This is a genomic window from Streptomyces sp. NPDC051907 (genome assembly GCF_040681075.1).
Lineage (GTDB): Bacteria > Actinomycetota > Actinomycetes > Streptomycetales > Streptomycetaceae > Streptomyces.
In genome coordinates this window covers 55045-167613 of sequence record NZ_JBFAYB010000007.1, presented here as the reverse complement: position 1 = coordinate 167613, position 112569 = coordinate 55045, and the positions used below count along the sequence as shown (strand labels likewise).

The window sequence follows — 112569 nt, the reverse complement described above, 5'->3', positions numbered from 1 at the left end:
GCATCTGGGCGCCCTGTCCGGCGAGGGGACGGCCGCCATGTCCGCACTGACGCCGGCCGAGTTCCCCCACCTGGCCGAGACCGCGCGGCAGGCACGGAACGTCGGCCCCGACCAGGAGTTCTTCGGCGGACTCGCCGCACTGCTGCGCGGCCTCAACGCGTGACGCTTCGCCGACCGTCCGACCCGACGCCAGTGCCGGGGGGCGTGCGAGGGCAGGGGCGGACCTTCGGGCTGTGCGGGCCGCGTGGGCGAACTCTCCTTCCGGGCCGTCGACTTGAGTGCGACGGCGAAGGCGGCGAGTGCGACGCCCGTGATCAGGGCCCCAGCCCAGAGGGGCGTCAGGGGGGCGAGCGGCAGCACGAGACCCGCGACGAACGCGGCGTCGGAGGAGAGTCCGGCCGCGTCCGATCCCATGGAGATGCGGACGGCGTCCGTCTCCCGGGCCTCGACGACGCGGTGCGCACGACCCGTTCGTCGGGCGGATCCGGCGGCCGGTCGGCGGCCGGGCTCTGGATCGTACGAGACGACCCGGAGCCTCGCATGGCGGCTCAGCCGACCGGCCGCCGCTCTCCAGTCCACTGGTCAGAGCACCGGTCAGAGCACTGATCAGACGGCTGGTCAGACCGCCGATCGGGCCAGGGACCGGTCTTCCCGCCGATCGCCGGACGCGGCGCCGAGCAGTGCCCGGCGCTCCTCCTCGCCCAGTCCGCCCCACACGCCGAACTGCTCGCGCGCCTCCAAGGCGTGGCTCAGACACTCCCTGCGGACCGGACACCCGTCGCATACGCGTTTCGCCTCCCTCTCCCGCTCGACGCGCGCGTCGCCGCGCTCGTCGTGTGGATGGAAGAAGAGACCGCTGTCGGCGCCGCGGCAGGCTGCGCGCAGCTGCCACTCCCAGTCGTGCTGGATGGCGCGGGGCGATCGCGACACATCCGTCATCGAACCGTCCTTTCCTCGGGTGCGTCGTCACCGCGTACCCCACCTCGGCGTCGATAGGCGACCGCGGCCAGGTGTGGCCGGAGTGTGTCTGTACGGGTGTCCGTACGGGAGGCGAGGTACGTGAGGTATGCGAGGTGCCGATGCGTCGGCGCCCGGGGGCCTGCTCGACGCGGAGGGGGCCTGCTCGACGCGGTCCTGACTTGGCGGGGCCGGCGCGGGCCACGATATACTTTGGGAGGAATTGTGTGCTTGCCGGCCCTCCTCGAGAACCTTCGACGAGCAGTCTCGATCGCAGCGGTCGAGTCCTTTGCTGCCGTACGAGTCGTAGCGCTCCCCACGGTGCCTGTCGCGGCCCGCGCTGGTCGATCGAGTTCGGCAGGTGGTCCGTCGCACGGTGATCGCCGCCAGGGAGATCAGTTCCCATGGACCTCAACACCATCACCGAAGTCGTCCGGCGCCCGCCCGACCGCCCCGGCGCCGACTGGCGCGAAGGCGACACGTGGCTCGCCGGCGGAACATGGCTCTTCTCCATGGAGCAGCCAGGTCTGCACCGCCTGATCGACCTGACAGCGCTGCGGTGGGATCCCCTCGTCCCGAGCGACGCAGGCCTGGAGATCGGCGCGACGTGCACCATCCGCGAGCTGTACGCCTTCGTGCCGCCGGCCGACTGGACCGCGGGCGGCCTGTTCAGGCCGAGCTGCGAGGCGTTCCTGTCCTCGTTCAAAGTCTGGAACGCGGCGACCGTCGGCGGCAATATCTGTATGTCCCTGCCCGCCGGCCCGATGATCACGCTCACGGTGGCCCTCGAGGCGAAGTACGAGCTCTGGGCTCCCGACGGGTCCGAACGCGTCGTCGACGCCCTCGGCTTCGTGACCGGCGACCATCAGAACATCCTCGCTCCCGGGGAGATCCTGCGACGCGTCCACGTTCCGGCGCGCGCCCTGAAGAAGCGCACCGCGCACCGCCGCTTCACGCTGACCCGTCTCGGCCGTTCGACGGTGTTCCTCGTCGGCACGCAGACTCCGGGAAGGGACGATCTGCTGCTCACCGTCACCGCCGGCACGACGCAGCCGGTGCGCATCGCCTTCCACGCCATGCCCGATGCCCGGACGCTGCGGGAGAGCATCGACGTCATCCCGGCCGACGTCTGGTTCGCGGATCCCAACGGGACGCCCGACCACCGTCGCCATCTGACAGAGCACTTCGCCGAAGAGATTCGTCGTGAACTCATGGCTGGGGGCCCGGCATGACGTACACCGTGAACGGCAACCGCTTCGACGAGGAGCCAGAGCCCGGCCAGTGCCTGCGTACCTTCCTCCGCTCGCTCGGCTGCTTCGGCGTCAAGAAGGGGTGCGACGCCGGCGACTGCGGCGCCTGCACGGTGTGGCTGGACGGCGACCCGGTGCACAGCTGTATCACTCCGGCGTTCCGCGCGGACGGCCGTGAGGTGACGACGATCGAGGGGCTCGGGTCAGTCGGCAGCCTGCATCCGATGCAGCGCCAGTTCCGCGACGCCCCGGGGTTCCAGTGCGGTTTCTGCACCGCGGGGATGATCATGACGTCGGCGACGTTCACGGAGGCGCAGAAGAAGGACCTGCCGAGGGCGTTGAAGGGCAACCTCTGCCGCTGCACCGGCTATCGAGGGATCGAGGACGCCGTGATGGGCGTCGTCGGCGTGGAGAGCGCCGCGCCGGGAAAGGCCGTCGGGGCGAGCGTCGGCGCACCGGCGGCCAACGACGTGGTGACCGGACGCGCCGAGTTCACGATGGACACCCATATCGACGGCATGCTGCATCTCAAGGTGCTGCACTCGCCGCACGCGCACGCCCGGATCGTGTCGATCGACAAGCGAGCGGCCCTCGCGGTGCCCGGCGTGCAGCGCGTCTACACCTGGGAGGACGTGCCGCGCAGGCGCTTCACCACGGCGATCCACACCGACCACCTCGTCGATCCGGACGACACGTACATCCTCGACGACACCGTGCGCTTCGTCGGCCAGCGCGTCGCCGCGGTCCTGGCCGACACGGTCGGGGCGGCAGAGGAGGGCTGCCGAAGGATCGCCGTCGAATACGAGGCGCTGCCTGCGGTGTTCGACCCGGAGGAGGCCATGGCCGACGGGGCGCCGCAGCTGCACGGCGCAGAGGATCCCTTCGCCCGTGACCCCGTACGCAACATCCTGCTGGAGATCCATTCGCACATCGGCGACGTCGACGCGGGGTTCGCCGCGGCCGACGTGATCCACGAGGGCACGTACTCCTCACCGCGCGTGCAGCACGCGCATCTGGAGACCCATGGCTCGATCGCCTGGATGGACGACGGCCGCCTCAACGTCCGCACCAGTTCCCAGTCGCCGTCGATCGCCAAGGTCAAGCTCGCGTATCTCTTCGCGCTGCGCCCGGACCAGCTGCGGGTGTTCTGCAAACGCGTCGGCGGCGGCTTCGGCGGCAAACAGGAGGTGATCTCGGAGGACCTGGTCGCGCTCGCGACCCTGGACACCGGGCGGCCCGTCAGCTTCGAGTACACCCGCGAGGAGGAGTTCACCACCGCCTCGCCCCGGCACCCGATGACGTTGACGGTCAAGCTCGGCGCGAAGGCGGACGGAAGGCTCACGGCGTTCCAGGTCCGCAATGTGTCCAACACGGGCGCGTACGGCAACCACGGCGGCGAGACGCTGTACGCGGGCGGCGCCGCCGTCATGCTCTACCGCTGCCCCAACAAGAAGTACGACGCGTACTCCGTCTACACGAACACCGTGCCGAGCGGGGCGCTGCGCGGCTATGGGATGACGCAGCCGGCGTTCGCCGTGGAGTCGGCGATGGACGAGCTGGCACGCGCCCTGCACCTCGACCCGCTCGAACTGCGACGACGCAATATCGTGCGGCCGGGCGAGCCGCTCGTCGCGATGCACGAGGGCCCCGACGACGTGGCGTTCACCGAGGACGGGCTCCAGCAGTGCATCGACCTGGTGGACGGCGCTCTGGCCCGTACCGCCGACGCGTCGTCTCCGGGCGACGGATGGCTCGTCGGAGTCGGCGTGGCGAGTTCGCTGCACGAGACCGCGCCCCCGACCGAGCACATCTCCGAGGCCTGGGTGACCCTCGGCGACGACCTGGTGTACGAAGTGGCCGTCGGCACCGTCGAGTTCGGCGAGGGCACGTCGACCGCGCACGTCCAGATCGCGGCCCATCAGCTGGGCACGACCCCGTCGCGGATTCGCCTGGTGCAGTCCGACACCGACCGCACGGGCTTCGACACGGGGGCGTTCGCGAGCGCCGGCCTCTTCGTGGCGGGCAACGCGGTGCTGCGGGCGGCCAACGCCGTCCGCGACCGCATTCTGGAGTTCGCCGCCGCTCACACGGGCGTCCATCTCGTGATGTGCTCGATGGACGACGACGGCGTCGTCTGCGGCGACCAGCGCGTCTCGTTGGCCGAGCTCGTCGCGCTGGCCCGAGCGCGCGGCATTCGGTTCACCGCCGCCCGCAAGGCCTATGGCTCGCCCCGAAGCGTCGTCTCCAACACGCAGGGGTTCCGTATCGCCGTCCATCGGGTGACGGGCGAGATCCGCGTCCTCTACAGCGTGCAGGCGACCGACGCCGCCGTCGTCATCAACCCGGCGCAGGTGCGCGGGCAGGTGGAAGGCGGCGTCGCCCAGGGAATCGGCTTCGCGCTGACCGAGAACTACCAGGTCGACGCGGACGGCGCCATGGTCAACCCGAACCTCCGCAACTACCGTATCCCCGCCTACGCCGACGTCCCCCGCACCGAAGTGCTCCTGGTGTACTCGGCGGACTCCGTCGGGCCGATGCGGTCGAAGGGGATGGCGGAGTGCTGCATCAACCCGGTGGCCCCCGCGCTGGCGAACGCGCTCCACGACGCCACGGGCGTCCGCTACCGCGCGCTGCCCCTGACTCCTGAGCGGATCTTCAGCCAGCTGAGCGAAAGCCAGTCGGTACAGACGGCCTGAGACGATGAACACCGAACAGCGCGAAGAGTCCACGGCGACGGCCATCATCGGCCAGCGGGTTCGGCCGGGGCTGGAGCGGGAGTACGAGAAGTGGCAGCACAGCGTCAACGCCGCTGCCGCCGACTACCCGGGGTCTCTCGGCGCCGAGGTCTCCCCGCCGACGCCCCTGCAGCCCGAGTGGGTGACCGTCTACCGGTTCGACTCGATCGCCCATCTGCAGGCGTGGATCAACAGCGCGACCCGGCAGCGTCTCCTCGACGCCGGCACGAGGTATTTCGACGGCCCCGCCACCCAGCAGGTTCTCAGCGGTGGAAGGCAGTCGACGGATCCGCTGGTGACCGTGGTGGTCACCCACCGCGTCCACCCGCATCACGTCGACGACTTCCTGAACTGGCAGCGGCGTATGAGCCAGGAGGAGAGCAAGTTCGAGGGATTCTGCGGCAGCGAGCTCTTCCGCCCGATCGAGGGACTCCAGGACGAGTGGACCACGCTGTACCGCTTCGACAACGCCGAGCACCTCGACGCCTGGCTGACCTCGACCAAGCGGCAGGAGGTTCTCGCGGAAGGCGAGAAGTTCAACGACTACAGGATGCGCACCATCGACAACTCGTTCGGCAGCTGGTTCGCCTTCGAGGAGAACGGCAAGGAGGCGCCGCCGCCCTCGGAGACCAAGACCGCCATCGCGGTCTGGGTCGGCCTGTACCCGACCGTCGTGCTGCTGACGCTCGCCCTGTCGCCGCTGGGGATGCCGCTCTGGCTCGGGCTGCTGGTGGGCAACTTGCTGTCGAGCTTCATCATGAGCTTCGTCACGATGCCGTACTACGTGAACCGCCTGCTCAAACGGTGGCTGCGGCCGTCGCCGGACGAGCCGGCGACGAGGACCAATCTCGTCGGCCTCGGCATCGTCGCCGCGGTGATGGTGTTCTGGGGCGTTGTCTTCTACCTGGTGACGACCCAGTTCTGGACGCTGCCCTGATCTGGGCCGAGGCCTCGCTGTGTCGTACTCGGCCATGTCGACGTCTGATTGCCGCCAGCGCGATCTCGTTCGGCTGGCCAAGCTGTCGGCATGACGAACCCCGCCATGACGAACTCGATGACTGTCCTCACCGGCATGTACGCGGCCGAGGCGGAGTACTTCCGGGCCGGTGGGCCGGGCGCCGCCTCGTTCGACGCGCTGGCCCCGTTCTTCGCGCCCGATGTCGTCCTGCACCAGGCCGCTGCCTTGCCCTACGGCGGAACGTGGCGTGGACACGAGGGCCTGGAGCGGTTCTTCGTCGCGATGAGCGAGGCGTGGGAATCGTTCGTCATGGCGGACCAGGAGTTCCTCGCCGCCGGGGCGACCGCGGTGGTGCTCACCCAGGTCCGTGCGGTCGCCCGGGCTACCGGCCGGGAGCTCGGTTTCCCGATCCTGCAGACGATCACGGTCACCGACGGCCGTATCGCGGAGGTCCGCCCCTTCTACTGGGACACCGCGGCCATCGCCGACGCCTGCGGGCCGGCGTGCTGCGACAAGGGTTAGGCGCTCACCTGCCAACGCCATGCGCCACCCCGGCAGACGAGGGTCAGGCCGCCGTCCCGCACATACAGGATGTCGCTCTTCTCGTCCCAGGCCATCCGCAGGACGTCGTTCGAGGAGTCTGCCCGCAGCACTCGCTTCCACAGCGGGCCGTCAGGCGCCCCAGGGGTGTCGAGGGAGAGGGACAGCACTCCCTCCATCGACAGCAGCACCGGCCCCAGGGAGCGGTAGGGCTCGGTCGCGGACTCGACGTACGCGCCGGCGAACGCCAACTCCACCCGCAGGGTCGACTCCGAGGGCAGCACGGACATCCGGTATCCCTCGGACTCGATGTCCAGCTCGCCGATGCCCGGAATCTGCCAGCCCGAGATCTCCCGCCGGGGCGAGTCCAGCTCCGCGCCCAGGACCGGGGTGCAGCCATGCCACATGGGGCGACCTTTCACGTCACAGCACTTGGGGGCCGGACCGTGTCCGGCTCACAGTCCCGAAGGGTAGGTCAGCTCACTGGGAGCTGTCGGCTCCCGTGGGTGAGACGGTGCTCTCGGCCTCCTTGGACTCGACGCGTCCCAGCGGGTCGGGGCCGGTCGTCAGTGCCTCGCGTGCATCCTGCCAAGCGCGGTCCCCGGGATAGAGCGCGGAGCGGAGGTAGGCCCAGGTGAGCCGTTGGACCGCGGACACTCGCTCGGGGTTCTCGTCCGTGGTCTCGGCGACGTCGTAGCCGGAGACGCCGCCGAGCCCGTGCTCCGCGTCGAACAGGGTGAGCAGGGACTTGGGGCCCGGGGAGAGGACGTACGGATCGGTGTGCCAGTCCGGGCCCGAGACCGTCAGATGGTCGGAGGCGTCCTTGTCGCCGGCGACCACGAGCGTGGGCGTCGTCATCTGGGAGAAGTCCGTGCTCAGGAGGAAGGCGAAGTTCTCGGCCACGAACTCGGTGAGGGCGTCGCCGCCTCTGCCCGGCGCCGCGAGCAGTACGCCCGCCGTGATCCGGGGATCGGCCAGGTCCACCTCCGTTCCGTCGTGCGGATCGGTGAGCCGGGCGCCCAGCAGCAGGCTCGCGGTGTGCCCGCCCATCGAGTGTCCGGCGACGGCGACCCTGCTGCGGTCGAGGCACCCGAGGAGCTGGGGGACGGCGGTCTCCACCGCGTCGAGCTGGTCGAGGATGCGCCGCATGTCCTGGGCCCGTGACCGCCAGTGCATAGGCGCCCCGGGGGTGTCGGGATCCAGGGTCTCGCTCAGCGTCGTGGAGCTCAGATGGGTGGGCTGGATCACGACGAAGCCGTGCGCCGCCCAGAAGTCGGCGAGAGGGGCGTAGCCGTTCAGCGAGGAGAGGTGGTTCGAGTGGCCCTGGCCGTGCGAGAGCAGGATGATCGGCAGCTCGTCTCCGGTCACGGGCGCGGAGACTCGTAGCTGGAGGTCCACTGCTCGGTCCGGAGTCGACAGCACTACCGGACTGACCGAGAGGACGGGCGTGGGCGGGCTGACGGTGTCGGCTGTGCGAGTCGTTGCGGTCATGCGCGTCTTCATGAGCGTCTTTCCCTTCGATGGCCTCCGCCGCCGATCTCGTTCGGCCGGCGGGTAAGGCGGTCGGGAACGTCCGGCTTCAGCTACGCTGAAACCGGAGCGCCGTTCCACTTACTATACGGAACACTGCTCCGCTTTGTAAACGGATCAGTGTTCCGTTTTAGCTCCATGGCTAGTCGACGGCGAGGGGAAGGAGGGCATGGTGCCCACAGCAGGCCAGTCCGGGAAGGCGCCGGCCCGAAGCAAGCGGGCCGACGCGCTGCGCAACGAGCAGACGCTGCTCGCCGCCGCAGCCGAGGTGTTCGTCACCTCCGGCATTGATGCGCCCATCCGTGAGATCGCGGCCAGAGCCGGCGTCGGGATGGGGACGATCTACCGCCACTTCCCGACTCGGGCGGATCTCGTCGTCGCGGTCTACCGCCACCAGGTCGAGGCATGCGCCGAAGCCGGCCCGAGCCTGCTGGCCGGCGCCGACTCTCCGTTCGCAGCGCTCCGTCAGTGGGTCGACCTGTTCGTCGACTTCCTGGTCACCAAGCACGGCCTCGCCAACGCACTGCAGTCGGACAGCAGCGGCTTCGCCGCGCTGCACACCTATTTCCTCGACCGCCTGCTGCCCGTCTGCGCGCAGTTGCTCGACGCCGCCGTCGACGCCGGCGAGATCAGGCCCGGTACGCAGGCCTACGAGCTGATGCGCGGCATCGGCAACCTCTGCGTCGGACGGGACAGCGACCCCCGCTACGACCCCCGCCGACTGGTCGACCTGCTCCTTCACGGGCTGCAGCGACCGCAGTCGACCTGACCTCCACGGCGGACGCACGCGGAGCCCGGGCCATCGGGATCGCCCTTGGAGGCCCCGGCCCACGCGGCGGTTACCCTGTCGGTGCAGCTGGTTCGCCCCGTCCGCCAGGCGGGAGGCGTCGCAAGAGGGAACCCGGTGGGAATCCGGGACTGCCCCGCAGCGGTGAGCGGGAACGACCGCCGTCATAAGCACTGGGCCCGACAGGACCTGGGAAGCGACGGCCAGTAGGTGTCCTCCTCGACGAGGACGTGCCCGCGAGTCCGAAGACCTGCCGCTGCCCGTACGCCACCGGTGCGTGCGGTCCCGCATTGCCGCGACTCGCGAAGGAGAGTTGACGTGGCCGATCGAACAGCGACCCTGCCGTCCGCCCGCAAGACCCCCGCAGACTCCCGGGTGACCCTCGCCCACATCATGAGCGAGCACGACACCAACCTCTACGGCACCATTCACGGCGGCGTGGTGATGAAGCTCATCGACGACGCCGCCGCGGCGGCTGCCGGACGTCACGCCGACGGCCCTGCCGTGACGGTCTCGGTCGACCGCATGACGTTCCTCGCCCCCGTCCGCGCCGGCGACCTGCTGAGCGTGCACGCCGAGCTGGAACGAGCGGGGAGAACGTCGATGACGGCGTCGGTCCGCGTGACGGCCGAGCGGTGGAACGCCTCGGGCCCGGTGGCCGAAGTCGCCACGGGCCGACTGACGTTCGTCGCGATAGACGCCGAGGGCGCACCGCGTCCCGTTCCGGCGCTCGACAACGACGAAGCCGCCGAGTGCGAAACCGCCGACTCCGCAGCGGACACGCCCGGGGCAGAGAAGTCCTGACCGGCGCGTCCTGAGCGGACGCGTTCGGACCCGACCGCTGCCATCCCGTTCCACCCGATCGGGGTGGCGGCCCGTCGTCCGCCAAGAGGCGCCGACCAAGAGGCGTCGGCGACGACGCGATACGGCACGTCTCGCGACCGGATGCGCCGTCTCGTTCAAGGAGGCGCCTTCCCCGTCCATGGCCGCACCGCATGCGCCCCCTCGGTCGCCGGCTGCCCCACGGCCACCCGCTCCGGCAGCGAGCGACACTGGCGCAAAACCGTGAATATCGGGCGACGCACCGGGTACCCACACCACTGCCAGGAAACCTCCGGTGGAAGGCGGCCGACATGACCCGCACAGCACCGAGCGGCACAGAGACCGGCGGGCGCCGGGTGGTGGTCGTGGGCGCGACCGGCAATGTCGGGACGAGCGTGGTCCAGGCCCTCTCCGGGAGCCCCGGCATAGCCTCGGTCCTCGGCATCGCCCGCAGGGTCCCCGACTGGCGCCCAGAGGGAACGGAATGGGTGGCCGCGGACGTCGACCCGGGCGGCCCGGAACTCGCACCCCACTTCGCCGGCGCGGACGCCGTCGTCCATCTGGCGTGGAAGTTCCAGCCCACCCACGACCCCGCCACGACCTGGCGGACCAACGTCCTGGGCAGCATCCGCGTCTTCGACGCGGCCGCGGAAGCAGGAGTGCCGGCGCTGGTCTACGCCTCGTCGGTCGGCGCGTACTCCCCCGGCCCGAAGGACCAGCTGGTGGACGAGGACTGGCCCACCCACGGATGGCCGCAGGCCGCCTACTGCCGCGAGAAGGCCTATCTGGAGCGCTATCTGGACGCGTACGAACAGCGCCATGGCGCCATGCGGGTGGTCCGCATGCGTCCGGGCTTCCAGTTCAAGCGGGAGTCGGCGTCCCAGCAGCTTCGGATCTTCGCGGGGCGGCTGCTGCCCGCGCATCTGGTCCGCCCGTCGCTCGTCCCCGCCTTCCCCGACCTCCCGGGGCTGACCTTCCAGGCCCTGCACACCGACGACGCGGCGACCGCCTACCGCGAGGCCGTCGTCCGCCCCGTCCGGGGCGCGTTCAACCTCGCCGCGGACCCGTCGCTGGACGCGGCCAGGCTCGCCCGGATCCTCGAGGCGCGACCGCTGCGGGTTCCTCTGCCACCGGTGCGGGCCGCTCTCTCCGCCGCCTGGCGGCTGCGCCTGGTGCCCGCGTCCCCGGACCTGTTCGACGCGGTGCTCCACCTCCCGCTGCTGGACAGCTCCCGCGCCCGCTCCGAGCTGGACTGGCAGCCGCGGTACACGGCTGTCGAGGCCGTCCAGGAGTTCCTGGACGGGCTCCGCACCGACGCGGGCATGGACACCGCCCCCCTCGCCCCGCACCGCGCCCGGCAAGCCGCCTGAACCGCGTCCGCCGCCCAGGCAGACAGGAGGAGATGAGCCAGGTGAACGCCAGCGGGGAGTACGCGCGCGACAGCCGCTACATCGCCACCCGGGTGACCGCCGACGGACGCGACGGCTTTCCCGTCGAGCCCGGCCGTTACCGTCTGGTGGTCAGCCGAGCCTGCCCATGGGCGAGTCGGGCGGTGATCGTGCGGCGGCTCCTCGGGCTGGAGAGCGCCCTGTCGATGGCCGTCGCCGGGCCGACGCACGACGAGCGGAGCTGGGCGTTCGACCTCGACCCGGGCCACCGCGACCCGGTGCTCGGCATCGAACGGCTCCAGGAGGCGTACCTCGCCCGCGACCCCCACTATGACCGAGGCGTCACGGTGCCGGCGATCGTCGACGTGCCGACGGGCAAGGTCGTCACCAACGACTTTCCGCGGATCACCATCGACATGTCACTGGAGTGGACGGCCTGCCACCGTGCAGGCGCTCCGGCGCTCTACCCGTCCGCTCTGCGCTCCGAGATCGACGCGGTGGGCGAGGCGGTCTACAAGGACGTGAACAACGGCGTCTACCGGGCGGGTTTCGCCGCGTCGCAAGAGGCCTACGCCGAGGCCTACGATCGGCTCTTCGCCCGGCTGGACTGGCTCGCCGAGCGGCTCGAGGTCTCCCGCTACCTCGTCGGCGACACGATCACCGAGGCCGACGTGCGGCTGTTCACGACGCTGGTGCGCTTCGACGCCGTCTATCACGGCCACTTCAAGTGCAACCGGGAGAAACTGTCCGAGATGCCGGTGCTCTGGGCGTACGCCCGGGACCTGTTCCAGACGCCCGGCTTCGGCGACACGGTCGACTTCGAGCACATCAAGCAGCACTACTACACCGTGCACCGCGACATCAATCCGACGGGAATCGTGCCGGTGGGCCCGGATCTGTCGAGCTGGCTCGCGCCTCACGACCGTGCGGCGCTGGGCGGGCGGCCGTTCGGCGACGGCACGCCGCCCGAGCCGGTGGCGTCCGAGGAGTCGGTGCCGGCCGGCCATACGCCGCTGGCGCGACCTCGTTGAAGGCCCAGGAGGCCGCGCCGACGACCAGGAGGAAGCTCGTCGCCCCCGGGGATTGTCAGCGGCGCCCGGTACGTTGCCGGCCATGACGGACGGAATCGAGTGGATACATGAAGCCTTCCACGGATGGGGCTTCCAACTGGTCGCGCTGAAGGACGCCGAAGTCGAGGACCTGGCGGTGATGCTGGGCGCGGAGCCGGGCGCCGTCCTGGACCCGCCCGCCTTCAACGCGATCGTCGCGGCTGCCGGGTCGACGACGGGCCTGCCCGACCTCGCCCGGCTGGGCGCCTGCGGCGGGTGGGCGTTCGCGTTCGAGACCGGAGGGGGCATGTTCCGCTCCGACCGACGCCGTCTGGACCATCTGTGGGAGGACCGCACCTATGTGCGCGTCAGCGACACCATGATGGACCCACCGCAGGTCGTCGCCGTCGTGGACGGTCAGTGGGACTGGCAGTACTGCGAGGGCGTGGTGCACGAACAGGTCAGAGCCGATCACCCGCTCACCGCCCGTATGACCGCCGAGATCGGGCTCGGCAGCGCCGTGCCCGACCCCGACTTCCCCGACGACCCCGACGAGTGCGGGCTGTACGTCCCGGGCATGGCCGACGTCTACCGGCTGTTCGGCGAGCACTACGGACTGAGCCTCCCGCGCCGGACCGTCGGCGAGGCGTACTTCAAGGACACCGAGCTGTACGGGACGTTCACCGCACCACGCACCCTGAAGGACGGACAGCCGAACCCCGCGTACGACGACGTCCGTTGGCCCGCCTGACGCGAACGCCGGGCTCAGGGCTCCGGGCACCGCGTCGCGGAAGGCTCAGCGGGGGCCGATCCGGGCTGCCACCCACGGGATGCTGCGGCCGGTGGCCGCCGCCAGTTCGCGCAGGGTGGCGCCGTCGGCGGTCCGCTCGCGCAGCCATGACGTGATGTCCCGGGCGCCGACGCGCTCGGCGGCGGCCCGGTCGTTCGTCGCGACGCGCGAGCGCCGCCCGGCGGCGGAGTTCTGCCCGGACGGGCGGAGCTGGATACCGTGTTCGAGCAGCAGACGCCGCACCCTGCGCTTGCCGACGGCCAGAATGCGGGCGGTCTCCTCGACGCTGTTCTCCTGGTCGACGTAGACGGTCCGCAGCGCCTGGCCGAGGTCCGCGAAGCCCATGGCGCGCAGCGCGGCCGCCATGCGGGAGTCGGCGGCGCGGGCCTGTGTGCGCCGGCCGTCGCTCAGATTGCCCCGCCGCGCCTGCCGCAGCTCTTCCGGATCCGTCCGTTCGCGGTAGGCGTCCCAACGCCTGCGGCTCAGCTCGCCGGAGCGGGCCATCGCCCGGCCGGCGGCGAAGTGCGCCTGGGCGTCCTGCGACTCCCGGTACCCGGCGCGGCGGGTGCGGGACTGCTGCTGGGAGAGGGAGCGTGCGTTCAGGGCGCGGGTGCGCATCAGCCCGAACTCCTGCCGGTACTCGGCCGCCGTCATCCCGTGCGCGCGCACATGCGCCCCCAGCGAGCGGAAGGCCTGCCCGCAGACATGGCAGACGACGGTGTCGGTGGCCTCGTCGCGGATCAGCCGGCCGAAGTCGGGGTGCCCGCTCGTGCGCAGGCGCTTGTCCTGTCGCCTCTCCTGGCGCTTCTCCTGTCGGTTCTGCGGGCCGTTCATGACCGTCGCTCGCCGCCGACGGGGTGCTGTGGGCGGCGAGACGCGGTCGCCCGGGCCGGGCCGTCCTCGACCGGTCGATCGGCGCGTACGACCCCCCAACCGGCGGTCGCGGGCGCGGCGGGGTGGCAGGGCCCCAGAAACACTGCCGCGCCTGTGCCCCGCGGCGCGGGATAGGTCGCCTGATGCCATCCGAGGCGCTGGTAGAAGTCCATCGCGGTCTCGGCCCGTATGGAGGTGAGCAGCCAGGAACGGCCGTCTGCGGCCTCGGCGGTCACCGCGTCGAGGAGGGCCGGGCCCAGCCGCCTCCCGCGCGCCCGCGCGTGCACGGCGAGTTGGTCGATCTCCTGGGCGCCGCACAGCCAGTCCCGTGTCCGCTGCGGGCCGAGGGCGGCGAGCACCTGCGGATGGCAGCGGTCCTTCGGGAAGTCGGCGGGGGTGGTCCAGGCCGTGCAGAAGCCGTGGACCGTGTCTCCGTCCAGCACGAGCGCGGCGACGAACCCGGGCCTCGCCAGGTCGTCGCCCAGCCGCTCCAGATAGGCGTCCGCCATGGACTCTGCCTCGTCCCACGGAGGCGCGGCGAAGGCGCTCGCGTACACGGCGCGGATCCCCGCGGCGTACGACAGCAGCCGCTCGTCGCCGACGATCCGAATGCTCGAGGCCATCATGCCGCCCGGACGCCGCTCGTCTGCGCCACCGGGTGCAGGGCCGCGTACTCCAGCGGTGCGGACGGGTCGATCGAGACGTCGAGCGGGGCGGGGTCCGCGCCGGCCCGGACGAGCAGATCGCCCACCGCGGCGATCATGGCGCCGTTGTCGGTGCAGAGTCGCAGCGGCGGGACGCGCAGGGCGATGCCGGCCGCGGCGCACCGCTCCTCGGCAAGAGCCCGCACTCGGGAGTTCGCGGCGACTCCGCCGACCACGACGAGTGTCGCGACCTCGTACTCCCGGCAGGCGGCGATGGCCTTCCTGGTCAGCACGTCGGCGACGGCCTCCTGGAGCGAGGCGGCGGCGTCGGCCAGGGGAATCTCCTCGCCCCGCAGGCGGTGCCGCTCCGCCCAGCGGGCCGCGGCGGTCTTCAGCCCCGAGAAGGAGAAGGCGTACGGATCGACCTTCGCGCCCGTGAGCGGGCGCGGGAACGTCACGGCACGAGGGTCGCCGCCCCGGGCGCTCCGGTCGATCGCCGGCCCTCCCGGATACGGCAGCCCGAACACCCGCGCCACCTTGTCGAAGCACTCGCCCGCCGCGTCGTCGACGGTGTCGCCCAGGTGGACGATCGGATCGCGTACCAGATCCCGCACGAGCAGCAGGGACGTGTGCCCGCCGGAGACGATCAGCACCACGCAGGGGTCGGGGAGCGGTCCGTGGGCGAGGGTGTCGGCGGCCACATGGCCTGCGAGATGGTGCACTCCGTAGAGCGGCGCCCCGATCGCGTAGGCGAGGGTCTTCGCGCCGGCGAGCCCGACCTGGAGGGCGCCGGACAGCCCCGGCCCGGTGGTGACGGCGACGGCGTCGATGTCGTTCAGGCGCAGTCCGGCCTGGTCCAGCGCCTGGCGCACGACCGGGTTGAAGGACTCCAGATGCGCGCGGGAGGCGATCTCGGGCACCACCCCGCCGTACCGCGCGTGCTGGTCCATGCTCGACGCCACCGCGTGCGCCAGCAGCCGGCCGCCGGAGACGATCCCGGCCCCGGTCTCGTCGCACGACGACTCGATCCCCAGCACCACCGGCGCCTTCTGCATGCCGGACTCCCTCATTGCCGCTCCTGGCTTACTGCCTAGGGAGTGTAGTTGCAATATATGTGCAACAAGGGCCGGCGGGAGACAGACGACGGGCGTGGGATCGTCCTGCTGTCCCGTCACATCGGCGGCGAGGCCCCCGCGTCCGCCACGGAGCGCTCCCGCGGCCGGAACCGGCGTCGGTAGCGCAGATGGAGCAGGAAGGCGTACAGAGCGGCGAAGGCGGTCCAGGCCAGATACAGGCCGGGGATGCCGAGGCCCGCGTGGAGCCCGAGCAGCCAGGCGAGCGGGATGAGCAGCGCGTAGTCGGAGGCGACGGAGGCGATCATCACCGACCGGGTGTCTCCCGCGGCCCGCAGCAGTGCGCCCAGGGACATGGCGAGCACCATCGGCGCCATGCTCAGCAGCGCCACAGGCGTGGCCTCCCAGGCCCGTTCGGCGACGGCTGGGTCCTCGGTGACCAGGGAGATCAGCGGCCGGCCGAAGGCGAGGGCCAGCGCCGACGGCAGGGCGAGCAGGAGCAGCAGCAGCCTCGTGCCGGCCCGGTGCCAGGCCGCGGCGCGGGCATGGTCGCCGCTGCCGAACTCCTGCCCTGCCAGGACCGTCACCGCGGAGGCTCCGGAGGCCAGGACGGTGAAGACCACGAGGAGCAGGTTGTCCACGATGCGGTAGGCCGCCAGGTCGTGGGTGCCCATCCGCGCGGCGAATCCCGCCAGCAGGGCCTCGTTGAAGTAGCCGATGCCCATGGTGCTCATCTCCGGCCAGCCGATGCGCCACAGGCCGCGGGTGATGTCCCGTGGGCTGTCGGTCGGGTCGCCTGCCTTCTGGAGCAGGCGTGTTCGGCAGTACAGGAGCAGATAGCCGGTTCCGGCGGCGGTGGCGACGAGGGTCGCGACGGCGGCGCCGGTGACGCCGAGGCCGGTCTGAAAGATCAGGAGCAGGCCGAGAGGCAGATTGACCGCGTTGACCAGCAGCGCGGTGTACATCGAGACCCGGGTGACGCCGATACCGGCGCACGCGCCCTGGAGGGTGAAGGAGACCGCGGCGACGGGCACGGCCCAGGCGAGCACGCGCAGATAGGAGACGCCGGGCCCGATCAGCTCCTCGGGGGCTCCGAGCACCGTCAGGACGGGCGTGGCCGCGACGTACAGCAGCGCCCCGACGGCGGCGCCGGCGGCGAGCGCGGTGACCGTGCCGACCCGGACCACCCTGGCGACCTCGTCGGGGCGTCCTGCTCCGTGGCGTTGGGCGACCTGCACCTGGACGGCGGTCGCCCAGCCGCGTACGACGATGAGGGCGATCAGATAGACGGGCGCGGCGAGCGCGAACGAGCTCAGGGCGCGGGTGGACAGCCGGGCGAGCATGACCGTGTCCACGATGTTGAGGACGATCTGGGTCAGGCCGGCGATCAGCAGCGGGTACGCCAGCGTCCAGACCCGTCGTACGCCCGGGCGTGCGGGTGCTCTCCCGTCGGGATGGTCCCCGGCAGGTTCCTTCCCGGCGGGATGCTCCCCGGCGGGGGCGTTCAGGGCGTGCGCGGCCGCGCCGTCCGTGGCCGCTCCGTCAGCGGTGGAGCGGTCGGGTTCGGCGCGGCCGGTCTCGGAGCGGTCGTTCACAGGGTGGCCTGGGCGGCTTCCAGGAGTTCGACGTCGCGGTCGAGCAGGATCAGGGTGTCCACGCGTGAGTCCTTCCAGGCGAGGATCCGGTCGACGATCGCGGGAAGGGGCCCGACGAGCGCCGCCTCGTCGAGCAGGGAGTCCGGGACCGCCGCGACGGCGTCCTTCTTGTGGCCGTCGGCGAGGAGCTTCCGGATGGTCTGGGCCGGACCCTCGTAGCCCATCTGGCAGGCGACGTCGAAGTACGTGTTGCGTACGCCCGGCCCCACCGCTCCGATCAGATGGGCGAACAGCGGCCGCAGCTCCTCGCGTCCCTCCTCGACGGTGTCGGCGCGGGCCACGTACAGGATCGGGCAGATCCTGACGTCGTCGGGCGTCCGGCCGGCGCGGGCGAGCCCTTCGTCCAGCGGACGGGTCAGGGCCGTCTCGTGCTCGGGCGCGTACAGCCCGCAGAGCCAGCCGTCGGCGATCTCGCCGGTCAGTGCCACGCTGCGGGGGCCGATCGCGCCCAGATAGAGGGGGATCTCGGCGCGCAGCGGTGTCATCTCCGACTTCACCGGCCGGGCGTGTCCGCTGGACCCGGGTCCCCGGTACGGGAGTCGGTAGATCTCGCCGTCGTAGGCGACCCGTTCGTCGCGGGCGACGGCCTTGCGGACGATGTCGACGTACTCACGGGTCCGGCGCAGCGGTCTGTCGTACGGGCGGCCGTGCCAGCCCTCGACGATCCACGGGACGGACAGCCCGAGGCCGAGCCGGAAGCGGCCGCCCGAGAGCATGTCCAGGGTCATCGCGGTCATGGCGGTGGCGGCCGGGGTGCGCGCCGGGATCTGCATGATGGCGGTGCCGAGTTCGATCCGCTGGGTTCTGGCGGCCAGATAGCCGAGCACGCTGACGGCGTCGGGGCCGTACTCCTCCACGCTCCACACCGAGTCGACGCCGATCTGTTCGGCGCGCTCGACGATCGGCAGCACCTGCTCGATGGGTTCTCCGCCGTAGCCCAGGGCCAGCCCGAGTCGCATGCAGGGGCTCCTTCCTCGCGTAGTGATGGGGGTCGTCGGTGGGTGGTCGACGGGTGGCGCCGACGGGTCGGATCCGCGCCCGTCAGGAGACCCGCCAGGAGGCCCGTCAGGAGAAGGGCAGGGGGTCGAGCACCAGGGCGTCCTCTCGGAGCGGCCCGGGAACCCAGCCGCGGGCGACCGGCTCCTCGTAGAGCCGGCGGCCGCCGAGGAAGGGGAAGGCGGCCGGGGCGTTGCAGCTGAGACCGGGGACCAGGACGCGGGCGACGTGCAGGCCGGCGTCCCGCACGCTCGGTGTCGTCAGATCGACGGCGACGGCCCGCAGGCCCTGGGCCGTGATCTGCCGAAGCCCCCCGTGAAGTCCACCGTTCAGCCCGCCGTCCAGCCCGGCGCCGGAACCGGTGGTCGGGTTCGGGGGCAGTGCGCTGTCGGGCGTGCGCAGCCGGTCGAGCCGGGCGTCCTGCGCGCGCGGGTCGAGGTGGAGCTGCAGATGCAGGCGGACGTCGTTGACGTCGCGCAGGTCCGGCCGGAAGTCCTCCCGATAGGCGCGGTCGCTCCGGTACGGCCGGTAGGGCCGGTGGCCGATGCGGCCGGCTCGGACGGCGGTCCAGAAGTCGCCGTCGTGGTCGAGCAGTTCGAGACCGGTCTCGTGCATGCCGACCGCCTCGGTGAGCGCCTTGGCCGCCGCCGCTTCGGCGGTGGACCGGCAGGCGCTGCCGAAGGCGACCAGCCGGCGCGCCGGGTCCTCGACGAACGCGGCGACGACCGTGACGTCGAACGTCGAGGGGATGCGCAGGAAGGTCACCTGGAGTCCCGCGGTCCGGGCCTCGCCGACAGCCGCGTCGACGGGGCCGCCCGGCTGCGGGGCGAGGGCGGTCGCCGGAGCACCGCTCAGCCACCACAGGGTGACGGCGTCGCGCTCGAACACCTCCTCCAGAGCGGCGCGTCGCGCCTGCTCGGGGCTTGTGCCGGCGGCGGTGCCCGCCAGGATCGGGTAGTTGGTGGGCGGCTCGTCGCCGTGGGCGCCGCGGAAGTAGTTGACGTACGCCAGCGACGCGGGGACGAGGACCTCTCCCCCGCCGGCGAGGTCGGCGCCCGGCGCCCAGGCGATCTCCAGGTCGGGCGTCATCGCCACGAAGGGGAAGCCTCGGTGGGCGTACTGGGACGGCGAGTACAGAGCGAACTCGCGGGGGTCGACGGCGGGCCTGCCGGTGCGGGTCAGCTGTCGGTACGAGGCGATGGGCAGTGCGCCGGGGACGGCGTTGCCGCAGTAGCGTTCGACGGCTTCGCCCATGGCCGCGTTGCGCGCCTGGTCGTGGTCGCCGAGCGCGGCGCCGCCCGTGACGGCGTCGACCACCCACGGGGCGAACTCGGGCCGGGCCGACAGACGGGCGCTGTACGAGATGCAGCTCGGCACGGTCTCCACCCGGGGTCGGTCGAGGGTGACCCGGTCGATCAGGCCTGGCACCACGCGCTTCGTGCTCCTCTCCGGTTCCGGCGGTACGGCGCACGGCGGGGGGTGACGTGATGTCACCCCCCCCCGCCGCTCTCGTCAGTCTTCGGTCTGCTCGTCCTCGACGTCCTCACGCCACTCGAACGGTGCGTCGACCGCCGGGGTGTGGGACTTCAGCCCCTTCTGGGGCTCCTCGGGCTCGGCCCAGCCGTGGTGCGCCATGTGCGTCCTCCTCAGATCGGCACAGGACCTGCCAACTCACGTGCACATCCTGTGCAGTTGCGAGTGACTTGCATCAACACGGTAGAGGGAATGCGCCGGATTTCTCAATACCCGCCCGGGAGGAACTCGAGAGTTCATCCGGCGAGCGAACAGTCCTCGCACTTCTCTCCCGCTGGCACCCGGTAGTAAAGGCAGCAACTCCTGCGACGGAAGCTCAGATCGGGTGCGATGATATTTCCCGAGCCGGCCAGCCGGCCGGTATTCAGCAAGCCGTCGACGAGATCGGCGAGAGGCCCGCGAAGATCCGGTCTGGCCGCCAGGACGGCGCGCGCGGCCTCGGCCAGGGCCGACGCCGCGTTCCCGGCCAGCAGCCGGGGCGCCACCTTGACCTTCAGCCCGGCGGCCAGCGCGTCCAGATGCCGGCCCACGACGACCTCGTACAGCACGTCCGTGAGGCGCGGAACGCCGTCCACCAGCCAGCCGGTGGGAGACGTCGGCAGCCTCAGGTCCGGACCGTCGTCGGCGCGGTGCAGCCCGTGCAGATCCGGGACGATCCCGCTGACGACAGTGCAGGCCAGGACCGGTGACCACAGGCGCGCGGCGTGTCCGAGGTACACCATGGAGGCGCCGATGCGCAGTTCGCGGGTGCCATAGCGGTCGGCCGTCGCCGCGACCAGATCCGCGCATCCGTGCGCGTACGCGTCCTCGACCGGGTGCCAGCCTTCGTCGGAGCCTCCCAGCTCGATCGTGAAGAACGCGCCGAAGGCCCCGACCTCCTCCAGGGCCTCGGCGACGGATCGGACGGGGGCCTGCCGCAGGGCATTCACATCGACTCCCACATGTCTGGTCGTGGTGCACCGATTTCGGGTCGTGCGGATCGGATCCGGATTTCGGGTGAACGGAATTCACTCGCCGGGCATGACGAGGAAATCTCCCCGCCTTGGAATCGAAGGCTCGACGAATGGCGTCGCCAATCAGTCAGTCGCCGAATAGGGGACGGCCTTGGATCACCTCATTCCGAGAGGGTCGTCGAACGTCGGGGGCTACGGGGACGTCCGATCGCGTGGCGGCGCCCGGTTCTCCGGCCCGTGCCCAGGCGGCGAGGTCATGGGGCGGCGCCGGGGGCGTCGAGGGGGTCGAACCAGGCAGGCCGGCCGCCCGCGGAGGACGTCGGCCGAGTGCTGTACGTCGATGGCGCCGGCCGGTCGCACACGAGGACCCGGCACGGTACGCAACCGCCAGGCGACGGCCTTCTGGGCACGCGACAGGCCCTCCTCTCCGGGGAAATCCGCCCCAGTCACTTCGAGGAGGCGACCGCGTGAGTCTCCTGGCTCTCGGGTCGAAGCTCGTCCCGGCCTTCCCACCCGTACCCGGGCAGTGGTCTGTTCGGGATCCGCTCGCCGATCACAGTGGCGGGACCGCGCCGGATTCACACCGGCTTCCTCGATCCGCCGTCGCCTTTTCGCGGGACATCATGGCAGAAGACGCTCCACGCCATAAGCCCGCCGCCGCACCGGCCGAGGGTGCACGGCAGCGCGTGCGCAGCGTGGGCGCGCGTCGTGCGCCTCTGCGGGCTCATGCGCGCTCTGTACCAGCAGGCCGGTCTATGGTCACGCCGGGCGGGCCCGCCATGGAGACGGGACGAACACAGCGCGGCTCTCGTCGTGCCCGGCGGGCGGCCGGACGGTCACCGTCGCGGCCGGAAGCGCCGCCGCCCCGCCGGCGCTCATCACGACGGCGGGGCGGCGGCGACGCGTCGGTCAGCGATGGGTGAACTTCGCGGACCGCTTCTCCGTGAACGCGGCCATGCCCTCCTTCTGGTCGGCCGTCGCGAACACGGCGTGGAACAGCCGGCGTTCGAAGCGCACGCCCTCGGTGAGGGTGGTCTCGAAGGAGCGGTTCACCGCCTCCTTCGCCATCATCGCGACCGGGGCGGACATGCCCGCCACGGTCTCGGCGACGGCGAGCGCCTCGCCGAGCAGGTCGGCGGCCGGCACGATCCGGGAGACGAGCCCGGCGCGTTCGGCCTCCTCGGCGTCCATGGTGCGGCCCGTCAGACACAGCTCCATGGCCTTGGCCTTGCCGACCGCGCGGGTCAGCCGCTGGGAGCCGCCGATGCCGGGGATGACGCCGAGTTTGATCTCCGGCTGGCCGAAGACCGCGGTGTCGGCGGCCAGCAGGATGTCGCACATCATGGCCAGTTCGCAGCCCCCGCCCAGCGCATAGCCCGAGACGGCCGCGACGGTGGGGGTGCGCAGCTGAGCGATCCGGTCCCAGGCGGTGAACCAGTCGCTCAGATACATGTCCATGTAGCCCTGCGGCTGCATCTCCTTGATGTCCGCCCCGGCGGCGAACGCCCTGTCCGAGCCGGTCAGGACGATGCAGCCGATCTCCGGGTCGCGGTCGAGTGCCTCGGTCGCGGCGACGACCTCGTTCATGACCTGGAGGTTGAGGGCGTTGAGCGCCTTCGGCCGGTTGAGGGTGATCAGCGCGGTGCGGCCCTTGCGGTCGACGAGGATCGTCTCGTACGGCTCGGTCGTCGGGTCGGTCATGCGGGTGTTCCTGTCTGGTCGGCGGGGCGGACGGACCGCTCTCTGATGGCCCGTACGATCCCGGAGAAGTCCTGCTCCGCTCCCGGCCCTTCGGCGAACGCCTCGTACAGGGCGGCGGCGCTCAGGCCGAGGGCGGCGTCCACGCCGCCCTCGCGGATCGCGTTCGCCGCGAGGCCGAGGTCCTTCGCCATCAGGGGCGCGGCGAATCCGGGCCGGTAGTCGCGGCCCGCGGGGCTGCCCGGAACCGGTCCGGGGACAGGGCAGTTGACGGTGAGCGCCCAGCACTGGCCGGAGGCGGTGGACGCCACGTCGAACAGCGCCTGATGGGAGAGGCCGAGGCTCTCCCCCAGGACGAACGCCTCGCTGACCGCGATCATGGAGATGCCGAGGATCATGTTGTTGCAGATCTTGGCCGCCTGGCCGGCGCCGGCGGACCCGCAGTGCACGGCCTTCTTGCCCATGGCCGAGAGCAACGGCTCCGCCTCGGCGAACTCGGCCTCGCCGCCTCCTGCCATGAAGGTGAGGGTGGCGGCCTCGGCGCCCATCACTCCCCCGGACACCGGTGCGTCGAGCGCCCGATGCCCGGCGGCGACGGCAGCCTCGTGAGCGGCCCGTGCGTCCGCGACGTCGATCGTGGAGCAGTCGACGAAGAGGGTTCCCGGCCGGGCGGCGGCCAGCAGCCCCTGGTCCTGGTAGAGAGCGAGGACATGGCGTCCGGCGGGCAGCATGGTGATCACCACGTCGGCGTCCTTCGCGGCGCCGGCGGCGGAGGCGGCCCGCTCCACCCCCGCGGCGGCCGCGGCCGCCAGCGAGTCGTCCACGAGGTCGTAGCCGATGACGCGGTGTCCGGCCTTGACGAGGTTGGCGGCCATCGGGCCGCCCATGTGGCCGAGGCCGACGAAGGCGATGACGCTGCTCACCAGGGCACCTCCTGGGGGGAGTCGGTGGCGGCGAGGCGGAGTTCGCGCTCGCCGAGGGATGCGAAGAAGCGGTCCACGTCGGCGTCCGTCACCTCGGCGAGGGCGGCGGGGCTCCAGCGCGGGTTCCGGTCCTTGTCGACGACCTGTGCGCGGATGCCCTCCACCAGGTCGGGGTGGGCCAGCGCGGCGCAGGACACGCGGTACTCCTGCTCCAGGACTCTCTCCAGCGGGCCGAGTCCACGGGCGCGGCGCAGGGAGGCCAGCGTCGTCTTGAGCGCGGTCGGGGACTTCGTCAGCAGCGTCTGCGCGGTCTCCTTCGCTGCCGCGTCGCCGTGCGAGGACAGTCGCTGGACGATCTCCTCGACGGTGTCCGCCGCGTAGCAGTGGTCGATCCACTCGCGTTGGGTCTCGAGCTCGCCGGGCGGGGCCTGCCCGACGTGGCGGGCGAGCACGTCGTGCACGGGGTGGTCGGCGAGGTCGGCGAGCAGGGCGGGCAGGGCGTCCGCGGGCACGCAGTGGTCGGCCAGGCCGCACAGCAGGGCGTCCGCCGCGCCGACGGGCGTGCCGGTGAGCGCCAGATGGGTACCCAGCTGTCCCGGGGCGAGCCCCAGCAGATAGGTGCCGCCGACGTCGGGGACGAACCCGATGCCGGTCTCGGGCATGGCGATCCGGGATCGCTCGGTCACGATCCGCACGGCGCCGTGGGCGGAGACCCCGACGCCGCCGCCCATGACGATGCCGTCCATGACGGCGACATAGGGCTTGCCGTAGCGGGCGATGCGGGCGTTGAGGCGGTACTCGTCGCGCCAGAAGTCGGCGGACGCCGTCGTGCCCGCTCGGGCGTCCGCGTGGATGGCCCGGATGTCGCCGCCGGCGCACAGTCCCCGCTCGCCGGCGCCGGCGAGCACCACCGTCTCGACCGCGGGGTCGCTCTCCCAGGCGTCGAGGGCGCGGGCGATCGTGCGCACCATGTCGTGGGTGAGGGCGTTGAGGGCCCCCGGCCGGTTGAGGGTGAGGTAGGCGGCGCGCCCCTCGGTGCGCAGCAGTACGGGGTCGTCGCCGGAGGCCGTCATCGGACGGCCTCCGTGAGTCCTCGGGCCACGATGACGCGCATGATCTCGTTGGTTCCTTCCAGGATCTGGTGGACCCGCAGGTCGCGGACGATCTTCTCGATGCCGTACTCGCTCAGATAGCCGTAGCCGCCGTGGAGTTGGAGGGCGCGGTCGGCGACGGAGTAGCCGGTGTCGGTGGCGAAGCGCTTGGCCATCGCGCACAGCTGGGGCGCGCCCGGGTCGCCTCGGTCCAGGGCCTCGGCGGCCTGGCGGACCAGCGCGCGGGCCGCGGCGAGCTCGGTCGCCATGTCGGCGAGCTGGAACTGGAGCGCCTGGGCGTCGAGGAGCCGGGCGCCGAACGCCTCGCGGTCCGCGAGGTAGGCGAGGCTGCGGTCCAGGGCGCTCTGGGCGCCGCCCAGGGAGCAGGCGGCGATGCCGAGCCGGCCGCCGTTGAGGCCGTTCATGGCGATGCGGAAGCCCTCGCCCTCGGCGCCGAGCCTGCGGTCGGCGGGGACTCGTACGCCGTCGAGGAGGACCTGGCGGGTGGGCTGGGCGTTCCAGCCCATCTTCTTCTCGTTCGGGCCGAAGGAGAGGCCGGGGTCGTCGCGTTCGACGACGAAGGCGGAGATGCCGCCGGGGCCGTCCTCGCCGGTGCGGGCCATCACGATGTAGACGTCGGAGGCGCCCGCGCCGGAGATGAACTGCTTCACGCCGGTGAGCACATAGGCGTCCCCGTCCCGTTCGGCGCGGGTCCGCAGTCCTGCGGCGTCCGAGCCTGCTCCGGGCTCGGTCAGGCAGTAGCTGCCCAGCGCCTCGGCGGTGCACAGGGCGGGCAGCCATCTGGCGCGCTGGGCGTCGTCGCCGTAGCGGTCGATCATCCAGGCGACCATGTTGTGGATGGACAGATAGCCTGCGATGGAGGGGCAGCCGCTGGCGAGGACCTCGAAGATCAGCACGCCGTCGGCGCGGGTGAGGCCGGAGCCGCCGTGCTCCTCGTGTACGTAGACGCCGCCGAGGCCGAAGTCCGCGGCGCGGCGCAGGACGTCGACGGGGAAGTGCTTGTCCTGGTCCCAGGACAGCGCGTTCGGGGCCAGGTGCTCCTCGGCGAAGTCGAGGGTGACCTCGGCGAGGGCGAGCTGGTCCTTGGTGAGGGTGGTCGTGGTCATCGCGCTCAGCCCATCGTCGGGATGGTGAAGCTCGCGCCTTCCTTGACCCCGGAGGGCCAGCGGGAGGTCACGGTCTTGGTGCGGGTGTAGAAGCGGATGGCGTCGGGGCCGTGCTGGTTGAGGTCGCCGAAGCCGGAGCGCTTCCAGCCGCCGAAGGTGTGGTAGGCGACGGGGACCGGGATGGGCACGTTGACGCCGACCATGCCGGTGTTCACCCGGCGGGTGAAGTCGCGGGCGGTGTCGCCGTCCCGGGTGAAGATCGCGACCCCGTTGCCGTACGGGTGCTCGCTCGGCAGGCGCAGGGCCTCCTCGTAGTCGGCGGCGCGGACGACCGAGAGCACGGGTCCGAAGATCTCCTCGCGGTAGATCCGCATGGCGGGCGACACCCGGTCGAAGAGCGAGGCGCCGGCGAAGAAGCCGTTCTCGTGGCCGGGGAGCGCGAAGCCGCGGCCGTCGACGACGAGTTCGGCGCCTTCGCCTACGCCGATGTCCACATAGCGGCGGACGCGGTCGAGGGCGTCACGGCTGACGAGCGGGCCGAAGTCCGCGTCCGGGTCGTCGGAGCGTCCGATACGGAGTGTGCCGACGCGTTCCTTGAGCTTGGCGACGAGCGCGTCGGCGGTCTCCTCTCCCACGGGCACGGCGACGGAGATCGCCATGCAGCGCTCGCCGGCCGAGCCGTACCCGGCGCCGACGAGCGCGTCCACGGCCTGGTCGAGGTCGGCGTCCGGCATGACGATCATGTGGTTCTTGGCGCCGCCGAAGCACTGCGCGCGCTTGCCGTGCGCGGCGGCGGTGGCGTAGATGTGCGCCGCGATCGGGGTGGATCCCACGAATCCGACGGCTTGGATCCGGGGGTCCTCCAGCAGGACGTCGACGGACTCCTTGGCGCCGTTGACGACGTTCAGCACGCCGGGGGGCAGCCCGGCCTCCAGGAACAGCTCGGCGAGCCGCAGCGGCACCGAGGGGGCGCGCTCGGACGGCTTGAGGACGAAGGCGTTCCCGCAGGCCAGCGCGGGCGCCATCTTCCACAGCGGGATCATCGCCGGGAAGTTGAACGGGGTGATCCCCGCGACCACGCCGAGCGGGCCGCGCAGCGAGTGCACATCGATGCCGGTGCCGGCGTTGTCGGTGAACTCCCCCTTGAGCAGGTGCGGAATGCCGGCGGCGAACTCGACGACCTCCAGCCCGCGTTGGAGGTCGCCGTGCGCGTCGGCGACCGTCTTGCCGTGCTCGGCGGAGAGCATTCGCGCCAGCTCGTCGCGCTCGCCCTCGACGAGCTGGAGGAACCGGAGCAGGACGCGGGCGCGGCGCTGCGGGTTCCACCCGGCCCACTCCGGCTGGGCGCCGGCGGCGTCGGCGATCGCGGCGCGGGTCTCGTCCCGGCCGGCCAGCGGCACGTGGGCCTGGACCGAGCCGGTGTTGGGGTCGTACACGTCGGAGAAGAGCCCCGAGGCGCCGGCGGTGTGCTTGCCGCCGATGAAATGTGTCAGTTCGCGGACCATGGAAGCCTGCTCTCGTCAGGGGAGATCCGGGGATGGCACGGCGGGCCGCACGACGGCACCGGTCGGGTGCGCCGTGGAGGGCGAGCCGTGGGACGCGAAGGCGGGAAGCCGTCGAAGAGCTACAGCCGGGACATGACGTGCGCGACGTTCATGACGTGGGCGTGCTTCGCCGGATCACCAGGGCCATGGGTACGGACCGGTGCCATGCGTGTCTGCTCCATCCTCGTGGACAACACGGAACACCCCACGGCCGGTATCCTGACTCCCGGATCAGCGCATGCTCTCCGGCCTTCCCGACAGAGGTGCTCTGTCAGTGGCCTTGTCTGGCGGAGAACGCACTCCCCGGTCACAGTGGCGGGACCGCGCCGGATTCACACCGGCTTCCCTGCACCGCGGGCTTGGTTCACGACGATATAGTTGGACGTCCTAGTAAGTCCACCCCCGCCACTCGACCGGGACGGGCATAGGGTCGGTGCATGCGCATCGTCTCGCTGCTCCCGGCCGCCACGGACATCGTCGCCGAGCTCGGGCTGGCGGGGCAGCTCGTGGGCCGGACCCACGAGTGCGACTGGCCGCCACAAGCCGTCGCGGGCGTGCCGGTCGTCACCTCCGCGGAGTTCTCGTCGGACACGCTGAGCAGCCGTGAGATCTCCGACGCGGTGGGCGGCGCCAGGCACTCGGGCTCGTCGCTCTACGCGCTCGACACCGAGGCGCTGGCCTCCCTCGCGCCCGACGTGGTCCTCACCCAGGACCTGTGCGATGTGTGCGCCGTGTCGTACGCGGGGGTCTCCCAGGCCGTACGCGTCCTTCATGGGCGGACACGGGTGCTCAGCCTGGAGCCGAGGACCCTGGACGACGTGCTCGACTGCCTGACGCGCGTGGGGCGGCTGCTGGACGTGGAGCGCGTCGCCCTGCGGCGCCGCGCGGAGCTGACGGCCCGGCTGGCTGCGGTTCGCGACCGCACGGCGGGACTCGCGCAGCCCCGGGTGGCGGCCATCGAGTGGCTGGATCCGCTCTGGCCCGCCGGCCACTGGGTCCCCGAGCAGATCTCCTGCGCCGGCGGACAGCCGCTGCTGGCCGCGCCGGGCGAGCACACCAAGCCGATGAAGTGGGAGGACGTCGTCGCGGCCCGGCCCGACGTCCTGCTCGTCCTGCCGTGCGGCTTCAGTCCGGAGCGGACGCTCCAGGAGCGGGAGCTGCTGACCCGTCTGCCGGGCTGGGAGGAGCTTCCGGCCGTACGAAGCGGAGAGGTCTGGGTGCTCGACGGGCCGGCCTACTTCAACCGTCCGGGGCCGCGCGTGGTCCGAGGCGTGGAGGTGCTGGCCCACGTCCTGCACTCCGAGCAACTGGGCACCGCGGTCGCACCCGGCGAGGCCCGGAGACTGGCCGACGCCTGACCGCGCTCGACATGCCTGTTGCGGTCCGCTCACGGCCGGCTGTGAAGGAATTCGTCAGGACCTCGGGGGAATCTGTGGCCAGGCGCCGCTGCCGCACCCTACGATGCCTCTGCTTCGGCCAAGTACCCGAGCACACAACCGAATTGCATGCACAGCTGGGGGAAGCCGGTGGGAATCCGGCGCTGACCTGCAACCGTGTGCGGCGCCGCGAAGCGCCGCGAGTCGGAGCACCCGGTGTGCGCGCGGCATCGCTTCCCACTGTCATGGTCCGCAGCGCGAAGCCCGGAGTCCCGGTGCGCCGGCCCCTGCCCGCCTCCCTCCCCGGGGAGCCGGCCGGAGCACGGCGCAGACGGGAGGGAGGGAGTCGTCGGCGGGACCTCTCCAGGAAGGCACTCATGCGCCAGCTCCTCGTTCGCTCCGTCGTCGCCACCGCGGCGGCCGGCCTCCTGTCCACCACCGCACCGGCGGTCGCCCACGCGAAGACCGCGCCCCGCTCCAACGCGCCGATCAAGGTGACCCTCAGCGTCCAAGGGCCCGACGGTCTGCTGTTCAAGGGCAGGATCAAGACGAAGGGCCACGACGTCACCACGGCCGCCGGCGGCACGCACAAGTGCGACGGCACGAACGGCGGGGCCAACCCCTCGAAGGCGCCGACGCCGACCGCGGCCCTCGACGACGCGGCCCGCAAGAGACACTTCACCTGGGACGGCGCCTGGTACGCCTCGTTCGACGACTTCTCGGTCGACACCATCAAGGACGTCAGCGGCGGCGGCGTCGCCTACTGGAACATATCCGTCAACGGCACTCCGACGCCCGTCGGCGGCTGCCAGTTCAAGCTGAAGGCCGGCGACCAGGTGGCGTTCACCTGGACGACGTTCTGACCCGTCGGGCCACGCGCACGGCCGTGGGTCCGCGAAGGAGCGCCTCCGCGGACCCACGGCCGCCGGCCGGTCAGCTGCCGTACGTCAGGGCGATCGTGTCGCCCACGTTGATCACCCTGGCGCGGTCGGCCGCGGTGGGAACGGAGCCGTCGACGCTGGCCTTCCACGTCGAACCGCCGCTGTTCGCCGTGCCGTTGACGGCCGTGACGACGCCCGTGCCGGAGGACGGAGTCACGCTCGTGACGCACCCGGACGGGGTCGCGGCGCCGGTCGCCGCCGTCAGGACGTCGCCCAGGGTGGTCGTGGCGCCCGTCGGCGTGAAGGACACCGAGCAGACCTTGAGGGCACCGGATCCGTCGTCGACGGTCAGCGCCAGCTTGGCGGCGGTCCCCGCGGTGAAGCCGCTCTGGGCGACCCACTTCGTCTCGCCCGCGGCGAGAGGAGTCGGCGGGGCGGCGGTGAAGCCGCCGCCCGCCACCGCGCGCAGGCCGTCGATGGACGCGTAGGCGTTGGGCACGGTGTCGCTCGGCAGGTACTTGAACCCGCCGCCCGGCTTGAACTGCTGGGCGATGAGGAAGTCGAGCGGCGTCTTGCCGGCGGCGGTGAGGAAGTCGCCCGTCTGGGGGTTGATCCCACACGCGTTCAGCCCGGAGACAGCCCATCCGTTGGAGTTGGTGTTCGGCCCGAACATGGCGTTGAAGGCGCCCGACCCGACGACCAGCTTGCTCTTGAGGAGGCCTTGGCCTGGACGATGTCGGGGTCGCTCGCGGGCACCCCGGACACGCACAGGGCGGCCATGGAGGCGCCGGTCATGTCGATGTCGCTCGCCGCGGCGAGCTGGGACGGGTTGCCCTCGGCCTTGCCGAAGTTCCAGCCGCCGTCGTTGTGCTGGTTGGCGCGGATGCGTGTGACCACCTTGGCGAGCAGAGCCTGGGGCACCCGCTGGGCGCCCGCCTGCGTCTTCGCCCCGCCGAGCGCGAGGGCCGCGAAGACGGTGCCGTTGTAGTTCGCCGAGGATCCGAAGTAGCCCGCCTCGGCGCTCTGCCAGTAGCCGTAGACGTCGGCGATCAGGTTGCGGCCGGCCGAGATCCTGGCCGGGTCGAGGCCGGCCGCGTAGGCGTTGAGCGTGGCGCGCTCGTAGTCCGTGACGACAGGCGAGCCGGACGGCCAGCCCGGCGCCGACAGGTGCGATCTATAGATCTTCCGGGCGTTCTTGGAGGCGTCCCCGCCGGGCGTCACGTCCGCTGCGGCCGTGCCGGCCGCGGCGAAGGCGCTGAACGCCCACTCGTTCGACAGGCCCGAGCCGGCGTAGGAGCCGTCCGCGGCCTGGAGGGACTTGAGGTAGGCGACGCCGTTCGTCTTCGAGGTGGCTATCTGCGCGGGTGTGGCGGTCGCCGACGCCGGCGACGTCGTCAGGACGAGGGCTCCGAGCGCCACGGGGGCGACGAGCGCGGTGCGAAGGGGAGTACGGGTACGGGCCATGGCCTGCTCCTGGAGTCGAGGGACGCCGGCCCGTGCCTGGAGTTCGCCGTCCGGAGGCACGACGGCGGACCAGTGGCCGCCGTCCGAACGCGTGGTACAGCTTCCTGTGGTGCTCGCCGTCTGGGCATTCGGGCTCGGCACCGGCCCTTCGCCGGTCCCACACCGCTGCGCGTCAGCCCCGGAGTCTCACCAGGTTCCCCCATGTGGCAGCCCAGGACGCTACCGGAGAGCCCAACCTTTAGCCAGGACAGGGGACTTGAGCCCTCGTCGGTTCATGACCGGCGGACTTCACAAGACCTTGACGATGTACCCACAAGCGTGTTGCAATCCGGCTGATACACACTCAGTACCAGGGGAAGCCGGTCGAACTCCGGCGCTGACCCGCAGCCGTGGGCCCGACACCGTACGGGCGAGCCGGAATGCCTGGGCTGAGCAGCACTTCAGCGACAGACGCCGTCGCGGTCTACGGCGTGGTTCGGCCAGCCCCTGCGGAGACTCCGTGCGGGGCCTGCAGCCACGCGCGGGACCCGCCCGGCCGACACGAGGGGCCGCGGTGGGTACCGGAAGAGCAACAGAGCGTCGGGGGACGAGCGCGAGAGTACTGTCCCTGGTGTCGGCCCTCGCGCTGACCCTCCTGGCAGGCGTGTCCTTCGTCACCGGGACGGAGCCCGCGGCGGCCGATCCGATCCAGGACTGCACCGCGGCCAAGGGCTCGATCGTCGCCGTCGACTTCGGACCGTTCGGCGGCAAGGTCGAGCGGGGCTGCGACACCACTCCCACGACCGGGTACGAGCTGCTCCACGAGGCGGGCTTCACCACCGAGGGAACCGGGCACGACGGTCCGGCCTTCATCTGCCGCATCGGCTACGGCTCGTTCGACTCCGGTACGCAGTACCCCACTCCGGACAAGGAGGACTGCGTCCTCACCCCGCAGGCCACGGCGTACTGGTCGTACTGGATCGCCTCTCCGGGGCAGTCCACGTGGACCTACAGCCCTCTCGGCGCCATGGCCCGCAAGCCGAAGCCCGGCGACGTCGACGCCTGGGTGTTCGGCGGCACCGATGTCGGCGGCAGCACCGGCAAGCCCCGCTTCTCGCCCGACGACGTGCGGGCCCGCGGAGGAGAGACGCCCGCCCCGAGCCCCACGCCGACGCCGACGCCGCCGGCGTCCAAGATCGACGTTCCCGCCGCCGCGCGCTGGATGGCGACCCGGCTCACCGACGGCGAACGCGTCGTCGACGAGGGCGCGGAGACCCCCAACTACCTGCTCACCGCCGAAGCCGCGTACGCGCTCGCCGCCGCGAACGGCAAGAGCGGCGCCCTGGACAAGGTGACGGCGTTCCTGGCCGCGCACACCGAGGCGTACGCCTACCCGTCCGGCAAGGACCAGGCCCCCGATCCGACGGCGGCGGCGCGGCTGGCCCTGCTGGCGGAGATCACCGAGGCGAACCCGCGCGCGTTCGGCGGCCACGACCTCCTCGCCGACCTCTTGGCCAACGTCTGCGACTCCGGCCCGGAGAACGGCCCCAAGCCGGGCTGCACGGCCAAGGGCGACTTCCTCAACGCCGGCTACGGCGACGGCCAGGCGCTCGCGGTCCTCGCCCTGCTGCGCGGCGGACTCCAGCCGCCCGCCGAGACGGTGACCCGTCTGACGCGGCTCCAGTGCGAGGACGGCAGCGTCACCAGCATCCTGATCCGGCCCGGCGAGAACTGCGAAGGCGACCCGATGACCACCGGTCTGGTCGCCCTGGTGCTGCACAAGGCGGGCGGGCACGCCGGCGAGGTGGCCAAGGCCCGCGCGTATCTGCACAAGACGCAGCTCGGCAACGGCTCCTACCCCGGCTACAACGGCTCCACGACCGGCAGCGTCACCGCCACCGCCCTCGCCGCACAGGCCCTGCGGGCCCTCGGCGACGCCGCCCGGTCCGACGCCGCCGTCTCATGGCTGTCCGGCCAGCAGGTCCGCGACGGCGGATTCGGCTTCGACGAAGGCGCCGCCGACTCCGTCGTGTACGCCACGTCTCCCGCCGTCCTCGCGGGCGCGGGCGTCGACCTGGTGTCGCTGAGCGTCAAGAAGCCCGAGCCGCCGCAGCCTTCCCCGAGCCCGACCACGACTGCTCCCCCGGCCACCACCGCTCCTCCGACCTCGCCGCCCGGCGAGGGACCGGACCTCGACAAGGGCGTGGCCTATCTGACGAAGCCCGCGAACCTGAAGCAGGGACGGTGGTACGACAACGGCCAGGGCCGGGGGTTCGCCGACTACGGCATGACGATCGACGGCGCCTTCGCCCTCGCGGCGACGGGCCTCGACAACGCCACGCTCCGCAATATCGTCGACTTCCTCGACAAGGGGGGCAAGGACGGCACGGGCCGCGGAGTCCACGCCTGGACGGGCGTCGGCACCAGCCATGCCGCCGGCGGCTCGATGGGCAAGACCGCGCTCCTCGCCGAGGCGGTCGGCCGCGACCCCCGGAACTTCGGCGGACAGGACCTCGTCGGGGCACTCGCCAAGGCGGTGTGCACCGCCCCGAGCAAGCCGCCGAACCGCTCCTGCCCGGCCAAGGGCGCCTATACGTACGCCCCTTCCGTCTTCGCCCAGGCCCTCGGCGTGATGGCCCAGGTACGAGCCGGCGAGAGGGACGCCGCGGCGGAGCCCATCTCCTACCTCAAGAGCCTCCAGCGGCCGTCCGGCGCCTGGCCGAGCCTCATCCCCCCGACGGGGGACTCCGACGTCGACTCCACCGCCATCGCCGCGATGACCCTCGACCTGGTCGCCGGCGACGAGGCGGACCCGGCCGTGGACAAGGCTCTCGCCTGGATCGCGAGCGAACAGCTCGGCGACGGCGGTTTCCCCGGCGCGTCCGGCAACTCGGTGAACTCGGCCGCGCTCGCCGTCCAGGGCCTGTCCCTCGACGGCGAGAAGTACAGCGCCCAGATCGCGAAGGCCCGTAAGTTCCTGGCCTCCCAGCAGAACCGGGACGGCGGCTTCAACGTCGCCAAGGGCGGGCAGCCCGGATCGGACATCCGGGCCTCCACCCAGGCCGTCGGCGGCGCCACGGGCATCTCGTTCGGCGTCCTCACCCGGAGCCTGACGGGCACCGCCCCGCAGCCGATCCCCAGCCCCTCGGGCTCGACGCCCGTCATCGTGACCCCTGGCGACTCCGGGGGCCAGTCGGCAGGCGCCGACGGCGGCCTGGCCGGCGCGGGCGGGACGGGCGGCGGCGGTGGCCTGGCCTCGACGGGCGCCCAGCTCGGCGGTCTCGCGGCGGCGGCCGCCGTCCTCGTCGGGGCCGGCTGGCGCTTCGTCGTCGTGGCCCGGCGTCGCGAGAGCGCCGGAGCCGGGCAGTGAGCCGGCAGGCGGTACGCACTCTCGCGCGCGGCGTGGCGGCGCTGGCCATGGTCGCCGCGGCCGTGTTCGGGACAGGAGGCGCAGCGGTGGCGGCCGCCCAGCCGATGGGCAGGTGCACCACGTCCTCGGGCGTGGTGCTGGCGGTGGACTTCAGCCGTTGGGGAGGCCCGGTCTACCGGTCGTGCGGCACGACTCCCACCACCGGCTACGAGCTGCTCAACCAGGGCGGCTGGCGGACCACGGGCACCGGGCACGACGGCCCGGCGTTCATCTGCCGGATCGGCTACAGCGGCCACCAGGGCGGCAGGCAGTATCCGACCGCGCAGGACGAGGACTGCGTCCTGACTCCTCCCGCCTCCGCCTACTGGTCGTACTGGCACGCCGACCCGGGCGAGGACGACTGGGAGTACAGCCAGCTCGGCGCCATGAGCTACAAGCCCAAGCCGGGCAGCGTCGACCTGTGGATCTTCGGCGGCACCGACATCGAGGGCGCCAAGGGCCGTCCGACCGTCACCCCCGACCAGCTCCGCGCGCACAACGCCAGGCCGGTCGGCGGCGGTTCCGGACAGAAGCCCACCTCGAAGCCCGCGGACGGCGGCTCCGGGAACCAAGGCGGCGCCCCCTCCGGGCGGCCGTCCGCCGAGCCGAGCACGGCATCGGCGAGCGCCTCCGCCAGCGCCAGCGCCTCGCCGAGCCCGTCGGCCACGGCCTCCGCATCGCCGTCCGCCGAGCCGTCCGCGTCCCCGGCGTCCGAGTCCGCCGTCGCGGCCCCGCCCGGCGGCGCCAAGGTCGTGGACGCGCAGCCGGCGGCGGACGCAGAGCACGAGACGGGCTCGGTGCTGCCGGTCGTCGCGACCGCGGCCTTGGTGCTGCTCATTCTGGGGGCGGCGGGCTTCGCGGCGAAGCGCCGTCGCCGTACGGAGTAGGCCGGTGGCCCGCACCGCCGTCGGCTCGGAGCCGCGGGCGTCCGAAGCAGTCGCACCGGACACCCGCGGCCGCCGGCTGCCCCGCTCGCTGCACCCTGTGGCCTGGTGGCTCTGGGCCCTTGCCCTGGCCACCGCCGTCAGCCGCACCAACAACCCGCTGCTGCTGTTCCTCGTCCTCGCCGTGCTCGGCTACGTCATCACGATGCGCCGCACCGAGGCGCCCTGGGCGCGGGGATTCAAGTACTACCTCTATCTCGCGCTCACCGTCGTGGCGATCCGCGTCGTCTTCCGTGCGGTCTTCGCCACCGGCATCACCCCGCACGACCACTTCCTCTTCGCGCTCCCCCGCATCCCCACCCCCGGCTGGTACGCGGGAATCCAGATCGGCGGCCCGGTCTCGCTGGAGGCGGTCCTGTCCGCCGCCACGGACGGGCTGCGGCTGGCCTGCATGCTGTGCTGCATCGGCGCGGCCAACACCCTCGCCAACCCCAAACGGGCCCTGCGCGTGCTGCCGGGGGCGCTGTACGAACTCGGCGTCGCGGTCACCGTGTCGCTGAGCGTCGCGCCCCAGCTGGTGCAGAGCGTCCAGCGCGTGCACAGGGCACGACGGCTGCGGGCCGGCCGCACGAAGGGTCTGCGCGCCTTGCGGGGCATCGTCGTGCCCGTCCTGGAGGACGCGCTGGAACGCTCCCTGCGGCTGGCCGCGGCCATGGACTCCCGGGGGTACGGGCGAGCCGGCTCGGCCACCGCGCGCTCCCGCAGGCTGACCGGGGCGTTCATGCTGTCGGGCATGTGCGGTCTGTGCGCCGGGGCGTACGGGCTGCTCGACGCGACCGCGCCGGCGGTCCTCGGCTTCCCGGCGCTGCTGGCGGGCTCGCTGCTGTGCGCCGCCGGGCTGCGGCTCGGCGGCCGGCGCGTCACCCGCACCGCGTACCGGCCGGATCCCTGGCTGGCCGCCGAATGGGCGGTCGCGGGCTGCGGAGTGCTGTCCGCGGTGGTGCTGTTCGCCGGGACGGGCTTCGACGCCGCCGACCTCAACCCCTCCATCTATCCGCTCAGCTGGCCGACGCTGCCCCTGGTGCCGGCCGCGGCGATCCTGCTGGCGGGCAGCGCCGGATTCCTGGCGCCGCCGCCCACACCCCACACCCCGCCCACACCCCACACCCCGCCCGAGCCTCACACTCCGCAGACACCGCGCACACCGTCCGCGCCGCGTCCGGCCGCACCGCGCACCGAGGAAGCCACGTGATCACCTTCGACCAGGTCAGCGTCGTCTACGACGGCGCCGACGAGCCCGTGCTGCGCGAAGTGGACCTGACCGTCGACGAGGGAGAGCTGGCGCTCGTCGTGGGCCACACGGGCGTCGGCAAGTCCACCCTGCTGGGGGCGGTGAACGGCCTCGTACCGCACTTCACCGGCGGCACGCTCTTCGGCCGCGTCACCGTCGACGGCCGCGACACGGCGGATCATCCGCCCCGGGAGCTCGCCGACGTGGTGGGAGTGGTGGGCCAGGACCCGCTGGACGGGTTCGTCACCGACACGGTGGAGGAGGAACTCGCCTACGCCATGGAGCAGTTGGCCGTGGCGCCCTCGGTGATGCGCAAGCGGGTGGAGGAGACCCGACCTGCTCGGGCTCGCCGAGCTACGCCATCGCGCCTTGCACGAGCTGTCCGGCGGACAGCAGCAGCGCGTCGCCATCGGCTCCGTGCTCACCGCGCATCCCCGCGTCCTGGTGCTCGACGAGCCGACCTCCGCACTCGACCCGACGGCCGCCGAGGAGGTACTGGCCGCGGTGACCCGCCTGGTGCACGACCTCGGGGTCACGGTGCTCCTCGCCGAGCACCGGCTGGAGCGCGTCGTCCAGTACGCCGACCGCGTCGTCCACCTGCCCGGCGACGGCAGAGTCGTCTCAGGGCCACCCTCCGAGATCTTCCGCACCTCGTCCATCGCCCCGCCCATCGTGGAGCTCGGCCGCACCGCCGGCTGGGAGCCCCTGCCGCTGTCGATCCGCGACGCGCGCCGAGCGGCGCCCCCGCTGCGCTCGAGGCTCCGCGGTGCCGCGGCGCCCGCGGTCCGCCGGCCGGCCGCGGGAGGGCGCCCGCGGCTGCTCAGCGGGCGGGGAGTCACCGTGGCGTATCACGGCGTGCCCGCGGTACGAGCGGTCGACGTGGACCTGCGGGGCGGGGAGGTGACCGCGCTGATGGGACGCAACGGCTCGGGCAAGTCCTCGCTGCTGTGGGCGCTCCAGGGCTCGGGGACGCGCCAGGCCGGCAAGGTGCACGTCACACCCTCCGCCGGCGGGGAGGCCGCGGACCCGCGCAAGCTGTCGGCGGGCGACGCCCGGCGGCTCGTCGGGCTCGTGCCGCAGACCCCGACGGATCTGCTCTACCTGGAGAGCGTCAAGCAGGAGCTCGCCCAGGCCGACACCGAGTCCGCGACGGGCGGCGGTCCCACCGCACGGGAGATCCTCGACCGGCTCGCCCCCGGCATCGACGACGGCGCCCACCCGCGCGACCTCTCCGAGGGGCAGAAGCTGGCCCTGGTGCTCGCCGTCCAGCTCTGCGCGGCTCCGGAGGTCCTCCTGCTCGACGAGCCCACCCGAGGCCTCGACTACCAGGCCAAGACCCAGCTGATCAAGATCGTCGACGCGCTCGCGGCCGAGGGCCGGGCGGTCGTCGTCTCCACCCACGACGTGGAGTTCGTCGCGCGGGCGGCGGACCGGGTCGTCGTCATGGCGGAGGGCGACGTCGTCGCGGACGGTCCGACAGCCGAGGTCGTCGTCGCCTCCCCGGTCTTCGCCCCCCAGGTGGCGAAGATACTCGCGCCACTGCCCTATCTGACGCCCGGCCAGGTCGCGAGCGTGCTGGCGGACGGCGTGCCCGAGGGAGTCGAAGGCGAGGGCGGGTCATGAAGGACCTCGGCCGCCTCGACCGGGCCACGGCCGTGCGCATCACTCCGCGCGCCGGTGTGGTGATCGCGATGGCCGCGTTCCTCGGCGTCGTCGCGTTCTTCTGGCCGTTCGTCGTGGCCCCGGGCACGTTCGGCTCGAACTTCGCACCCCCGCTGATCTTCGGCGTCCTGCTCGTCCTCGTCCTGTGCGTGGTCGTCTCGGAGATAGCCGAGGGCGGCATCAGCTCCAAGGCGCTGGCGATGCTCGGCGTGCTCTCCGCCGTCAACGCCGCCCTGCGCCCGCTCGGCGCGGGCACCGCCGGCATCGAGACCGTCTTCTTCATCCTCGTGCTGGCCGGCCGCGTCTACGGCCCGGGCTTCGGCTTCACCCTCGGCTGCACCTCGCTCTTCGCCTCCGCCCTGATCACCGGGGGCGTCGGCCCCTGGATGCCGTACCAGATGTTCGGCTGCGCCTTCGTCGGCATGCTCGCCGGGCTCCTCCCGCGGGCCTCGGGCCGCCGCGAGGTTCTGATGCTCGCGATCTACGGCTCGCTGTCCGGGTACCTGTTCGGCTTCCTGCTGAATCTGTCGTTCTGGCCGTTCGCGGTGGACCCCAGCAGCTCCATCGCCTACCTGCCGGGGCTGCCCTTCACCGAGCAGTGGCAGCGCTATATCGCCTTCGATCTCGCGACGTCGCTGGGCTGGGACACGGGTCGGGCGGTCACCAACTTCGTCTGCATCACGCTGGCCGGCCCAGCCGTCCTGACGACGTTCCGCCGGGCGGCGCGCAAGGCCCGCTTCCAGGCGCCGGTGCGGTTCGCGGACAGGCCGAAACCGCGCGGCGAGTGAGCGCGGGGCCCGGCGGCGGGCCGGGGCAACCTCTTGACCTCTGTGGCCCAGGCCACTACTTTGCGTGAGACGTCGACCCATATCTACCGGCAAGGAGGCGACCAGCAGATGAACACCAGCTCTGATCTCGGTCGCCTCGCCCAGTGCACCGCCTGGGTTCCGGGTCGGATCGCGCACGGCGTCTGAGCACGCCGTTTCTGATGTGCCCATAGCGGCACACTCCGGGTTTCCCGTCACCACTCTCTCGGCACATCGCTGTCGCGCATCCGTGCCGTTCTGCGCCCGCTCCTCGCACGTGGCGCGTCTGAACACAGAAAGCTGCCTGAACATTGGCGAACATGATGAATCGACCGTTCACGCACCGAAACGAAGGCCTGTCATGACAGAGGCGCGGATCACGGTCAACGGGAAAGAAGCACCGATCTCACCGGCCGCACCCCACACCACAGCGCTGGACTTCCTGCGCGAGCGCGGTCTCACCGGCACCAAGGAGGGCTGCGCCGAAGGCGAGTGCGGCGCCTGCTCGGTCCTGGTGGCCCGTCCCGGGGTGAACAAGCCCACCGACTGGGTTGCGGTCAACGCCTGCCTGGTCCCGGCCGCGGCGCTCGACGGCCAGGAGATCATCACCTCCGAGGGCCTCGCCACCGCCGGCGCACCCGGCACACCGCCCTCCCTGCACCCGGTGCAGGAGGAGATGGCGGTCCGCGGCGGCTCCCAGTGCGGCTACTGCACCCCGGGATTCATCTGCAGCATGGCCGCCGAGTACTACCGGCCGGGCCGCTGCGCCCCCGAGAGCTCGGCCGACAGCGCGGACCCGGCCGAAGGCGCCTGCGCCGACGCCGAGCACGGTCCGAACGGATTCGATCTGCACGCGCTGAGCGGAAACCTGTGCCGCTGCACCGGCTACCGCCCGATTCGCGACGCCGCGTTCGCCGTCGGCGCGCCCGCCGAGCAGGACCCGCTGGCGCAGCGCCGCGAACAGGCGCCGCCCGCACCGGTCGCCACCGTGTACGCCCAGGACGAGTACACCTTCCTGCGCAAGAACACCCTGGCCGAGACGCTCCAGCTGCTCCGTGAGCGGCCCGACGCGGTGCTGGTCGCCGGCTCCACCGACTGGGGCGTCGAGGTGAACATCCGCTCCCGCCGGGCTGACTGCGTGGTCGCCATCGACCGGCTGCCCGAGCTGCGGGAACTGCGCGTCGAATCCGACTGCGTCGAGATCGGGGCGGCGCTGACGCTCACCGAGATCGAGCGCCGGCTCGACGGCGACGTCCCGCTGCTCGCGGAGCTCTTCCCGCAGTTCGCCTCGCGGCTCATCCGCAACGGCGCGACCCTCGGCGGCAACCTGGGCACCGGCTCGCCCATCGGCGACAGCCCGCCGGTGCTGCTCGCGCTCGAGGCGTCGGTGGTGCTCGCCGACGCCGACGGCGAGCGCGTGGTCCCGCTGGCGGACTACTTCACCGGCTACCGGCAGAGCGTGCGCCGTCCCGGAGAGCTGATCCGCGCGGTGCGCGTCCCGCTGCCGCTGTCGCCCGTCACGGCCTTCCACAAGATCGCCAAGCGGCGCTTCGACGACATCTCCAGCGTGGCGGTCGCCTTCGCGCTCGACATCGAGGACGGCGTGGTCCGCAAGGCGCGCATCGGCCTCGGCGGCGTGGCCGCCACCCCGATCCGCTCCCTGGCCACCGAGGCGGCCCTGGAGGGCAGGCCCTGGTCGGCCCAGACCGTCGAGGCAGCGGCCCGGGTGCTGCGAGGCGAGGGCACGCCGATGAGCGATCACCGCGCCAGCGCCCTCTATCGTTCCGCGATGCTCGGCCAGAGCCTGCTGAAGCTGCACGCACAGACCACCGAGGCGGTGTCGTCATGAGTCATCTGTCCGAGCTCCCCGAGAAGCCCGTAGTCGGCGTCTCCCTGCCGCACGAGAGCGCCGTCCTGCACGTCACCGGCGCCGCGCTCTACACCGACGACCTGGTCCAGCGCACCAAGGACGTGCTGCACGCCTACCCGGTCCAGGTCATGAAGGCCCGCGGCCGGATCACCGCGCTGCGCACCGAGCCCGCGCTCGCCGTGCCCGGCGTGGTCCGTGTGCTGACCGGCGCCGACGTGCCCGGCGTCAACGACGCCGGCATGAAGCACGACGAGCCGCTGTTCCCCGACGAGGTCATGTTCTTCGGCCACGCGGTCGCCTGGGTGCTCGGCGAGAGCCTGGAGGCGGCCCGGCTCGGCGCGGCGGCCGTGGAGGTGGAGCTCGAGGAGCTGCCCTCCGTGGTCACGCTGCAGGACGCGATGGCGGCCGAGAGCTACCACGGCGCGCGGCCCCTCATGGTGCACGGCGACGTCGACGCGGGCTTCGCCGACTCCGCGCATGTGTTCACCGGCGAGTTCCAGTTCGCCGGTCAGGAGCACTTCTATCTCGAGACGCACGCGGCGCTGGCCCTGATCGACGAGAACGAGCAGGTGTTCATCCAGAGCAGCACCCAGCACCCTTCGGAGACGCAGGAGATCGTCTCGCATGTGCTGGGCGTGCCCAGCCACGAGGTGACGGTGCAGTGCCTGCGGATGGGCGGCGGCTTCGGCGGCAAGGAGATGCAGCCGCACGGATTCGCGGCCGTCGCCGCGCTCGGCGCCAAGCTGACCGGTCGCCCGGTCCGGTTCAGGCTCAACCGGACGCAGGATCTGACCATGTCCGGCAAGCGGCACGGGTTCCACGCCACGTGGAAGATCGGGTTCGACGAGGACGGCCGTATCCAGGCCTTGGACGCCGCTCTGGTCGCGGACGGCGGCTGGAGCCTGGACCTCTCCGAGCCGGTGCTGGCCCGAGCGCTGTGCCACATCGACAACACCTACTGGCTTCCCAACGCGCGCGTCGCCGGTCGCATCGCCAAGACCAACACGGTCTCCAACACCGCCTTCCGCGGCTTCGGCGGACCGCAGGGCATGCTGGTGATCGAGGACATCCTGGGCCGCTGTGCGCCGCTGCTGGGCCTGGACCCCATGGAGCTGCGCGAGCGCAACTTCTACCAGCCGGGCCAGGGCCAGACCACGCCGTACGGACAGCTGGTCACCCAGCCCGAGCGGATCTCCAGGGTCTGGGAGCAGGTGCGGGACGACGCCGCACTCGCCGATCGCCGGCGCGATATCGCCGCCTTCAACGCCGCGCACCCGAACACCAAGCGGGCGCTCGCGATCACCGGCATCAAGTTCGGCATCTCGTTCAACCTCACCGCCTTCAACCAGGGCGGGGCGCTGGTGCTGATCTACAAGGACGGCTCGGTCCTGATCAACCACGGCGGCACCGAGATGGGCCAGGGCCTGCACACCAAGATGATGCAGGTGGCCGCGACCACGCTGGGCATCCCGCTGCGCAAGGTGCGCCTCGCCCCGACGCGTACCGACAAGGTGCCCAACACCTCTGCCACCGCCGCCAGTTCCGGTGCGGACCTCAACGGCGGGGCGATCAAGAACGCCTGTGAGCAGCTGCGCGGGCGGCTGCTGCAGGTGGCCGCCTCCCAGCTGGGTTCGAACGCCTCGGACGTCCGCATCGTCGAGGGCGTCGCGCGGGCGCTGGGCGCCGACGAGGAGCTGGCCTGGGACGACCTGGTGCGCACCGCGTACTTCCAGCGCGTTCAGCTGTCGGCCTCCGGCTACTACCGGACCGAGGGGCTGCACTGGGACGCGAAGTCGTTCCGGGGCACGCCGTTCAAGTACTTCGCCTACGGCGCCGCGGCGACCGAGGTGGAGGTCGACGGGTTCACCGGCGCGTACCGCATCCGGCGGGTCGACATCGTGCACGACGTCGGCGAGAGCCTCTCCCCGATGATCGACATCGGTCAGGTCGAGGGCGGCTTCGTGCAGGGCGCGGGCTGGCTGACGCTCGAGGACCTGCGCTGGGACACCGGCGACGGGCCGAGCCGCGGCCGGCTGCAGACGCAGGCCGCGAGCACCTACAAGCTGCCGAGCTTCTCGGAGATGCCCGAGGAGTTCAACGTCACGCTACTGGAGAACGCCACCGAAGAGGGCGCGGTCTACGGGTCCAAGGCGGTGGGCGAGCCTCCGCTGATGCTGGCGTTCTCGGTGCGCGAGGCGTTGCGGCAGGCCGCCGCCGCGTTCGGGCCGAGCGGGATCAGCGTCGATCTGGCCTCGCCCGCGACGCCGGAGGCGGTGTACTGGGCGATCGAGGCGGCCCGCCGGGGCGAGGGCTCGCCGAGCGGTCTGGTCCGCGACGGCTCCGCCGCGGGCGGTCACACCGGAGACGGTCACGCCGGAGACGGGTCGGCGCCCCACGGCGAGATCCGGGCCGACGCAGAAGCGTTGAGCAGTGCCTGACATGACATGGATCGCCGCGGTCGCACGGTTGCGAGCACGCCGGGAGTCCGGCGTGCTGGTGACCGTCGCGACCGTGCGCGGCCATGCCCCGCGCGACGCCGGCGCGAAGCTCGTCGTGGGGCAGACGAAGACATGGGGCTCGATCGGCGGCGGCAATGTCGAGGCCGTCGCGATCGACCGGTCCCGGGAGATGATCGCCGCGGGCAAGGCGGAGCCGGAGCTGATCGATTTCGCCCTCAACGACAAGGTGACCAACCAGCACGGCGTGCAGTGCTGCGGCGGCACGGTCTCGGTGCTCCTCGAACCGCTGCCGGTGGTACGGGCGGTGGCGGTCTTCGGCGTCGGGCACGTCGGGCTGGAGCTGGCGCGCATCCTGGCCCGTCAGGACCTCGACCTCCATCTGATCGACAGCCGCTCCGACATGCTCGCCGAGGAGCGGCTCGACGTGCTGGCGGACGCGGTGGCGCAGGTGCACGTACATCACACGCCGCTGCTGCCGGAGGAGGTGCTGGAGAAGCTGCCGCGCGGCGCCCACGTCCTGATCATGACCCACGACCATGCCGAGGACGCGGCTCTGTGCGACGCCGCACTGCGCACCGCCCATCTCGGCTCCATCGGGCTGATCGGGTCGGCGGCGAAGTGGGTGCGGTTCCGCAAACGCCTCTCCACCGAGGGCGGTCACGACGACGCCACGATCGATCGGATCAAGACTCCGATCGGGCTGGTCGACGTCACCGGCAAGGAGCCCGCGACCATCGCCGTGAGCGTCGCCGCCGATCTGCTGCGCACCTTCGAATCCGAGGGAGACTGACTCTCGGACCGGCTCTCCGACCGGCTCTGCGACCGGCTCTGCGACCGGGATCGGCAGGGGGCGCCCCGCGCTCGTGCGAGCGCACCTGTACGGGGCGCCCTCTCGGCTGTCTTCGGCCAGAAGTGGCCGATAAGCATTGATCATGTGCCCTATGCGTTTGTTAGGGTCTCTTTACAGCCGGTTTGACCAACCAGTTTGCTGCGGCAGGGGGCCTTTGGCTCCGTCTGTTGCGCGCGCGGCAGTTCAGCGGGTTCCGGGGGGAACTGATCACTGATGAACTCTCACTTGCTCGCACACCTTCACGCCTTCCTTCGGCGGCGCCGCGCCGCCCTGGCGGTTGACTTCGCCTTGCGTGCATGACGCTCTCGCGCGACCGGCGTCGGCCGGCTCACCAGGCCTGACGTGGCCTGACACTTCATCCGAGGCCGTTCCCCGCCGTCTGCCGCGGCGGGCCGGGCCTCACTCGACCGTTCCATCAGGGGGGACCTGAACGTCATGCCCAGAAACAATCCGTCGGTCCGTGTCCGCCGTACCGTCTCACGCGCCGTGGTGGGCGCCACCGCGATGGCCGCGGCCCTCACCGTGACGGCGCAGAGCGCTGCGTACGCCGTGCCGACGCCTGCGCACACGCAGGCGCGGGCGGCCGGCATCGGCACCACCGAGACGCAGCGCGTCGACGCGGCCGCCGTAGTCCGCCTGGACCCGACGGCGGACGTGCTGCTGCTGAGCGACTACGACTTCATCCACGCCCTGTGGCAGAAGGCGAGCGACGCGGGAGAGAAGCTGGACTCGGTGCGCACGGCGGCCGAGAAGGCCATGGCGAGCACCCTGCCCGCCGACCACGTCGCATACATCGTCACGGGCATCCACGAGGCCAACCGGCAGGACCAGCAGCGCGAGCGCGACAAAGCCGAGGCCGAGCGCGCGGCGCGGCTCGCCCGCAGCCAGGCCCTCGTCGTCATCGGCATCCCGAGCACCCCGGAGCTGCTCGCCCTCAGCGACGACAACTTCATCCGGGCCGTCCTCCGGCACGAGGCCTCAGGCCCCGAGGTGCGCGCCGCCGCAATGCGGGCACTGGCCGCCGACGCGGCCGCCTGGCGGGAGTTCATCGTCAACGGCGCACGCGAGGCCCACAAGAAGGATGTGGCGAGGGAGCTCGAAGAACTCGAGGAGAAGAACCGCAAGGAAGCGGAGCTCCGCAAGAACCAGGCCGCCCGCAAGAACGTGGCCGCACTGTTCCGTGTCCCCATGTCGCAGAGCCTGCTCGACGTCAGCGACGACAACTTCATCCGCGAGATGCTGCGCATGGCGCCCGCGGACCTGAAGAACTCCGAGCTGTACCGGGCCGCCCAGAAGGCCGTGCTCAGCACGAAGGCGTCGGACTGGCTGGACTTCCTCTACACCGGCGCCGACGCGGCCTACAAGCGCGACGACGAGGCGCGGCGCAAGAAGCTGGCGGAGGCCAACCGGGTGCTGGCCCGGCAGATCCTCGAAGCGGCCAAGCAGACCGGGTTCAACCCGAACCTGGTGGCGTCGGCGCAGAAGGCGCTCGCGGCCGGCGACGTGCAGGTCGCGGAGTTCCTCTCGGAGGAGGGCCAGCGGCGGGCCAGGCGGCAGTCCCTTTCGATCGGGTCGGCGGTGGCCCCCTCGACGTGGAAGCCGATCCGGCACGGCCGGGTGGACGGTGGCGCGGCTTCCGTCAGCCCGGTGACCTCGGCCAGCCCGCTGGCGTGGCGGGAGGACGCGACATGGCTCGTGGTTCCTTCGCTGTCGGGGCAGGCCGGCTGCTATTCGTTCGAGGCGGCGAGCAAGCCCGGCCACTACCTCAAGGGCGACGAGACCAAGGGCCTGGTGACCCTGGCGGCGGACAACAACACCGAGACGTTCCGCGACAGCGCCACCTGGTGCGCCCGTATGAAGGGCTGGCCGCAGAGCAGGGCCTCGGCAGCCTGGTTCATCTGGGGCGGTTCGCCCCATGAGGGGACCCAGGTGGCGATCAGCCAGCGCTCCGAGCTCGTCAACCATGGTCCCTGGTCGGACGACATCGATCTGCGGGCCCACCCGGCGTGGGAGATCACGGCGCCGCTCGCCCCGTGACGGGCGCCCGGCCGGCCCCCCGCGCTGCGGGGCGCCGTCCGGACCGGGCTGGTCGCCTGCTGCGACTCAGCGTCCGGGCAGGACCGTCTCGGGATCCCGGGCAGACCTGCCGTATAGCGAACATCTCAAGGCCAGGGCCGAAGCACCGCTGATCAGCGGTGCTTCGGCCCTGGCCGTTTCGGCGCAGGAGCCGTTCAGGTGCGCGCCTCGACTCCGTACCCGAGCCTGCTCAGGCAGTAGACGCGGTCGGCCACGGTCAGGCGGTGAACACCTCCCGCCGCAGATCCTCTCCAGCTCAGCGGACACGTCCCCGTGTGTATGTCCACCCGCAACCGCAGTATCCGCGCGCCCTCCTCCCGGCTGACGTCCTATGGGCCCGGCGACTGCGTCAGGCGAGCGGCCGAACCGCCGTGAGGAGGCGAGTTTTTCGCGTACTTCTCGGCCTTGACACCACCAGGGGCCGGACCCACCATTGGCGTTGCGCAGCTCGCACTTTGTTTCACCATACGCACCGGGACTCATCGAGGTGTCATGAGGATTCTCGTCTGCTCCCTTGCGGATCTGCCGCCGGGAGAAGCCCACCGGATCGAGACCGATCCGCCCATCACGGTCTTCCACACGGAAGAGGGTGAGGTCTACGCCATCGACGACACATGCACCCATCAGGACGCGTCCCTCGCGGACGGCTGGCTGGAAGGCTGCTGGGTCGAGTGCCCCTTGCACGCCTCCAGGTTCGACCTGCGCACCGGCTGCGCCGACGCCCCGCCGGCCAAGCGGCCCGTGCGCACGCACCAGATCGTCGTCGAGGACGGGATGATCTACGTGGTGCCGTCCGACGCCGAGCCCAACCTGCCGCCGAACATCGCCGCGCGGCTCGCCGGAGGACGGACATGAAGACCATAGCCGTCGTCGGCGCGTCGCTGGCGGGCCTCTCGGCCGCCCGCTCGCTGCGCAAGCAGGGCTACGACCAGCGGCTGGTCGTCATCGGAGAGGAAGCGCACCGCCCGTACGACCGGCCCCCGCTGTCCAAGGAGTTCCTCGCCGGGGACATCGACGAGCCCGCCCTGTCGCTGGAGATGGAGGACGAGGATCTCGACGCCGAGTGGCTGCTGGGAGCAAGGGCGATCGGCCTCGACCTCCGGCAGCGCGGCGTCGTGCTCGGCGACGGCCGACGGGTCCACGCGGACGGCGTCGTCATCGCCACCGGAGCGGCCGCCCGACGTCTGCCGGGCACGGCGGACCTCACCGGCGTCCACGTGCTGCGGACCCTCGACGACGCCCTGGCGCTGCGCCGGGACCTGGCTCTGGGAGGCCGTCTGGTCGTCATCGGCGGCGGCTTCATCGGAGCGGAGGTGGCCTCGACCGCACACACCCTGGGCCTGGACGTCACGATCGTCGAGGCGGGCGAGGCGCCGCTCGCGGGCGTCTTCGGCAAGGCCATGGCCGCCTCGCTCGCCGGTCTGCACGCCGCCAACGGCGTCAAGCTCCTCACGGGGACGGGCGTGCGCTCTCTCACCGGCCGGGGCCGGGTGCGCGGCGTCCTCCTCCACGACGGGACCGTCGTCCCCGCGGACACGGTCGTCGTCGGCATCGGCGCCGTTCCGTGCGTCGACTGGCTGCGCGACTCCGGCGTCCGGCTGAGCAACGGCGTCCACTGCGGTCCCAGCGGCCTCACCGATGTGCCGGGAGTCGTCGCGGTCGGCGACTGCGCCAACTGGTACGACCCCACGACCGGTTCCCACCGTCGTGTGGAGCATTGGACGGGCGCCCGCGAGCTCGCCGCGGCCGCGGCCGCCGCCCTGCTCGATCCGGCCACACCGGACCCCGAGCCCAAGCCGCCGTACTTCTGGTCCGACCAGTACGGCACGCGCATCCAGTTCGCGGGCAACGGCAGTCTGGCCGACTCGGTGGCCGTCGAGGAGGGCGCGGTCGACGACGGCAGCTTCGTCGCGGTCTACCGGCGCCAGGACACCCCCGTCGCCGTGCTGGGCGTCAATGCGACGCGGACGTTCACCCGCTGGCGCCGGCAGCTGATGTCCGGCGTGCCCAGCAGGGCCGCTGCACGGTGACCGTGCTGCCGCTCAGCGGCAGGGGCAGCGGCAGCGGCGAGGAGTTCCCGCCCGCGTACGGGGACGTCCTCAGCGACATCTGGCAGCCGTAGCCGCCTGTCGTACGCACACGGTGCCCCCGCCGGACCTCGGTCCAGCGGGGGCGCCGTGCCGCCCGACTCACCCCGCGCCGTGCACGTACTCCGTCGCCGCGTCCACCAGCCAGTCGGCCAGGTAGCCCGCGAACGACGACCGGACCAGCACCCAGTACCCCGGAACCCTGCTCTCCCTGGGCACCAGCACCACCTGGGTGCGGGCCAGGGTCGTCTGGGCGCACTGTCCGTGGCCGAACTCCCGGGGGTGCAGGTCGATCGGACAGCCGTGGGCGAGCAGGTCGCGGGCCCGGGGGCCGCCCACCAGCACCGTGGTGCGCTGGGCGGAGACGTCCACGACGGAGCCGTGCTCGGTCCCCAGGGCTGCGAGAAGGTCCAGTTGGAGGAGCTCGCGCGTCTCGGGCGGTCCGACGACCAGCCATTCGTCGGGGCCCAGCCACAGAACGGTCAAGTGGCCTGTGCGGACGATGGTGTTGGGCTCGGTCGGCAGGGGCGCGCCGAGCGCGATCCCCACGGCGTCGGCCGCCGGGCCCTTGGGGTCCAGGCGGACGTCGAGCTGAGTGAGGCAGGGCAGTTCGGCGAGCCGCACGGCGCCCCGCGAGGCGCGGGTCGCGGCGGACAGCCGGACGGCCGCGTGGGCCAGCGGGCTGCGCCGGGGGATGGTGTCAGCCGTCACGGCGTGCTCCTTCCGGGTCGTAGAGGACGGGGCCGGTGACCTTCACCGGGACCAGGGTGTCGCCGACGGGCGCGTACAGCCGGTCGCCGATGCGCTCGCGGCCGCCGCGGATCAGGGCGAGCGCGAAGGTGCTGCCGAGCGCCGCGCTGCGGTAGCTGGAGGTGACGTGGCCGAGCATCGGCACCGGCGGCCTCGGGAGCGTGTCGGCGGCGATGAGGTGTGTTCCCTCGGGGAGGAGGGTCTCCGGGTCCTCGGGCAGCAGGCCCACCAGGTGCTTGCGGTCGGGGCGGCTCGTGTCGGGGCGCGCGAAGGAGCGCTTGCCGATGAAGTCGGGCTTCTTCTTCGACACCACCCAGCTCATGCCGAGGTCCTGCGGGGTGACGGTGCCGTCGGTGTCCTGGCCGACGATCGGGTAGCCCTTCTCCGCCCGCAGGACGTGCATGGTCTCGGTGCCGTACGGCGTGATGCCCAGCGGTCCGCCCGCCTCGTGCAGAGCGGTCCACAGCGCCTCCGCCTCCCAGGGGGAGACGTTGATCTCGAAGGCGAGCTCTCCGGAGAAGCTGATCCGGCACACTCTCGCCGCGATGCCGGCGACCTGCGTGTCTCTCCAGGCCATGAAGGGGAAGCTGTCGCTGTCGACCGCGAGGCCGGGGGCGAGCCGGCCCAGCAGCTCGCGGGAGCGCGGACCGACCAGGGCGACGGTGGCCCACTGCTCGGTGACCGAGGTGCAGTGGACGCGCAGCTCCGGCCACTCGGTCTGGAGCCACTCCTCCATCCAGTCCAGGACGGCGGCTGCGTTTCCGGTGGTGGTCGTGACCAGATAGCCGTTCTCCGAGATCCGGATGACGGTTCCGTCGTCGAAGACCATGCCGTCGGGCCGGCACATCACGCCGTACCGGATCATGCCGGTCTTCAGCGTGCTCATCATGTTGGTGTAGAGGCGGTCGAGGAAGATCCCGGCGTCGGGGCCGACGACCTCGATCTTGCCGAGGGTGGAGGCGTCCATGAAGGCGACGCCTTCACGGGCGGCGCGGCATTCGCGCAGCACCGCCGTCTCCATGTCCTCGCCGTCCAGCGGGTAGTACCAGGGGCGCTTCCACTGGCCGACGTTCTCGAACAGCGCGCCGTGGGCGACATGCCAGGCGTGCAGTGCGGTGATGCGGACGGGGTCGTGGAGCACACCGCGGTTCCGGCCGGCCAGGGCGGCGAAGGAGACGGGGGTGAAGGGAGGACGGAAGGTGGTGGTGCCCATCGTGGCCATGTCCACGCCGAGCAGATGGGCGACGACCCCGCTGGTCAGCACACCGGAGGTCTTGCCCTGGTCGTGGGCGGTACCGGCCGTGGTGTAGCGCTTGAGGTGCTCGGAGGAGGTGAGTCCCGCGCCTGTTCCGCGGCGGAGGTCCTCGACGGTGACGTCCCGTTGGAGGTCCACGAAGTGCGTGGAGTGGTCGCCGTCCGCCGCCGGCACGACGAAGACGTGGTCGGGTCGGCAGACCTGCGGCGCCGGGTCGGGGCTCGGCAGGGGCAGGTCCGCGCGCTCGGAGAAGCCCTCGGCCGTAAGGGCCCGCCGCGCCGCCGCGCGCCCGCCGGTCAGGCACTCGGCCAGGTACAGGGCACCGGCTGCCGCGCCGACGGCCTCGACCGCCTGGGGGCTGGACATCGGCACGAAGGAGCCGACCCCCTCGTCGTACCGCAGCCGGCCGCCCGCCTGGCTGTACAGGTGCACGACGGGGTTCCAGCCGCCGGACACCAGCAGCAGGTCGGCGTCGATCCGCCGGGCCGCATCCGGGTCGCCGGCCGCCGCGACGGTCACGGACGTCACCCTCGGGTCGCCGGTCGTGCCGATGACGACATGGCCCGGGAGGACGTCGATGCCAGCCTCCTCGGCGCGGCGCGACCACTCCCCCAGCCGGGTGCGGGCGTCGACGATCGCGGCGATCTCCACTCCGGCGGCGGCCAGGTCCAGAGCCGCCTCGTAGGCGCTGTCGTTGGCGGTGAACACGACCGCCCGGCGTCCGGCCGCGACGCCGTAGCGCGCCGCGTACGTGCGCGCCGCTCCGGCGAGCATCACACCCGGCCGGTCGTTGCCCGCGAAGGCCAGGGAGCGCTCGTACGCCCCGGTCGCCAGGATCACCCGCTGCGCCCTGATCCGCCAGACCCGCTCCCGCGCCTCGTGGTCGGGGGCGCGCCAGCCCAGGTGGTTGGTGCGCCGCTCGACGGCGAGCAGATAGTTGTCGTCGTAGTGGCCGAAGACGGTGGTGCGCCGCAGCACGCGGACCTCGGGCGTCGCCTCGAGGTCGCGCACGACGTCCGCGGCCCAGTCGGCTCCTGGAGCTCCGTCCAGTCGTTCTCCGGTGCCCAGCAGGCTGCCGCCGGGCTCGGGCTGCTCGTCGGCGAGGATCACGCGCGCGCCTGCGGCCGCAGCCGCGTTCGCGGCCGCGAGGCCCGCGGGACCCGCGCCGACGACGAGGACGTCGCAGTGGGCGTGCACGGCGTCGTAGCGGGCGGGGTCCGGCTCGGTGGAGAGCCGTCCCTGGCCGGGCAGGCTGCCGGCGACGAGGCCGTCGTACAGCTCGACGGTCGTCGCGGTCAGCATGGGCTCCATGAAGGGGGCCTCGATCTGGACGACGGCGTTGGGCTCCTCGCTGCCCGCGGCGAAGACGCCGCGGGGCCGGCCGAGCTTCACACTCGTGCCCGCCTGGTGGACGCCGTTGGCGAGGAGGGCCGAGGCGAGTGTGTCGCCCCGGTGTCCCTCGTAGGAGACGCCGTCGAAGACGAAGCACAGGGTCTCGTCGCGCGCGACGCGTCCGCGGTCGGGCAGGCGGAAGGGCTGCGAGGTCATGCGATCACCGGCCTCGGCTCGCCGATCCGGTACACGGCGAGGAATTCGTTGGTCGCCGTGTCCCGGACGGCGTTGAACCATCTGCGGCAGCCCTGCGCGTGGCTCCACCGCTCGGCGAAGGGTCCTTTGGGGTTGTCGCGGAAGAAGAGGTAGCGGGCCCATTCCTCGTCGGTCAGGGCGGCGGGGTCCTCGGGGTAGGGCAGGTGCGCCTGGCCGCCGTAGTGGAACTCGGCTTCGTCGCGTGGCCCGCACCAGGGGCAGGAGATGAGCACCATGTCTGGCTCCTCAGTGGGCCACCGCTGCCGCGCCGTGCTCGTCGACGAGCGCGCCAGTGGTGAAGCGTTCCAGGGAAAAGGGCTGGTTCAGCGGGTGCGGCGCGTCGTGGGCGATCGTGTGGGCGAAGACCGACCCGACGCCGGGGGTGGCCTTGAATCCACCGGTGCCCCAGCCGCAGTTGAGGTACAGGTTCTCGACGGGGGTGAGTCCGACGATCGGCGAGGCGTCCGGGCTGACGTCGACGATGCCGCCCCAGGTGCGCAGGACGTGCGCGCGGGCGAAGACGGGGAAGAGCTCGAGGGCCGCGGCCATCTGGTGCTCGATGATGTGGAACGCTCCACGCTGGGTGTACGCGTTGTACGCGTCGATGCCGGCGCCCATGACGAGCTCGCCCTTGTGCGCCTGACTGACGTACACGTGCACGGCGTTCGACATCACCACGGTGGGGTGGACGGGCTCCAGAAGCTCGGAGACGAGAGCCTGGAGGGGGTGGCTCTGGAGCGGCAGGTCGAAGCCCGCCATCCGCGCCAGCACCGAGGAGTGCCCGGCCGCGCAGAGCGCCACCTTGCCGGCGGCGATCGTCCCCAGCGAGGTCTGGACGCCGACCACCCGTCCGTCGCGCACGTCGAGGCCGGTGACCTCGCAGTTCTGGATCAGGTCGACCCCGGCGGCGTCGGCGGAGCGGGCCAGTCCCCAGGCCACGTAGTCGTGCTTGGCGATGCCCGCCCTCGGCTGGTAGGTGGCTCCCATGACGGGGTAGCGCACATCGGGCGAGACGTTGACGATCGGGCAGACCTCTTTGACCTGCTGGGGGTCCAGCCATTCGGCGTCGACGCCGTTGAGCCGGTTGGCCTCCACGCGCCGCACGCTGTCGCGGACGTCCTGGAGGCTGTGGGCGAGGTTGAGCACACCGCGCTGGGAGAACAGGATGGGGTAGTCGAGCTCCTCCTCCAGGCCTTCCCACAGCTTCAGTGCGTGCTCGTAGATGCCGGCGCTCTCGTCCCACAGGTAGTTGGAGCGGATGATGGTGGTGTTGCGGGCCATGTTCCCGCCGCCCAGCCAGCCCCGCTCCAGCACGGCCACATCGGTGATGCCGTGGTTCTTCGCCAGGTAGTGGGCGGTGGCCAGACCGTGCCCGCCTCCGCCGACGATCACCACGTCGTAGGACTTCTTCGGGGCGGGGGTGCGCCAGAGCCAGTCCGGGTGCTCGGGGATGTCCGCACCGGGGGTACGAGGCGTCATGACATGCCTCCTGCGAGGGCCGGGTAGCGGGGGCGCCGGTCGGCGGGCTGGGTACGGACGGCGGCCGCGGTCCGGCGGCCGTCGAGGATCTGTGCGGTCACATGCTTCCCTTCAGGGGCCCGAGCAGGCGCAACGGGAGGGCTCAGCCGCGCAGGCGGCTCATGGAGGGGTCGAAGAGGGGCTCCTCGGCCACGACCGCCCGTACGCGCTCGCCGAAGTAGCCGATGTCGAGGGCCTTGCCGGGCGTGCAGAGGCCCGCGGGCAGCCAGGCGTAGGCGATGCCCTTGCCGATGGTGTAGCCGTACGCGGCGCTGGTGACGTACCCGACGCAGGCCGCTCCGTCGTACACCGGCTCCTTGCCCATCACGACGTCGTGCGGGTCGTCGACGGTGAGACAGGCCAGGCGGCGGGTCACCGACTCGGCGCGCCGCTCCAGGGCGGCACGTCCGACGAAGTCGCCCTTGGCGGTCTTGACCGCGAAGGCCAGGCCCGCCTCGTACGGATCGTGCTCATAGGTCATGTCGGCGCCGAAGGAGCGGTACCCCTTCTCCAGCCGCAGGCTGTTGAAGGCGCCCCGGCCCGCGGCGATCCCGCCGTGCGGGCGCGCCGCCTCCCAGAGGGTGTCCCAGAGCTTGAGGCCCATGTCCGCCGTGGTGTACAGCTCCCATCCCAGCTCGCCCACATAGCTCAGACGCAGGGCGGTGACCGGCACGGCTCCGATGTGGGTCCGCTTGGCCTGGAAGTAGCGCAGTCCCGCGTTGGAGAAGTCGTCCCGGGTCAGCGGCTGGAGCACATCGCGCGCCTTGGGGCCCCACAGGCCGATGCAGCAGGTGCCGGCGGTGATGTCGCGGACGGCGACGGAGCCGTCGGCGGGGGCGTGGCTCTGGAACCAGACGATGTCGAGGTTGCCGTTGCCGCCGACCTGGAAGCGGTCGCGGCCGAGCCGGGCGACGGTGATGTCGCTGCGGATACCGCCGTCCTCGTCGAGCATCAGGGCGTACGTCACGGAGCCGACGGCCCGGTCGACGTTGCCGGTGGTGAGCCGCTGGAGGAAGGCGCCCGCGCCGCGTCCGGCGACCTCGATGCGCTTGAGCGCCGTCATGTCGTACAGGGCGACGCTCTCCCGTGTGGCCTGGGCCTCCGCGGCGACGATCGGGGACCAGTGTCGGGCCGCCCACTCGTTCGGGGTCGGGATGTCCCGGCCCGCGACCAGGGACTCGTTGGCCTCGTACCACTGCGGACGCTCCCAGCCGGACGCCTCCAGGAACACCGCGCCGAGTTCGCGCTGGCGCTCGTGGAAGGGGCTGGTGCGCATCGGCCGCGGGGCGCCCGGCGGCTGGAGCGGGTGGAGGATGTCGTAGACCTCGACGAAGTTCTGGCAGTCGCGGGCCAGGACGTAGTCGGGCGCGAGCTGGTGCTCCTCGAAGCGGTTGACGTCGCACTCGTGCAGGTCGAAGGTCGAGCAGTGGCCGTCGACGAGCCACTCCGCCATGGCCCTGCCCACCCCGGCGGAGTGGGTGACCCACACGGCCTCGGCGACCCAGAAGCCCTTGACGTCGGGCGACTCGCCGAGCAGCGGCATACCGTCGGTGGTGAAGGAGAAGAGGCCGTTGATGCCTTCCTCCACCTTGGCCTCACGCGTACAGGGCAGCAGGTCCCGCGTCTGCGTCCACGCCTCGGCGAAGTCGTCCTCGGTGAAGCGCAGCACGGAGGGCATCTCCTCCGCGTCGTCGAACGAGACGATGTCGTCGGCGGACACCGGCATGGGCCGGTGGCCGTAGTAGCCGATGCCGAGCCGGTCGTAGCGGTCGCGGTAGTAGAGGTCCGCGTCCTGGTGGCGCAGGATCGGCCGGACGGCCTCCTCGCTCTGGCCGGCGAGCGCCGGGACGGGGCCCGTCCAGGCCAGCTGGTGGGCGAGCGGGGTCAGGGGCAGGTTCATGCCGACCATGCGGGCCACCTTGGGGCCCCAGATACCGGCGCAGCACACCACGATGTCGGCGGGGATCTCGCCCTGGTCGGTGACGACCGCGATGACCCGCTCTCGTCCGGACTCCTCGCTCGTGCGGACGTCGAGCACCTCGTGCCGGGGCAGGAGGCGCACCCCGCGCTCCCTGGCCCGCGCGAGCTGGGCGTCCACCGCGAGGACGGCCTTGGCGAGGCCGTCCGTGGGGACGTGCAGGCCTCCCAGGACCCGCTCGGGCGCCAGCAGCGGGTGCAGCTCGACGCACTCCTCGGGGGTCAGCAGGCGGGCCTCGACGCCCCATGACGTGACCCAGCCGTGCCGCCGGCGCAGCTCCTTCAGGCGTTCGGGGGTGGTGGCCACCTCCAGGCCGCCGACCTGGTCGAAGCACGCCCGGCCGTCGACTTCCAGGGAGGAGAGCTTCTCGACGGTGTACCGGGCCATCTCGGTCATGGCCTTCGACGGGTTGACCTGGAAAACCAGCCCCGGGGCGTGGGACGACGAGCCGCCGGTGACCGGCAAGGGCCCCTGGTCGACGACGGTCACCTTGTCCCACCCCCGGGAGGACAGCTCGTCGGCCAGTGCCGCTCCCACCACACCGGCTCCGACGATTACCACCTGCGGCCCTGCCATCGCCTAACCTCCCGTTGCTATTAGCGCAACATGATTCAGGTTGCGCAACACACACTGCCTGGCTCGAGACGAGGGTGTCAAGGGCTGGATTCCAGCCCGGGAAATCCGTGTCCGGCACGGCAAAACGCCGTGCCCGGGCGGCCGTTATGACAGCTCGCGGGCACGGCGTCTCCGTGGCGCCTGGGGTCGCGATCCGACTACAGCCCCTTGGCGGACGAGGCGGCGTGCTCGGCGAGCACTCCGGTGCGGTGACGCTGGATGAACCAGTAGTAGGCGAAGCCGCCGAACGCGATCACTCCGACGAACAGCACCGCTCCCCAGCGCAGGTACCAGTGGTAGGGAGCCGCGGCGTTGTAGACGGCGCCGCGCGGCCAGATGAGGTTGACGGTCATGGCCGCTCCCCAGAGCACGGCGACGATGTTCACCAGCAGGCCCCAGCGGCCCAGGGAGAACTTGCCCTCGGCCGGCTTCCATCTGCCCCGCAGCCGCGCCACCAGCATGGGCCCGGTGACCAGCAGATACGCCACGTAGATCATGACGATGCCGATACTGGTGACCACCGTGAAGATCTGCGGCTGACGGATGTTGACCACCAGGATCGCGAGGGCGAGGACTCCGATGATCACGGTCGGCAGCACCGGGGTGCCGAAGCGCGGGCTCACCTTCGCCAGGCGCACGGACCCCGGCAGGTTGTTGTCCCGGGCCATGGCGAAGGCCAGCCGGACGGCGGCCGTGTGGACGGCGAGGGCGCATACGGTGACGGCGATCAGCACGCACCACAGCATCGCCTGCCCGGCCGTGGGGCCGAGGACGTCCATGACCACGTACTGCAGTCCGTCGGTGGAGATCTTGTCGCCCTTCAGGCTGGAGACGCTCATCAGGGCGAGGATCAGGATGAGCCCGCCCAGCACGAAGGAGGCGACGATCGCGCGGATGATGGCCCGCGGGGCGTTGCGCGAGGGGTCCAGGGACTCCTCGCCGAGCGAGGCGGCGGTGTCGAAGCCGTACATCACATAGGCGGAGGCGAGCGAGGCGATGAGGAACGCGCCCAGATAGCCGAAGGGCTGGCCGTCTCCGGTTCCGGCCGTGTCCATGACGACCTCGGGACCGCGCACCACGTTGACGCCGAGCAGCACGATCAGCACGACCGTCGCGATCAGCTCGAGGAAGACGCCCGCAGTGTTGATCCTCGCCATCAGCTTGACGCCGAAGGCGTTCACCAGCGTGGTGAAGAGGATCAGGACCGCCGCGAGGAGGACCGCGTTGGCCGGTACGTCGTAGCGCCCCGTGCCGTCCCCGACGATCTGGAAGGCGGAGGATATCTGCGGCAGCGTCAGCTGGTAGGCGAGGGCGACGGCCGCGATCGACACGACCGAGGCGAGGAGCATCATCCAGCCCGCCAGCCAGCCGATGTGCGGATTGCCCATCTTCTTGGCCCAGTTGTAGATGCTGCCGGCCACCGGATAGCGGGCGGCCAGCTCCGCGAAGCACAGGGCGACCATGAACTGCCCGACGAAGACCATCGGCCACGACCACCAGTAGGCGGGGCCGCCGCTGGCGAAGCCGAAGTAGAAGAGCTGGAACGTGCCGGTGAGGATGGAGATGTACGAGATGCCGGCGGCGAAGGTGTGGAAGTTCCCGAGGGTGCGCTTGAGCTCGGGCCGGTAGCCGAACTCCGCGAGTTCGGCGTCGTCGTCGGCCTGCGCTGGGGCCGGCGGACGGCCGGGCGGGGCAGTAGTCATGGCGGCTCCTGGAGGAAGGGGACGGAAGGGGACGTGCGGGGGGTCTCAGCCGGAGAACCAGCGCTGGGGCCGTGGGCGGATGTTCTGCCAGATGTGCTTGGGCTCGCGGTACTCGTCGAGACCGGACGGCCCGAGCTCGCGCCCGATGCCGCTGCGGCCGAACCCGCCCCACTCGGCCTGCGGGAGGTACGGGTGGTAGTCGTTGATCCACACCGTGCCGTGCCGCAGCCGCCTCGCGACGCGCTGGGCCTTGCCGGCGTCCTGGGTCCAGACCGCTCCGGCCAGTCCGTACTCGGTGTCGTTGGCGATCCGCACGGCGTCGTCCTCGTCGGCGAACCGCTCGACGGTCAGCACGGGGCCGAAGGACTCCTCGTGCACCGCCCTCATCCCCTGGTGGCACTCGTCGAGCACGGTCGGCGGGTAGTAGAAGCCGTCCTGGAGACGGGCGCCGTCCGGGCGGCGGCCGCCGCAGCGCAGCACGGCCCCCTCCGCGACTCCCACCGCCACGTACTCCTCGACCTTGTCGCGGTGCGCGGCGGAGATCAGCGGCCCGGTCTCGGCGTCGGCGTCGAAGGGCCCGCCGAGGCGGATGAGCTCGGCTCGGCGGACGAGCTCGTCGACGAAGGAGTCGTGCACCGAGTCCTCGACGATCAGCCGGGTGCCGGCCGAGCACACCTGCCCCGAGTGCAGGAAGACGGCGGTGAGCGCGAAGTCGAGAGCGGTGTCGAGATCGGCGTCCGCGAAGACCACGTTGGGGTTCTTGCCGCCGAGTTCGAGCGCGACCTTCTTCACGGTGGCCGCGCTCGCCGCCATGACGCGCCGTCCCGTCTCGAGGCCTCCGGTGAACGACACGAGGTCGACGTCGGGGCTCTCCGCCAGCGGCGCGCCTACCTCCGGCCCTGCTCCCAGCACCAGGTTGGCGACGCCCGGGGGCAGTCCGGCCTCCGCCAGGACGCCCATCAGCAGCACCGACGTCGACGGTGTGAGCTCGCTGGGCTTGAGGACGAGGGTGTTGCCCGCGGCGAGGGCGGGCGCCACCTTCCACGCGGCCTGGAGCAGCGGGTAGTTCCACGGTGTGATCAGGCCGCAGACGCCCACCGGCTCGTAGACGACCCGGCTGATGGCGTCGTCGCTGCCCGTGTCCACGACCCGCCCGGCATGGGCGCCGGCGACCGATCCGAACCAGCGGAAGCACGCCACCACGTCGGCGACGTCGAACTCGCTCTCCACCAGGCGCTTTCCGGTGTCCAGCGACTCCGCGCGGGCGAAGGCCGCGACCTGCTCCTCCAGCAGGCCGGCGACGCGCAGCAGCAGGGCGCCGCGCTCGCGTTCGGGGGTGTGGGGCCAGGCTCCCTCGTCGAAAGCCCTTCGGGCCGCGCGGATCGCGTCCTCGGCGTCGGCACGGGTTCCCTCCGAGACGGAGGCGACGTGACTGCCGTCGGCCGGACATCGGATCTCCCGCTGCCGGCCGCTCGCCGACGCTCGCCACTCGCCGTCGACATACAGGTCTGCCATATGTGGGTCCTTCAAGCAGGTCATGCCCGGTCAGCGTTGCGCATAGCGCATTGCCTTGCTTGTGATGGAACACCTTCTTGCACCGGGCATCGCGCGTCAAGACGGTGGAGCGCCCCCTTTCACCGCGGGCACGCGTAGGTGTGTCCCCCCTTGACCGCCGCCTCCAGACGAACCCACCATGTTGCGTATCACTCAACGCGTTGTGCCATCAGCACCAGTGGAGGCGCCATGGCCGCTCAGCCCAAGCCCGGCCGCGAGTTCGTGCTCACTCTTTCCTGTCACGACCGGCCGGGCATCGTCCACGCGGTCAGCGGCTTCCTGGTCGACCGCGGCGGCAACATCCTGGAGAACCAGCAGTTCGACGACAGGCGCGAGAGCCGCTTCTTCATGCGGGTCCACTTCGAAGTGCCTGCCGAAGGCGGCGCGCTGGACGTGCTGCAAGCGGGATTCGGGCCGGTGGCCGAGGCGTACGGAATCGACTGGCGCCTCCAGGACGTCTCCACCCGGACGCGCACGCTGATCATGGTGTCGAAGTTCGGACACTGCCTCAACGATCTGCTGTTCCGCCGGATGACCGGCGCGCTCCCCATAGAGGTGCCGGCGATCGTCTCCAACCACCGGGACTTCGAGGAGCTGGCCGGCGGCTACGGGATCCCCTTCCACCACATCCCCGTGACCGCGGGGACCAAGGCCGACGCCGAAGCGCGGCTGCTGCACCTGGTGGACGAGCTGGACGTCGACCTCGTCGTCCTGGCCCGGTATATGCAGATCCTCTCGGACGACACCTGCAAGCAGTTGGAGGGGCGTGCGATCAACATCCACCACTCGTTCCTGCCGAGCTTCAAGGGAGCGCGCCCCTACGAGCAGGCACATCGGCGGGGCGTCAAGCTGGTCGGCGCGACCGCGCACTACGTCACGTCGGACCTGGACGAGGGGCCCATCATCGAGCAGGACGTCGTCCGCGTGAGCCATGCTCAGACGCCCGACGAACTGGTCGCGATGGGCCGGGACGTGGAGGCGCAGGTGCTGGCACGGGCGGTCGCGTGGCACAGCCAGAGCCGCGTGATGGCCCGGGGCAATCGCACCGTCGTCTTCCGCTGAGACGGTCGCCTTCCCTCGACACGGCACAAGTCGACGCGGCACAACAGGAGAGAGGGGGAGGCCCGCCGCGCCGGCGGGCCTCCCTCTCGCCGTCCCGGTCAGCGGCCCACACGTCAGCTCTGGGCTCGCGCGAGCATCGCCTGACGCCATCGCTCGGTCTCGGCGATCTGGTTGAAGGTGTACACGTGCAGGCCGCCCACCCCCATGTCCGGGGAGGCGAGCGCGGAGGCACTGCGGCGCAGCAGCCGCTCCGGGGCGTAGCCGCCGGGCGTGGCGAAGCGCAGGAACCAGGACGGGTGGCGGGCGAGGAACCGGGTCGACTCCCCCACTCCGATGCGCGTGGCCACGGCGAGCAGCTTCGCCCGCTCCACCGGCCCGGCCACCCCCACGTACACCGGCAGCGTCACCCGCCGGCGGCGCACCCTGGCCAGCCAGGCTGTGAGCACGCGAGGATCGAAGCACAGGTTGCTGACGATGTACGTGGCGAACTCCCTCTTGTCCCACATGGACTGGACCGTGATGTCGTCCTCGATCCGGGGATGGCTCTCGGGGTAGCCGGTGATGCCCACGTGGGCGAACGGGCTGCCCAGTTCCGTGATGCGGCGGAGCACGGGCAGCGCCGCGCTGTAGGGGCCGGCCGGGGGATCGGCGTCCCCGGCCGGCACGAAGACGTCCCGTACGCCTGACTCCTTCAGGCGTGCCACGACGTCGTCCAGGTGGGCCCGGCTCTCGAAGAGCCGGGCCGGAAGGTGCGGAACCACCGTGTAGCCGTGCCGCACCAGGCGTGTCGTGAGCTCCAGCGTGGGTCCCAGGCCCTTGACAGGCGAGGCGGTGACCGTGAGCGGCACCTCCGGCGGCGCCCACTGGAGCACCTTCTCCTCGGTGGCCGGGGTGGGCAGGATCTCGTAGCGGATGGACCTCAGCAGCGGCAGCAGGCCCGCGGCGCGGTACCGGGGCTCCGCGGCGTCCCCCGTGTCCAGGCAAGCGCTCAACGACCAGTCCTCTCTCTACCGGGCACCCGGAGCCTGTCCCTGCCCGGCCTTGCGGTGGCGGTAGAACTCCGCCGTGGACGGGGCCAGGGGCGTGTTGCCCAGGATGAGGTCGGCGGACTTCTCCGCGACCATCATCACAGGCGCGTAGATGTTGCCGTTGGTGACGTACGGCATCACCGAGGCGTCGACGACGCGGAGCCCCTGGAGGCCGTGGACCCGCATGCTGGAGGGATCGACGACGGACATGTCGTCGGCGCCCATCTTGCAGGAGCACGAGGGGTGCAGGGCGGTCTCGCCCTCCTTGGCCACCCACTCGAGGATCTGCTCGTCCGTCTCCACGGCGGGCCCGGGCGACACCTCTCCCCCGTTGTAGGGGTCCATCGCGGCCTGGCTCAGGATGGCGCGGGAGACCCGGACGGCCTCGACCCACTCGCGGCGGTCCTGCTCGGTGGAGAGGTAGTTGAAGCGCAGGGCGGGGTGTACGGAGGGGTCCTTGCTCTTGATCTTCACCGAGCCGATTGCGTCGGAGTACATCGGCCCCACATGGACCTGGTAGCCGTGGCCGCCGGCCGGGGAGGACCCGTCGTAGCGCACCGCGACGGGAAGGAAGTGGAACATCAGGTTGGGGTAGTCCACGTCCTCGTTGCTGCGGGCGAACCCGCCGGCCTCGAAGTGGTTCGTCGCCCCGGGACCCTTGCGGAAGAGCCACTGCAGGCCCACCCAGGGGCGGTGGCGCCACTTGAGGTAGGGCTGCATCGAGACGGGCTGCTTGCAGGCGTACTGCACATACACCTCGAGGTGGTCCTGGAGGTTCTCGCCCACGCCCGGCAGGTGCGACACGACGTCGACGCCCAGGCCGCGGAGTTCCTCGGCGTTGCCGACGCCGGACAGCTGGAGGAGCTGAGGGGTGTTGATCGCGCCGCCGGACAGGATCACCTCTCCCGCGTGTACGCGGACGGTCTTCCCGCCCCGGGCACGGTACTCCACGCCGACGGCCCGCTCGCCGGAGAACAGGACGCGGGTGACCATCGCGCCCGTCCGCACTTCGAGGTTGGGCCGCTTCATGGCCGGGTGGAGGTAGGCGCGGGCGGCGGAGAGCCGGCGGCCGCGGCTGATGTTGCGGTCGAAGTGGGCGAAGCCCTCCTGCCGGTAGCCGTTGACGTCGTCGGTCAGCGGATAGCCGGCCTGCTGCACCGCTTCCAGGAACGCGGAGAACAGGGGGTTGACAGCCGGCCCCCGTTCGAGCACTAGAGGGCCGGAGCGTCCGCGGAACTCGTCGTCGGGGTCGGCGGCCAGACAGTTCTCCATCCGGTTGAAGTAGGGCAGGCAGTGCGCGTAGTCCCACCTCTCCATGCCCGGGTCGCGGCCCCAGCGCTCGTAGTCCATGGGGTTTCCGCGCTGGAAGATCATTCCGTTGATGCTGCTGGAGCCGCCGAGCACCTTGCCGCGCGCGTGGTAGATGCGCCGGCCGCCCATGTGGGGCTCGGGCTCGGACTCGTACTTCCAGTCGTAGAAACGGCTGCCGATCGGGAAGGGCAGCGCCGCCGGCATATGGATGAAGACGTCCCACAGCGGGTCGGACCGCCCCGCCTCCAGCACCAGGACCTGGTTGCCGGGATCGGCGGACAGCCGGTTCGCCAGGGCGCTGCCCGCCGAACCCCCACCGACGATGACGAAGTCGTACTGCTTGAGCGCCATTGCTGCCTCGTTCCGCTCGCGCCGTCGATACCGGCGGCATGCTAGTACGCGTAGCACATGGCGCACTAGGTTGCAGACCGCGCAACTTACGGCTCCACGAAACCGCCACCTACTCACCGGTTCGGCGTTGACTTCTTTGCGTATAGTTTCGGTATGAGCAACGAATCCACAGCTTCTGAATCCGCGAGCGGCTCGGCAGGCGGGGTCCAGTCCGTCGACCGCGCCGTCACCGTCCTGGAGATCCTGGCCCAGCGCGGTGAGGCGGGCGTGAGCGAGGTCGCCGCCACGATCGACGTACACAAGTCCACGGCATTTCGCCTGCTGGGCGCACTCGAGGCGCGGGGACTGGTGGAGCAGGCGGCCGAGCGGGGAAAGTACCGTCTCGGCTTCGGCATCGTGCGTCTGGCCGGTGCGGTGAGCCGCCGCATCGACATCACCGAGCAGGGCCGCCCGGTCTGCGAGCGGCTGGCGGAAGAGCTCGGCGAGACGGTGAACGTCGCCGTGATGGAAGCCCACTACGCGATCAACCTGTACCAGGTGCACGGCCCGGGCGCCGTGACGGCGAACAACTGGGTGGGTCAGCTCACTCCCCTGTACGCCACCTCCAGCGGCAAGATTCTGCTGGCCCAGCTGTCGGCGAAGCAGCGTATGTCGGTCCTCGCCCAGGCCGGCATCAAGAAGTTCACGCCGCACACGATCACGGCGAAGACCAAGCTGGAGAAGGAGCTCACCGCGGTCCGCGAGCGTGGATACGCGACGACCTACGAGGAGTTCGAGCTCGGGCTGCACGCGATGGCCGCGCCCGTCCGCTCCCGTGACGGCGACACCATCGCCGCGATCAGCGCCTCCGGGCCGGCGTACCGCTTCACCCGGGAGCGGATGGAGGAGCTGGCGCCGATCCTCCTCAAGGGCGCCGACGAGATCAGCTTCCGCATGGGATACCTGGGCTGACCGTCGCTCCGCACCCCCGGACCGCTCACTGACGATGTCCACGAGGTCACCGTCGGTGAGACCTCGATCCGCCGGGCCCGACCGTGGAGGAATCGCTACGGTCCGTTGCCGAGCCTCGCCTCCACCCAGGCGTGGAACTCGCCGATGTGGTGTTCGCTCGGCACCAGGACCCCGCCCTGCCGATAGAGCCGCGAGCTCATCGCCGGCTGACAGCGTTCACAGGCGTCGAAGTCCTGCCGGTTGACCCGGTCGAACAGCTCCACAGACCGGCTGACGTCCTTGCCGGAGGCGACGACCTCCTTGAGGTAGAGCCAGTCGCATTCCACGATCGTGCGGTCCTCGGACACGGGGTACATACGGTGGAAGATCACATGGTCGGGCACGAGGTTGATGAAGACCTGCGGGCGGACGGTGATCGCGTAGTAGCGGCGGTCCTGGTCCTCGGAGATCGTGGGGATCCGGTCCACGCCCTCCGAGCCGTCGACCGTGAAGCCCTTGACCTCGTCGCCGAACTCGGCGCCGTGTCCGACGTAGTACTGGGCCGCGTACCCGTCGGCGAACTCGGGGAGCACCTCGGTCAGTTCGGGGTGGATGGTGGCGCAGTGGTAGCACTCCATGAAGTTCTCGATGATGAGCTTCCAGTTGGCCTTCACGTCGTAGACGATCCGCCTGCCCACCTCCAGGGACGCCACGTCGTACCGGTCAAGGGCGTCCACCTCGCCCAGGCGCGCCTCCACGTCCGCGATGACGGTCTCGTCGAAGGACGGCGCGTCCTCGGCGACGCAGACCCACACGTACCCGAGCCACTCCCGGACGTGGACCGGGGCCAAGCCGTACTCGGTGCGGCCGACGTCCGGCATCTTGGTCAGGTTGGGGGCGGCGACGAGCTTGCCCTCCAGGTCGTACGTCCAGGCGTGGTACGGGCACTGGAAGGCCCGCTTGACCTCCCCGCTCTCCTCGGTGCACAGCCTGGCGCCGCGGTGCCGGCACACGTTGAAGTGGGCGCGGATGCCGCCGTCCCGGGCTCGGGTGACCAGCACGCTCTCGCGGCCGACGTCCACGGTCCGAAACGATCCCGGCTTGGGGAGTTCGCAGGAGCGGGCGACGCAGAACCACATCGCCTCGAAGATCCGCTCCTGCTCCTGCCGGAACACTCCCGGATCCGTGTAGTAGTGGCCGGGGAGGGTCGCTATCAGGCTCTCCGGCAGATTGCTGATGGTCACGGCGCTCCTCGCAAGAGACGTCGAGAACTGGCAGAGGATGCGGGTCCGGTACGGCGCGCCGGATCCGGCGTCGCAACGGGGCGACAGCGATGCATATAGGGAAACTAATTGCGGTCTGCGCAACGTCAGTTTGGGGGCGCCCCCAGAGCGTGTCAAGACTCGCCCCGGCCATCGCGTGCGCTTCAGAATGAGTTTCTCCACGCGCAACTCTCTGCGCATGGAGAAACTCCCTCTCAGTCGGGAGATCGACGGAAGGGCCCTTCGTGGAGGGCCGCCGCCACCCGTCGACTACGGCCGTGCCCGCCGTCGCCGACGGCGGGCACGGTCATCCGGGAGGAGTCGCTCACCAGCCGCGCTCGACCCACTCGTCGAAGTGCGGCGCCTCAGTGCCGATGGTGGTCGAGTCGCCATGACCGGGGTGGACCATGGTCCGGCCGGGCAGGCTGAGCAGCCGCTCGCCGATCGAGGCGGTGATCGTGCCGAAGTCGCTGTACGAGCGCCCTGTGGCCCCAGGGCCGCCGGCGAAGAGGGTGTCTCCGCTGAACAGCATGCTCAGCTCGGGGGCGTGGAGGCACACGGCGCCCGGGGCGTGTCCGGGCGTATGGAGGACGTGCAGCCGGACGCCGGCCACATCGAGCACATCGCCGTCCGCGAGGGCGGCGTCGGGCTCGCGGCTTGGATGCGTCATACGCCAGAGCACGGCGTCGTCCGGGTGCAGGAGGAGGGGAGCCCCCGTCCGCTCGGCGACCTCCGGCGCGATCCGCACATGGTCGTCGTGGGCGTGCGTGCACACGATCGCGGTGAGCCGCCGTCCCCCGACGGCTGCCACGACCGCGTCGGCGTCATGCGCCGGGTCGATCACCAGGACCTCGTCGTCGTCGCCGATCAGCCACACGTTGTTGTCGACGTCCCAGCAGCCTCCGTCGAGGGAGAACGTGCCGCTGGCGACGACCCGTTGGACCCGGACGGCGCTCACAGCACGACCACCGAGCGCAGCACGTCCCCCTGCCTCATGCTGTCGAACGCCTTCTCCACGTCGTCGAGGCCGATGGTCTCCGTGACGAAGGCGTCCAGGTCGAACCGGCCCTGGAGGTAGAGGTCGACGAGCGCCGGGAAGTCCCGCGAGGGCAGGCAGTCGCCGTACCAGCTGGACTTCAGCGCCCCACCGCGCCCGAAGACGTCGAGCAGGGGCAGTTCCACGGTCATGTCCGGCGTGGGCACTCCGACCAGGACGACTGTGCCCGCGAGGTCGCGGGCGTAGAAGGCCTGCCGATAGGTCTCCGGGCGGCCCACCGCGTCGATGACGACGTCCGCGCCGAAGCCGTCGGTCATCTCGCGCACGGCCTCCACGACGTCGTTGCCCGCGGCGCGGATCATATGGGTGGCCCCCATGGCCTGGGCCCGGTCGAGCTTCCTGTCGTCGAGGTCGACGGCGATGATGGTGGAGGCGCCGGCCAGCCGCGCTCCCGCGACGGCGGCCATGCCGACTCCGCCGCAGCCGATCACGGCGACGGAGTCTCCCCGGGAGACGGCGCCGGTGTTGACGGCGGCGCCGAATCCGGCCATCACTCCGCATCCCAGCAGGCCGGCAGCCGCGGCGGAGGCCGCCGGGTCCACCTTGGTGCACTGGCCGGCGGCCACCAGGGTCTTCTCGGCGAACGCCCCGATGCCGAGCGCCGGGGACAGCGGAGTGCCGTCGAGCAGCGTCATGGGCTGCTTGGCGTTGTGGGTGTCGAAGCAGTACCACGGCCTGCCCCTGCGGCACGCGCGGCACTGTCCGCAGACGGCACGCCAGTTCAGGATCACGAAGTCCCCCGGCGCCACCTCCTTGACGCCCTCGCCGACCGCCTCGACGCGTCCCGCCGCCTCGTGGCCGAGCAGAAAGGGGAAGTCGTCGCCGATGCCGCCTTCCCGGTAGTGCAGATCGGTGTGGCAGACTCCGCAGGCCTCCACCTGCACCAGCGCTTCGCCCGGTCCGGGGTCGGGCACGACGATGGTCTCCAAGGAGACGGCGGCCCCCTTCCCGCGGGCGACTACGGCGCGGACTTGATGAGCCATGAGTTCTCCTGTGCAGCTCGCATCCTGGGGAACGCCGCCCAGCGCCATCGTTGCTCATGGCGGCACGCGTCTCGTTCCGCGCAACTTCTAGGGGGAAGGATCGACGAGCGGCGCGGCTGGGTCAAGAGTCTGGAGCGCCCAAGGAATCGGCAGTCGAGGGCCAGTGTCCGGCGCCATGCCCGATCGCGGCCGCCTGAACGCCCCAAGGGACGTCGCCCCTCACCGAGGGCGCCCGGTCGCCCCCGGGACGGTGACCACCCCACCCATCAGTCCATCCCCCACTCGTCCGAGGTCATCGGCCTTGACTGGGCGAGGGTCGCGGCGGCGGGGAGCTGAGCGAGGGCTCCGCGGAGGTCCCCGCAACCGGGCGGCCGTGGCGGACCAGCACCGTGACGGTGGCCGCGAGGAAGACGCACTGCATGGCCGTCCGGGGGCCGAGCCCGTCCCACCACGACACGTCGCCGCCGGCCGCGTACACGTTGGCGGGGAACATCACGACCAGCATGGCGCTGAGCACGGCGGCCGAGGCCCGGGCGGTCCGCGACCACAGCAGCGCGAGCGCACAGGCGAGTTCGGCGATGCCGGTGAGGGTGACGAGCAGGCCCGGGGCCGGCAGGGCGGGCGGCACCATGGCGACGATCTCCTCGCGCATCCCGACGAAGTGCGCGCCGGCGGTGAGCGTGAACATGGCCGCGAGGCCGCCCCGCAGGGCGGCGGTCGGCCGACGGAGCCGTACGGCCCCGAGCGCCCCGGCGAGCAGCAGCAGGGCTGTGACGGCGACGAGTGTGACGAGCGGTTCCATGTCCGGATCTTCCTGCTGGTCGAAGGTCGTGACGGGTGTCGGGAGGGGTGTTGGGACGGGTGTCGGGACGGGTGCCTGATGGATCTCTGGGGAACGGGGGCGGGGGGGCCTGAGTGCTCCCTCGCGCCTGCCGGTCAGGCGGAGTCGCCGGCCACGGCTTCGGCCGACCTGCGGACGGTGTCCGGGTCGATGCGCTGGATCTGCACGACGACGCCGTCCGGGTCGGTGACCCGAATGCTGCGGCCGAAGTTCTCCTCGACGAGCTCGTACGGGTAGCCGTTGCGTTCGAGCCGCTGCGCGACGTCCTCCAGCGGCTCGTCCGTCGTGAAGCCCAGTTCCGTGACGCCGGGCGGCCGGCCCTGCGAGACGGCGGCGGCGTGAACGCCGACGGCGCCCGCGGCGGCAGTCAGCCGAACCCAGACGGCCGCGCCGGGCTCCTCCCGGACGGCGAGTCCCAGCCCGGCGTAGAAGTCCCGGGACGCCTCGACGTCGGCCACGTACCTGATGGGAAGGACGGTCAACATGGTCTGCCTTTCTGCGGTGGTCTCCGCCAGCGTCCTGCCCGGCGCTCCCTTGCGCGCTGTATGGTCGCCGGAATCGACGCGATCCGACGGTTGGAGGAGATCTGGTGACGCAATCCGTCACGCTCGACGCGTTGGACCGTCGTCTGATCCATGCCCTCCAGATCGACGGGCGCGCCTCGTTCAGCACGATCGCCACCGTGCTCGGCGCTCCGGAGCGCACCGTCGCGCGCCGCTACCACCGGCTGCGGTCGGCCCTGGTGGTCCGGGTGGTCGGGCTCGTCGACAGCCGGCGGATCGGCATGCTCGACTGGTTCGTCCGCATCGACTGCGCGCCGGACGCCGTGGACGCGCTGACCGCCGCCCTCGCGCAGCGGGACGACACCTCGTGGATCGCCCCGCTCGCCGGCGGGACGCGGCTGACCTGCATGGTCCGCACCCCGGGCGCGGGATCGGACGGCGGACGGCCCCTCTTCGACCACCTGCTGCGGACCCCGGGGATGCGAGACATAGAGGCGGGGTGCGTGCTGCGTCCTGTCGCCGGGGTCGGCGGCTGGGCGGGCCGGACGAGCGCGCTGGACGCGTCCGAGCAGGCGGCCCTCCTCGGCCCCGCGCCGCAGTCGCCGGAGTCGCCGCAGTCGCCAGACGGCTCGGAAGCCCCTGCCGAGGCGTCCGGCTGGGGCGAGGCGGAGGCGCGACTGGCGGGCGAACTGGCCCTGGACGGACGGGCGGACGTGGCCCGGCTGGCCGCCGTCACCGGGTGGTCGGCCTCGACCGTGCGCCGCCGCGTCGCCGGGCTGCGGGCAGCCGGGGTGCTGCACTTCGAGGTGGACGTGAGCCCCTCCCACTTCGGCTTCCCAGTGGAGGCGCTCCTATGGCTGGAGGTGGCGCCGGCCGCGCTGGGCGAGGTGACGGAGGCGCTGTCACAGCACACCGCGGTCGCCTTCGCCGCCGTCACGACAGGCCGGACGTCGGTCTTCGCCATGGTCCAGTGCCGTGACACCGGCGCTCTGTACGACTACCTGGCCGGCGAGTTGGCCGCGCTGCCGGGCATCGGCCGGATGGAGACCGCCCTTGTCCAACGCCGCGCCAAACGGGCGGGGCCGCTCCTCCTGCCGGCGGCGGAACGCGCTCACCGACTCCCGCCACGACGTGCCACCCACCGAGCCGGCCACCTGAGATGACGCCCTAGGAGGCCCTAGGAGAGCTCGGTCGGCGACCGCTCGGCGAACACCCGACCAAGCTCGGTGAACACCCGACATGCTCCGTGATCACCCGACAAAGGCGGTGCGGAGAATGTCGGGTGGTCGGGACAGGGGTCGCCGCACGATGGGGGCATGGACGACACGACCTTGGTATCCCGTTTCCTCCGCGACGGCTTCGTGAAGCTGGAGGGCGCCGTCGCGCCCCGCGTGGCCGCAGACTGCACTCGGCTGCTCTGGCGGGAGACGGGCTGCGACCCGGACGATCCGGCTACCTGGACGCAGCCCGTGCACTGGGTGGCCGGCATGGCGCAGGGGCCGTTCGCCGCCGCGCCCAACTCCCCTTCCCTGCACCGCGCGTACGACCTGCTCGTCGGCGCGGGCCGCTGGGAGCCGCGCTACTCGCTGGGCACGTTCCCGCTGCGCTTCCCGCACGAGGAGGTGCCGGACGACGCGGGCTGGCACATCGAGGGGAGCTATCTGCCGGAGGGCGAGAGCTGGTACTTCACGAATCTGCGCTCCCAGGGCCGGGCGCTGCTGATGCTGTTCCTCTTCAGCGAGGTCGGCGAGGAGGACGCCCCGACCCGGATCCGGGTCGGCTCGCACCTCGACGTGCCGAAGGCGCTGGAGAAGTACGGCGAGGACGGGGCGAGCGGGCTGGCCCTCGCGCCCGACCTGGCGGCGTCGTCCGACCACCGGCCGCTCGCCCTCGCCACCGGGTCGCCGGGCGACGTCTTCCTGTGCCATCCATTCCTGGTGCACGCGGCGCAACCGCACCATGGGGTGCGGCCGCGCCTCATGGCCCAGCCGCCGCTGATGCCGGCCGCGCCGTACGAGCTGGAGAGGGCCGACGGTGCGTACTCCCCCGTGGAGATAGCGATCCGTCGGGGCTTGGGCCAGGACACGCCCGGTCCGGACGGGCACGGCGCCGACGGGAGTGCCGGGTAGACATGCACGCAGCGGGGACACGGCAGTGGAGGAGCAGTGGCACGAGCCCGCGGCCGGAGCCCATGCGGCATGGGCTCCCTTCAGCTCCGCAGTGGCTGAAGTCACCGTCGTGGGCCCCGCGTTCGTCGCCGACGCGGCCGATGCTCTGCGACAGGCGATGTACGCCTTGGACATGGCGGGTACGGCTTGGCACGACGCCGCGCGTCAAGCCGGCGTAGGCCGCCTCGAAGTCTTCGACGCACGGTATATGCGGGCAGTCGAAGGAAAGCGTGCACCGGGAAGTGCCTTTCAGACAGCGGCACGCAGGGCGTTGAACGCGGAGAACTAGGCTCGGGGGCGCATATACGCCTGGCAGACGATGGCGAGTCTGTCGGCGGCCGCCGACCAGATCACTCCGTCAGGGGCAGGCACTCGTCGAGCAGGGCGACGACGTCGCGCCAGGCTCGCTGCGCGTGCCGTGGGTGGTAGCCGACGCCGGGGAGCACGGTCTGGTCGACCGGGATGTCGACCGGCGGGTGGTGGAAGGCGTGCAGGGCTCCGCCGTAGACCACGAGACGCCAGTCGATGCCTGCGGACTGCATCTCGGCGGTGAACGCGTCCCGTTGGGCGGGCGGCATGATCGGGTCCTCCGACCCGACCCCGGTCCACACCGGGCAGCGAATGCGCGCCGCCTCGCCCGGTCGGCCCGTGGTCAGCGCGTTGACTGTCCCGATCGCGCGCAGGTCGACGCCGTCGCGCCCGAGTTCCAGCGCGATGGCGCCCCCGGTGCCGTAGCCGATGGCGGCGATCCGGTCGGGGTCGGTCCGCGGCTCGGCGCGCAGCACGTCGAGCGCCGCGTGGCCGATGTCCCGCATCCGGTCGGGGTCGGCGAGCAGCGGCATGCAGCGCGCCAGCATCTCCTCGGGGTCGGTGAACCAGCGCCCGCCGTGGATGTCGAAGGCCAGCGCCACGTACCCCAGTTCAGCCAGGGCATCGGCCCGGCGGCGCTGGAAGTCGTTGAGCCCCGTCCCCTCGGGCCCGACCAGGACCGCGGGCCGGCGGTCGACACCGGCCGGGAGTGCGAGGTGCCCGATCATCGTCAGGCCGTCGGCCGGGTACTCGACCGAGCGCGTGGTAATCGTCGTCATAGGACGCGTGGTGTTCGTCGTCATAAGACCGACCGTAGTGATCGTCGCGCCCGGGTGGCGCCGGTCTTCGCCACTGGCAGAACAGCGCGGGTACGCCTCTGAGCGGGGTTTGTCCGTCACCGCCCGCTCCCGGCCCCCGGCGATCGACGAGGGTCGGTGCGTACGTGCGCACGTACGCCGTGCAGGCCGAACAGGATGAGAAGCTCGACCGCGCCGCCGTCGGCGCTGCCCAGCCAGTGGGGCAAGGACGTGTCGAACTCGGCTGCCTCACCGGGCGGCAGCGTCATATCGCGCTCGCCGATCACCAGCCGCAGGCGTCCGTTGAGCACATAGAGCCACTCGAAGCCTTCGTGGGTCTGCGGGGTCGGTTCGAGTGGCTCCGGCGGCGCGGGGATGATCATCTTGAACGCGTGCACCCCGCCCGGTCGCCGGGACAGCGGCACGAACGTCATCCCGAACCGCCTGATCGGCTTGAGGTGTATCCGGGGGTCGCCGGTGCGCGGGGCGCCGACGAGGTCGTCCAACGGAACGTCATAGGTACGGGCCAGCGGCAGCAGCAACTCCAGGCTCGGCCGGCGCTGCCCGTTCTCCAGCCGGGACAGCGTGCTCTCCGACACGCCGGTCGTCGCCGCGAGGTCGGCGAGGGTGATGCCGCGGTCACGACGCAGCGCACGAAGGCGCGGACCCACCGCGTCCAGCACGTCGTCGTCCGTCATGCCATCCATGAGGCCATCTTGCCGTAACCGCAAGATTTCGTGCCAGGTCGCGAGGCGCCTGGCAAGACTGAGGGCATTCCGGCACAGCACATTCCGACACAGCGCACTCCGACACCTCGCACTCCGACACAAGGAGCCTTGATGAGCACCACCGATGCGGTCGCGTTCTGGGACGGCGTCTACGCGGCCCGACCGGCAGCCAGCGGCCCGCAGCCCAACGCCCGCCTCACCGAGACGGTGACGGGCCTGCCGCCCGGTGATGCGTTGGACCTCGGATGCGGCGAAGGCGGCGACGCGCTGTGGCTCGCCCGCCAGGGGTGGCATGTCACCGCCGTCGACATCTCGGCGGTGGCGGTCGAGCGGCTCGCCGCCCACGCCCTCTCACACGGTCTGGGCGACCGCGTCGCCACCGTGCGGGCCGACGTGCACACGTCTCTCCCGCCCGGCGACTTCGACCTGGTCTGCGCCCACTATCTGCACACCCCCTTCGACCTGGACCGGGCGGCCGTCCTGCGCTCGGCCGCGCACGCACTGCGCCCGGGCGGGCGGCTGCTGGTCGTCGACCACGGCTCGGCCGCGCCGTGGTCATGGAACCAGGACCCCGACATCCGCTACCCGAGCCCGCGGGAGGTCGCCGCGGGTATCGGCCTTGACCTGCGGACATGGACGGTCGAGCGGGCAGACGCACCCCGCCGGATCGCGACCGGACCACAGGGGCGCACCGCCGAGGTCACCGACCACGTCCTCCTCATCCGCCGCACCACCTGACAGGGCGTCCTGCGCCCGCCCCCGACACAAGGAAGGGAGACCACGGTGTCCAGCACCACGCGCCGCAGCCGCGGCCGCGACACCCCGCCGCCCCGGACCGGAGACAACGAGGGAGAGGTCCTGCGCGGATTCCTCGACTACCTCCGGACCTCGATCGCCGCGAAGGTCGACGGCGCCCGCGAACCGCAGGTGCGAACAGCCGCGGTGCCGTCCGGCACGAACCTGCTCGGCCTGCTCAACCACTTGACGTTCGTCGAGCGCTCGGTGTTCCTCGGGGACGACGTCACCGACTGGCAGGCGACGTTCCACGCCGCACCGGCGGACAGCGTGGCCGATGTCGTCGCCCGCTACCGGGACACGGTCCAGCGCGCGAACGACCTTCTCGACGGGTGCGCCGACCTCGGCGCACCCGTCCCCCGACCTCGGCCGGACCGCCCCGCTCCCAGCATCCGCTGGGCGCTCGCCCACATGATCGAGGAGACCGGCCGACACGCGGGCCACGCGGACATCCTCCGCGAACTCGTCGACGGCACGACCGGCCGCTGATCCGTCTTCTCCCGGACGGGACCGCATGATCACGCCTTCGCCGCGACGCTCGTTCAGTCAGGGTGCGCCCGAGCGTCGCGGCGGATCGCCCAGTCAGTCCCAGAGGGAGATCGCCAGGACAAGGGCGGCGACCGGGATCAGCAGCCATGGCTCGGCCAGGATCAGGAGCCCGGTGAAGACCAGGGCGAAGTACGCCAGCGCCTTGGCGATGCGCCGCCGCCCGGCCTTGCTCTTCTTCGTGCCCTTGGTCTTCTTCGTGCCCTTGGTCTTCTTCGCGCCCGTGTCGTGAGATGTCGCCATGTCAGGGGCCTTCTCAAGCAGGCCGGTTGCGGTCGCCGTGTCGATTGCCGTCAGGGTGTCGGTCGCGGTTGCAGTCGCCGTCGCGGGGTTCGTGTCGTTGTTCGTCATGGCACTCAGCTTCGTCGCGAGAGCACCGCGCTCGCGTCGGCGATGCCCGCCTACGTAGGTGATGACCACCGACGCGTACGCAGTGCCGGCGCGGCGAAGGTGGGGCCATGGACACTGTCATGGATCGCGCGGAGATCGTTTTGTGGGTACGGCATACGGACGGCCGGTGGTCAGCCCGGACGGTCTGGGTGGTGGTGCTCGACGGGGAGGCGTACGTCCGCTCGGCTTTCGGCCGGCGCAGTGCCTGGTACCGGCGGGTTCTGCGGCACGCGGGCACGGAGGTGGAGGTGGCCGGGGTCCGGCTGTCGGCGACCCTCCAGCCGGTGGAGGACCCCGAGCTCGTCCAACGCGTCTCCGGCGCCTACCGGGCCAAGTACGGGCTGAGCTGGCCCGGCCCCGTGGAGTCGATGAACGGGCCCGAGGCCGCGGCCACCACCATGCGGCTAGCGGATGTCGGGCAGGTCTCGCAGCTGCCTGCGTGAGGTGAGCCCGAGCTTGCGGAAGATGTTGCGCAGATGCGCGTCGACCGTCCGCGGGCTGAGGAACAGCTTCGCCGCCACCTCCTTGGAGGTGGCGCCGTCGGCGACCAGGCGGGCGATGTGCACCTCCTGCATCGTCAGCTGGTCCGATGCCTTCGACGTACGGCTGCGGGCCTGCTCGCCCGTGGCGCGCAGCTCGCCGGCGGCGCGCTCGGCGAACGCCTCCACGCCGAGGTCGGACAGCGGCTCGTGCGCCAGCCGCAGCGCTGAGCGGGCGTCACGCCGGCGGCCCTGGCGGCGCAGCCACTCTCCGTACAGCAGATGGGCCCGGGCGCGGTAGACGACCAGTGTGCTGTCGTCGAGCAGGTCGATCGCCTCCTGGTAGGCGGACTCGTCCTCGGTCACCAGGGCCCGCGCATACGCCTCGACGCCGAGGCCCCACGCCTGCCGGCCGGCCTGCGTGCGCTCTTGGAGGGATGCGAGAGCCGTGGCGGCGACCTCGCTCTCGCCGCACCGGGTGGCCGCCTCGACCAGCTCGGGCAGGGCGAGGCCGGCCGTGCCGACGGCGCCGTACTCGACCGCCTGCTTCGCCGCCTTCAGTGCGGCCGGGTAGTCGGCCAGGCCGTTGCCGAGGACGGCGGTCGCCCACTGCACGCTGAGGCTCATACGGTGGTCCACCGACGCGAACAGCTCGACGGCGTCCTTGCGCCGCCCGCGTATCGCGGCCAGGTGGAGGCGCGGGTAGACCAGCGGCGCCGCGCCGGTGGCGTCGGCGATCGCCTCCTCCTCGGAGATCAGCTCCATCGCGGCGCCGAAGTCGCCCGTGTGCGCGGCCGCGGTGGCCTGCATGGCCAGTCCGATGGGCAGCGCGTGGAAGGAGCCCGACTCGCGGCCGGCGGCGACGGCGCGGGTGGCGATGCCGTGCAGGGTGTCGAAGTTCCACAGCTCGGCAGCCACCATGAAGCCCAGTGACGGGCGCCTGGCCCACACCTCGTGGCCGGCGTCGCCGACGATGGGCCTGAGGATCTCCCCCGCGGCCTGATGCCCGTCGCCGACCAGGCTGATCAGACCGGTCAGGACCGCCGCCGCGCCGGATGCCGGGCCGCCCGACGGCGGGGCGTTCCTGGCGGCCTGGACCACATGGTCGAGGCCGCCGAGCAGGAGGCCCATCTCGATGGCGTCCAGGTAGCACTCCCCTGACCAGGCGGGGTCGGTGGCGGCCAGCCGGGCGGCGGCGCGCAGAAGGTGCTCGGTGGGGCCCTCGTCTCCTCGGCGGCGGACGAAGGACAGCCTGCCGCGCAGGAGGTCGGCCCTGGCCGCCTGGCTGGGATCGTCGGTGCGGAGGGTGGTGAGCAGGTCGGCCGCCGTGTCGAAGTCGCCCACCGAGAGCTTGGCCTGGACGGCGGCGAGGATCCGCTCGGCGCGTTGGACCGGGCTGGTCGTGAGGGCGGCGGAGCGTTCGAGGAAGGCCGCCGCCGCCGCGACGCCGCCGCGTTCCTGGGCGCGGGCAGCGGAGGCTTCGAGCTCGGCGGCGACCTGCTCGTCCGGGCCGGCGCTGGCCTGGGCGCGGTGCCAGGCCCGCCGGTCGGGATCGGCGACCGGGTCGGTCGCGGCGGCCAGCGCCTCGTGCGCCCTGCGCCGCTCTTCCGGGGCCGCCGCGCGGTAGGCGGCCGAGCGGGCCAGGGGGTGGCTGAAGCGGATCCGGATGCCGAGCTCGAGCAGCGGGACGGACTGCGCGGCGGCGGCCGCGTCGATGCCGAGGAGTTCGGCCGCGCGCCACAGCAGGGCGGGGTCGCCGATCGGGTCGGCGGCGGCGACGGTCACCAGCAGCCGCGCGGCGGGCGGCAGGAGCTCCAGCCGGGTCCGGAAGCTCTGCTCGACGACGCCGGGCACCGAGTCGGGCTGGGCGAATCCGCCCGCCATCCCGGCGAGTCCGGCGGTCCTGGGAAGCTCGACCAGCGCGAGGGGGTTGCCGCGCGCCTCGGCCAGGATGCGGTCGCGGACCCGCTCGTCCAGCGGGGCGCGGACCGCTGCGGCCAGCAGCGCGCGGGCCTCCGCTTCGCCGAGTCCCCGCAGCGTACGGCTGGGCAGCTCGTCCAGTTCGGGCAGGCTGCTCGGCTCGCGCGCGGCGAACACGAGGGCGATCGACTCGGCGGAGATCCGGCGGGCCAGGAAGGCCAGCGCCTTGGCGGACGCCTGGTCCAGCCACTGTGCGTCGTCGACGACGCACAGGAGGGGGCGTTCGCGCACGGTCTCCGCCAAGAGGCCCAGCGACGCGACGCCGACCAGGAACGGATCGGGCGCGCCGGTGTCGAGGCCGAAAGCGATCTCCAGCGCCCTGCGGTGCGGCGCGGGCAACGCCGTCAGCCGGCCGGTGACGGGCGCGAGCAGCTGGTGCAGCGCGGCGAACGGCAGCTCCATCTCGAACTCCGCGCCGGACGCCTGCATGACGAGGAATCCGGTCGCGGCCTCGTTCAGGCGTCTCAGCAGCGCGCTCTTGCCGATGCCCGGCTCGCCGCGCAGGACCAGGGCGCCGCCCCGGCCCTCCCGCGCCGCTTGGAGCAGGGCGTCGAGCTGGCGTATCTCGTCCTGACGGCCGATCAGCACATCCGTGTTCGTCTCGAGCATGTCCGAAAACCTATGCGGTCGGGCGCGGGAGGGGAATCCGGGAAGGCCCCCCGTCGCCTAAGGGTCTGCAGCGGGCAGTCGTATAGGCGATGACTGCCGACGCGAGCGGCAGGCGCCCGCTGCGAGTGTCGAGCCATGACCCGCACCGCACTGCAACGGACCACCACCACCGGCTGGATGCCGCTGGCGGTCTTGGCCACGGCCCAGTTCCTGGTCGTGCTGAGCGCCTCGATCGTGAACGTCGCCCTGCCCCGGATACGGGCCGGGCTCGAGCTGTCGGACACGGGCCAGGCGTGGACGGTCAACGCCTACGTACTGGTCTTCGGCGCACTGCTGCTGCCCGGCGGTCGGGCAGGCGACGTATACGGCCTGCGCCGGGTGTTCCTGGTCGGCATCGGCCTGTTCGCCCTCTCCTCCCTGGGCGCGGCACTGGCGCCGACGGCGGGCGTGCTGATCGCCTTCCGGGCGGTGCAGGGAGTCGGGGCAGCGCTGCTGGCGCCCACGGCGCTGGCCCTCGTGCTGACGCTCTACCCCGACGGAAGGCGGCGCGGCGCCGCGCTCGGAGTGTGGGGCGCGGTCTCCGGCGCCGGCGGGGCGGCGGGCGTGCTGCTGAGCGGGGTGCTCACCGATCTGTACGGCTGGCGTGCGGTGTTCGTCGTGATGGCGCCGCTGGCGCTGGCGGCGATGGCGGCCACCTGGCTGCTGGTCGGGGCCGACCGGCCACGCGGCGGAAGCCTGGACGCGCTGGGCGCGGTGACGGTGACGGCAGGTCTGGTCGCGCTCACCTACGGCCTGTCGGGCCCTTGGCCGCTCGCGGTGGTCGGTCTGGCGCTGCTCGGCCTGTTCGCGGTGCTTCAGCGCCGGTCCGCCGACCCGCTGCTGCCGGCGCGTATGAGCGTGGTGGCGGCGCCCAATGTGCTGATGGCGCTGCTGGGCGCGGTCTGGCTCGGCCTGTTCTACTTCCTGCCGCTCTACCAGCAACGCTCCCTCGGCTACTCGCCCTTGGAGGCCGGGCTGACCCAGCTTCCCCTCGCCCTCATGATCACCCTCTCCTCGTGGGTCACCGGCAAGGTCTCCGGCCGCGCTGTGCTCCCCGTGGGCCTGCTGGTCCTCGCGGCCGGACTGGCCTGGCTGTCCCGGACTCCGGCCGACGGCAGCTTCCCTGTGGACCTGCTCGGCCCGACGCTCCTCATCGGCGCCGGGCTGGGGGTGGCCTTCGTCCGGCTCACCGCGATGTCCTCCACGGGCGTCCCGGCCGCCGACAACGGACTGGCCGGCGGGCTCGTCAACGCCACCCGGCAGATCGGCGGAGCCATCGGCCTGTCCTTCCTGACCCTGCTCCCCTCCCCCGGCGCGGCCTTCCTGGCCTGTGCCGCCCTGACGCTGCTCATCTCGGCTCTCTCCACCCGAAAGGCATGACCATGACCCTGGAAAAGCCCTACATCAACGGCCACTTCACCCCCGTCGCCGACGAGATCACCGGCCACGAGCTGAAGGTGCGCGGCGCCCTCCCGCCCGAGCTGAACGGCCGCTACTTCCGCAACGGCCACAACCCGAAGCCGGGCATCACCCCCACCCACTGGTTCCGCGGCGAGGGCATGCTCCACGGCGTCCGCCTCACCGGCGGCCGGGCCGAGTGGTACCGCAACCGCTGGGTGCGCACCCCCTTCCTGGACGGCGTGCCGTTCACCGGAACCGAGCTCGACGTCAGCGCCGCCGCCACCAACATCATCTTCCACGGGGGCCGCTACCTGGCCCTGCAGGAGGCCAACCTGCCCTGGGAGGTCAGCGCCGACCTCGACACGATCGGCGTCTACGACTTCGGCGGCAAGCTCACCAGCTCGATGACCGCCCACCCCAAGGAGGACCCGGTCACCGGCGAGCTGCACTTCTTCAGCTACAGCCCCTTCCCGCCGTATCTGACCTACTACGTGGCCGACGCCTCCGGCGCTCTCGTCAGGTCCGAGGTCGTCGACGGCTCCGGCCCCTCGCTGATGCACGACTTCGCCATCACCCGCGAGCACGTCGTCTTCATCAACTCGCCGGTGGTCTTCGACCACGCCGAGCACTCCGGCATCCCCTACCGCTGGCACGACGACGTCCCGCTGCGCATCGGCGTGATGCCGCGCGCCGGGGGCCGGACCACCTGGTTCGAGGCGCCCGACCAGGCGGCGCTGCTGCACGTCGCCAACGCCTACACCGACGCGCAGGGCCGGATCGTCCTCGAGGCGCCGCGCTTCGACCGTTCCGCCTGGGAGAACTCGTGGAAGTGGTGGGTCGGCGCTCCCGGCTACGGCACCAGCCCCGACGCCGGCTCGACGTTCTACCGGTGGATCATGGACCCGGCCACGGGCAAGGTCACCACCGAGTCGCTGGGCGACCTGGTCACCGAGTTCCCGTCGATCAACGAGGCCCACACCGGCTCGGACTACCGCTACAGCTACGCCATCGCCTTCCCCGGCGCGGGCCTGTCGGGCTACCACACCGTCAAGCTCGACTCCCGCACCGGCGAGCAGAAGCTGCTCGCGCACGGCGAGGGCCGGATGCCCGGCGAGGCCGTCTTCGCGCCCGCCGAGGGCGGGACCGGCGAGGACGACGGCTACCTGCTCACCATCGTCAGCGACCTCAAGGCCGACGCCTCGGAGCTGCTCGTCCTGGACGCGAGCGACCTGAGCACCGTGGCCGCCGTCGAACTCCCCCGCAGGGTGCCGGCCGGCATCCACGGCGACTGGATCCCCGACACCGAGATCCCCGCCTGACCCGTCCCGGCGGAGACGCCCGCCTGGCCCGTCCCGGCGGAGTTCCCCGCCTGACCTACCCCGGCGGAGATCCCCCCGCCTGGCCCACCCCAGCCGCCCGGGCCGCCGCTGACTCCCCCGCAGCAGCGGCCCGGGCCCCTAACCCGTACGCCGTCCACGGCCGCTGGACCCCCACCGCGCCCTGCCCGCCCGACCAACCAACCAACCCCAGCCGCCCGGTTCGCCGCTGACTCCCCTGCAGCGGCGGCCCGAGCCCCCGAACCCCCCGAGCAACGAAGGACCGACATGACCTACCCCACGACCATCGACGAGAACGCCCCCGTCATCGCCGACCACACCATCCGGATCGCCGCTCCGCTGGAGCGGGTCTGGCAGCTGCACACCGGGATCCGCTTCTGGCCCGTCTGGCAGTCCGCCATCACCGAGGCCCGGCTCGACGTCCCCCTCGCCCCCGGCGCCACCTTCCACTGGGAGACCGCGGGCCTGTCCATCGACTCCACCGTCTACGCGGTCGACTCGGCCGACGCCTCGCACCGCATCCTGTGGGGCGGCCCCGCGCACGGCATCACCGGCGTGCACGAGTGGACCTTCGCCGAGGACGGCGACGGCGTCGTGGTCCGTACCCGCGAGTCCTGGGCGGGCGCACCGGTCGACGCCGACCGGGACAGCCTCGCCGCCGCCCTGGACGACTCGCTCAGCACCTGGCTCGATGCCCTGAAGAAGGCCGCGGAGTAATGGCCGAGCCTCTCTTCCTCACCGATCTGGTGCTGGCCCTCGTGCTGGCGGTCACCGGCGGCCTGCTGGGCCGCCGGGCCGGCCGCCGCCAGGCACGGCCCGCACCGCAGCAGGGTGAGGGGCGGCGACGTCCGATCGTCCTGTACGTCACCGCCGCAGTCGTCGCCGCCCGGCTGGCGGTCGCGGCACTGCTGCTGGCGACCGGCGGATGGCAGCTGGTCGCCCACCGCTTCCTGCTCGGCCTGCCGGTCGTGGCGCTGCCGCTGGTGTGGGCGCTGGCACGGCGCAGCGCCGTCGCCGCGCACACCACGGCGATGGGCGCCTGGCTGTCGTTCTACCTGCTGTACGTCCCGCCCGGTCCGCAGGATCTGCCGGTCGCGGCCGGGGCGTCGGCGCTCGTCCTGGCCACGACGGTCGGGGCCTCCCTCCTGCTCGGCGACCGGCGCTCCCGAGGCGGCCGCCTGGCGCGGCTGCCCTGGCTGTCCGGGATGGCCGCCGTGGTCACCGCGGCCGCGCTGGGCAGCCTGTTCGTGGTCAGCGAGTCGACGACGGTGGACTGGGGAGGCGGCCCGGAGCGCGCCGGGCACTCGGTGCACGCAGCGGGCCATGGGCACGGCGCCGGGGCCCCGGCCATGCGCTCCGTGGACGAGCTGACCGGCCCCCGCGAGGGCGCCCCCGACGCCCGCTTCACCCTGACCGCCGCGCACGGCGCCGTACGGCTGTCCTCGGGCAGGACGGTCGACGCGCTCACCTTCAACGGAGCCAGCCCCGGCCCCGAACTGCGGGTCACAAAGGGCAAGCTGGTGGAGGTCACGGTGGTCAACAAGGATGTGGCCGAGGGCGTCACCCTGCACTGGCACGGCGTGGACGTGCCCAACGCGGAGGACGGGGTGCCCGGCGTCACCCAGAACCCGGTCCGCCCGGGCGAGAGGCATGTCTACCGCTTCGTACCCGACCGCACCGGCACATTCTGGTACCACACCCACCGGGACGCCGAACGCTCCGTGGAGCGCGGGCTGTTCGGTGCGCTGATCGTGGAGGACGGCCAACAAGGCGCGCAGCACACCGTGTTCACCCATCTGTGGCCGGGCGGCGAGGACCAGATCGGGGCCTTCGGCACCGCCGACCGAGCCGAGCGCCGCGCGGTCCCGGCCGGCCGCCCGGTCGTGCTGCGGCTGATCAACAGCTCCAAGGAGCCGCACCGGATCCTGCTCGGGGGCACACCGTTCCGGGTCACCGCCCACGACGGCAACCCGATCGGCGAACCGGGAGAACTGAAGCCCGGCACGGACCTGTTCCTCGCCGCCGGCGGCCGCTACGACGTGGCCTTCACCATGCCGGACAGCGTGGTGACGCTACGGCTGGACACCTCCGAGATCCCCAACGAGGCGGCCCTCGCCTTCAGCCCCGATGGACGCGCGGAACCCGCCGCGCTGGAGCAGGGCGATCTCTTCCACCGCCTTTCGTACGGCGAGCGGACCGGTCCGAATCCCGAAGGCGGCCCGTACGACCGCGACTTCGACCTCGTGCTGGACAACGGCTTCGGCTTCAGCGGAGGCTCGTTCACCTACACGGACACGATCAACGGCCGCCTCTCCCCGGCCGTGCCGACCCTGATGGTCCGCGAGGGCGACCGGGTGCGGATACGGATCACCGCTCGGGGGATCATCGACCACCCCATGCATCTGCACGGCCACCGGATCCGGGTGATCTCGCGCAACGGCGAGGCGGTCACCGGAAGCACGTGGTGGACCGACACCCTCAACGTCGCCCCCGGCGAGAGCTACGAGATCGACTTCAGCGCCGACAACCCCGGTGTGTGGATGGACCACTGCCACAACTTCGAACACGCCGAGAGCGGCATGATCATGCATCTGGCGTACGACGACGTCACCACTCCGTACCACGGCCCGGCGCACTGAGCCGGCCCCAAGGCGGCACGTGTGAAGCCGAGACGTCGCAGCCGCTGCCCCGGCGACGAACCTTCGGAGTCGAGCCCTCGATTGCTTTCCTAGGGCCCCTAGTTTATAACTAGGACTCCTAGGACGACTCGTGGAGGGCGCATGGCGCGGGCAGGGCTGACAGCCGAGCGGGTGACGATCGCGGGCGCCGAACTGGCGGACGCGGTCGGACTCGACCAGGTGACCATGGCGCAGCTGGCACGGCGGCTGGGCGTGAAGGACGCGAGCCTCTACGCGCACGTCCGCGGTCTGGAGGACCTGCGCGGACGGATCGCGCTGCTGGCGGCCGACGAGAAGACCATCCGCATCGCGGAGGCGACCGCCGGGCGAGCGGGCAAGGACGCGCTGGTCGCGTTCGCCAACGCCTGGCGGGAGTACGCCCATACGCATCCGGGCCGCTACACGGCGACGCAGACCCCGATCCAGATCGACCCCGAACTCGCCGCACAGGCGCCCGGACCCCGGCGCGCGGTCGAGCTGACCTACGGCATGCTGCGCGGCTACGGACTGGCCGAGCCCGACCTGACCGACGCGGTCCGACTGCTGCGCAGCACCTTCCACGGGTTCGTCGCCCTCGAGGCCGCCGGCGGCTTCGCGCACGAGCGCTCGCCGGAGCAGTCCTGGACCCGCGCCCTCGACGCACTGCACACCCTCTTGGAGCACTGGCCTCCGTCCCGAGAAGGAGACTCCTCATGACCCACCCCACCATCGGCAGCGTGCCGGTGAAGGGCGCGATCCTGCACTACGAAGTGCGCGGCGAGGGCCCGCTTTTGCTGCTGATCCCCGGAGGGGCGGGCGACGCCGCCTCCTACGACGGCGTCGCCGAGGAGCTGGCCGCCGAGTGGACCGTTGCGACGTACGACCCGCGCGGCATGTCCCGCAGCCCGCTGGACGACCCCGAGAGCGAGCAGCGCGTGGCCGAGCACGCCGCCGACGCGCTCCGGCTGCTGGACGTGCTGTCGCCCCACGAGCCCGCCCGGGTGTTCGGCGCCAGTTCGGGCGCGATCGTCGCCCTGCACCTGCTCGCCGCCCATCCTGACCGCGTCGAGCGGGTCGTGGTGCACGAGCCGCCGGTGGCGGAGGTCCTGCCGGACGCCGCCGTCCATCGCGCGCTCCTCGCCCGCGTGGAGCAGACGTTCCGCGCGCAGGGGCTCATGCCGGCGGTGACCGTTCTCGCCGCGGGGCTGAGGAAGGACGGCGATCCCGCCGTGCCGGCCGCCGAGATCGAGCTGCCCCCGCAGGCGGCGGCACGAGCCGCGCGGACCATGGCCAACATGCCGTACTTCGTCAGGCGGATCGTGCCGAGCTTCATGGCCTACACCCCGGACGTCCCGCGGCTGGAGGCGCTGTCCGACCGGCTGGTGATCGCCTGCGGCCAGGACTCCCGCGGCGAGCTGCCTTACCGTGCGGCCGCCGCACTGGCCGAGCGTCTCGGCACGGAGGTCCGGCACTTCCCCGGTGGACACACCGGCCTGACCACGCACCCCGCCGAGTTCGGCGGACTCCTGCGCAAGGCCCTCTCGATCTGAGTCCCCCTCGCTGCGCGTGTCGAATCTGGCGTGTCGGCTCCGTCCCAGGGGCAGATCCGGCCACGGTGGCCGTACACACCAGGGAGGCCAGCATGGCGATCAAGCGCATGGACAACGTCCTCATCGTCGTCGAGGACCTGGACGCCGTCATCGCGTTCTTCGTCGAGCTCGGCATGGAGCTGGAGGGCAGAGGGCCGATCGAGGGCCGTTGGGCGGAGCGCGTCATCGGGCTCGACGACGTCCGACAGGACGTCGCCATGCTGCGGGTCCCGGGCGGCCATGGCCGAGTGGAGCTGGCGAAGTTCCACCGGCCGAAGGCCATCGCCGCCGAGCCGAGGGACGCGCCGGCGAACACGCTCGGCATGCGTCGCGTCATGTTCGCCGTCGACGACATCGAGGACGTCGTCGCCCGTCTGCGCACCCACGGCGCCGAACTCGTCGGCGAGCTGGAGCAGTACGAGGACGTCTACCGGCTCTGTTACGTCCGCGGCCCCGAGGGCATCGTCGTCGGCCTGGCCGAGGAGCTCGGCTGAAAACCGCCGAAGGGACCGTCCACTCATCGGATCACTCGCACGGGCTTGCGATAGGTTCCCCACCATGAATGGACTTGGACCCGTCGCCTGGCCGCCTGCCCCGATACGGACCGAACGTCTCGTGCTCCGCGAGTCCGAGGCCCGAGACCGTGCGGCGTTCGTCGAGCTGTTCGCATCGCCCGAGGTGGGCGTCTACATCGGCGGCTCTCGCCCGCGCGAGGAGCTCGAACGCGCGATGCCCGAGGCGCCCGGTCGGCGCTCTGGCCTTTTCGTGATCGAACTCGACGGAGCGATGATCGGCATGATCACGCTCGATCGGCGCGATGCGGAGCGTACGGGTCGCGTCCGACCGGAGGGCGGGGAAGCCGAGCTCGGCTACATGCTCCTGCCGCAGGCGTGGGGACGCGGGTACGCGGCCGAGGCGTGCGCGGCGGCACTCGACTGGTTCGCCGACGTACTGCCCAGCGAGCCGGTGGTGCTCTCCACCCAGTCCGCCAACGACCGCGCGATGCGCCTCGCGGCGAAGCTGGGGTTCACCGAGGTGGAGCGGTTCGAGGAGTACGGCGCCGAGCAGTGGTTCGGTGTGCGGTCCGCGGTGACGTCGTCCGGCTGAGCCAGGTGGCTCAGCCCTTGACGGCCTCTGCGATCCGCAGGGCTGCCTGGGCGGGTGTGAGGCGCGTGGTGTCGACGACCTCGGCCTCGCGGTGCAGCCAGGTGCGGGCCGCCTCGGCGTAGGGCTCAAGGTATTGGAGACGGAACGGGGAGTTGAGGCCGGTGACGGTGTCGCCCGCGATGCGCCCGCGGAGGGTGTGCTGGTCGGCATGGAGGACGAAGTGCCGTACCGGAATGGCGTACTGGGCAAGGCCCGAGCTGATCTCGCGCCAGTACTCCTCGACCAGGACGGTCATGGGCATCACCAGAGTGCCGCCGGTGTAGTCGAGTACGCGACGGGCGGTCTCGACGACGAGCGGCCGCCACGGCGGCCAGTGCTGGAAGTTGCTCGTCGTCGGCAGCCCCGGCGTGATGTCCATGAGCGTCTCGCCGACCTTCTCGGCGTCGAACACCCGTGAACCCGGGAGCAGTTGCTGCACGAGCGCACTGGTCGTCGTCTTGCCTGCGCCGTGGGTTCCGTTGAGCCATACGATCATGGACGTGACGCTAGCGCGGCCCGGGCCGCGGGAAAAGGCGCGGCAGACATCCGGCACGGGTTGGCGCCCCCAGGTGCCGCCCAATCAGGTGAGCAGGCCGCCGCACTCGGGTGTTGCGCAAGGGCTTTCCCGTCGTGGGCGACGACGATGGAGCGACCGCCCGCGATGAAGGAGCCAGCGCCATGGGTACGGAGACTCACACGGCCGGACAGGCACCAGACGGACAGGTACCGGACGAGTCGATTCCACGCGGACTCAAGCCGTTCTGGAACAAGCCCGTCAGCGAGCTGGTACGACTCGATGAGCCGCCGATCGCCGAGCCGGCCCAGGAGCGCCATCGGATCTACTCCTTTCTCCTGGCGGCCGTCATTCTCAACTACTGGAACGGCAACAAGTACGGCGAGGCCGGTGACTACGGAGACTGGCGCGCGAACCAGTTGCTGGCCGCACAACCGCGGCTGTACAAGGGCGGCAGCTATCTGGGGCACAACATCGCCGCCCTCGCCGTAGACGCCGAAGGGCGGATCATCGACTACGACTTCAACCACAACGACCTCTTCGACAGTTCGGTCGAGCATGCCGAGTCACGACTCGTGCGACGTGTGTTCGCGCTCAATCAGATCTACGAACCCTGGCAGGTCGACGGAGACAGCCCGAAGCGTGGGAGGGGCGGTGTTCCGCAGCGCCAGGAGCACAAGGTGTTCGCGACCTCCCTCACCGACCGGGCTGAGCGCGTCACACCGAGGAGCGCCGAGAAGGTCGCGTCCGGATACTCCACGCTGCTGAGCGATGTGACGGTGTACACCTCGCTGGAATCCTGTGCGCAGTGCACGGGCATCATGTGTCTGGCGTCGGTGAAGGAAGTGGTCTACCTGCAACCCGACGACAGCCAGTTCCTCATCGGCAACATCATGCGCCGCACCACCAGGGCACAAGGTCCGGGCTTCATCGCACCGCGCCCTATCGCCGGAGACGAGATCGGCTTCGCCTATTTCCGGGATCTCGCGGAGGGAAACAGGGACTTCGGACGACGGGTGGAGCACGAGCCCTTCTACCAGAACGGGGTCAAGGCCGTGAAAACGCCGTCGGTGACCTCGTATCTGTGCACCGACAACGCGTACCAGAACTTCGCCGCGGCATCGGCAGAGGTCAACGGAATGTCTTTGCAGCACCCGGACTACCGGCCAGACCTCGTCCCCTCCGCCCTGACGAATCAGCAGGCACTGGCCATGGCCACGGACTTCCTGACGTACGTGAAGTCCGTCCGGAATCGCGGCACCTCGCACCGCGTCTGACTCGAACCGGCGGTGGGTGAGGGGCCCCGTACAGAGAGGGTTGCCGTGCTGAGCGCCCCATGTGCGATGCCACCTGTGTCCGGCGTCTACAGGCCGAGGGACAGCAGGACGGTGACCGTCGGGGCGACCGGCGCGACCCACCCCGCCCAGCGGCCCGCCGTGGTCAGAGCGGGGTGTCTCAGGGACAGCCGGAAGGCCGCCACGAGCAGCGGTGTGGCCGTCCAGGACGCCCACCAGCCGACGATGACGACCGCCACGGTCTGCGGATGAACCGCCGCGGCCATCTGGGCCATGCCCCCGAAGAGAAGCGCCACTGGGATCAGGGCCACCGCCAACGTCGTGACGTACATCAACACCACGTCGACGGCTCGGGTCTCGGCGGCGCGGCCGGTGTTCAGGGCGGGGGTTGTCTCGTCCATAGGTACAGCCAAGCCGCTTCGGCGCCGGTTGGCCTGCGCCGGCGTACTCAGGTCGGCTGATCCTCGTACTCATCAATCTCATCGATGAATTCGGTTGCGGCGGGACCGGCGAGCCCGCTGGGGTACGTCCATGGACAGTGCCACGGAGCAAGTGCGGCGGGCGGGGTCGGGACCAGGCGCTGGGGTCGCAGCGCAGCCGGCTCGATGGCACAGGTCGGCGGTGCTGTTCGCGCTGATGCTGGCCGCCTTCACGTTCAACACCGCGGAGAACCTGCCGATCGGCCTCCTGGAGCTCATCTCCGAAAGCCTGAGGGTGTCCGTGTCGGCGGTCGGTCTCCTGGTCACGGGCTACGGCGTGACGGTGGCCGTCGCGTCTGTGCCGCTCGCCCATGTCATGCGGTCTGTGCCCCGGCGGCACGTGCTCACAGGGCTGCTGGCCGCTCTGGTCGTGTCCAGTGTGGCTGCGTCGCTGGCGACCTCCTACTGGCTGCTCCTTGTGGCGCGGCTGCTGACCGCGCTCGCCCAGGCCCTGTTCTGGGCCGTGATGGGGCCCGTCGCGGTGGGCCTGTACCCGCCCGAGGTCCGTGGTCGGGTGGTCGGGGCGCTGTCCGTCGCCGGTTCGCTCGCCGTCGTCCTCGGCGTGCCTGCCGGGACCTGGCTGGGCCAGCACGACGGCTGGCCCGTGCCGGTCGCCGCACTGGCGGCTCTGGGGCTCGTCTCTCTGGTGACGATCGCCGTTCTGCTGCCGACCTCGCATCCGGAGGAAGAGCACTCGGCCTACGGCACCCGTCCCGACGCCCGCCGATTCGGGACCGTGCTGGCGGCCGGGGCCCTGTCTGCCGCTGGGGCGTTCGCGGGATACACCTACGTCGTGACGTTCCTGGGCGAGGTGAGCGGGTTCTCCCCGAGCGCGGTCAGCGCCCTGTTGGTGGCCTCCGGCGCCGCGTGTCTGGCCGGGGTGGGCATCACCGGGGTGTTGCTGGACCGCTTTCCGCAGTCCGCGCTGGTCGCCGCCGTCGTCATGCAGGCAGTGGGCATGCTGGGCCTGTACGCGGCCGGCGCCGATCCGGTGGCGGCGGTGGTGTTCCTGGTGCTGATGGGCGGTGCGCTCGGGCCGGCGTTCATGACCACCCAGAACGCGATGCTGCAGTGCGCACCGGGCCGTACGGACATCGCCCTCGCGGCGAACTCCGGCGCCTACAACGCAGGCATCGCGGCAGGCGCCGCGCTCGGCGGACTGGTCTTGCGGCTCGCCGACGTGCGAGCCGCCTTCCTCGCCGGCGGGCTGCTCACTGTCGGGGCGTGCGCAGCGCTACTCGGCGGGTGGCTGCTGCGTCGCGGACCGGAGTCCGCCGCGTAGAACTGCCGCGCAGAACTGTGCCGGCGATGCGAACCCGTCAACATCCTTGGCGGGCACGGCATTTGACGGGAAGGCGCGGCCGCACGCATCACCGGGTGTCCGGCAGCTGCAGCCCCGTGCAGTCGCCGCGCCGCACCTGGTCCTTCGCGAACGCGGTGATGCACTCGCTCAACAGCACGCGCTGCTCCTGCCGCTGGGCCTGCGTCGGGGGCTCATACTTCTCCCCTGCCTCCCGGTAGGGGTAGTCGTCGGCCCAGTGCGCGGCGAAGCCGGCGTTCTCGCCGCCGCACTCGGCGACGGCCCACGCCCGGTGCTCGGTCAGCGCGGGCTTCCAGGCGGCGGCGCCTTCGCCGATCGGCAGCGGGTCGGGGCCCGAACCCCTCTCCCTCATGTTCCCGGCCCAGTCGCCGCGCCAGCTGGTGAGTTCGACGAGCGGCCTGCCCGCTTTCGCGCGCTTGCTCCGGTACCCGTCGTCGGCCTCCTTCGGCGCGTACAGGGTGCAACGTCCGACGACCCCGCCGTCGGCGATGGCGATGCGGACCGTTCCGTCGCGTCCTTCCGCCGGGACGCGGGTGGTGGCGAGCGCGTTGCAGGCGGTGCCCTTCGCCTGCGCGCGGGGCACATACCTGCCGGTGTCCGGCACCGCCCCATCCTTGGGCGCGGGCAGCGGCTCGCCGCCGCAGTCGAGCTTCTCGGTCATCTCGTTCGTCATCCGCACCGCGAGGCGGAGCATGGCCGCCTTCTCCTCACGGCTCTCGGCGAAGTACGTCCAGGTCCTCACCACCAGCCTGTGGTGCTCCCCGAAGGGCTCCTTGGCCCGGCGCGGGCACTCGGGCATGAGGTAGACGATGCTGTTCTCGGCCTCGAAGCCGGGGAGCCCGCCCGGCAGAACGGCGTACCGCGCATGGGAGTCGCCGATGAACGACAGCTCCTGGTCCCGGTCAGCCCCGCCCAGATAGGCGTCCACGGCGACCACGACCTTGTCCTGGTCGCTCACCAGCACACAGCGGTACCGGCCCCGTTCCTCGTCGTAGGACTCCTCCTCCGCCCCGAGCCGCACACCCGCCCGTACCGTCTCCAGATCACCGCCGGGGATCTTGCCCCCGCACGCCACTTCCACACCAGTGTGCACAGCGTCCCCCGATCGCCTACCGCCCGGGTCCGGATAGGGCAACCCCCTTCGACCTGCGCTGTGGCACGGGTTGGGGGGAGGTTGCTGAACGGGACTCAGGCAGTGCCGTCTGAGGCCGCCTCGGGTTTCGTGTAGAGGACCTCACGGGCCTGCTCCGCGGCGCGGGCGAGGCTCTCGGAGACGAAGTCGAGGAAGCGGGCGACGTTCTCCAGGCGGACGGCGGCCGGGGTGCCGGGGCCGAGGACGCCGACGCCCTGCCGTGCGATCTCGACCTGCTGGGTGAGCGACCGGACGCTGGCGAGCATCGACTGGTACCAGATGTCGTCGTCGATGACATAGCGCTCGCGACGGCGTTCGTCGCGTTCCCTGCGGACGAGAGTCTGGCTCTCCAGGAACGCGATCGACTTGGAGATGGTCGCCGGGCTTACCTGGAGGCGCTGGGCGAGCTCGGACGCCGTCAGGCTGCCGGCGTCGGTGGTGAGGAGGCAGACCATCACCCGCGACATCATCTTGGGCAGGCCCGACTCCATCATGACGGTGGTGAACAGCTCCTCGTACTCACGGACGGCCTCGGCGTCGCGTCCGTGCGGCTGGGCGACCGGCTCCGGCCCTCGGGGCGAGGCAGGCCTGCGCCGGTGGGCCCGCCGTTCCGTGGCCCGGTGGGCGAGGTCCGCGCGGTATCCAGTGGGGCCGCCGTTGCGCATCACCTCACGCGTGATCGTCGAGGTCGGACGCTCGAGACCTCTGGCGATCTCCGCGTAGGCGAGGCCGTCGGCCAGCCCCAGCGCGATCTGCTGGCGTTCCTGCTGAGTGAGCCTGCCTCCCGGCATCGCGCCCTCCTTCATGTTCCCTGAGGCCGCCAGCATAGCGTTCACTTCTCATCCATTGCAACAAGCATGCGGGCTGATGTTGCGTTAAATTCAGAATCATTGCAACGATTTCACTGCTCTGAGCTGTGCATATGCAGATCTCATGCAACGCATCAGTTGCCAGACCTTCGAATGCAACGTAGCTTTTCCATTGTTCGAAACAACGACCCCGCAAGGAGAGCACGATGCAGAAGTTCGCCACCCCCACCCCGATCGCCGCCGTCCTCGACATCCCCGCGGGTCGCGTCCAGATCATCGCCGCCGACCGGGCCGACACCACGGTCGAGGTCCTGCCCGCGAAGGCCTCGAAGAGCCGCGATGTGAAGGCGGCGGAGCAGACCACGGTCGAATACGCCGACGGTGTCCTGCGTATCAAGGTCCCGACGAAGAACCAGTACCTCGGCCCCTCCGGATCCATCGAGGTGACCGTCCAGCTGCCCGTCGGCTCCCGCATCGAGGCGAAGGCGGCCGCCGCCGAGTTCCGGGCCGTCGGCCGCGTCGGCGACGTCGTCTTCGACGGCGCCTACCACCAGATCAAGATCGACGAGGCCGCGAGCGTCCGCCTCACTGCGAGCGACGGCGACGTCGAGGTCGGCCGGCTGAGCGGCCCCGCGGAGATCAGCACCCAGCGGGGCGACATCCGGATCGCCGAGGCCGTACGCGGCAAGGTCGTGCTCAGCACCCAGTCCGGCGACATCTCGGTCGGCGCCGCCCGCGGAGTCTCGGCCTCGCTGGACGCCGGCACCTCCTACGGCCGCATCAGCAACAGCCTCAAGAACGACGGCGCCACCGAACTCGACATCCACGCGACCACCACCCACGGCGACGTCGCCGCGCGCAGCCTCTGAGCCCGCGGTCGCCAAGCCCGCGGTCGCCAAGCCCGCAGCCTCCGCCCGCACGTCGGCGACCTGCACCACCTGCCCCAGCGCCAGGGGCGGCGGGTCGCCCGCCGGGCCCCTGGAGCGCTTCGACCTGGACGAGGCCGCGAGGAAGCCCGCGTCTGCAGCCACCCGCCGGACCGAGGCCGCCGACGCGCCGACTGGAACTCCCCTAGCGCGCCGAGCTGTCCGGCCAGGAATCCGGTGTTCGAAGACGGTGTAGGCCTCCTACAGTGAAGCCCGATGACACTCCTACAAGTTCATGACTTCGGGGGCGAAGGCCCTCAACTGGTTCTCCTGCACGGATTCGGACGGTCGCTCACCGACTGGGACGCCTCGGCCGCCCTGCTCACCGCCGGGCACCGCGTCCTCGCCGTCGACCTTCCAGGGCACGGCCGCTCTCCGCGCACCTCCCCCTGGACCATCCCCACCGTGGTGCGGCACATCGCCGACACACTCGACGCGCACGGCGTGCCGGAGGCCGTCGTCGTGGGCCACTCCCTCGGCGGACTGGTCGCGGTCGAGTACGCCCGGGCCCACCCGGACGGTGCCCGGGCCGCCGTGAATCTCGACGGCTTCTGGTGGGGACCCGAGTACCCCGGCGCCGAACGGGTGGGTGAAGGGCTGCTGGCGTCGGCCGGGACCATCGCGCCACCCGAGTACATCGAGCAGCAGGTCGTCAACTCCGTCCGGCTCGGGATTCCCGCCGACCATGCGGAGACCGCTGCCCGCTCGGCCGCACGCCCACTGCCCGACGGCACATGGCAGATACTGCCGGAGCGCACCGAAGCGCTGGAGATCCTCGACGAACTCCACAGGCTCGGGGCGCCCGGTGTCACCACATGGCTGGACGGGGTCGACCGCCCACTGCTGCTGGTGCAGGCAGGCCGACGACTGCCTCCCGCGCCGGGCATGGAGTGGTTCAGCGAATTCAGCGCCCGGTTCGCACAAGGGGTCTCCGACGACCTGGACACGCTCTCCCGCACGCGGCCGACGATCAGCGTCCACCGGATCGACGCCACCCACCTCATGATCCTGGAGACTCCAGAAGGGGTGGCGACCCGAGTCGCCGAGTTCGTTCGAGGACTGCCCGGCTGAGAAATCCCGGCTCGGCGGACGGACCCCGCTTCTGCCGTGAACTCGCCGCCTATGGGCGAGGGTTCGCGATCCGACTCGGATCGGCGCCGCGGCCAGGCGAGCTGGGCGGGTCACTCGGCTGTGCGGCCGAGCAACCCGCCCAGCCACACGCCGCTGCCTACGCAGACACCCCATCCGAGCCTGGCGGCGCGACGCTCGAAAACCAGTGGAGCAGCGTCGCCGTGCACCACTACCGTGCTGCCGAACCACGTCGTCTAGGCAAGGACGTGCCGTTGTACACCGTGTGAGACCTCCCGAGTGCTGATCTGTCGCGCGTCGCGCATGTGCGCCGCGCTGCTTTTTGCTGCGGACTTCTCACTGAAACCGGTGTACTTCTGTGCTCGAAAACTGGGTGGTCGTGCCCACCTGCCTGCCGCTCGTCCTCCGCCGTTGCCACACCTGCGCGTCCGAGCGCTTCCGGGCGAACGGCAAATTCCGCGTCAACGCACACCACAAGCTCATCGACGCCTGGCTCCTCGCCCTCTGCACCTCTTGCGGGGCAACGACGAAGCTGACAGTCCTGGAGCGGACGAACGTGCGCTCCGTACGACCTGAGCTGCTGGACCGGCTGCATGACAACGACCCTGGTCTGGCAGCCGAGCTGCTCCAGGATCCGGTCGTGCGGCGCCGCAATCGCATCGCCCTCGACTGGGACGACGCCTGGCGCCTCGACACCGCCGGATCGGATCACCTGGACCGCGAGGTGATCGACGTCTCGGTCCGCTTTGCGGCGCGGATCCCTGTGCGGCCGGTGCGACTGATCGCTGAAGGCTGCGGTCTTTCGCGGGCCGAGGTCGAGCGACTGATCACGGAGGGGAAGCTCGTTTCGGCAGTCCGGCTGAGCGGCAAGCTCTCCGGCGACTTCACCTTCACGCTCAAGCGCTGAACCTCCTCAGGGCCAGGGGCCTGTCCGGCGAGATCTGCCGGACAGGCCCTCGATCGTGTTTCCTGCGCGCGGTGTGCGACTCAGACCTTGGGAAGGGATGGATCGGGTGTCCAGGGGTTCGGTGCGGTGATGGCCCAGCGTTCGTGGTCCCGCCAGTCCCCGTCGATGTAGAGGTAGTCGGGCGAGACCCCTTCGTAGCGGAAGCCCAGCCGCTGGACCAAGGCCAGGGACGCTTTGTTCCCCGGCTGGATGTTGGCCTCCAGCCGGTGGAGCCGCAGTTCGGTGAAGGCGTGGTCCAGGGTGGCGGCGAGCCCCTCGGTCATATACCCGTGCCCCGCGGAGGGGGCGAAGGCCGCGTAGCCGATGGACGCGCCCTGGTAGCGGCCGCGGATGATCGAGTTGATGTTGACCATGCCGGCGGCTTCGCCGGTCTCGCGGACCCGGACCAGAAAGCCCCGGTTGGCGCCGTCGTCGAAACGGCGCATCCAGACCTTGAACTCCTCCGCGGTCGCGGGCAGCTGCATCCAGGGCTCGTGCAGCTGGGAGCTGGCCTGCACGAGTGTGCAGAACTCTTCTTGGTCGGAGAGGGTGAGCGGGCGTAGTTCAACCCGTGGCGGCATCGTGAGCATGGACCAACGTTAGAACTCGTCGTCTGTCTGCTCCACTAGTGCTGTGACCGGACAGGTTCGCCGGGCGATTGGCGCGGGGAGGCGGGCGATGAGTGACGACTACCTGACGGTGGGCCTCGGAAACGGTGTGACGCTGCGCCCGTACACCCTCGCGGACGAATCCGATGTGCTGCGCCTGGTGGACGCGGACCGGCTGCCCGGCCAGCCTGAGCCGAACCGCCATATGCTCGGTGAAGCCCTGCACGGACGCTCGCCAGTCGACACGGACTGGTGGGCCGATCTGCAAGGACTGGCGACCCAGGTGGCCGTGAACGCGGCCGGTGATGTCGTGGGCGTCGTCTCGTACGCCGTCCGCGCGAAGGGCGACACCGGCGACATCCTGTGGCTCCACTGCCGGGAAGACGAGGCGACCGCCGATGCCTTGATCCGACACGCCGTCGCCGAGCTGGCTCCCCGGCGCGTGGAGGCGTTCCAGTTCGCCTCCGCCCTGTCCCTCGGCCTGGAGGCTCTCCCTGTCCGCCACCGGCCGGCCACGGCCCGGGCATTGGAGGGCGCTGGGTTCGCCGGTGAGCGGCTGTGGCGGTATATGCGTGCCGACCTGCCCGCCCACACGCTGCCTCGCCTGTCGCATGTGGACATGGGTCCTGACCCCAGAGGCGAGAACGCGCGGCGGCTGGAGGCTCGTCGGGGCGGTCGCGTCGTCGCCGAGGCGGTCGTCGGTGTGCCCGTCCAGGGCACGGGCGTCCTGTGGTGGATCGAGGTGGCGCCCGAGGCACGAGGGCACGGGATCGGCCGGGCCGTGCTCGGCTCCGCGCTCGACGTCCTGGCCGGGCTCGGAGCAAGGGAGGTGATCCTCTACGTCGACGACGACGCACCGCCTGGAGACGATCGGGACCGCACGGCGGCCAACAGCCTGTACGACAGCTCCGGATTCGAAGAGATCGACCGGCTGTACTCCTACAGGCTGTCAGGGCCCTCCTGACGAGGAAGGCTCACCAGCTCACCCTGTCTTCCTGCGGTCGTACGCCATGGTCGACAGCGGCACCACCAAGCCCGCCCAGAACAGGACCTCGGGCACACTCCGGTCGGTCCACGGGATCTGGGATATCAGCAGTGCGCAGAGCATGGTCAACGCCGCCTGTACCACCACGATCCGGGCCCAGCGGCCGCGGCGTACCAGGGAGCGGATGTTGAGCTGCACTCCGGTACGCATCCGGTGGTAGCGGAGCAGCGCGCCGAAGCCCCAGATCGCGGCCATGATCATCAGCACCCAGACGCGGTTGCCGAGCGGTACGGGCAGCTCCCGCAGGATCGGGTCCTTGGTCGTGGCGAAGAGGTCGATCATCACCCCCGCGGCGGCCAGACAGACGAGCGCGAGCCAGCGTGTGCCCCGCAGCAGGCGGTACGTGGCATGGTCGAGGCCGCTGCGCAGCATCGGGGACTGGGGTGCGCCCGCCAGCCCTGTCGAGTACATCTCCGCGGCCTGGGCGGCCGTGACGTCCGGGGCGTTGGCCGTCGCCTCGGTGTGCATGGCCTGGGCCGTCTCGTTGGACGGGTCGAGGCGCAGCCATTCGACCAGGGCCTGCTTCGCGACGTCCTGACGGTCCGTGCGTACGGCCGCGTAGCACAGGGCCTGGTGGGCCTCCGGCTCATGCGGGGCCAGGCGCACGGCCTCGTGGGCCGCCTCGTACGCCCGCTCGTAGTCGGCGGGCGGGGCCGAGTTATAGGCGACCAGCACGCTGGACAGCGCGAAATGCGAGGAATACTTGTCGGGCGCCCTGCGGACGGCCTCCTCTGCCGCCGCCCGCGCCTCGGGCTGCCTGCCGACGCGGAGCAGCACCCGGGACAGCAGAATGAGCGCGCCGACGTGCCCGGGCGAGATCCGGAGCATCTCGGTGGCGGCCCGCTCCGCGGGCTCGTACTCGCCGAGCCGCTCGTGGGCGACGGCGAGCATCTGCCAGGCCCATTCGTCGTCCGGCTCCTCGGCGAGGTGGGGGGCCAGCACGGCCTTGGACTCCTCGTACCGGCCTGCCGCCTGCAGCGCACCGGCTCGCGCCACCAACGGATTCACGCTCACAGCTTCCGCCTCTTCTTCAGATACGTCACCAGGTCGTCGTACATACCGCCCTCGTTGGCGAACATCGCCACGTTCCGCGCCGCCGCGAACCACGGCTCGGTCGACGGGACCACCGACTTCGCCGCGTCGAGCAGGTCCTTCATGCCGATCATGCGGATCCGGCCGGTGCGTGCCGAGTCGAGCAGCGCGCTCTCGGCCGCCGACTCGCAGACATGGGCCAAGTCCGCGCCCGAGAGGCCGTCCGTCGCCTTGACGAGCCGTCCCAGGTCGACTGCCTCGATGGGACGGTCCCGCAGGTGGTAGCGGAGGATCGCGTCGCGGGCGGTGGCGTCGGGCGGCAGGACGAGCAGCGTGCGGTCGAGCCGTCCGGGACGTCGGAGCGCAATGTCCACGTCCCAGGGGACATTGGTGGCGGCGAGGACGAACACGCCTTCGTTGGCGGCGGAGTGGATGCCGTCGAGCTCGGTGAGGAGCTGGTTGACGGTGTTGCGCATGCCGCTGTGCTGGGTACGGCTGCGCTTGGCGCCGAGCGCGTCCAGCTCGTCGAGGAAGACGACACAGGGCGCCTGTCGGCGGGCGGTCTCGAAGATCTCGTGCATGTTGCGCTCGGAGTTGCCGATCCACATGTCGAGGACGTCGTTGACGGACACGGACAGGAAGCTCGCGCCGAGTTCGCCGGCGACGGCACGCGCGATGAAGGTCTTTCCGCAGCCGGGCGGACCGTAGAGGAGGAGTCCGCCGCGCAGGCTCTTGCCGTACAGCTTGCGCAGTTCGGGGTTGCGCATCGGCGCGAGGAACGCCGCTTCGAGGCGGTCCTTGACCTCCTGCATGCCGCCGACGTCCGCGAGCCGTACGGCGCCGGGGCCGGTCACGTCCCAGGCGTCGGCGTCCCCGGGGTCGCCGCTGCCGTCGGCGGCGAGCGGGGACTCGACGAAGCGGGGTTCGACGATGCCGTCGACCTCGTGCTCGGCCGCCCGCCAGTCGAATCCGCTGCGGCGGGACGACTCGTCGGGGGCGGCGGATTCCGCGGGCGCGGGCGCGGCTGGCTCGGCGGGTGTGGCTGGCTTGGCGGTGCCTGCGGGCTCGGCGGGCGCGACTGGCTCGGCGGTGACTGCCGGCTCGGTGGACGCGAGCGGCTCAGCGGGCGCGGACGTGTCCTGGGGCGCGGGTGCCTGGGGCGCGGGGGCCGCCGGTATCCCCATCGCCCGCATCATCAGCTCCCGCGCCGCCGCGTCCCCCGGCGCATGCTGCAACGCCGCCGCGGCTTCCGTCACAGCCGCGTCGTGCAGACCCGCGGCAAGCAGCAGCTCGGCGAGGTGCAGCCGCAGAGGCACGTCCTCGGGGGCGGCGGCCACGGCTGTGCGCAGGCTCTGTATCAGCGGGGATTCAGGGCATTCAGGGGCGGGAGACTCTTCCGGCATGATCCATGTTTTACGTGGGGCAGCCGACGGTAGTCCAGGCAGGGTGGTGTGTGGTGGATCACCACAGCGCCGACCACCGCATGACCGGGTGCCGTCAACCATCCGGACGGGCACTTCGTCGGTACTCGTTCGCCCGCCGGGACGCGCGAGCAGAAGTGCTCCATGGCGAGGGTGGGTAGGGGGATGCCAGCCGTGGAGCGATGACTAGGCGGCATCAGCCAGACAGTGGGGAGAGACTGTGACGCTGTTAGACCAACTGCCCGCGCTGATAGGCGTCGTGGTCGGCTCGCTCGGCTCGTACGCCGTGCAGAGCCTGACCGAGCGTCGGCGGTGGAAGCGGCAGCGGGAGGAGCGCTGGGACGAGAGGCGCTTCGAGACGTACGGCCGCTACGCCAACTCCGTCAAAGCGCAGCTTCGCACCGCCCAGCGCATCGGCGCTGCACTCGGATTCGCCGACGTGGCCGATCCGTTGCAGCCGGCCGAGGGTCTTCCGCTGCTCGCCGACGCGGAGTCCCACCGTGCGACGGAGTGGGAGTCGGTCCTGCTCGTTGGGGATGCCTCGACCATCGCGGCGGCGCGGAGCTGGCACGAGTCGATCTGGACCATCGAGCTGCTCGTACGGGAGGGGCCGGTCGACGCCGGAATGTGGACCAAGGCCCACCAGCGGGCGAGTGCGGCGCGCGACGCCTTCTACGAGAACGCGCGGCGTGACCTCGGCATCGCGGGAGATCTGCCCCCGTCGGGGAACTGGCCACGACCGTGGCGGGCCGAGCTCTCCGGGTAGGCGCCCTCGTGCTCGGTGGCGGTGTCCGAGTGAGGGCAGGGCCGACCGCGCTGTTCCAGAGCCCGGCCAGCAGACGTTCCCGGACGACGCGCACCACCGGGCCCTCGCACGGCTTGCGGTCCGGCTGGCTCCCCGTGATCGGTCAGCCCTTCGACCGGATGTCGGGTGCGGCGTTACGGTCACGCGCATGTGGGTGGAACGAGCGCGGTCGACTGGGCAGTGCTGAAGCACAACTATGGATCGGCCGAGGACGTGCCCGGTCTGCTGCAGCGGTGCGCGGGGCCGAATCCGGGCGGAGCTCGCCGCTTGGGCGTACTGGAAGGTCGGCGGCGATCCCGGACCTGTCCTTGCAGTGCTCGGACCCGCCGCGACCGAAGGACGCTTTCCCCACCCCGCCTTGCGCAGGCTCGCCGACTTGGGCTCGCACGCGGCCCCCTTCGCCGACCGGATGCGCAGGATGACGGCCGACACCGACCCGTGGACCAGCGTACGGGCGGCGCACGCCGTGTGGGCGGCGACCGGCGACACCCAGACCACCGTTCCGACACTGACGACGGCTGTCCAGGGCCTGGCTGTGGGCGCCTACCTGCCGGTCATGCTCCCGGCCGTACGCCATCTGACCCAGATCGGCGAAGCGGCTCAGCCGGCCGCCGATCTCCTGATCGGCGTCGCCGCCCTCGATCAACGCCTTCGCTGCAACGGCGGCTGGCGCGGCTTCACCCAGGACGAATCCATCCGCACCGCCGTCGACGAACTGCTCGCATCCGGCAGACGCGCCTGACCTGAGTACGTAGTCGGCCACGCGCACTGGCTACAGATGTCTGCCAGGTCGTTGGGTGTGCCCATCGGGCCCGCCAGGCCTAGGGGAGGGCCTCGAGGCGCTCCATGTGCTCCTCGCCCCACTGGCCGAGTGGGGCGAGGACGGCGTTGAGCGAGTGGCCGAACTCGGTCAGCGAGTACTCCACCTTCGGCGGGACCTGGTGGTGGACTTCGCGGTGTACCAGGCCGCTCGCCTCCAGCTCCCGCAGTTGAAGGATCAGCATCCGCTCGCTGATGCCTGTCACCGTGCGGCGCAGCTCGCCGAAGCGCAGCGTCCCCTCGCCGAGCCAGAAGAGAATCAGTCCCTTCCATTTCCCGCCCATGACGTCGATGGCGGCGTCCAGTCCGCAGGTATAGCTCCGCTTCGTCACCAGCACTCCCCTCACAAGACTGTGGGTACCCGACAGAATTGTAGGTACTTGTCGATGCGTCAGCGTCCGCGCACCATGGAGGGGTATCGCGGCGAGATCGCAGCAACTCCCGCATGAAGAACCTGCGTTGACGCCTCTCCGTCCGCAGGTGAGTCGACAGCAGACAGGAGCACCACATGGCCGCGCACCACCGCACGCCCGTGACCGTCGTCGGGCTGGGCTCGATGGGCAGCGCACTGGCTGAGGCGTTCATCGGCGCCGGACACCCGACCACCGTCTGGAACAGGACCGCGTCGAAGGCCGAACCGCTCGTGGCCCAAGGCGCCGTACGCGCGCCGACGACGGCCGAGGCGGTGGCGGCGAGTGAGCTGGTCATCACCTGCCTGACCACGTACGACGACACGATCGGCGCCCTAAAACCGGCCGCGGGCACCCTCCAGGGACGTGCCCTGGTGACCCTCAACAGCGGTTCCCCGGCCGGCGCCCGTCAGATGGCCGCATGGGCTCGGGGGCACGGCGCGCGCTACCTCGGCGGCGCGATCAAGAACGTGCCGGCCGCTGTGGGCGCCGAGGGCACTCTCCTGTACTACGGCGGCGACAACAGCGTCTTCGAGGAGTTCGCCTCGACGCTACGGGTGTTGGGCGGCGACACCGTCTACCTCGGCGCCGATCCGGACCTGGCCGCCTTGTACGAGATGGCGGTGGGCGGCACTCTGCTGCCCGCCCTCGTCGGCTTCTTCCAGGGCGCGGCGGCGATGCAGGCGCGTGGGCTCGATGCCGCATCGATGGTCCGGTTCACCGTCAAATGGTTCGAGATGATCAACTCGATACTCCCCGTCTTCGCCCAGGAGATCGACAGCGGCGACTACAGCGAGCCCGCGTCCTCGGTGAACCTGTTCCTGGCCGGAGCCGCTCATGACGAGGAGCTCGGCAAGGAGGCGAACCTCGACACGGAGTGGCACAAGCCCTTCCACGACCTGCTGAAGCGCGCGGTCGACGCCGGCCATGGCGATCACAGCATCTCCGCTCTGACGGAGGTGCTCAAGAATCCGAGTCAGAGCCTGTAGCCGAGGGCGGCAGAAAGGGCGGAACGGGCAGACACACGGTGCGAGCCCCTGTGCGCCGATCAGCGGTGTCCGGCGTGCAGGGGCACACGTACGGGCGTCGCTGCCCAGGCGCTGGAGCCGTTGCTCGCGCGTGAGCGAAGCGCGGCCAGGGCCGGCCCGGAGACACCACCGGGCCCACGCTCACCCCCTCGGACAACGGCGCCCGCGCGTGCCGCGGCGGACTCCACCACGGCATGCGCGGGCGACGACGGTTGCCGTCAGGACGCGTCCGCGCTGCTCTTACGGCGCCACCACCAGACGCCTGCGACGGCGCCGACCAGCACGACGGCGCCGCTCAGGATGATGAGCGGCATGGAGGACGAGTCATCGGACGCGGTCTCCTTGCCTGCCGCGTCGGAGTCCTGCGCCCCCGACGCCGCGGCGGTGGGCTTCTGCGTCGTCGGAGCCGGGGTCGCGGGCTCGGGGGTGGTGGCGCTGGCGCTGGGCGGCACCGGCTTGGCCCCGGCGGCAGCCGGCTTGAGCTCCAGCACGGGGGCCGAGTTGCCGTGGCCGTGGCCGCCGCCGTCGTCGTGGGACTTCTCGAGCTCGATCCACCGGTCGACCCGGCCGTCGCTGTAGCTCTGCAGGGTCTTGAAGGCGACCGACTCAGCGTCGGGCAGCTGCCGGACGATCACGGAGTACGAAACGTCCTCGCCGGCTGCCACGGCGGGACCGGCGACGGTGTATCCCCGGTCGGTGGGGGCGAGCTTCCACCCCTTCGGCCCGTCCTTGTAGCCGATGTCGGCCGGGTTGAGACCCGAGGGGAGGATCACCTCCAGCTTGGTGATGCCTGCCGAGGCGGACTCGGACTCGGCGCTGAAGGAGACCTCGACGTTCTGGGCGAGCGCGCGGGCGCCGTCCGCGTCCACCTCGACGTGGGCCGACGCGGGTGCCGCGAGCGCGACCGAGGCGACGAAGGCTCCGACGAGGGCGATGGGGGAACGGCGCGCGACGCGCGCCCAAGTGCTGCGAGACACAGATGACTCCACGGGGACGGGGGTGCGGGGCGGTACGGGCCTGCCGGGGCAGGTGCTGGGTCAGACGGGAAGAGTCCGTCTGCCGGGCGGCCCTCGGCGCACGACCACGTACGCCAGCACCAAGGAGCTCTGAGACGGCGGCACCGGCCGTGCGCGCAGCAGGTGCGGCGCCACGCATCGCGCCGCCGCGCGCAGGCCCCTCGGGAGGAGCCGTGCGAGGAGGTTCACGGCCATGCCGGCCAGGTGGCGTACGACGGACCGGACAGCGATGTCGGCGCGGTGCATCAGCCAGGCCACGATCAGCGCGGCCAGAAGGTGAGCGGCGGCCATGGACAGGCCGTGGCGTCCGGCGTGCCAGGCGCCGTCGCTCCCGTGCGGCGCGTTGGAGTGGTGGGGCAGGCTTGCCTGCGCGTGCTCGAACCACAGGTGCAGGAGGCCCTGGTTGGCGAGGGTGGCGAGCATCACGACGGGCAGGGACCGCGCAGTGCGCACAAGCGGCAGGGCGACGAGGAACAGCGCGAGGCCGCCGAGTACGCCGGCGCGCCAGGGCACTGTGTGGCCCGACGCCAGATGGTGCCCGGTGACGGCGAGGCCCGTCCCGACCGCGCTGAACAGGCCGGCGCGGACAGCCCAGCCCGGCACGCCGCTCGCCGGTCTGCGACCGGAGCGGCGCGCGGAGCGGGTGATGCTGGTCCACTGCATGGCTGCCCCATCATGGAGCACTCCCGCCCGGCCGTACACCGCTTCCCGGATCGGCCGCGGCTGCCGGCGCCGGGCACGTTCGGCTCGGTCGTAGCAGCGTGACGGGCAGTGCAGCGCGGTCATCGGGCGGTGACGGCAGTCAGAACCGCACCGGCAGCGCGACCAGCCCCCGGGCACGCATGGACGGCCTCCAACGCAGCTCGTCCCGTGGCACGTCCAGTTCCAGGGCGGGGAAGCGTCGAAGGAGTGTGCTCACGGCTATCTGCGTCTCCAGCCGCGCCAGCGGGGCGCCCACGCAGTAGTGGATCCCATGCCCGAGGGCCACGTGCCCGCCGGGCTGTCGGTCCAGGTCGAGCCGGTCGGGGTCGGGGAATCGGCTGGGGTCGCGATTGGCGGAGGAAAGCGACAGCATGACCGTCTCCCCCGCCGGGATCGTCACCCCGCCGATCTCGACGTCTTCCGTGGGGAAGCGGCGGATGGCGAGGGCGGACGGGCCGTCGTAGCGGGCGAACTCCTCCACAGCGTCCTCGATCTTGGCCGGGTCCTCGCGCAGCGCCGCCAGCTGCTCCGGGTGGTCCAGCAGTGCCAGCACGGCGGTGCCCAGGAGTTGCACCGTGTTCTCGTAGCCGGCGACCAGGATGAGGAAGGCGAGTGACGTCAGCTCGTCCTCGGTGAGCTGGTCGCCGTCGTCGCGCACGTCAATTAGATCGGTCAGCAGATCGGCGCCGGGAGTGCGGCGCTTGTCGGCGATCAGCTGGGGGAAGTACGCGAGCATGGCCTTCACGGCCTCTTTCACCGCGCCCGGGTCGTCGGGATCCGGGGCGACCAGCGCATCGGTCCAGGCGCGGAAGTCCAGGCGTGAGTCGTGCGGCACGCCCAGCAGGTCGCAGACGACAGCGATCGGCAGCGGCGCGGCGTACTCGGCGACGAGGTCGGCGCGCCCCTGAGGGGCCATGGCGTCCAGCAGCTGATCGGCCAGGGACTGGATGCCCGGGCGCATCTGCTCCACCCGGCCTGGCGTGAAGGCTCTGCCGACCAGGCGCCGGATCCGGGTGTGATCCGGCGGATCCATGTTCAGCAGGTTGGCGTCGAGCGCCGGGGGCAGTGAGAAACCCCGGTAATTGCCGGGAGAGCGATGCGCCTTGTCCAGGGACAGCCGGGGGTCGGCCAGCAGCTGCCTCACGTCCGCGTAGCGGGTGACCAGCCATATGGGCACGCCGTCCGGGCCGGGTATCCGGTGTGCCGGACCGGCTTCCCGAAGCCGGGTATACGCGGTGTGAGGGTCAGCGATCAAGGCGGGCAGGTCAGGGAACGCGGTAGCCATGATCGCAGCCTAGGCCGATCGCTCCGGTCAGTGTCCGGCCGCCCAGCCGCGATCTGCGCGTGAGCCTGCGCCCGAATCTGCGCGTGAGCCTGAGCCCGCCGACTCCCGGTGTCGTGTCCCGAGTCAGCCCGCCGTCTGCGTCTCGACTTGATAGGCAAGTGAATGGTTGCCTATCCTGTGGTCGTGGCCGACGACCTCTTCAAAGCATTGGCCGACCCCACTCGCCGCACCATCCTCGACGAGCTGACGGAGAAATCCGGACAGACGCTGTTCGAGATCTGCTCGCGGCTGAGCATGAAGCACCAGCTCGGCATCTCGCGCCAGGCGGTCTCCCAGCACCTCGCCGTGCTGGAGGCCGCCGGGCTCGTCGAGACCAGGCGGGAGGGGCGCTACAAGTTCCACGACCTCAACACGGCCCCGCTGCGGCAGATCGCCGAGCGATGGCTCGTGCCCGACGCATCCGAACCGGAGGAGAGCACCCCATGAAGATCCATCTGACCAGCGTCTTCGTCGACGACCAGGCCAAGGCCCTGCGCTTCTACACCGAGATCCTCGGCTTCGTGAAGAAGTACGACGTCCCGCTGGGCGAGAAGGACCGGTGGCTGACCGTCGTCTCGCCCGACGAGCCAGGCGGCACTCAACTCCTCCTGGAGCCCACCGGCCACCCCGCCGCCAAGACCTACCGGGACGCCCTCGTCGAGGACGGCATCCCGCTCGCCCAGTTCGCCGTCGACGATGTGAAGGCGGAGTACGAGCGTCTGACCGGCCTCGGCGTCCGCTTCACCCAGGAGCCCCTGGAGATGGGCCCGGTCACCACCGCCGTCTTCGACGACACCTGCGGCAACCTGATCCAGATCGCGACACAGCCGCAGTAGGCGGCCGGTCGCGTGCGGGGCTCGGCCGCGGCGGCGACGGGTCCTCGCCGGGGAAACCTCGGACGACGTGCGCACCTTCACTCGCCCTCCGTCCGTCAGCGGGCAACCGTCCGACGCGGGGGTGCTTCAAGGGCCCCGGACACCGGTGCCGAAAACGGCCCCTTCGCCTTACGATCACGCTCATGTCGATCACATCCTCCATACCTGTCTTGCAGGGACGCGGCGGAGCCGTCCTGAGCGCCGAGCCGGACGGACTGGTCCTGGAACGCCCCGGCGACGAGCTGACGATCCCCGCCAGAGCGATCGCCCGCGTCCACGCCGAGGCGCGGAGTGTCACGGTCGAGCTGAAGGCGCCTGCCGGGGCCACGCCGTCGGTCCACCGGATCGAGGATGTGAGCGAGGCTGCGGCCGTCGTCTTCGCCGACGGGGTGAACGCTCTGCTGCCCGAGCGGAACGAGGAGCACGCAGAGAACGCAGGGAACGCGGAGAACGAGGAGATCGACGGCGCCTCGCTCGTCGTCCTGCGCACGTTCGCCATGACCCGGCGTCAGAAGTTCCTGCGCCGGCTCAAGCGGTTCGTGATCGGCTGTCTGGGCGGGGTCGTCGCCCTGTGCGTGACTGCCGCGGCAGCGGGGGACGCGGCCGTCGCCGTCGCCGTCGTGCCGACCGGCTTCCTCGGCACGGTGGGCCTCGGGGCCGGCGTGTACTGCGTGGGGACGTGGAACCGCGAGCGGCGGCTGCTCAAGCACGGCATCACCGTCGTAGCGTCGCTGACCGACAGACCGGGCGCGTACCTGTACACGGACAGCACCGGCACGACCCGCGTCCTGTCCCACCTGGGCTTCGCACCGTTCGTACGGGCCAGCTACGACCCGCGGGACCCCTCGGACGTAGTCGTACCCGAGTCACCGTTCATGCGGCGCTTCAACATCACCCTGGGGTCGTTCATCCTCTTCTGCGGGCTCAACGGCGCGGTGCTCGCGATCTGGATGACTGTCATGGCGGTCCTCGGCGAGGGGTTCTAGCGGCGGGGCGGGGCGGCGTGCGAAGGGCCCCCGGGGGCTGGCCCACTGTTCGTGCGGGCCCTCCTGCGCGAGGTCCGTCCTCAAACGCCGGACGGGCTGGAAACGCAACCCCGCAGGGGCGAGCCCACCGTTCGTGCGGGCCCTCCCGCGCGAGGTCCGTCCTCAAACGCCGGACGGGCTGGAAATGCAACCCCGCAGGGGCGAGCCCACCGTTCGTGCGGGCTCCCCCGCGCGAGGTCCGTCCTCAAACGCCGGACGGGCTGGAAATGCACCCCCCTCGGGGGCGGGATCAGTAGAACGCCCAGTGGTGGTCGGCCCAGTCCCCGCAGGGCCACTGGATGACCTCGCCCAGGTTGTTCGGGTTGCCGCCGGCCACCCCCATGCACAAGCCGCTGTTCTCGTTGACGAACTGGTGCCCGCCCTTCTGGGCGATGTAGCGGTAGTTCCAGTACTGGTCAGGGTAGAGACGGGGACTGCCGCACGGGTACTGCGTGACACGTGCGCCCCAGTCCTTCCGAGCCGCGTCTACGGACACGCAGTATCCGTTGTCGGCCCTGCGGATCGAGTAGTACGGGATTCCGCCGCCGCTGCGCCTCTCGTACTTGATGTACCAGTTCTGGTCCGGATACCCGTCGCAGTCCCAGATGATGAGGCCTTCCGCGGGGTTGTTCGTCGCTCCGGGCACGGACAGACAGCGGCCGCCGTTGATGGAGACGATCCTGGTGCCGGGCAGGGCATACGCCGCCGAGGCCTGGGTGAAGAGCAGGAGGAAGGCGGCGAGGACCACCGCGGCTCCCGCTGTCGTGCGTCGCACCATCGGTCCGCTCCTTCCGTGTGCCGCCTTCAGTGCCATGCGCCGCACGCCACTTGCCGAAGTCCCGTGTTGTACAGGCAGGCTCGCGTCACGAACGGCGGTCCGTCGAAGAGCTCGTCGGTCCAGGTGGGGCTGTTGATCTCCAGGTTGAGCCGCCCGTGCCAGTCGGCTCCCTTGTTCCACGAGCGGTCCATGTACACCTCGTAATGGCCGTTGTAGACCTGGCCGAGGGCTCTCGCGTACTCGTGATGATCGGATCCCAGCTCCGTCGCCAGCTTGAAGTAGCCCCAGCCGGCGTCGTAGCGCCGGCAGTAGTACACGCCGACGTCGTAGCACTTGGAGGACGCCGCCGCACTCGGCGTCGACGACGTCTCCTCGGAGAGGATCCGGGGGTTCGCCCAGGAGCCGACGGGAGCCTCGGCGTCGTACGCGACGCGCGCCCCGGGAGCGGGCCGGCTGTCGGCAGGGCCGTCGGCGACGGTCCGCGGGCCCGCGTCCTGGTGCGTCTGCGTGGATGCGCCGGTCTGCCGGGGTCCAGCGGTCTGGGCGACGGCGGGCGTCGCGAGCACTCCTGCCACCAGCGTCACGGCCGCGACGGCCGCCCTCTTCCACACCCTCGTCATGCGCTCACTCCTGTCATGCATCGGCCAATCTGGCTCGGTGCCGCCGAGTGTGCGCTCCGTGCTTGCGAGAAGCATCGTCAATCCGCGCAGAGGTTGTTGGCCCACAGCGCAGGAAGGTGCGCGCGGGCAAGGGCGAGCGAGGTCTCCGCTATAGCGTTCACCCGTCAACCATTGCAATGAACCGCGTAAGCACTGTTGCATTAAATCCAAAATCATTGCAACGATTTCCCTGTATTCACCTGCACCGACGGCGATTTCACGCAATTATTCAGTTGCCAGCACCATGAACGCAACGTAGCGTTTCCATCGTAAGAAACAACGGACCCAAGGCCGGACAGGCCAGGAGGTACGCGTTTCGCAACGGGAGCGATCAAAAGGGGCGGACCATGAAGACAGCGCAGAGCCAACAGCAGGCAGCACCCGGCGCGTTCACCGCCTTCGCCCGCTTCGTGCTCTGCGGCGGCGGGGTGGGGCTCGCGTCCAGCTTCGCCGTGGTCGCCCTCGCCGCCTGGATGCCCTGGGGCCTGGCCAACGCCCTGGTCACCACGGTCTCCACGCTCCTCACCACCGAGCTGCACGCCCGCTTCGCCTTCGGCACGGGCGGGCGCGCGACCTGGCGTCAGCACGGGCAGTCGGCCGGGTCCGCAGCGGCCGCGTATGCGGTGACCTGCGTGGCGATGCTCGTCCTGCACCAGTTGGCGGCGGCGCCCAGTGCGATGCTCGAGCAGGTCGTCTACCTGTCCGCCTCCGCCATAGCCGGTGTCGCGCGGTTCGCGGTGCTGCGCCTCGTCGTCTTCGCACGGAGCCGCTCGCAGGCCGCGGCCACCGGCGCCCGTCCCGTACAGGCGCCCGTGGCCCGCGCCGCGGCAGCAGCCGACCAGGCGGTGCTCTGCCGCGCCGCCTGACCGGCCCGCCGGGTGCGGATGCGGCCGCCGCGTACGAATGCTGTCGCCGCGTCACAGGGCGGCGATTCGGGGCTCCGCTTCGGCGGTTGCCGCGAGGCGCCGGCGGCGGCTCGGCAGCAGCAGGGTCGGGTGGGAGATGCTCCAGGCCGCGCCCGCGACGACGAACTCCTTGATGCGCGCGCCGGTCCGGCCCGTGAAGACGGTCGGCGTGGCCTCGTCCTCACGGGTCACCTTCTGGACGATTCCGTCGCGGCGACCGAGGCTGACGCACTGCATGCTGTAGCCGATCGTGGTCTCGGGAGCCTTGCGGCCGGTCAGCCGCGCGGCGAGGGCGTCGGCCGCCTGCCACGCCATCGGGGTCGCCGTGGCGCAGGACATCCGCAGCGGCTTGCCGCCCGCTCCTTCGGCGAGCGCGGCGTCGCCGACGGCGTACACATCGGGGTGCGAGACCGAGCGCATGGCGCCGTCGACGACGATCCGTCCGGTGTCGGACACCTCCAGCGTGGTGGCGGCGGCGATCGGGTGCACGGTGAAACCCGCGGTCCACACGGTCACTTGGGCCGGGATCTGGCCGCCTGCACGGGTGACCACGCGGTCCGTCTCGACGCGGGTGATGTCGGCGTGCTCGTGGACCGTCACGCCGAGCCGGTCGAAGGCGCCGCGCAGATGGCGTTGGGCCTTGTCGCTGAGCCAGTCGCCCACGCCGGCGCGGGCGGCGATGGCGACCTTGAGACCCGGGTGCGCCTCGGCGATCTCGGCGGCTGTCTCGATGCCGGTCAGACCGCCGCCCGCGACCAGCACCGTCCCGCCCGGCTCCAACTCGCCCAGCCGCGCCCGCAGGCGCAGCGCGTCCTGCTTCCCGGCGACGTTGTGGGCGTGCTCGGCGACACCGGGGACGCCGTGGTCGGCGGCGGTGCTCCCCAGGGCGTACACGAGGCTGTCGTAGCCGAGGGTGTCGCCGCCGGGGGTCTCGGCGCCGTGCTCGCCGGCGAGTTCGACGGTCTTGCGGTCCACGTCGACAGCGACGACCCGCGCCGGCCGGACCTGCACGCCGGTGCCCGCGTAGACGTCGCGCAGCGGGCGGCTCGGCAGATCCTGCCCGCTCGCGAGCTGGTGCAGACGCACCCGCTCGACGAACTCGGGGTCGCCGTTGACCAGGGTGATCTCGACGTCGTCGCGGTGCAGCCGCTTGGCGAGGCGACCGGCGGCGATGGCTCCGGCGTACCCGGCTCCCAGGACGACAATGCGGTGCTTCATGGCTGGCTCCCTATCCGGTTGGACTCGCCTCCTGAACCGGACAGCCGCGCGATCCCTGACAGGTATCGACTGTGACGTGGGTCACCACATCTGCGCGAGGGGGCGATGGGGGCCGGACGCCGCCCACTGGCGTGTGATGCGTTCCAGCTTGTCGGGGTTGACCAGGATGTGGATCGCCTCGACGCCGTCAGGGGTCGCGTCGAGGCACACGACGCCGAGGATCCGCTCGCCGACCTCGACCAGCGCCGCAGGGCCGCCGTTGACGACGGCGGCGTGGAGGGTGGCGCTGCCGCCGACGCGGGCTCGCTTGGCCTCGGTCGTACGGAACACGCCGCGCAGGTATCGCGCGATCTTGAGCGCGCCGACGACCGGGGACCTGCGGGCCCGAACGTGGGCGCCTCCGTCGGCCACGCTGACCGCGTCGTCGGCGAGCAGCCGGATCAGCGACTCGGTGTCGCCGCTGAGGGCCGCGGCGAGGAACCCCTCGACGACCTTCGCCGCGGTGGCCGCGTCGACCTGGGTGCGGGACCGGTCGGTGGTGACGTGCTGCTTGGCGCGCCGGTAGATCTGCTGGCAGTTCGCCTCGGTGAGGTCGAGGATCTCCGCGATCTCGCGGTGCGGGTATCCGAACGCCTCGCGCAGCACGTACACCACGCGCTCGTTGGGCGACAGCCGCTCCATGAGGGTGAGCATCGCGATGGAGACGGACTCGCGCTGCTCGGCGGTGTCGGCAGGACCGAGCATCCGGTCTCCGGCGAGGACCGGCTCCGGGAGCCACTGCCCCACATAGGTCTCCCGCCTGGCCCGCGCCGAGGTGAGCTGGTTGAGGCAGAGGTTGGTGAGCACCTTCGTCAGCCACGCCTCGGGCGTCTCGATCTGCTCCCGGTCCGCCGCGTGCCACCGCAGATACGCGTCCTGCACCGCGTCCTCGGCGTCGCCGGCCGACCCCAGCAGCCGGTAGGCGATCGCCTCCAAGCGGCCCCGGGAGTTCTCGAACAGATCGACCTCGTACGTACGGAGCGACATCACACCATGATCGGCCATGTGCGCAGGCCACGTCCACAGGCCCGGGATCGGACCGGCGACGTGTGATCGGGCGGTGCCCCGAGACCGGCTGGCGACGCGTCATCGCATCGCGTCCGCCGGGGAGTTCGACCTGCCGGTCGCCGACACCGCGGGCGCCAGGGCCAGACGCCGCTCAGGAACGGCGGGCCCCTCACCGGTGCAGCGCGTCCAGAACGGGATCGTGGCTGTGGCGCCAACCCCCTGTCACCGGCACGGCGTCGGACAGGTGCGGGTGACCGGCCACCAGGTCCGTGTGCAGATGGGGCACCGGTCGCGGGTCGTGCGTCGGCCACGTCCGCGCGGCGAGGACTCCCGCCGCGCAGGCGACGGTCGCCAGGGCGACGACGGCCGCCTGCAGTCCGGCCGCGGCGCCGAGCCAGCCCGCCAGCGGGTAGGTCAGCAGCCAACAGCCGTGCGAGAGGGAGAACTGCGCGGCGAACAGCTCGGTCCGTTCCGCCGGCCCGCTGGAGCGGCGGATCAGCCGGCCGGCGGGCGTCAGCACCATCGAGGACGCCGCGCCGAACGCGGCCCAGGCGCCCAGCAGTGCCGGCCACCGCCACCCTCCCTCCCCCGCCGCCGTGATCGCGGCGAGGCCCGCGAAGACCACGGCGGTCAACAGGGCGCCCCGCAGCATCACGGCACGGTCCGAGACCCGGGCCAACAGCCGGGGCAGAGCGAGGGCGACGGCCATGGACCCGGTGCCGTATGCGCCGAGCGCGAGGGCGACGTCGCCCGCTGGGCGGCCCAGGTGATCTCGTACGTACACCACGGTGTTGACCAGCACGACCGCGCCGGCCGCTGCCACCACCAGGTCCAGGGCGAGCAGGGCGCGCAGCCGGGGGACGGCGAGGAACCGCCGGCTGCCGGCGGTGGCCCTGGCGTAGAGGGCGCCGGTGCGCCGCCCGGCGGGCCGCGGGCTGGGCAGCGCCACCGAGACCACCAGCGCCGCGGAGGCGAGGAAGCCCGCCACGGTGCCGGTGAACAGCCAGTTGTAGCTCATCGCCGACAACAGGACGGCGGCGAGAGCCGGGCTGAGCATGGTCTCCAGGTCGTACGCCAGCCGGGACAGCGAAAGAGCCCGGGTGTAGTCGCGCTCGTCGCACAGCACGTCCGCGATCGCTGTCTGAAAGGCCGGCATGAACGCGGCGGAGGCGGCCTGGAGGAGGAAGATCAGGAGGTACACCTGCCACACCTGGTCGACGAAGGGCAGCACGAGCGCGGTACCCGCCCTGATCAGGTCGGCGCCCACCAGCAGGGCCCGCCGCGGCAGCCGGTCGGCGACCGCGCCCACGGCCGGGGCGATGAGGACGTACGCCAGCATCTTGATCGCGAGCGCGGTGCCGAGCACCGAGCCGGCGTCCGCCCCCGCGATGTCGTAGGCGAGCAGCCCGAGCGCGACGGTGGCCAGGCCGGCGCCGACCAGGGCGACGATCTGAGCGGCGAAGAGATGGCGATAGGCCCGATCACGCAGCACCGACAGCATGGCGACGGCTCCCTTGCCCGAACGGCTCGGCAACGCCTCCAGCATAGGTTCATGTGCGCATCTGCGCACATGACGATTCGGTGAGCCAAGGGCGGCCGAATCCAGGAGTGCGAGCCGTACGCTGGCTGCATGGCCGTCCGCGAACCGATCTCAACTGCGCCCGGTACGCATCTGCGCGCACCGGACAGCGCGCGCCTGGCCGAGGCGACCGAGGTGTTCGCCATGCTGGCCGACCCCACGCGGCTGCATCTGCTGTGGCTCATCGCGCAGGAGGAGTCGGACGTCTCCTCCCTCGCCGAACGCTGCGAAGCCTCCCGCACGGCGGTGAGCCAGCATCTCGCCAAGCTCCGGCTGGCGGGCCTGGTGGAGACCCGCAGGGCGGGGCGTCATGTCTTCTACAGCCTGCGCGACGGGCATCTGCGCCGCCTCGTCCTGGAGGCGCTCAGCCACGCCGACCACCGCGTCAGCGGCGCCGCACCGCACGACTGAGGCCGAAGCGGCTCCCGGGCCTGGCCTTTAGCGGGACACGGAGTTACGGAGTCCCCCGTAGCCGGGAACGCCCGCGTCGGCCT

The 112569-nt window shown here is 71.5% G+C and carries 99 protein-coding genes, 3 pseudogenes and 6 riboswitches (1 of these 108 only partly in view); of the genes and pseudogenes, 52 read left to right on the top strand and 50 right to left on the bottom strand.

The genetic code is table 11. The annotated features are described in order from the left end of the window. Nucleotides 1–163, top strand: partial view of a TetR/AcrR family transcriptional regulator gene (locus AB0M39_RS07430; protein WP_365361152.1) — the 3' portion only. Its footprint begins 452 nt before the window's first position; the window shows 163 of its 615 coding nt (coding positions 453–615); its start codon lies off the left edge, out of view; it ends in the stop codon at nucleotides 161–163. A 455-nt stretch (nucleotides 164–618) separates the two neighbouring features. On the opposite strand, the gene AB0M39_RS07425 is transcribed toward AB0M39_RS07430, so the two are convergent. Further along, entirely contained in the window at nucleotides 619–939 is a 321-nt protein-coding gene (locus tag AB0M39_RS07425) for a WhiB family transcriptional regulator (protein ID WP_365361150.1), read from the bottom strand. A gap of 422 nt (nucleotides 940–1361) precedes the next feature. Here AB0M39_RS07425 and AB0M39_RS07420 point away from each other — a divergent pair, with 422 nt between their 5' ends. The 4 genes from AB0M39_RS07420 to AB0M39_RS07405 all read left to right on the top strand — a co-directional run bounded on the left by AB0M39_RS07420 (nucleotide 1362) and on the right by AB0M39_RS07405 (nucleotide 6422). Next, nucleotides 1362–2189: an FAD binding domain-containing protein gene (locus AB0M39_RS07420; RefSeq protein ID WP_365361148.1), complete on the top strand. Its 828-nt coding sequence runs from the start codon at nucleotides 1362–1364 to the stop codon at nucleotides 2187–2189. After that, nucleotides 2186–4903 (top strand): molybdopterin cofactor-binding domain-containing protein, encoded by a 2718-nt coding sequence (locus tag AB0M39_RS07415; RefSeq protein ID WP_365361146.1) that lies wholly within the window; start codon nucleotides 2186–2188, stop codon nucleotides 4901–4903. Before AB0M39_RS07420 ends, AB0M39_RS07415 begins: the two co-directional genes overlap by 4 nt. Before the next feature lie 4 nt (nucleotides 4904–4907). Further along, nucleotides 4908–5879 carry an antibiotic biosynthesis monooxygenase gene (locus AB0M39_RS07410; protein WP_365361144.1) on the top strand — a complete coding sequence of 324 codons (972 nt, stop codon included), beginning with the start codon at nucleotides 4908–4910 and terminating at the stop codon, nucleotides 5877–5879. 90 nt (nucleotides 5880–5969) lie between these two features. Then, nucleotides 5970–6422: a nuclear transport factor 2 family protein gene (locus AB0M39_RS07405; RefSeq protein WP_365361142.1), complete on the top strand. Its 453-nt coding sequence runs from the start codon at nucleotides 5970–5972 to the stop codon at nucleotides 6420–6422. On the opposite strand, the gene AB0M39_RS07400 is transcribed toward AB0M39_RS07405, so the two are convergent. After that, nucleotides 6419–6847 (bottom strand): hypothetical protein, encoded by a 429-nt coding sequence (locus tag AB0M39_RS07400; RefSeq protein WP_365361140.1) that lies wholly within the window; start codon nucleotides 6845–6847, stop codon nucleotides 6419–6421. The two genes, AB0M39_RS07405 and AB0M39_RS07400, sit on opposite strands and share 4 nt — an antisense overlap. Before the next feature lie 73 nt (nucleotides 6848–6920). Then, complete coding sequence (locus AB0M39_RS07395; protein ID WP_365361138.1) at nucleotides 6921–7931, bottom strand: chlorophyllase; 1011 nt, start codon at nucleotides 7929–7931, stop codon at nucleotides 6921–6923. A 211-nt stretch (nucleotides 7932–8142) separates the two neighbouring features. Here AB0M39_RS07395 and AB0M39_RS07390 point away from each other — a divergent pair, with 211 nt between their 5' ends. The 5 genes from AB0M39_RS07390 to AB0M39_RS07370 all read left to right on the top strand — a co-directional run bounded on the left by AB0M39_RS07390 (nucleotide 8143) and on the right by AB0M39_RS07370 (nucleotide 12767). Further along, nucleotides 8143–8739, top strand: coding sequence for a TetR/AcrR family transcriptional regulator (locus AB0M39_RS07390; RefSeq protein WP_365361206.1), 597 nt, complete (start codon nucleotides 8143–8145; stop codon nucleotides 8737–8739). 71 nt (nucleotides 8740–8810) lie between these two features. Beyond that, a riboswitch (cobalamin riboswitch) is annotated at nucleotides 8811–9030 on the top strand. A gap of 45 nt (nucleotides 9031–9075) precedes the next feature. Next, nucleotides 9076–9561 (top strand): acyl-CoA thioesterase, encoded by a 486-nt coding sequence (locus AB0M39_RS07385; RefSeq protein WP_365361136.1) that lies wholly within the window; start codon nucleotides 9076–9078, stop codon nucleotides 9559–9561. A gap of 329 nt (nucleotides 9562–9890) precedes the next feature. Further along, entirely contained in the window at nucleotides 9891–10949 is a 1059-nt protein-coding gene (locus AB0M39_RS07380) for an NAD-dependent epimerase/dehydratase family protein (protein ID WP_365361134.1), read from the top strand. 32 nt (nucleotides 10950–10981) lie between these two features. After that, nucleotides 10982–11998, top strand: a complete 1017-nt coding sequence (locus tag AB0M39_RS07375; RefSeq protein WP_365361132.1) for a glutathione S-transferase C-terminal domain-containing protein — start codon at nucleotides 10982–10984, stop codon at nucleotides 11996–11998. Nucleotides 11999–12080: 82 nt separating this feature from the next. Further along, a complete protein-coding gene (locus tag AB0M39_RS07370; protein WP_365361130.1) occupies nucleotides 12081–12767 on the top strand; it encodes a hypothetical protein in 687 nt (228 codons plus the stop codon). 45 nt (nucleotides 12768–12812) lie between these two features. On the opposite strand, the gene AB0M39_RS07365 is transcribed toward AB0M39_RS07370, so the two are convergent. The 13 genes from AB0M39_RS07365 to AB0M39_RS07305 all read right to left on the bottom strand — a co-directional run bounded on the left by AB0M39_RS07365 (nucleotide 12813) and on the right by AB0M39_RS07305 (nucleotide 26877). Next, on the bottom strand, nucleotides 12813–13640 hold the full coding sequence (locus tag AB0M39_RS07365; RefSeq protein ID WP_365361128.1) for a MucR family transcriptional regulator: 828 nt from the start codon (nucleotides 13638–13640) through the stop codon (nucleotides 12813–12815). Continuing rightward, nucleotides 13637–14302 carry a GNAT family N-acetyltransferase gene (locus AB0M39_RS07360; RefSeq protein ID WP_365361126.1) on the bottom strand — a complete coding sequence of 222 codons (666 nt, stop codon included), beginning with the start codon at nucleotides 14300–14302 and terminating at the stop codon, nucleotides 13637–13639. The genes AB0M39_RS07365 and AB0M39_RS07360 overlap by 4 nt, the downstream gene beginning before the upstream one ends. Beyond that, entirely contained in the window at nucleotides 14302–15378 is a 1077-nt protein-coding gene (gene tsaD, locus AB0M39_RS07355) for a tRNA (adenosine(37)-N6)-threonylcarbamoyltransferase complex transferase subunit TsaD (protein ID WP_365361204.1), read from the bottom strand. Before tsaD ends, AB0M39_RS07360 begins: the two co-directional genes overlap by 1 nt. Nucleotides 15379–15494: 116 nt before the next feature. Next, nucleotides 15495–16991 carry an MATE family efflux transporter gene (locus tag AB0M39_RS07350; RefSeq protein WP_365361124.1) on the bottom strand — a complete coding sequence of 499 codons (1497 nt, stop codon included), beginning with the start codon at nucleotides 16989–16991 and terminating at the stop codon, nucleotides 15495–15497. Then, on the bottom strand, nucleotides 16988–18010 hold the full coding sequence (locus tag AB0M39_RS07345) for an LLM class F420-dependent oxidoreductase (RefSeq protein ID WP_365361122.1): 1023 nt from the start codon (nucleotides 18008–18010) through the stop codon (nucleotides 16988–16990). Before AB0M39_RS07345 ends, AB0M39_RS07350 begins: the two co-directional genes overlap by 4 nt. A 106-nt stretch (nucleotides 18011–18116) precedes the next feature. Next, nucleotides 18117–19478: a YcaO-like family protein gene (locus AB0M39_RS07340; protein ID WP_365361120.1), complete on the bottom strand. Its 1362-nt coding sequence runs from the start codon at nucleotides 19476–19478 to the stop codon at nucleotides 18117–18119. Between the two features lie 81 nt (nucleotides 19479–19559). Further along, complete coding sequence (locus AB0M39_RS07335; protein WP_365361118.1) at nucleotides 19560–19682, bottom strand: hypothetical protein; 123 nt, start codon at nucleotides 19680–19682, stop codon at nucleotides 19560–19562. Between the two features lie 134 nt (nucleotides 19683–19816). Beyond that, complete coding sequence (locus AB0M39_RS07330) at nucleotides 19817–20500, bottom strand: (2Fe-2S)-binding protein (protein WP_365361202.1); 684 nt, start codon at nucleotides 20498–20500, stop codon at nucleotides 19817–19819. 481 nt (nucleotides 20501–20981) lie between these two features. Further along, nucleotides 20982–21175: riboswitch (cobalamin riboswitch) on the bottom strand. 267 nt (nucleotides 21176–21442) lie between these two features. Beyond that, on the bottom strand, nucleotides 21443–22234 hold the full coding sequence (locus AB0M39_RS07325) for an enoyl-CoA hydratase (RefSeq protein ID WP_365361116.1): 792 nt from the start codon (nucleotides 22232–22234) through the stop codon (nucleotides 21443–21445). Then, nucleotides 22231–23154: a 3-hydroxyisobutyrate dehydrogenase gene (mmsB, locus tag AB0M39_RS07320; RefSeq protein ID WP_365361114.1), complete on the bottom strand. Its 924-nt coding sequence runs from the start codon at nucleotides 23152–23154 to the stop codon at nucleotides 22231–22233. Before mmsB ends, AB0M39_RS07325 begins: the two co-directional genes overlap by 4 nt. Beyond that, nucleotides 23151–24227 (bottom strand): enoyl-CoA hydratase/isomerase family protein, encoded by a 1077-nt coding sequence (locus tag AB0M39_RS07315; protein WP_365361112.1) that lies wholly within the window; start codon nucleotides 24225–24227, stop codon nucleotides 23151–23153. Before AB0M39_RS07315 ends, mmsB begins: the two co-directional genes overlap by 4 nt. Next, entirely contained in the window at nucleotides 24224–25372 is a 1149-nt protein-coding gene (locus AB0M39_RS07310; RefSeq protein WP_365361111.1) for an acyl-CoA dehydrogenase family protein, read from the bottom strand. Before AB0M39_RS07310 ends, AB0M39_RS07315 begins: the two co-directional genes overlap by 4 nt. Nucleotides 25373–25377: 5 nt before the next feature. Beyond that, the gene (locus AB0M39_RS07305; RefSeq protein ID WP_365361109.1) at nucleotides 25378–26877 is read right to left on the bottom strand and encodes a CoA-acylating methylmalonate-semialdehyde dehydrogenase; all 1500 of its coding nucleotides are present in this window, start codon (nucleotides 26875–26877) and stop codon (nucleotides 25378–25380) included. 230 nt (nucleotides 26878–27107) lie between these two features. Then, nucleotides 27108–27287, bottom strand: a riboswitch (cobalamin riboswitch). Between the two features lie 66 nt (nucleotides 27288–27353). On the opposite strand from AB0M39_RS07305, the gene AB0M39_RS07300 reads away from it, so the two are divergent. Together AB0M39_RS07300 and AB0M39_RS07295 are read left to right on the top strand one after the other, a co-directional pair. Continuing rightward, a complete protein-coding gene (locus AB0M39_RS07300) occupies nucleotides 27354–28274 on the top strand; it encodes a cobalamin-binding protein (protein ID WP_365361107.1) in 921 nt (306 codons plus the stop codon). Between the two features lie 116 nt (nucleotides 28275–28390). Beyond that, a riboswitch (cobalamin riboswitch) is annotated at nucleotides 28391–28528 on the top strand. 141 nt (nucleotides 28529–28669) lie between these two features. Next, on the top strand, nucleotides 28670–29155 hold the full coding sequence (locus AB0M39_RS07295) for a DUF4430 domain-containing protein (protein ID WP_365361105.1): 486 nt from the start codon (nucleotides 28670–28672) through the stop codon (nucleotides 29153–29155). Between the two features lie 70 nt (nucleotides 29156–29225). On the opposite strand, the pseudogene AB0M39_RS07290 reads toward AB0M39_RS07295, so the two are convergent. Beyond that, nucleotides 29226–30637 (bottom strand): annotated as a pseudogene (locus AB0M39_RS07290) (hypothetical protein). A gap of 122 nt (nucleotides 30638–30759) precedes the next feature. Then, nucleotides 30760–30837: riboswitch (cobalamin riboswitch) on the bottom strand. Between the two features lie 99 nt (nucleotides 30838–30936). Continuing rightward, nucleotides 30937–31083: riboswitch (cobalamin riboswitch) on the top strand. Nucleotides 31084–31238: 155 nt separating this feature from the next. Here AB0M39_RS07290 and AB0M39_RS07285 point away from each other — a divergent pair. The 11 genes and pseudogenes from AB0M39_RS07285 to AB0M39_RS07235 all read left to right on the top strand — a co-directional run bounded on the left by AB0M39_RS07285 (nucleotide 31239) and on the right by AB0M39_RS07235 (nucleotide 47953). Next, the gene (locus AB0M39_RS07285) at nucleotides 31239–33986 is read left to right on the top strand and encodes a prenyltransferase/squalene oxidase repeat-containing protein (protein WP_365361200.1); all 2748 of its coding nucleotides are present in this window, start codon (nucleotides 31239–31241) and stop codon (nucleotides 33984–33986) included. 47 nt (nucleotides 33987–34033) lie between these two features. Continuing rightward, nucleotides 34034–34912: a hypothetical protein gene (locus AB0M39_RS07280; RefSeq protein WP_365361198.1), complete on the top strand. Its 879-nt coding sequence runs from the start codon at nucleotides 34034–34036 to the stop codon at nucleotides 34910–34912. A gap of 4 nt (nucleotides 34913–34916) precedes the next feature. Beyond that, complete coding sequence (locus AB0M39_RS07275) at nucleotides 34917–36161, top strand: energy-coupling factor transporter transmembrane component T (protein WP_365361103.1); 1245 nt, start codon at nucleotides 34917–34919, stop codon at nucleotides 36159–36161. Further along, nucleotides 36158–37823: pseudogene (locus tag AB0M39_RS07270) on the top strand (ATP-binding cassette domain-containing protein). Before AB0M39_RS07275 ends, AB0M39_RS07270 begins: the two are co-directional and overlap by 4 nt. Next, nucleotides 37820–38650, top strand: a complete 831-nt coding sequence (locus AB0M39_RS07265) for an ECF transporter S component (RefSeq protein WP_365361101.1) — start codon at nucleotides 37820–37822, stop codon at nucleotides 38648–38650. Before AB0M39_RS07270 ends, AB0M39_RS07265 begins: the two are co-directional and overlap by 4 nt. Before the next feature lie 379 nt (nucleotides 38651–39029). Beyond that, nucleotides 39030–40517 (top strand): FAD binding domain-containing protein, encoded by a 1488-nt coding sequence (locus AB0M39_RS07260; protein ID WP_365361099.1) that lies wholly within the window; start codon nucleotides 39030–39032, stop codon nucleotides 40515–40517. Next, entirely contained in the window at nucleotides 40514–42976 is a 2463-nt protein-coding gene (gene xdhB / locus AB0M39_RS07255) for a xanthine dehydrogenase molybdopterin binding subunit (protein WP_365361097.1), read from the top strand. Before AB0M39_RS07260 ends, xdhB begins: the two co-directional genes overlap by 4 nt. Nucleotide 42977: 1 nt before the next feature. Beyond that, nucleotides 42978–43787, top strand: coding sequence for a xanthine dehydrogenase accessory protein XdhC (xdhC, locus tag AB0M39_RS07250; RefSeq protein WP_365361095.1), 810 nt, complete (start codon nucleotides 42978–42980; stop codon nucleotides 43785–43787). Between the two features lie 495 nt (nucleotides 43788–44282). Then, on the top strand, nucleotides 44283–45884 hold the full coding sequence (locus AB0M39_RS07245; protein WP_365361093.1) for an AbfB domain-containing protein: 1602 nt from the start codon (nucleotides 44283–44285) through the stop codon (nucleotides 45882–45884). Between the two features lie 531 nt (nucleotides 45885–46415). After that, nucleotides 46416–46778 (top strand): bifunctional 3-phenylpropionate/cinnamic acid dioxygenase ferredoxin subunit, encoded by a 363-nt coding sequence (locus AB0M39_RS07240; RefSeq protein WP_365361091.1) that lies wholly within the window; start codon nucleotides 46416–46418, stop codon nucleotides 46776–46778. Then, on the top strand, nucleotides 46775–47953 hold the full coding sequence (locus AB0M39_RS07235; RefSeq protein ID WP_365361089.1) for an FAD-dependent oxidoreductase: 1179 nt from the start codon (nucleotides 46775–46777) through the stop codon (nucleotides 47951–47953). The genes AB0M39_RS07240 and AB0M39_RS07235 overlap by 4 nt, the downstream gene beginning before the upstream one ends. Nucleotides 47954–48112: 159 nt before the next feature. Here the strand turns inward: AB0M39_RS07235 and AB0M39_RS07230 are convergent, their stop codons facing one another. From AB0M39_RS07230 to AB0M39_RS07205, 6 genes and pseudogenes are all read right to left on the bottom strand, one after another. After that, nucleotides 48113–48721 carry a sarcosine oxidase subunit gamma family protein gene (locus tag AB0M39_RS07230; RefSeq protein ID WP_365361087.1) on the bottom strand — a complete coding sequence of 203 codons (609 nt, stop codon included), beginning with the start codon at nucleotides 48719–48721 and terminating at the stop codon, nucleotides 48113–48115. Further along, nucleotides 48711–51838 (bottom strand): annotated as a pseudogene (locus AB0M39_RS07225) (sarcosine oxidase subunit alpha family protein). Before AB0M39_RS07225 ends, AB0M39_RS07230 begins: the two are co-directional and overlap by 11 nt. A gap of 10 nt (nucleotides 51839–51848) precedes the next feature. Beyond that, nucleotides 51849–53081, bottom strand: a complete 1233-nt coding sequence (locus AB0M39_RS07220) for a sarcosine oxidase subunit beta family protein (RefSeq protein WP_365361085.1) — start codon at nucleotides 53079–53081, stop codon at nucleotides 51849–51851. Between the two features lie 142 nt (nucleotides 53082–53223). Then, nucleotides 53224–55674, bottom strand: coding sequence for an FAD-dependent oxidoreductase (locus AB0M39_RS07215; protein WP_365361083.1), 2451 nt, complete (start codon nucleotides 55672–55674; stop codon nucleotides 53224–53226). Nucleotides 55675–55871: 197 nt separating this feature from the next. Then, nucleotides 55872–57416, bottom strand: coding sequence for an amino acid permease (locus AB0M39_RS07210; protein WP_365361081.1), 1545 nt, complete (start codon nucleotides 57414–57416; stop codon nucleotides 55872–55874). Between the two features lie 45 nt (nucleotides 57417–57461). Then, a complete protein-coding gene (locus tag AB0M39_RS07205) occupies nucleotides 57462–58931 on the bottom strand; it encodes an aldehyde dehydrogenase family protein (protein ID WP_365361079.1) in 1470 nt (489 codons plus the stop codon). A 228-nt stretch (nucleotides 58932–59159) separates the two neighbouring features. Here AB0M39_RS07205 and purU point away from each other — a divergent pair, with 228 nt between their 5' ends. Continuing rightward, complete coding sequence (purU, locus tag AB0M39_RS07200) at nucleotides 59160–60032, top strand: formyltetrahydrofolate deformylase (protein WP_365361077.1); 873 nt, start codon at nucleotides 59160–59162, stop codon at nucleotides 60030–60032. A 113-nt stretch (nucleotides 60033–60145) separates the two neighbouring features. On the opposite strand, the gene AB0M39_RS07195 is transcribed toward purU, so the two are convergent. Beyond that, the gene (locus tag AB0M39_RS07195; RefSeq protein WP_365361075.1) at nucleotides 60146–61024 is read right to left on the bottom strand and encodes a methylenetetrahydrofolate reductase; all 879 of its coding nucleotides are present in this window, start codon (nucleotides 61022–61024) and stop codon (nucleotides 60146–60148) included. A gap of 15 nt (nucleotides 61025–61039) precedes the next feature. Continuing rightward, nucleotides 61040–62722, bottom strand: coding sequence for a choline dehydrogenase (gene betA / locus AB0M39_RS07190; RefSeq protein ID WP_365361073.1), 1683 nt, complete (start codon nucleotides 62720–62722; stop codon nucleotides 61040–61042). Between the two features lie 153 nt (nucleotides 62723–62875). Here betA and AB0M39_RS07185 point away from each other — a divergent pair, with 153 nt between their 5' ends. Beyond that, nucleotides 62876–63673: an IclR family transcriptional regulator gene (locus AB0M39_RS07185; RefSeq protein ID WP_365361071.1), complete on the top strand. Its 798-nt coding sequence runs from the start codon at nucleotides 62876–62878 to the stop codon at nucleotides 63671–63673. A 95-nt stretch (nucleotides 63674–63768) separates the two neighbouring features. Here the strand turns inward: AB0M39_RS07185 and AB0M39_RS07180 are convergent, their stop codons facing one another. From AB0M39_RS07180 to AB0M39_RS07160, 5 genes are all read right to left on the bottom strand, one after another. Continuing rightward, a complete protein-coding gene (locus tag AB0M39_RS07180; protein ID WP_365361069.1) occupies nucleotides 63769–64896 on the bottom strand; it encodes an aromatic ring-hydroxylating dioxygenase subunit alpha in 1128 nt (375 codons plus the stop codon). 343 nt (nucleotides 64897–65239) lie between these two features. Next, complete coding sequence (locus tag AB0M39_RS07175) at nucleotides 65240–65872, bottom strand: MBL fold metallo-hydrolase (protein WP_365361067.1); 633 nt, start codon at nucleotides 65870–65872, stop codon at nucleotides 65240–65242. Then, nucleotides 65869–66954 (bottom strand): S-(hydroxymethyl)mycothiol dehydrogenase, encoded by a 1086-nt coding sequence (locus tag AB0M39_RS07170; RefSeq protein ID WP_365361065.1) that lies wholly within the window; start codon nucleotides 66952–66954, stop codon nucleotides 65869–65871. The genes AB0M39_RS07175 and AB0M39_RS07170 overlap by 4 nt, the downstream gene beginning before the upstream one ends. Nucleotides 66955–67246: 292 nt before the next feature. Further along, on the bottom strand, nucleotides 67247–67756 hold the full coding sequence (locus AB0M39_RS07165) for a hypothetical protein (protein WP_365361063.1): 510 nt from the start codon (nucleotides 67754–67756) through the stop codon (nucleotides 67247–67249). 134 nt (nucleotides 67757–67890) lie between these two features. Next, nucleotides 67891–68280, bottom strand: coding sequence for a VOC family protein (locus AB0M39_RS07160; protein WP_365361060.1), 390 nt, complete (start codon nucleotides 68278–68280; stop codon nucleotides 67891–67893). A 104-nt stretch (nucleotides 68281–68384) separates the two neighbouring features. On the opposite strand from AB0M39_RS07160, the gene AB0M39_RS07155 reads away from it, so the two are divergent. Together AB0M39_RS07155 and AB0M39_RS07150 are read left to right on the top strand one after the other, a co-directional pair. Beyond that, nucleotides 68385–69461 carry an Lrp/AsnC family transcriptional regulator gene (locus tag AB0M39_RS07155; RefSeq protein ID WP_365361058.1) on the top strand — a complete coding sequence of 359 codons (1077 nt, stop codon included), beginning with the start codon at nucleotides 68385–68387 and terminating at the stop codon, nucleotides 69459–69461. Nucleotides 69462–69614: 153 nt separating this feature from the next. Further along, a complete protein-coding gene (locus AB0M39_RS07150) occupies nucleotides 69615–70427 on the top strand; it encodes a phytanoyl-CoA dioxygenase family protein (RefSeq protein WP_365361056.1) in 813 nt (270 codons plus the stop codon). 389 nt (nucleotides 70428–70816) lie between these two features. Here the strand turns inward: AB0M39_RS07150 and AB0M39_RS07145 are convergent, their stop codons facing one another. Beyond that, complete coding sequence (locus tag AB0M39_RS07145) at nucleotides 70817–71554, bottom strand: dienelactone hydrolase family protein (RefSeq protein WP_365361054.1); 738 nt, start codon at nucleotides 71552–71554, stop codon at nucleotides 70817–70819. A gap of 116 nt (nucleotides 71555–71670) precedes the next feature. Next, nucleotides 71671–72279 carry an XRE family transcriptional regulator gene (locus tag AB0M39_RS07140; protein WP_365361052.1) on the bottom strand — a complete coding sequence of 203 codons (609 nt, stop codon included), beginning with the start codon at nucleotides 72277–72279 and terminating at the stop codon, nucleotides 71671–71673. Nucleotides 72280–72411: 132 nt separating this feature from the next. On the opposite strand from AB0M39_RS07140, the gene AB0M39_RS07135 reads away from it, so the two are divergent. Then, the gene (locus AB0M39_RS07135) at nucleotides 72412–73038 is read left to right on the top strand and encodes a class I SAM-dependent methyltransferase (RefSeq protein WP_365361050.1); all 627 of its coding nucleotides are present in this window, start codon (nucleotides 72412–72414) and stop codon (nucleotides 73036–73038) included. A 45-nt stretch (nucleotides 73039–73083) separates the two neighbouring features. Further along, complete coding sequence (locus tag AB0M39_RS07130) at nucleotides 73084–73584, top strand: DinB family protein (RefSeq protein ID WP_365361048.1); 501 nt, start codon at nucleotides 73084–73086, stop codon at nucleotides 73582–73584. A 93-nt stretch (nucleotides 73585–73677) separates the two neighbouring features. Here AB0M39_RS07130 and AB0M39_RS07125 read toward each other — a convergent pair whose 3' ends face one another. Beyond that, on the bottom strand, nucleotides 73678–73992 hold the full coding sequence (locus AB0M39_RS07125; RefSeq protein ID WP_365361046.1) for a hypothetical protein: 315 nt from the start codon (nucleotides 73990–73992) through the stop codon (nucleotides 73678–73680). Nucleotides 73993–74099: 107 nt separating this feature from the next. Here AB0M39_RS07125 and AB0M39_RS07120 point away from each other — a divergent pair, with 107 nt between their 5' ends. Then, nucleotides 74100–74474 carry a DUF2255 family protein gene (locus tag AB0M39_RS07120; RefSeq protein WP_365361044.1) on the top strand — a complete coding sequence of 125 codons (375 nt, stop codon included), beginning with the start codon at nucleotides 74100–74102 and terminating at the stop codon, nucleotides 74472–74474. Here AB0M39_RS07120 and AB0M39_RS07115 read toward each other — a convergent pair. Continuing rightward, the gene (locus tag AB0M39_RS07115; protein WP_365361042.1) at nucleotides 74436–77099 is read right to left on the bottom strand and encodes an AAA family ATPase; all 2664 of its coding nucleotides are present in this window, start codon (nucleotides 77097–77099) and stop codon (nucleotides 74436–74438) included. The two genes, AB0M39_RS07120 and AB0M39_RS07115, sit on opposite strands and share 39 nt — an antisense overlap. Before the next feature lie 135 nt (nucleotides 77100–77234). Here AB0M39_RS07115 and AB0M39_RS07110 point away from each other — a divergent pair, with 135 nt between their 5' ends. The 8 genes from AB0M39_RS07110 to AB0M39_RS07075 all read left to right on the top strand — a co-directional run bounded on the left by AB0M39_RS07110 (nucleotide 77235) and on the right by AB0M39_RS07075 (nucleotide 85229). Continuing rightward, nucleotides 77235–78518: an MFS transporter gene (locus AB0M39_RS07110; protein ID WP_365361040.1), complete on the top strand. Its 1284-nt coding sequence runs from the start codon at nucleotides 77235–77237 to the stop codon at nucleotides 78516–78518. Between the two features lie 2 nt (nucleotides 78519–78520). After that, nucleotides 78521–79858, top strand: coding sequence for a carotenoid oxygenase family protein (locus AB0M39_RS07105; protein WP_365361038.1), 1338 nt, complete (start codon nucleotides 78521–78523; stop codon nucleotides 79856–79858). Nucleotides 79859–80143: 285 nt separating this feature from the next. Next, the gene (locus tag AB0M39_RS07100; RefSeq protein ID WP_365361036.1) at nucleotides 80144–80593 is read left to right on the top strand and encodes an SRPBCC family protein; all 450 of its coding nucleotides are present in this window, start codon (nucleotides 80144–80146) and stop codon (nucleotides 80591–80593) included. Further along, a complete protein-coding gene (locus tag AB0M39_RS07095; RefSeq protein WP_365361034.1) occupies nucleotides 80593–82515 on the top strand; it encodes a multicopper oxidase domain-containing protein in 1923 nt (640 codons plus the stop codon). Before AB0M39_RS07100 ends, AB0M39_RS07095 begins: the two co-directional genes overlap by 1 nt. 141 nt (nucleotides 82516–82656) lie before the next feature. Next, nucleotides 82657–83250, top strand: a complete 594-nt coding sequence (locus AB0M39_RS07090; RefSeq protein ID WP_365361032.1) for a WHG domain-containing protein — start codon at nucleotides 82657–82659, stop codon at nucleotides 83248–83250. Further along, complete coding sequence (locus tag AB0M39_RS07085; protein ID WP_365361030.1) at nucleotides 83247–84083, top strand: alpha/beta hydrolase; 837 nt, start codon at nucleotides 83247–83249, stop codon at nucleotides 84081–84083. The genes AB0M39_RS07090 and AB0M39_RS07085 overlap by 4 nt, the downstream gene beginning before the upstream one ends. Nucleotides 84084–84175: 92 nt before the next feature. Then, entirely contained in the window at nucleotides 84176–84616 is a 441-nt protein-coding gene (locus AB0M39_RS07080; protein ID WP_365361028.1) for a VOC family protein, read from the top strand. A gap of 64 nt (nucleotides 84617–84680) precedes the next feature. Beyond that, nucleotides 84681–85229 carry a GNAT family N-acetyltransferase gene (locus tag AB0M39_RS07075; protein WP_365361026.1) on the top strand — a complete coding sequence of 183 codons (549 nt, stop codon included), beginning with the start codon at nucleotides 84681–84683 and terminating at the stop codon, nucleotides 85227–85229. 10 nt (nucleotides 85230–85239) lie between these two features. On the opposite strand, the gene AB0M39_RS07070 is transcribed toward AB0M39_RS07075, so the two are convergent. Continuing rightward, complete coding sequence (locus AB0M39_RS07070; RefSeq protein ID WP_365361024.1) at nucleotides 85240–85764, bottom strand: ATP-binding protein; 525 nt, start codon at nucleotides 85762–85764, stop codon at nucleotides 85240–85242. 134 nt (nucleotides 85765–85898) lie between these two features. Here AB0M39_RS07070 and AB0M39_RS07065 point away from each other — a divergent pair, with 134 nt between their 5' ends. Then, nucleotides 85899–87059 carry a hypothetical protein gene (locus tag AB0M39_RS07065; protein ID WP_365361022.1) on the top strand — a complete coding sequence of 387 codons (1161 nt, stop codon included), beginning with the start codon at nucleotides 85899–85901 and terminating at the stop codon, nucleotides 87057–87059. Between the two features lie 86 nt (nucleotides 87060–87145). On the opposite strand, the gene AB0M39_RS07060 is transcribed toward AB0M39_RS07065, so the two are convergent. Continuing rightward, nucleotides 87146–87478, bottom strand: coding sequence for a hypothetical protein (locus tag AB0M39_RS07060; protein WP_365361020.1), 333 nt, complete (start codon nucleotides 87476–87478; stop codon nucleotides 87146–87148). 235 nt (nucleotides 87479–87713) lie between these two features. On the opposite strand from AB0M39_RS07060, the gene AB0M39_RS07055 reads away from it, so the two are divergent. Next, nucleotides 87714–88838: an MFS transporter gene (locus AB0M39_RS07055; RefSeq protein ID WP_365361196.1), complete on the top strand. Its 1125-nt coding sequence runs from the start codon at nucleotides 87714–87716 to the stop codon at nucleotides 88836–88838. A gap of 88 nt (nucleotides 88839–88926) precedes the next feature. Here the strand turns inward: AB0M39_RS07055 and AB0M39_RS07050 are convergent, their stop codons facing one another. Then, nucleotides 88927–89970, bottom strand: coding sequence for a hypothetical protein (locus tag AB0M39_RS07050; protein WP_365361018.1), 1044 nt, complete (start codon nucleotides 89968–89970; stop codon nucleotides 88927–88929). A 95-nt stretch (nucleotides 89971–90065) separates the two neighbouring features. Then, on the bottom strand, nucleotides 90066–90800 hold the full coding sequence (locus AB0M39_RS07045; RefSeq protein WP_365361194.1) for a helix-turn-helix domain-containing protein: 735 nt from the start codon (nucleotides 90798–90800) through the stop codon (nucleotides 90066–90068). Nucleotides 90801–91024: 224 nt separating this feature from the next. Between AB0M39_RS07045 and AB0M39_RS07040 the strand changes: the two genes are divergently transcribed. From AB0M39_RS07040 to AB0M39_RS07030, 3 genes are all read left to right on the top strand, one after another. After that, nucleotides 91025–91687, top strand: coding sequence for a DUF4097 family beta strand repeat-containing protein (locus AB0M39_RS07040; RefSeq protein WP_365361016.1), 663 nt, complete (start codon nucleotides 91025–91027; stop codon nucleotides 91685–91687). Nucleotides 91688–91960: 273 nt separating this feature from the next. Next, nucleotides 91961–92815 (top strand): alpha/beta hydrolase, encoded by an 855-nt coding sequence (locus AB0M39_RS07035; protein WP_365361014.1) that lies wholly within the window; start codon nucleotides 91961–91963, stop codon nucleotides 92813–92815. Between the two features lie 376 nt (nucleotides 92816–93191). Then, nucleotides 93192–93740, top strand: a complete 549-nt coding sequence (locus AB0M39_RS07030) for a DUF1062 domain-containing protein (RefSeq protein ID WP_365361012.1) — start codon at nucleotides 93192–93194, stop codon at nucleotides 93738–93740. Nucleotides 93741–93820: 80 nt separating this feature from the next. Here the strand turns inward: AB0M39_RS07030 and AB0M39_RS07025 are convergent, their stop codons facing one another. Beyond that, nucleotides 93821–94369 carry a GNAT family N-acetyltransferase gene (locus AB0M39_RS07025; RefSeq protein ID WP_365361010.1) on the bottom strand — a complete coding sequence of 183 codons (549 nt, stop codon included), beginning with the start codon at nucleotides 94367–94369 and terminating at the stop codon, nucleotides 93821–93823. An 88-nt stretch (nucleotides 94370–94457) separates the two neighbouring features. Here AB0M39_RS07025 and AB0M39_RS07020 point away from each other — a divergent pair, with 88 nt between their 5' ends. Then, entirely contained in the window at nucleotides 94458–95351 is an 894-nt protein-coding gene (locus tag AB0M39_RS07020) for a GNAT family N-acetyltransferase (RefSeq protein ID WP_365361008.1), read from the top strand. An 18-nt stretch (nucleotides 95352–95369) separates the two neighbouring features. On the opposite strand, the gene AB0M39_RS07015 is transcribed toward AB0M39_RS07020, so the two are convergent. Both AB0M39_RS07015 and AB0M39_RS07010 read right to left on the bottom strand, forming a co-directional pair. Then, nucleotides 95370–96446, bottom strand: coding sequence for a tetratricopeptide repeat protein (locus tag AB0M39_RS07015; protein ID WP_365361006.1), 1077 nt, complete (start codon nucleotides 96444–96446; stop codon nucleotides 95370–95372). Continuing rightward, a complete protein-coding gene (locus AB0M39_RS07010) occupies nucleotides 96443–97867 on the bottom strand; it encodes an ATP-binding protein (protein WP_365361004.1) in 1425 nt (474 codons plus the stop codon). The genes AB0M39_RS07015 and AB0M39_RS07010 overlap by 4 nt, the downstream gene beginning before the upstream one ends. A gap of 238 nt (nucleotides 97868–98105) precedes the next feature. Between AB0M39_RS07010 and AB0M39_RS07005 the strand changes: the two genes are divergently transcribed. Together AB0M39_RS07005 and AB0M39_RS07000 are read left to right on the top strand one after the other, a co-directional pair. Further along, nucleotides 98106–98651 carry a hypothetical protein gene (locus AB0M39_RS07005; protein WP_365361002.1) on the top strand — a complete coding sequence of 182 codons (546 nt, stop codon included), beginning with the start codon at nucleotides 98106–98108 and terminating at the stop codon, nucleotides 98649–98651. Nucleotides 98652–99066: 415 nt separating this feature from the next. After that, entirely contained in the window at nucleotides 99067–99432 is a 366-nt protein-coding gene (locus AB0M39_RS07000) for a hypothetical protein (RefSeq protein WP_365361000.1), read from the top strand. Nucleotides 99433–99511: 79 nt separating this feature from the next. Here AB0M39_RS07000 and AB0M39_RS06995 read toward each other — a convergent pair whose 3' ends face one another. After that, a complete protein-coding gene (locus AB0M39_RS06995; RefSeq protein ID WP_365360998.1) occupies nucleotides 99512–99841 on the bottom strand; it encodes a helix-turn-helix domain-containing protein in 330 nt (109 codons plus the stop codon). A gap of 176 nt (nucleotides 99842–100017) precedes the next feature. Here AB0M39_RS06995 and AB0M39_RS06990 point away from each other — a divergent pair, with 176 nt between their 5' ends. Continuing rightward, entirely contained in the window at nucleotides 100018–100908 is an 891-nt protein-coding gene (locus tag AB0M39_RS06990; protein ID WP_365360996.1) for an NAD(P)-binding domain-containing protein, read from the top strand. 257 nt (nucleotides 100909–101165) lie between these two features. On the opposite strand, the gene AB0M39_RS06985 is transcribed toward AB0M39_RS06990, so the two are convergent. The 3 genes from AB0M39_RS06985 to AB0M39_RS06975 form a co-directional block, all read right to left on the bottom strand. Then, nucleotides 101166–101924, bottom strand: a complete 759-nt coding sequence (locus AB0M39_RS06985) for a DUF1775 domain-containing protein (RefSeq protein WP_365360994.1) — start codon at nucleotides 101922–101924, stop codon at nucleotides 101166–101168. Between the two features lie 60 nt (nucleotides 101925–101984). Beyond that, a complete protein-coding gene (locus tag AB0M39_RS06980; protein ID WP_365360991.1) occupies nucleotides 101985–102626 on the bottom strand; it encodes a hypothetical protein in 642 nt (213 codons plus the stop codon). A gap of 139 nt (nucleotides 102627–102765) precedes the next feature. Next, on the bottom strand, nucleotides 102766–103950 hold the full coding sequence (locus tag AB0M39_RS06975) for a cytochrome P450 (RefSeq protein WP_365360989.1): 1185 nt from the start codon (nucleotides 103948–103950) through the stop codon (nucleotides 102766–102768). A 183-nt stretch (nucleotides 103951–104133) separates the two neighbouring features. Here AB0M39_RS06975 and AB0M39_RS06970 point away from each other — a divergent pair, with 183 nt between their 5' ends. The 3 genes from AB0M39_RS06970 (at nucleotide 104134) to AB0M39_RS06960 (ending at nucleotide 105850) form a co-directional block, all read left to right on the top strand. Continuing rightward, nucleotides 104134–104436 carry a metalloregulator ArsR/SmtB family transcription factor gene (locus AB0M39_RS06970; protein ID WP_365360987.1) on the top strand — a complete coding sequence of 101 codons (303 nt, stop codon included), beginning with the start codon at nucleotides 104134–104136 and terminating at the stop codon, nucleotides 104434–104436. Then, on the top strand, nucleotides 104433–104825 hold the full coding sequence (locus AB0M39_RS06965) for a VOC family protein (protein WP_365360985.1): 393 nt from the start codon (nucleotides 104433–104435) through the stop codon (nucleotides 104823–104825). Before AB0M39_RS06970 ends, AB0M39_RS06965 begins: the two co-directional genes overlap by 4 nt. 182 nt (nucleotides 104826–105007) lie before the next feature. Continuing rightward, nucleotides 105008–105850: a hypothetical protein gene (locus AB0M39_RS06960; RefSeq protein WP_365360983.1), complete on the top strand. Its 843-nt coding sequence runs from the start codon at nucleotides 105008–105010 to the stop codon at nucleotides 105848–105850. A 289-nt stretch (nucleotides 105851–106139) separates the two neighbouring features. On the opposite strand, the gene AB0M39_RS06955 is transcribed toward AB0M39_RS06960, so the two are convergent. Together AB0M39_RS06955 and AB0M39_RS06950 are read right to left on the bottom strand one after the other, a co-directional pair. Beyond that, on the bottom strand, nucleotides 106140–106667 hold the full coding sequence (locus tag AB0M39_RS06955) for an RICIN domain-containing protein (protein ID WP_365360981.1): 528 nt from the start codon (nucleotides 106665–106667) through the stop codon (nucleotides 106140–106142). A 26-nt stretch (nucleotides 106668–106693) separates the two neighbouring features. Beyond that, nucleotides 106694–107287: a hypothetical protein gene (locus AB0M39_RS06950; protein ID WP_365360979.1), complete on the bottom strand. Its 594-nt coding sequence runs from the start codon at nucleotides 107285–107287 to the stop codon at nucleotides 106694–106696. Between the two features lie 386 nt (nucleotides 107288–107673). Here AB0M39_RS06950 and AB0M39_RS06945 point away from each other — a divergent pair, with 386 nt between their 5' ends. Beyond that, nucleotides 107674–108192, top strand: coding sequence for a hypothetical protein (locus tag AB0M39_RS06945; RefSeq protein ID WP_365360977.1), 519 nt, complete (start codon nucleotides 107674–107676; stop codon nucleotides 108190–108192). A 51-nt stretch (nucleotides 108193–108243) separates the two neighbouring features. On the opposite strand, the gene AB0M39_RS06940 is transcribed toward AB0M39_RS06945, so the two are convergent. From AB0M39_RS06940 to AB0M39_RS06930, 3 genes are all read right to left on the bottom strand, one after another. Then, nucleotides 108244–109449: an FAD-dependent oxidoreductase gene (locus tag AB0M39_RS06940; protein WP_365360975.1), complete on the bottom strand. Its 1206-nt coding sequence runs from the start codon at nucleotides 109447–109449 to the stop codon at nucleotides 108244–108246. 81 nt (nucleotides 109450–109530) lie between these two features. After that, nucleotides 109531–110475, bottom strand: a complete 945-nt coding sequence (locus AB0M39_RS06935) for an RNA polymerase sigma-70 factor (protein WP_365361192.1) — start codon at nucleotides 110473–110475, stop codon at nucleotides 109531–109533. 190 nt (nucleotides 110476–110665) lie between these two features. Then, the gene (locus tag AB0M39_RS06930; protein WP_365361190.1) at nucleotides 110666–111997 is read right to left on the bottom strand and encodes an MFS transporter; all 1332 of its coding nucleotides are present in this window, start codon (nucleotides 111995–111997) and stop codon (nucleotides 110666–110668) included. A 129-nt stretch (nucleotides 111998–112126) separates the two neighbouring features. On the opposite strand from AB0M39_RS06930, the gene AB0M39_RS06925 reads away from it, so the two are divergent. Continuing rightward, nucleotides 112127–112486, top strand: coding sequence for a metalloregulator ArsR/SmtB family transcription factor (locus AB0M39_RS06925; RefSeq protein ID WP_365360973.1), 360 nt, complete (start codon nucleotides 112127–112129; stop codon nucleotides 112484–112486). Nucleotides 112487–112569: the final 83 nt, after the last annotated feature.

Excerpts from the sequence above, each read along its gene's own strand:
- AB0M39_RS07425 (WP_365361150.1), bottom strand. The coding sequence starts at position 939 with ATGACGGATGTGTCGCGATCGCCCCGCGCCATCCAGCACGACTGGGAG.
- AB0M39_RS07420 (WP_365361148.1), top strand. The coding sequence starts at position 1,362 with ATGGACCTCAACACCATCACCGAAGTCGTCCGGCGCCCGCCCGACCGC.
- AB0M39_RS07415 (WP_365361146.1), top strand. The coding sequence starts at position 2,186 with ATGACGTACACCGTGAACGGCAACCGCTTCGACGAGGAGCCAGAGCCC.
- AB0M39_RS07410 (WP_365361144.1), top strand. The coding sequence starts at position 4,908 with ATGAACACCGAACAGCGCGAAGAGTCCACGGCGACGGCCATCATCGGC.
- AB0M39_RS07405 (WP_365361142.1), top strand. The coding sequence starts at position 5,970 with ATGACGAACCCCGCCATGACGAACTCGATGACTGTCCTCACCGGCATG.
- AB0M39_RS07400 (WP_365361140.1), bottom strand. The coding sequence starts at position 6,847 with ATGTGGCATGGCTGCACCCCGGTCCTGGGCGCGGAGCTGGACTCGCCC.
- AB0M39_RS07395 (WP_365361138.1), bottom strand. The coding sequence starts at position 7,931 with ATGACCGCAACGACTCGCACAGCCGACACCGTCAGCCCGCCCACGCCC.
- AB0M39_RS07380 (WP_365361134.1), top strand. The coding sequence starts at position 9,891 with ATGACCCGCACAGCACCGAGCGGCACAGAGACCGGCGGGCGCCGGGTG.
- AB0M39_RS07375 (WP_365361132.1), top strand. The coding sequence starts at position 10,982 with ATGAGCCAGGTGAACGCCAGCGGGGAGTACGCGCGCGACAGCCGCTAC.
- AB0M39_RS07370 (WP_365361130.1), top strand. The coding sequence starts at position 12,081 with ATGACGGACGGAATCGAGTGGATACATGAAGCCTTCCACGGATGGGGC.
- AB0M39_RS07365 (WP_365361128.1), bottom strand. The coding sequence starts at position 13,640 with ATGAACGGCCCGCAGAACCGACAGGAGAAGCGCCAGGAGAGGCGACAG.
- AB0M39_RS07360 (WP_365361126.1), bottom strand. The coding sequence starts at position 14,302 with ATGGCCTCGAGCATTCGGATCGTCGGCGACGAGCGGCTGCTGTCGTAC.
- tsaD (WP_365361204.1), bottom strand. The coding sequence starts at position 15,378 with ATGCAGAAGGCGCCGGTGGTGCTGGGGATCGAGTCGTCGTGCGACGAG.
- AB0M39_RS07345 (WP_365361122.1), bottom strand. The coding sequence starts at position 18,010 with ATGCGACTCGGGCTGGCCCTGGGCTACGGCGGAGAACCCATCGAGCAG.
- AB0M39_RS07335 (WP_365361118.1), bottom strand. The coding sequence starts at position 19,682 with ATGGCGCACCACGGCTGGGCCGAGCCCGAGGAGCCCCAGAAGGGGCTG.
- AB0M39_RS07325 (WP_365361116.1), bottom strand. The coding sequence starts at position 22,234 with ATGACCGACCCGACGACCGAGCCGTACGAGACGATCCTCGTCGACCGC.
- AB0M39_RS07315 (WP_365361112.1), bottom strand. The coding sequence starts at position 24,227 with ATGACGGCCTCCGGCGACGACCCCGTACTGCTGCGCACCGAGGGGCGC.
- AB0M39_RS07310 (WP_365361111.1), bottom strand. The coding sequence starts at position 25,372 with ATGACCACGACCACCCTCACCAAGGACCAGCTCGCCCTCGCCGAGGTC.
- AB0M39_RS07305 (WP_365361109.1), bottom strand. The coding sequence starts at position 26,877 with ATGGTCCGCGAACTGACACATTTCATCGGCGGCAAGCACACCGCCGGC.
- AB0M39_RS07300 (WP_365361107.1), top strand. The coding sequence starts at position 27,354 with ATGCGCATCGTCTCGCTGCTCCCGGCCGCCACGGACATCGTCGCCGAG.
- AB0M39_RS07295 (WP_365361105.1), top strand. The coding sequence starts at position 28,670 with ATGCGCCAGCTCCTCGTTCGCTCCGTCGTCGCCACCGCGGCGGCCGGC.
- AB0M39_RS07280 (WP_365361198.1), top strand. The coding sequence starts at position 34,034 with ATGGTCGCCGCGGCCGTGTTCGGGACAGGAGGCGCAGCGGTGGCGGCC.
- AB0M39_RS07265 (WP_365361101.1), top strand. The coding sequence starts at position 37,820 with ATGAAGGACCTCGGCCGCCTCGACCGGGCCACGGCCGTGCGCATCACT.
- AB0M39_RS07260 (WP_365361099.1), top strand. The coding sequence starts at position 39,030 with ATGACAGAGGCGCGGATCACGGTCAACGGGAAAGAAGCACCGATCTCA.
- xdhB (WP_365361097.1), top strand. The coding sequence starts at position 40,514 with ATGAGTCATCTGTCCGAGCTCCCCGAGAAGCCCGTAGTCGGCGTCTCC.
- xdhC (WP_365361095.1), top strand. The coding sequence starts at position 42,978 with ATGACATGGATCGCCGCGGTCGCACGGTTGCGAGCACGCCGGGAGTCC.
- AB0M39_RS07245 (WP_365361093.1), top strand. The coding sequence starts at position 44,283 with ATGCCCAGAAACAATCCGTCGGTCCGTGTCCGCCGTACCGTCTCACGC.
- AB0M39_RS07240 (WP_365361091.1), top strand. The coding sequence starts at position 46,416 with ATGAGGATTCTCGTCTGCTCCCTTGCGGATCTGCCGCCGGGAGAAGCC.
- AB0M39_RS07235 (WP_365361089.1), top strand. The coding sequence starts at position 46,775 with ATGAAGACCATAGCCGTCGTCGGCGCGTCGCTGGCGGGCCTCTCGGCC.
- AB0M39_RS07220 (WP_365361085.1), bottom strand. The coding sequence starts at position 53,081 with ATGACGCCTCGTACCCCCGGTGCGGACATCCCCGAGCACCCGGACTGG.
- AB0M39_RS07215 (WP_365361083.1), bottom strand. The coding sequence starts at position 55,674 with ATGGCAGGGCCGCAGGTGGTAATCGTCGGAGCCGGTGTGGTGGGAGCG.
- AB0M39_RS07210 (WP_365361081.1), bottom strand. The coding sequence starts at position 57,416 with ATGACTACTGCCCCGCCCGGCCGTCCGCCGGCCCCAGCGCAGGCCGAC.
- AB0M39_RS07205 (WP_365361079.1), bottom strand. The coding sequence starts at position 58,931 with ATGGCAGACCTGTATGTCGACGGCGAGTGGCGAGCGTCGGCGAGCGGC.
- purU (WP_365361077.1), top strand. The coding sequence starts at position 59,160 with ATGGCCGCTCAGCCCAAGCCCGGCCGCGAGTTCGTGCTCACTCTTTCC.
- betA (WP_365361073.1), bottom strand. The coding sequence starts at position 62,722 with ATGGCGCTCAAGCAGTACGACTTCGTCATCGTCGGTGGGGGTTCGGCG.
- AB0M39_RS07185 (WP_365361071.1), top strand. The coding sequence starts at position 62,876 with ATGAGCAACGAATCCACAGCTTCTGAATCCGCGAGCGGCTCGGCAGGC.
- AB0M39_RS07170 (WP_365361065.1), bottom strand. The coding sequence starts at position 66,954 with ATGGCTCATCAAGTCCGCGCCGTAGTCGCCCGCGGGAAGGGGGCCGCC.
- AB0M39_RS07165 (WP_365361063.1), bottom strand. The coding sequence starts at position 67,756 with ATGGAACCGCTCGTCACACTCGTCGCCGTCACAGCCCTGCTGCTGCTC.
- AB0M39_RS07160 (WP_365361060.1), bottom strand. The coding sequence starts at position 68,280 with ATGTTGACCGTCCTTCCCATCAGGTACGTGGCCGACGTCGAGGCGTCC.
- AB0M39_RS07150 (WP_365361056.1), top strand. The coding sequence starts at position 69,615 with ATGGACGACACGACCTTGGTATCCCGTTTCCTCCGCGACGGCTTCGTG.
- AB0M39_RS07145 (WP_365361054.1), bottom strand. The coding sequence starts at position 71,554 with ATGACGACGATTACCACGCGCTCGGTCGAGTACCCGGCCGACGGCCTG.
- AB0M39_RS07140 (WP_365361052.1), bottom strand. The coding sequence starts at position 72,279 with ATGGATGGCATGACGGACGACGACGTGCTGGACGCGGTGGGTCCGCGC.
- AB0M39_RS07135 (WP_365361050.1), top strand. The coding sequence starts at position 72,412 with ATGAGCACCACCGATGCGGTCGCGTTCTGGGACGGCGTCTACGCGGCC.
- AB0M39_RS07125 (WP_365361046.1), bottom strand. The coding sequence starts at position 73,992 with ATGACGAACAACGACACGAACCCCGCGACGGCGACTGCAACCGCGACC.
- AB0M39_RS07120 (WP_365361044.1), top strand. The coding sequence starts at position 74,100 with ATGGACACTGTCATGGATCGCGCGGAGATCGTTTTGTGGGTACGGCAT.
- AB0M39_RS07115 (WP_365361042.1), bottom strand. The coding sequence starts at position 77,099 with ATGCTCGAGACGAACACGGATGTGCTGATCGGCCGTCAGGACGAGATA.
- AB0M39_RS07110 (WP_365361040.1), top strand. The coding sequence starts at position 77,235 with ATGACCCGCACCGCACTGCAACGGACCACCACCACCGGCTGGATGCCG.
- AB0M39_RS07105 (WP_365361038.1), top strand. The coding sequence starts at position 78,521 with ATGACCCTGGAAAAGCCCTACATCAACGGCCACTTCACCCCCGTCGCC.
- AB0M39_RS07100 (WP_365361036.1), top strand. The coding sequence starts at position 80,144 with ATGACCTACCCCACGACCATCGACGAGAACGCCCCCGTCATCGCCGAC.
- AB0M39_RS07095 (WP_365361034.1), top strand. The coding sequence starts at position 80,593 with ATGGCCGAGCCTCTCTTCCTCACCGATCTGGTGCTGGCCCTCGTGCTG.
- AB0M39_RS07090 (WP_365361032.1), top strand. The coding sequence starts at position 82,657 with ATGGCGCGGGCAGGGCTGACAGCCGAGCGGGTGACGATCGCGGGCGCC.
- AB0M39_RS07085 (WP_365361030.1), top strand. The coding sequence starts at position 83,247 with ATGACCCACCCCACCATCGGCAGCGTGCCGGTGAAGGGCGCGATCCTG.
- AB0M39_RS07080 (WP_365361028.1), top strand. The coding sequence starts at position 84,176 with ATGGCGATCAAGCGCATGGACAACGTCCTCATCGTCGTCGAGGACCTG.
- AB0M39_RS07075 (WP_365361026.1), top strand. The coding sequence starts at position 84,681 with ATGAATGGACTTGGACCCGTCGCCTGGCCGCCTGCCCCGATACGGACC.
- AB0M39_RS07070 (WP_365361024.1), bottom strand. The coding sequence starts at position 85,764 with ATGATCGTATGGCTCAACGGAACCCACGGCGCAGGCAAGACGACGACC.
- AB0M39_RS07060 (WP_365361020.1), bottom strand. The coding sequence starts at position 87,478 with ATGGACGAGACAACCCCCGCCCTGAACACCGGCCGCGCCGCCGAGACC.
- AB0M39_RS07055 (WP_365361196.1), top strand. The coding sequence starts at position 87,714 with ATGCTGGCCGCCTTCACGTTCAACACCGCGGAGAACCTGCCGATCGGC.
- AB0M39_RS07045 (WP_365361194.1), bottom strand. The coding sequence starts at position 90,800 with ATGCCGGGAGGCAGGCTCACTCAGCAGGAACGCCAGCAGATCGCGCTG.
- AB0M39_RS07040 (WP_365361016.1), top strand. The coding sequence starts at position 91,025 with ATGCAGAAGTTCGCCACCCCCACCCCGATCGCCGCCGTCCTCGACATC.
- AB0M39_RS07035 (WP_365361014.1), top strand. The coding sequence starts at position 91,961 with ATGACACTCCTACAAGTTCATGACTTCGGGGGCGAAGGCCCTCAACTG.
- AB0M39_RS07025 (WP_365361010.1), bottom strand. The coding sequence starts at position 94,369 with ATGCTCACGATGCCGCCACGGGTTGAACTACGCCCGCTCACCCTCTCC.
- AB0M39_RS07020 (WP_365361008.1), top strand. The coding sequence starts at position 94,458 with ATGAGTGACGACTACCTGACGGTGGGCCTCGGAAACGGTGTGACGCTG.
- AB0M39_RS07010 (WP_365361004.1), bottom strand. The coding sequence starts at position 97,867 with ATGCCGGAAGAGTCTCCCGCCCCTGAATGCCCTGAATCCCCGCTGATA.
- AB0M39_RS06990 (WP_365360996.1), top strand. The coding sequence starts at position 100,018 with ATGGCCGCGCACCACCGCACGCCCGTGACCGTCGTCGGGCTGGGCTCG.
- AB0M39_RS06980 (WP_365360991.1), bottom strand. The coding sequence starts at position 102,626 with ATGCAGTGGACCAGCATCACCCGCTCCGCGCGCCGCTCCGGTCGCAGA.
- AB0M39_RS06975 (WP_365360989.1), bottom strand. The coding sequence starts at position 103,950 with ATGGCTACCGCGTTCCCTGACCTGCCCGCCTTGATCGCTGACCCTCAC.
- AB0M39_RS06965 (WP_365360985.1), top strand. The coding sequence starts at position 104,433 with ATGAAGATCCATCTGACCAGCGTCTTCGTCGACGACCAGGCCAAGGCC.
- AB0M39_RS06960 (WP_365360983.1), top strand. The coding sequence starts at position 105,008 with ATGTCGATCACATCCTCCATACCTGTCTTGCAGGGACGCGGCGGAGCC.
- AB0M39_RS06955 (WP_365360981.1), bottom strand. The coding sequence starts at position 106,667 with ATGGTGCGACGCACGACAGCGGGAGCCGCGGTGGTCCTCGCCGCCTTC.
- AB0M39_RS06950 (WP_365360979.1), bottom strand. The coding sequence starts at position 107,287 with ATGACGAGGGTGTGGAAGAGGGCGGCCGTCGCGGCCGTGACGCTGGTG.
- AB0M39_RS06945 (WP_365360977.1), top strand. The coding sequence starts at position 107,674 with ATGAAGACAGCGCAGAGCCAACAGCAGGCAGCACCCGGCGCGTTCACC.
- AB0M39_RS06940 (WP_365360975.1), bottom strand. The coding sequence starts at position 109,449 with ATGAAGCACCGCATTGTCGTCCTGGGAGCCGGGTACGCCGGAGCCATC.
- AB0M39_RS06935 (WP_365361192.1), bottom strand. The coding sequence starts at position 110,475 with ATGTCGCTCCGTACGTACGAGGTCGATCTGTTCGAGAACTCCCGGGGC.
- AB0M39_RS06930 (WP_365361190.1), bottom strand. The coding sequence starts at position 111,997 with ATGCTGTCGGTGCTGCGTGATCGGGCCTATCGCCATCTCTTCGCCGCT.
- AB0M39_RS06925 (WP_365360973.1), top strand. The coding sequence starts at position 112,127 with ATGGCCGTCCGCGAACCGATCTCAACTGCGCCCGGTACGCATCTGCGC.